Origin of the sequence: Rugosimonospora acidiphila (assembly GCF_039543385.1) — a bacterium.
Lineage (GTDB): Bacteria > Actinomycetota > Actinomycetes > Mycobacteriales > Micromonosporaceae > Rugosimonospora > Rugosimonospora acidiphila.
In genome coordinates, this window is sequence record NZ_BAABJQ010000007.1 from 115,344 (window position 1) to 230,686 (window position 115,343).

General features: G+C 70.2%; 97 protein-coding genes and 1 pseudogene (2 of these 98 cut by a window edge). 64 read left to right on the forward strand and 34 right to left on the reverse strand.

Going from position 1 to position 115,343, the window contains the following annotated elements:
• Nucleotides 1–300 carry the start of a dihydrodipicolinate synthase family protein gene (locus ABEA87_RS14520; protein WP_345629794.1) on the reverse strand. The gene continues 627 nt to the left of window position 1, outside the view, so the window shows 300 of its 927 coding nt (coding positions 1–300); the start codon lies at nucleotides 298–300; the stop codon falls past the left edge of the window.
• A 409-nt stretch (nucleotides 301–709) separates the two neighbouring features.
• Here ABEA87_RS14520 and ABEA87_RS14525 point away from each other — a divergent pair, with 409 nt between their 5' ends.
• From ABEA87_RS14525 to ABEA87_RS14545, 5 genes are all read left to right on the forward strand, one after another.
• Entirely contained in the window at nucleotides 710–2,188 is a 1,479-nt protein-coding gene (locus ABEA87_RS14525; RefSeq protein ID WP_345629796.1) for an ABC transporter substrate-binding protein, read from the forward strand.
• 63 nt (nucleotides 2,189–2,251) lie between these two features.
• The gene (locus ABEA87_RS14530) at nucleotides 2,252–3,148 is read left to right on the forward strand and encodes an SMP-30/gluconolactonase/LRE family protein (protein WP_345629798.1); all 897 of its coding nucleotides are present in this window, start codon (nucleotides 2,252–2,254) and stop codon (nucleotides 3,146–3,148) included.
• A 68-nt stretch (nucleotides 3,149–3,216) separates the two neighbouring features.
• Nucleotides 3,217–3,471, forward strand: a complete 255-nt coding sequence (locus ABEA87_RS14535) for a hypothetical protein (RefSeq protein ID WP_345629800.1) — start codon at nucleotides 3,217–3,219, stop codon at nucleotides 3,469–3,471.
• A gap of 62 nt (nucleotides 3,472–3,533) precedes the next feature.
• Complete coding sequence (locus ABEA87_RS14540) at nucleotides 3,534–4,394, forward strand: hypothetical protein (protein WP_345629802.1); 861 nt, start codon at nucleotides 3,534–3,536, stop codon at nucleotides 4,392–4,394.
• 98 nt (nucleotides 4,395–4,492) lie between these two features.
• On the forward strand, nucleotides 4,493–4,738 hold the full coding sequence (locus ABEA87_RS14545; RefSeq protein ID WP_345629803.1) for a hypothetical protein: 246 nt from the start codon (nucleotides 4,493–4,495) through the stop codon (nucleotides 4,736–4,738).
• A gap of 37 nt (nucleotides 4,739–4,775) precedes the next feature.
• Here the strand turns inward: ABEA87_RS14545 and ABEA87_RS14550 are convergent, their stop codons facing one another.
• Nucleotides 4,776–8,549, reverse strand: a complete 3,774-nt coding sequence (locus ABEA87_RS14550) for a CHAT domain-containing protein (RefSeq protein ID WP_345629805.1) — start codon at nucleotides 8,547–8,549, stop codon at nucleotides 4,776–4,778.
• 184 nt (nucleotides 8,550–8,733) lie between these two features.
• Here ABEA87_RS14550 and ABEA87_RS14555 point away from each other — a divergent pair, with 184 nt between their 5' ends.
• Together ABEA87_RS14555 and ABEA87_RS14560 are read left to right on the forward strand one after the other, a co-directional pair.
• Nucleotides 8,734–9,111 (forward strand): hypothetical protein, encoded by a 378-nt coding sequence (locus ABEA87_RS14555; protein WP_345629806.1) that lies wholly within the window; start codon nucleotides 8,734–8,736, stop codon nucleotides 9,109–9,111.
• Entirely contained in the window at nucleotides 9,108–10,043 is a 936-nt protein-coding gene (locus ABEA87_RS14560) for a hypothetical protein (protein WP_345629808.1), read from the forward strand. Before ABEA87_RS14555 ends, ABEA87_RS14560 begins: the two co-directional genes overlap by 4 nt.
• Nucleotides 10,044–10,056: 13 nt before the next feature.
• Here the strand turns inward: ABEA87_RS14560 and ABEA87_RS14565 are convergent, their stop codons facing one another.
• A complete protein-coding gene (locus tag ABEA87_RS14565) occupies nucleotides 10,057–11,085 on the reverse strand; it encodes a tetratricopeptide repeat protein (RefSeq protein WP_345629809.1) in 1,029 nt (342 codons plus the stop codon).
• Between the two features lie 236 nt (nucleotides 11,086–11,321).
• Here ABEA87_RS14565 and ABEA87_RS14570 point away from each other — a divergent pair, with 236 nt between their 5' ends.
• Genes ABEA87_RS14570 through ABEA87_RS14620 form a run of 11 tightly spaced genes read left to right on the forward strand, consistent with a single transcriptional unit; the run spans nucleotide 11,322 to nucleotide 24,625 of the window.
• A complete protein-coding gene (locus tag ABEA87_RS14570) occupies nucleotides 11,322–12,374 on the forward strand; it encodes a LacI family DNA-binding transcriptional regulator (RefSeq protein WP_345629811.1) in 1,053 nt (350 codons plus the stop codon).
• Nucleotides 12,371–13,345, forward strand: a complete 975-nt coding sequence (locus ABEA87_RS14575) for a ribokinase (protein ID WP_345629813.1) — start codon at nucleotides 12,371–12,373, stop codon at nucleotides 13,343–13,345. The genes ABEA87_RS14570 and ABEA87_RS14575 overlap by 4 nt, the downstream gene beginning before the upstream one ends.
• Nucleotides 13,342–13,734, forward strand: coding sequence for a D-ribose pyranase (rbsD, locus tag ABEA87_RS14580; protein ID WP_345629815.1), 393 nt, complete (start codon nucleotides 13,342–13,344; stop codon nucleotides 13,732–13,734). The genes ABEA87_RS14575 and rbsD overlap by 4 nt, the downstream gene beginning before the upstream one ends.
• The gene (locus ABEA87_RS14585; RefSeq protein ID WP_345629817.1) at nucleotides 13,734–15,785 is read left to right on the forward strand and encodes an ADP-ribosylglycohydrolase family protein; all 2,052 of its coding nucleotides are present in this window, start codon (nucleotides 13,734–13,736) and stop codon (nucleotides 15,783–15,785) included. The genes rbsD and ABEA87_RS14585 overlap by 1 nt, the downstream gene beginning before the upstream one ends.
• The gene (locus ABEA87_RS14590) at nucleotides 15,782–17,191 is read left to right on the forward strand and encodes an ABC transporter substrate-binding protein (protein WP_345629819.1); all 1,410 of its coding nucleotides are present in this window, start codon (nucleotides 15,782–15,784) and stop codon (nucleotides 17,189–17,191) included. The genes ABEA87_RS14585 and ABEA87_RS14590 overlap by 4 nt, the downstream gene beginning before the upstream one ends.
• Before the next feature lie 5 nt (nucleotides 17,192–17,196).
• The gene (locus tag ABEA87_RS14595; RefSeq protein WP_345630197.1) at nucleotides 17,197–18,093 is read left to right on the forward strand and encodes a carbohydrate ABC transporter permease; all 897 of its coding nucleotides are present in this window, start codon (nucleotides 17,197–17,199) and stop codon (nucleotides 18,091–18,093) included.
• Complete coding sequence (locus ABEA87_RS14600) at nucleotides 18,090–18,980, forward strand: carbohydrate ABC transporter permease (protein WP_345629820.1); 891 nt, start codon at nucleotides 18,090–18,092, stop codon at nucleotides 18,978–18,980. The genes ABEA87_RS14595 and ABEA87_RS14600 overlap by 4 nt, the downstream gene beginning before the upstream one ends.
• Nucleotides 18,977–20,377, forward strand: a complete 1,401-nt coding sequence (locus ABEA87_RS14605) for a sulfatase family protein (RefSeq protein WP_345629822.1) — start codon at nucleotides 18,977–18,979, stop codon at nucleotides 20,375–20,377. Before ABEA87_RS14600 ends, ABEA87_RS14605 begins: the two co-directional genes overlap by 4 nt.
• Nucleotides 20,378–20,428: 51 nt before the next feature.
• Entirely contained in the window at nucleotides 20,429–22,087 is a 1,659-nt protein-coding gene (locus ABEA87_RS14610; protein WP_345629824.1) for a glycoside hydrolase family protein, read from the forward strand.
• Complete coding sequence (locus tag ABEA87_RS14615; RefSeq protein WP_345629826.1) at nucleotides 22,084–23,580, forward strand: sulfatase family protein; 1,497 nt, start codon at nucleotides 22,084–22,086, stop codon at nucleotides 23,578–23,580. The genes ABEA87_RS14610 and ABEA87_RS14615 overlap by 4 nt, the downstream gene beginning before the upstream one ends.
• A 10-nt stretch (nucleotides 23,581–23,590) precedes the next feature.
• A complete protein-coding gene (locus ABEA87_RS14620; RefSeq protein WP_345629828.1) occupies nucleotides 23,591–24,625 on the forward strand; it encodes a formylglycine-generating enzyme family protein in 1,035 nt (344 codons plus the stop codon).
• Between the two features lie 127 nt (nucleotides 24,626–24,752).
• On the opposite strand, the gene ABEA87_RS14625 is transcribed toward ABEA87_RS14620, so the two are convergent.
• Nucleotides 24,753–25,478, reverse strand: a complete 726-nt coding sequence (locus tag ABEA87_RS14625) for an SDR family NAD(P)-dependent oxidoreductase (protein ID WP_345629830.1) — start codon at nucleotides 25,476–25,478, stop codon at nucleotides 24,753–24,755.
• A gap of 168 nt (nucleotides 25,479–25,646) precedes the next feature.
• On the opposite strand from ABEA87_RS14625, the gene ABEA87_RS14630 reads away from it, so the two are divergent.
• The 11 genes from ABEA87_RS14630 (at nucleotide 25,647) to ABEA87_RS14680 (ending at nucleotide 35,192) form a co-directional block, all read left to right on the forward strand.
• Nucleotides 25,647–26,660 (forward strand): sigma-70 family RNA polymerase sigma factor, encoded by a 1,014-nt coding sequence (locus tag ABEA87_RS14630; RefSeq protein ID WP_345629832.1) that lies wholly within the window; start codon nucleotides 25,647–25,649, stop codon nucleotides 26,658–26,660.
• Nucleotides 26,661–26,746: 86 nt separating this feature from the next.
• Nucleotides 26,747–27,538, forward strand: coding sequence for an SDR family NAD(P)-dependent oxidoreductase (locus ABEA87_RS14635; RefSeq protein WP_345629834.1), 792 nt, complete (start codon nucleotides 26,747–26,749; stop codon nucleotides 27,536–27,538).
• 266 nt (nucleotides 27,539–27,804) lie between these two features.
• Entirely contained in the window at nucleotides 27,805–28,167 is a 363-nt protein-coding gene (locus ABEA87_RS14640) for a putative quinol monooxygenase (protein ID WP_345629836.1), read from the forward strand.
• Nucleotides 28,168–28,319: 152 nt separating this feature from the next.
• Entirely contained in the window at nucleotides 28,320–28,922 is a 603-nt protein-coding gene (locus tag ABEA87_RS14645; RefSeq protein ID WP_345629838.1) for a TetR/AcrR family transcriptional regulator, read from the forward strand.
• Between the two features lie 205 nt (nucleotides 28,923–29,127).
• Nucleotides 29,128–29,538, forward strand: a complete 411-nt coding sequence (locus ABEA87_RS14650; protein ID WP_345629840.1) for a carboxymuconolactone decarboxylase family protein — start codon at nucleotides 29,128–29,130, stop codon at nucleotides 29,536–29,538.
• Nucleotides 29,539–29,674: 136 nt separating this feature from the next.
• On the forward strand, nucleotides 29,675–30,754 hold the full coding sequence (locus ABEA87_RS14655) for an ABC transporter substrate-binding protein (protein WP_345629841.1): 1,080 nt from the start codon (nucleotides 29,675–29,677) through the stop codon (nucleotides 30,752–30,754).
• Nucleotides 30,751–31,560, forward strand: a complete 810-nt coding sequence (locus tag ABEA87_RS14660) for an ABC transporter ATP-binding protein (RefSeq protein WP_345629842.1) — start codon at nucleotides 30,751–30,753, stop codon at nucleotides 31,558–31,560. Before ABEA87_RS14655 ends, ABEA87_RS14660 begins: the two co-directional genes overlap by 4 nt.
• Nucleotides 31,561–31,581: 21 nt before the next feature.
• The gene (locus tag ABEA87_RS14665; protein WP_345629844.1) at nucleotides 31,582–32,451 is read left to right on the forward strand and encodes an ABC transporter permease; all 870 of its coding nucleotides are present in this window, start codon (nucleotides 31,582–31,584) and stop codon (nucleotides 32,449–32,451) included.
• Nucleotides 32,451–33,434 carry an amidohydrolase family protein gene (locus tag ABEA87_RS14670; protein WP_345629846.1) on the forward strand — a complete coding sequence of 328 codons (984 nt, stop codon included), beginning with the start codon at nucleotides 32,451–32,453 and terminating at the stop codon, nucleotides 33,432–33,434. The genes ABEA87_RS14665 and ABEA87_RS14670 overlap by 1 nt, the downstream gene beginning before the upstream one ends.
• Before the next feature lie 66 nt (nucleotides 33,435–33,500).
• Nucleotides 33,501–34,295 carry an SDR family NAD(P)-dependent oxidoreductase gene (locus ABEA87_RS14675; protein ID WP_345629848.1) on the forward strand — a complete coding sequence of 265 codons (795 nt, stop codon included), beginning with the start codon at nucleotides 33,501–33,503 and terminating at the stop codon, nucleotides 34,293–34,295.
• Between the two features lie 27 nt (nucleotides 34,296–34,322).
• On the forward strand, nucleotides 34,323–35,192 hold the full coding sequence (locus ABEA87_RS14680) for a fumarylacetoacetate hydrolase family protein (RefSeq protein WP_345629849.1): 870 nt from the start codon (nucleotides 34,323–34,325) through the stop codon (nucleotides 35,190–35,192).
• Nucleotides 35,193–35,315: 123 nt separating this feature from the next.
• Here ABEA87_RS14680 and ABEA87_RS14685 read toward each other — a convergent pair whose 3' ends face one another.
• The 5 genes from ABEA87_RS14685 to ABEA87_RS14705 form a co-directional block, all read right to left on the reverse strand.
• Nucleotides 35,316–38,147, reverse strand: coding sequence for a M36 family metallopeptidase (locus ABEA87_RS14685; RefSeq protein ID WP_345629850.1), 2,832 nt, complete (start codon nucleotides 38,145–38,147; stop codon nucleotides 35,316–35,318).
• Entirely contained in the window at nucleotides 38,095–38,319 is a 225-nt protein-coding gene (locus ABEA87_RS14690) for a hypothetical protein (protein WP_345629852.1), read from the reverse strand. Before ABEA87_RS14690 ends, ABEA87_RS14685 begins: the two co-directional genes overlap by 53 nt.
• Nucleotides 38,320–38,653: 334 nt before the next feature.
• Nucleotides 38,654–39,115: a DUF3592 domain-containing protein gene (locus tag ABEA87_RS14695; RefSeq protein ID WP_345629854.1), complete on the reverse strand. Its 462-nt coding sequence runs from the start codon at nucleotides 39,113–39,115 to the stop codon at nucleotides 38,654–38,656.
• A gap of 109 nt (nucleotides 39,116–39,224) precedes the next feature.
• On the reverse strand, nucleotides 39,225–39,650 hold the full coding sequence (locus ABEA87_RS14700; RefSeq protein WP_345629856.1) for a hypothetical protein: 426 nt from the start codon (nucleotides 39,648–39,650) through the stop codon (nucleotides 39,225–39,227).
• A gap of 218 nt (nucleotides 39,651–39,868) precedes the next feature.
• Nucleotides 39,869–40,501 carry a hypothetical protein gene (locus tag ABEA87_RS14705; RefSeq protein ID WP_345629857.1) on the reverse strand — a complete coding sequence of 211 codons (633 nt, stop codon included), beginning with the start codon at nucleotides 40,499–40,501 and terminating at the stop codon, nucleotides 39,869–39,871.
• Between the two features lie 154 nt (nucleotides 40,502–40,655).
• Here ABEA87_RS14705 and ABEA87_RS14710 point away from each other — a divergent pair, with 154 nt between their 5' ends.
• On the forward strand, nucleotides 40,656–43,394 hold the full coding sequence (locus ABEA87_RS14710; protein ID WP_345629859.1) for a BTAD domain-containing putative transcriptional regulator: 2,739 nt from the start codon (nucleotides 40,656–40,658) through the stop codon (nucleotides 43,392–43,394).
• Nucleotides 43,395–43,817: 423 nt separating this feature from the next.
• On the opposite strand, the gene ABEA87_RS14715 is transcribed toward ABEA87_RS14710, so the two are convergent.
• Nucleotides 43,818–44,669: an alpha/beta fold hydrolase gene (locus ABEA87_RS14715; RefSeq protein ID WP_345629860.1), complete on the reverse strand. Its 852-nt coding sequence runs from the start codon at nucleotides 44,667–44,669 to the stop codon at nucleotides 43,818–43,820.
• 383 nt (nucleotides 44,670–45,052) lie between these two features.
• Between ABEA87_RS14715 and ABEA87_RS14720 the strand changes: the two genes are divergently transcribed.
• Complete coding sequence (locus tag ABEA87_RS14720) at nucleotides 45,053–46,018, forward strand: AraC family transcriptional regulator (RefSeq protein WP_345629862.1); 966 nt, start codon at nucleotides 45,053–45,055, stop codon at nucleotides 46,016–46,018.
• Between the two features lie 9 nt (nucleotides 46,019–46,027).
• Here the strand turns inward: ABEA87_RS14720 and ABEA87_RS14725 are convergent, their stop codons facing one another.
• Nucleotides 46,028–48,751 (reverse strand): helix-turn-helix transcriptional regulator, encoded by a 2,724-nt coding sequence (locus ABEA87_RS14725; protein WP_345629864.1) that lies wholly within the window; start codon nucleotides 48,749–48,751, stop codon nucleotides 46,028–46,030.
• A gap of 314 nt (nucleotides 48,752–49,065) precedes the next feature.
• Between ABEA87_RS14725 and ABEA87_RS14730 the strand changes: the two genes are divergently transcribed.
• The 3 genes from ABEA87_RS14730 to ABEA87_RS14740 are packed head-to-tail and all read left to right on the forward strand — an operon-like array spanning nucleotide 49,066 to nucleotide 50,698.
• Nucleotides 49,066–49,578 (forward strand): acyl-CoA thioesterase, encoded by a 513-nt coding sequence (locus ABEA87_RS14730; protein WP_345629866.1) that lies wholly within the window; start codon nucleotides 49,066–49,068, stop codon nucleotides 49,576–49,578.
• 2 nt (nucleotides 49,579–49,580) lie between these two features.
• Complete coding sequence (locus ABEA87_RS14735; RefSeq protein ID WP_345629868.1) at nucleotides 49,581–50,186, forward strand: VOC family protein; 606 nt, start codon at nucleotides 49,581–49,583, stop codon at nucleotides 50,184–50,186.
• Between the two features lie 59 nt (nucleotides 50,187–50,245).
• A complete protein-coding gene (locus ABEA87_RS14740; RefSeq protein WP_345629870.1) occupies nucleotides 50,246–50,698 on the forward strand; it encodes a universal stress protein in 453 nt (150 codons plus the stop codon).
• 213 nt (nucleotides 50,699–50,911) lie between these two features.
• On the opposite strand, the gene ABEA87_RS14745 is transcribed toward ABEA87_RS14740, so the two are convergent.
• The gene (locus ABEA87_RS14745) at nucleotides 50,912–52,096 is read right to left on the reverse strand and encodes an FAD-dependent monooxygenase (protein ID WP_345629871.1); all 1,185 of its coding nucleotides are present in this window, start codon (nucleotides 52,094–52,096) and stop codon (nucleotides 50,912–50,914) included.
• 89 nt (nucleotides 52,097–52,185) lie between these two features.
• On the opposite strand from ABEA87_RS14745, the gene ABEA87_RS14750 reads away from it, so the two are divergent.
• Nucleotides 52,186–52,956 (forward strand): TetR/AcrR family transcriptional regulator, encoded by a 771-nt coding sequence (locus ABEA87_RS14750; RefSeq protein WP_345629872.1) that lies wholly within the window; start codon nucleotides 52,186–52,188, stop codon nucleotides 52,954–52,956.
• A gap of 77 nt (nucleotides 52,957–53,033) precedes the next feature.
• On the opposite strand, the gene ABEA87_RS14755 is transcribed toward ABEA87_RS14750, so the two are convergent.
• Nucleotides 53,034–54,599: a pectate lyase family protein gene (locus tag ABEA87_RS14755; RefSeq protein WP_345629874.1), complete on the reverse strand. Its 1,566-nt coding sequence runs from the start codon at nucleotides 54,597–54,599 to the stop codon at nucleotides 53,034–53,036.
• Between the two features lie 538 nt (nucleotides 54,600–55,137).
• Here ABEA87_RS14755 and ABEA87_RS14760 point away from each other — a divergent pair.
• The 4 genes from ABEA87_RS14760 to ABEA87_RS14775 all read left to right on the forward strand — a co-directional run bounded on the left by ABEA87_RS14760 (nucleotide 55,138) and on the right by ABEA87_RS14775 (nucleotide 60,414).
• Nucleotides 55,138–55,494 carry a DoxX family protein gene (locus ABEA87_RS14760; protein WP_345629876.1) on the forward strand — a complete coding sequence of 119 codons (357 nt, stop codon included), beginning with the start codon at nucleotides 55,138–55,140 and terminating at the stop codon, nucleotides 55,492–55,494.
• Nucleotides 55,495–55,681: 187 nt separating this feature from the next.
• Entirely contained in the window at nucleotides 55,682–57,658 is a 1,977-nt protein-coding gene (locus ABEA87_RS14765; protein ID WP_345629878.1) for a beta-ketoacyl synthase N-terminal-like domain-containing protein, read from the forward strand.
• Nucleotides 57,655–59,160 (forward strand): amino acid adenylation domain-containing protein, encoded by a 1,506-nt coding sequence (locus ABEA87_RS14770; protein WP_345629880.1) that lies wholly within the window; start codon nucleotides 57,655–57,657, stop codon nucleotides 59,158–59,160. Before ABEA87_RS14765 ends, ABEA87_RS14770 begins: the two co-directional genes overlap by 4 nt.
• A gap of 57 nt (nucleotides 59,161–59,217) precedes the next feature.
• The gene (locus ABEA87_RS14775) at nucleotides 59,218–60,414 is read left to right on the forward strand and encodes an NAD(P)/FAD-dependent oxidoreductase (RefSeq protein ID WP_345629882.1); all 1,197 of its coding nucleotides are present in this window, start codon (nucleotides 59,218–59,220) and stop codon (nucleotides 60,412–60,414) included.
• 39 nt (nucleotides 60,415–60,453) lie between these two features.
• Here ABEA87_RS14775 and ABEA87_RS14780 read toward each other — a convergent pair whose 3' ends face one another.
• Nucleotides 60,454–61,590: a lysylphosphatidylglycerol synthase transmembrane domain-containing protein gene (locus ABEA87_RS14780; protein ID WP_345629884.1), complete on the reverse strand. Its 1,137-nt coding sequence runs from the start codon at nucleotides 61,588–61,590 to the stop codon at nucleotides 60,454–60,456.
• Nucleotides 61,591–62,173: 583 nt separating this feature from the next.
• Here ABEA87_RS14780 and ABEA87_RS14785 point away from each other — a divergent pair.
• Complete coding sequence (locus tag ABEA87_RS14785; protein WP_345629886.1) at nucleotides 62,174–63,532, forward strand: Clp protease N-terminal domain-containing protein; 1,359 nt, start codon at nucleotides 62,174–62,176, stop codon at nucleotides 63,530–63,532.
• Nucleotides 63,533–63,591: 59 nt separating this feature from the next.
• On the opposite strand, the gene ABEA87_RS14790 is transcribed toward ABEA87_RS14785, so the two are convergent.
• From ABEA87_RS14790 to ABEA87_RS14800, 3 genes are all read right to left on the reverse strand, one after another.
• On the reverse strand, nucleotides 63,592–64,815 hold the full coding sequence (locus tag ABEA87_RS14790; protein WP_345630199.1) for an adenosine deaminase: 1,224 nt from the start codon (nucleotides 64,813–64,815) through the stop codon (nucleotides 63,592–63,594).
• Nucleotides 64,706–65,068 (reverse strand): DUF1304 domain-containing protein, encoded by a 363-nt coding sequence (locus ABEA87_RS14795; protein ID WP_345629888.1) that lies wholly within the window; start codon nucleotides 65,066–65,068, stop codon nucleotides 64,706–64,708. Before ABEA87_RS14795 ends, ABEA87_RS14790 begins: the two co-directional genes overlap by 110 nt.
• Nucleotides 65,069–65,329: 261 nt before the next feature.
• On the reverse strand, nucleotides 65,330–66,868 hold the full coding sequence (locus ABEA87_RS14800) for an MFS transporter (RefSeq protein WP_345629890.1): 1,539 nt from the start codon (nucleotides 66,866–66,868) through the stop codon (nucleotides 65,330–65,332).
• A gap of 259 nt (nucleotides 66,869–67,127) precedes the next feature.
• On the opposite strand from ABEA87_RS14800, the gene ABEA87_RS14805 reads away from it, so the two are divergent.
• From ABEA87_RS14805 to ABEA87_RS14820, 4 genes are all read left to right on the forward strand, one after another.
• Nucleotides 67,128–67,499 (forward strand): YciI family protein, encoded by a 372-nt coding sequence (locus ABEA87_RS14805; RefSeq protein ID WP_345629892.1) that lies wholly within the window; start codon nucleotides 67,128–67,130, stop codon nucleotides 67,497–67,499.
• Nucleotides 67,496–68,731 (forward strand): RNA polymerase sigma factor, encoded by a 1,236-nt coding sequence (locus tag ABEA87_RS14810; RefSeq protein ID WP_345629893.1) that lies wholly within the window; start codon nucleotides 67,496–67,498, stop codon nucleotides 68,729–68,731. The genes ABEA87_RS14805 and ABEA87_RS14810 overlap by 4 nt, the downstream gene beginning before the upstream one ends.
• 242 nt (nucleotides 68,732–68,973) lie before the next feature.
• Nucleotides 68,974–71,451: a S9 family peptidase gene (locus ABEA87_RS14815; RefSeq protein ID WP_345629895.1), complete on the forward strand. Its 2,478-nt coding sequence runs from the start codon at nucleotides 68,974–68,976 to the stop codon at nucleotides 71,449–71,451.
• A 254-nt stretch (nucleotides 71,452–71,705) separates the two neighbouring features.
• Entirely contained in the window at nucleotides 71,706–73,202 is a 1,497-nt protein-coding gene (locus ABEA87_RS14820) for an alkaline phosphatase family protein (protein WP_345629897.1), read from the forward strand.
• A gap of 159 nt (nucleotides 73,203–73,361) precedes the next feature.
• Here ABEA87_RS14820 and ABEA87_RS14825 read toward each other — a convergent pair whose 3' ends face one another.
• The 7 genes from ABEA87_RS14825 to ABEA87_RS14855 form a co-directional block, all read right to left on the reverse strand.
• A complete protein-coding gene (locus ABEA87_RS14825) occupies nucleotides 73,362–73,562 on the reverse strand; it encodes a ferredoxin (RefSeq protein ID WP_345629899.1) in 201 nt (66 codons plus the stop codon).
• A complete protein-coding gene (locus ABEA87_RS14830; RefSeq protein WP_345629901.1) occupies nucleotides 73,562–74,821 on the reverse strand; it encodes a cytochrome P450 in 1,260 nt (419 codons plus the stop codon). The genes ABEA87_RS14825 and ABEA87_RS14830 overlap by 1 nt, the downstream gene beginning before the upstream one ends.
• A 220-nt stretch (nucleotides 74,822–75,041) precedes the next feature.
• Nucleotides 75,042–76,637, reverse strand: a complete 1,596-nt coding sequence (locus tag ABEA87_RS14835; protein ID WP_345629903.1) for a Kelch repeat-containing protein — start codon at nucleotides 76,635–76,637, stop codon at nucleotides 75,042–75,044.
• A 271-nt stretch (nucleotides 76,638–76,908) separates the two neighbouring features.
• Complete coding sequence (locus ABEA87_RS14840; RefSeq protein WP_345629905.1) at nucleotides 76,909–77,898, reverse strand: DUF4232 domain-containing protein; 990 nt, start codon at nucleotides 77,896–77,898, stop codon at nucleotides 76,909–76,911.
• Nucleotides 77,895–78,533: a hypothetical protein gene (locus ABEA87_RS14845; protein WP_345629907.1), complete on the reverse strand. Its 639-nt coding sequence runs from the start codon at nucleotides 78,531–78,533 to the stop codon at nucleotides 77,895–77,897. Before ABEA87_RS14845 ends, ABEA87_RS14840 begins: the two co-directional genes overlap by 4 nt.
• 11 nt (nucleotides 78,534–78,544) lie before the next feature.
• Nucleotides 78,545–80,698, reverse strand: a complete 2,154-nt coding sequence (locus tag ABEA87_RS14850) for a PKD domain-containing protein (RefSeq protein WP_345629909.1) — start codon at nucleotides 80,696–80,698, stop codon at nucleotides 78,545–78,547.
• Between the two features lie 26 nt (nucleotides 80,699–80,724).
• Nucleotides 80,725–82,902, reverse strand: a complete 2,178-nt coding sequence (locus tag ABEA87_RS14855) for a PKD domain-containing protein (RefSeq protein ID WP_345629911.1) — start codon at nucleotides 82,900–82,902, stop codon at nucleotides 80,725–80,727.
• A gap of 779 nt (nucleotides 82,903–83,681) precedes the next feature.
• On the opposite strand from ABEA87_RS14855, the gene ABEA87_RS14860 reads away from it, so the two are divergent.
• Entirely contained in the window at nucleotides 83,682–83,852 is a 171-nt protein-coding gene (locus tag ABEA87_RS14860; protein WP_345629912.1) for a hypothetical protein, read from the forward strand.
• 83 nt (nucleotides 83,853–83,935) lie between these two features.
• On the opposite strand, the gene ABEA87_RS14865 is transcribed toward ABEA87_RS14860, so the two are convergent.
• Entirely contained in the window at nucleotides 83,936–87,769 is a 3,834-nt protein-coding gene (locus ABEA87_RS14865; protein WP_345629913.1) for a beta-galactosidase, read from the reverse strand.
• Between the two features lie 190 nt (nucleotides 87,770–87,959).
• On the opposite strand from ABEA87_RS14865, the gene ABEA87_RS14870 reads away from it, so the two are divergent.
• From ABEA87_RS14870 to ABEA87_RS14910, 9 genes are all read left to right on the forward strand, one after another.
• Nucleotides 87,960–88,544: an NADPH-dependent FMN reductase gene (locus ABEA87_RS14870; protein ID WP_345629915.1), complete on the forward strand. Its 585-nt coding sequence runs from the start codon at nucleotides 87,960–87,962 to the stop codon at nucleotides 88,542–88,544.
• 11 nt (nucleotides 88,545–88,555) lie between these two features.
• Nucleotides 88,556–88,873 (forward strand): hypothetical protein, encoded by a 318-nt coding sequence (locus tag ABEA87_RS14875; protein ID WP_345629917.1) that lies wholly within the window; start codon nucleotides 88,556–88,558, stop codon nucleotides 88,871–88,873.
• Complete coding sequence (locus ABEA87_RS14880) at nucleotides 88,870–89,247, forward strand: MerR family transcriptional regulator (protein WP_345629919.1); 378 nt, start codon at nucleotides 88,870–88,872, stop codon at nucleotides 89,245–89,247. Before ABEA87_RS14875 ends, ABEA87_RS14880 begins: the two co-directional genes overlap by 4 nt.
• Nucleotides 89,248–89,254: 7 nt before the next feature.
• Nucleotides 89,255–89,434: a hypothetical protein gene (locus ABEA87_RS14885; protein WP_345629920.1), complete on the forward strand. Its 180-nt coding sequence runs from the start codon at nucleotides 89,255–89,257 to the stop codon at nucleotides 89,432–89,434.
• Between the two features lie 228 nt (nucleotides 89,435–89,662).
• Nucleotides 89,663–91,540 carry an ABC transporter ATP-binding protein gene (locus ABEA87_RS14890; protein WP_345630201.1) on the forward strand — a complete coding sequence of 626 codons (1,878 nt, stop codon included), beginning with the start codon at nucleotides 89,663–89,665 and terminating at the stop codon, nucleotides 91,538–91,540.
• A gap of 148 nt (nucleotides 91,541–91,688) precedes the next feature.
• Nucleotides 91,689–92,111: a DUF1622 domain-containing protein gene (locus tag ABEA87_RS14895; RefSeq protein WP_345629922.1), complete on the forward strand. Its 423-nt coding sequence runs from the start codon at nucleotides 91,689–91,691 to the stop codon at nucleotides 92,109–92,111.
• Nucleotides 92,112–92,233: 122 nt separating this feature from the next.
• Complete coding sequence (locus ABEA87_RS14900) at nucleotides 92,234–92,968, forward strand: SDR family oxidoreductase (RefSeq protein ID WP_345629923.1); 735 nt, start codon at nucleotides 92,234–92,236, stop codon at nucleotides 92,966–92,968.
• Between the two features lie 34 nt (nucleotides 92,969–93,002).
• The gene (locus ABEA87_RS14905) at nucleotides 93,003–93,899 is read left to right on the forward strand and encodes an SDR family oxidoreductase (RefSeq protein ID WP_345629925.1); all 897 of its coding nucleotides are present in this window, start codon (nucleotides 93,003–93,005) and stop codon (nucleotides 93,897–93,899) included.
• Nucleotides 93,900–94,020: 121 nt separating this feature from the next.
• On the forward strand, nucleotides 94,021–94,926 hold the full coding sequence (locus ABEA87_RS14910; protein ID WP_345629926.1) for a LysR family transcriptional regulator: 906 nt from the start codon (nucleotides 94,021–94,023) through the stop codon (nucleotides 94,924–94,926).
• Nucleotides 94,927–94,966: 40 nt separating this feature from the next.
• On the opposite strand, the gene ABEA87_RS14915 is transcribed toward ABEA87_RS14910, so the two are convergent.
• Entirely contained in the window at nucleotides 94,967–95,962 is a 996-nt protein-coding gene (locus tag ABEA87_RS14915) for a carboxymuconolactone decarboxylase family protein (protein WP_345629928.1), read from the reverse strand.
• 241 nt (nucleotides 95,963–96,203) lie between these two features.
• On the opposite strand from ABEA87_RS14915, the gene ABEA87_RS14920 reads away from it, so the two are divergent.
• A complete protein-coding gene (locus tag ABEA87_RS14920) occupies nucleotides 96,204–96,776 on the forward strand; it encodes a TetR/AcrR family transcriptional regulator (RefSeq protein ID WP_345629930.1) in 573 nt (190 codons plus the stop codon).
• Here ABEA87_RS14920 and ABEA87_RS14925 read toward each other — a convergent pair.
• Nucleotides 96,756–97,469 carry a hypothetical protein gene (locus ABEA87_RS14925; protein WP_345629932.1) on the reverse strand — a complete coding sequence of 238 codons (714 nt, stop codon included), beginning with the start codon at nucleotides 97,467–97,469 and terminating at the stop codon, nucleotides 96,756–96,758. The genes ABEA87_RS14920 and ABEA87_RS14925 overlap by 21 nt on opposite strands.
• A gap of 55 nt (nucleotides 97,470–97,524) precedes the next feature.
• Nucleotides 97,525–98,370, reverse strand: coding sequence for a class I SAM-dependent methyltransferase (locus ABEA87_RS14930; RefSeq protein ID WP_345629933.1), 846 nt, complete (start codon nucleotides 98,368–98,370; stop codon nucleotides 97,525–97,527).
• A 303-nt stretch (nucleotides 98,371–98,673) separates the two neighbouring features.
• Here ABEA87_RS14930 and ABEA87_RS14935 point away from each other — a divergent pair, with 303 nt between their 5' ends.
• On the forward strand, nucleotides 98,674–99,585 hold the full coding sequence (locus ABEA87_RS14935; RefSeq protein ID WP_345629935.1) for a DUF929 family protein: 912 nt from the start codon (nucleotides 98,674–98,676) through the stop codon (nucleotides 99,583–99,585).
• A gap of 125 nt (nucleotides 99,586–99,710) precedes the next feature.
• Here the strand turns inward: ABEA87_RS14935 and ABEA87_RS14940 are convergent, their stop codons facing one another.
• On the reverse strand, nucleotides 99,711–99,917 hold the full coding sequence (locus tag ABEA87_RS14940; protein ID WP_345629937.1) for a hypothetical protein: 207 nt from the start codon (nucleotides 99,915–99,917) through the stop codon (nucleotides 99,711–99,713).
• Between the two features lie 97 nt (nucleotides 99,918–100,014).
• Between ABEA87_RS14940 and ABEA87_RS14945 the strand changes: the two genes are divergently transcribed.
• From ABEA87_RS14945 to ABEA87_RS14955, 3 genes are all read left to right on the forward strand, one after another.
• Complete coding sequence (locus tag ABEA87_RS14945) at nucleotides 100,015–100,143, forward strand: hypothetical protein (RefSeq protein WP_345629939.1); 129 nt, start codon at nucleotides 100,015–100,017, stop codon at nucleotides 100,141–100,143.
• 158 nt (nucleotides 100,144–100,301) lie between these two features.
• A complete protein-coding gene (locus ABEA87_RS14950; RefSeq protein ID WP_425570892.1) occupies nucleotides 100,302–100,988 on the forward strand; it encodes a HEAT repeat domain-containing protein in 687 nt (228 codons plus the stop codon).
• The gene (locus tag ABEA87_RS14955) at nucleotides 100,982–102,016 is read left to right on the forward strand and encodes a MerR family transcriptional regulator (protein WP_345629941.1); all 1,035 of its coding nucleotides are present in this window, start codon (nucleotides 100,982–100,984) and stop codon (nucleotides 102,014–102,016) included. The genes ABEA87_RS14950 and ABEA87_RS14955 overlap by 7 nt, the downstream gene beginning before the upstream one ends.
• 18 nt (nucleotides 102,017–102,034) lie before the next feature.
• On the opposite strand, the gene ABEA87_RS14960 is transcribed toward ABEA87_RS14955, so the two are convergent.
• A complete protein-coding gene (locus ABEA87_RS14960) occupies nucleotides 102,035–102,991 on the reverse strand; it encodes a LysR family transcriptional regulator (RefSeq protein ID WP_345629943.1) in 957 nt (318 codons plus the stop codon).
• 137 nt (nucleotides 102,992–103,128) lie between these two features.
• Between ABEA87_RS14960 and ABEA87_RS14965 the strand changes: the two genes are divergently transcribed.
• Together ABEA87_RS14965 and ABEA87_RS14970 are read left to right on the forward strand one after the other, a co-directional pair.
• The gene (locus ABEA87_RS14965; RefSeq protein WP_345629945.1) at nucleotides 103,129–104,448 is read left to right on the forward strand and encodes an MFS transporter; all 1,320 of its coding nucleotides are present in this window, start codon (nucleotides 103,129–103,131) and stop codon (nucleotides 104,446–104,448) included.
• 80 nt (nucleotides 104,449–104,528) lie between these two features.
• On the forward strand, nucleotides 104,529–105,176 hold the full coding sequence (locus ABEA87_RS14970; protein WP_345629946.1) for a thymidylate synthase: 648 nt from the start codon (nucleotides 104,529–104,531) through the stop codon (nucleotides 105,174–105,176).
• Here ABEA87_RS14970 and ABEA87_RS14975 read toward each other — a convergent pair.
• Genes ABEA87_RS14975 through ABEA87_RS14985 form a run of 3 tightly spaced genes read right to left on the reverse strand, consistent with a single transcriptional unit; the run spans nucleotide 105,169 to nucleotide 108,208 of the window.
• Nucleotides 105,169–105,774, reverse strand: coding sequence for a class I SAM-dependent methyltransferase (locus tag ABEA87_RS14975; protein ID WP_345629947.1), 606 nt, complete (start codon nucleotides 105,772–105,774; stop codon nucleotides 105,169–105,171). The genes ABEA87_RS14970 and ABEA87_RS14975 overlap by 8 nt on opposite strands.
• 56 nt (nucleotides 105,775–105,830) lie before the next feature.
• A complete protein-coding gene (locus ABEA87_RS14980; RefSeq protein ID WP_345629949.1) occupies nucleotides 105,831–107,009 on the reverse strand; it encodes a low temperature requirement protein A in 1,179 nt (392 codons plus the stop codon).
• Complete coding sequence (locus tag ABEA87_RS14985) at nucleotides 107,006–108,208, reverse strand: low temperature requirement protein A (protein ID WP_345629951.1); 1,203 nt, start codon at nucleotides 108,206–108,208, stop codon at nucleotides 107,006–107,008. Before ABEA87_RS14985 ends, ABEA87_RS14980 begins: the two co-directional genes overlap by 4 nt.
• A gap of 405 nt (nucleotides 108,209–108,613) precedes the next feature.
• Here ABEA87_RS14985 and ABEA87_RS14990 point away from each other — a divergent pair, with 405 nt between their 5' ends.
• The gene (locus ABEA87_RS14990) at nucleotides 108,614–109,834 is read left to right on the forward strand and encodes an ROK family transcriptional regulator (RefSeq protein ID WP_345629953.1); all 1,221 of its coding nucleotides are present in this window, start codon (nucleotides 108,614–108,616) and stop codon (nucleotides 109,832–109,834) included.
• A gap of 456 nt (nucleotides 109,835–110,290) precedes the next feature.
• Nucleotides 110,291–110,854 (forward strand): annotated as a pseudogene (locus ABEA87_RS42605) (DsbA family oxidoreductase); the annotation flags it as partial.
• 195 nt (nucleotides 110,855–111,049) lie between these two features.
• Here ABEA87_RS42605 and ABEA87_RS15000 read toward each other — a convergent pair.
• On the reverse strand, nucleotides 111,050–112,231 hold the full coding sequence (locus tag ABEA87_RS15000) for an ROK family transcriptional regulator (RefSeq protein ID WP_345629957.1): 1,182 nt from the start codon (nucleotides 112,229–112,231) through the stop codon (nucleotides 111,050–111,052).
• A gap of 228 nt (nucleotides 112,232–112,459) precedes the next feature.
• On the opposite strand from ABEA87_RS15000, the gene ABEA87_RS15005 reads away from it, so the two are divergent.
• Nucleotides 112,460–115,343, forward strand: the 5' portion of a protein-coding gene (locus ABEA87_RS15005) for a glycoside hydrolase family 3 C-terminal domain-containing protein (protein WP_345629958.1). Its footprint extends 866 nt past the window's final position; only the first 2,884 of its 3,750 coding nucleotides appear in the window; it begins with the start codon at nucleotides 112,460–112,462; its stop codon lies off the right edge, out of view.

The window sequence follows — 115,343 nt, forward strand, 5'->3', positions numbered from 1 at the left end:
AGCGGCGAGCGCGAGTTCCAGCGCCGTGTCGGTGCTCGTGGCGTTGACGCCGGCCACCAGCGGCAGGTCCGGCCCGGCCAGCTCGCGGGTCTGCGTCAGGATGGTGGTCCGCTCGGGGGCGGTGAGCGCGAAGCCCTCGCTGGCCAGTCCGAAGACCGCCAGGCCGTCGACTCCTGCTTCAAGCTCGAACTGGACCAACCTGCGTAGCCCGGCCACGTCGAGCGCGCCGGTGGCGTCGAACGGTGTGGCCAGGATGGGAACCAGCCCGCGCACGCGGACCCGGGACTCAGATGTGCTCAACGATCCTCCGACAATGCGACGCGGAACTCTGAGCTCGCATGCCACCTCGGGGGCCCTAGGCCCGGTCCGGACTGGCCGCCGCTCCGGTTGGCACAGATCTTTGATCCATGTTATAGATCTGTCAAGCACAGATGTACCCCTCGCCGGGCCGACCGCCCACGCCCCAGTCCGCGATCGGGGACACACAGGCAGGGCACCATCAATAAGTCCCGGCACCAGAGACCGTCCGCAAGGGGCACCGGTGGTCCGCCCGAGTTTTTCGATTCACCAACTCATATTGTGGATGGACATTGCATGACGTGGCCGATGGGGCTACAGTCCTCCCACGCTCTTCACTTGCACCAAAACACCCCTGCCGCCCCGCGCCCTTGCTGCGCGGCGGGCGCAGACGCAACCCAGGAGAAGAAGCATGAAGGACTTGGAACTGTCCCGACGGTCCCTGCTGCGGATGGTGGGCGGAGCGGCCGCGGCAACCGCGGTAGGGGCGGCCACCGGCTGCAGCCTGGTCGGAGCCGACGACCCCTCGTCGTCCTCCGGGAACAAGGTGACCATCAAGGTGGCCATCGTGCCCGACCCCACCGGGGCCTCGGAGTTCTACCGCCAGCAGTTTGACACGCTCGAGAAGCGCAACCCCGACATCAAAATCGAAATCATCGAGAACCCGACCGCTCAGGAACTCACCGCCGTCGAGCTCGCCTTCCAGCAGGGCAACGCGCCCGACGTCTTCCGGATTCAGGACAACCTGTTCGAAGACGTCTACGCCAAGGGCTGGGTCGCGCCCCTGGACAAGTACGTCACCGACGAATTCACGTCCAGGTTCCCCGCCGGCAGCCTCAACCCGGCCACCTCGGGCCTACACCGCGACGGCAAGCTCTACAGCCTGCCGCTGGTCTGGGGCCCGTGGTCGTTCACCCGCACGCTGCTGGTCAACCACACCGCCGCCAAGGTCGGCGGATACACCGGGGTGCCGGCGACCTGGGAGGAGCTGGAGTCGGCCTCGACCGCGATCACCAAGGCCGGCCGCGGCAAGACCTTCGGCTTCGCCGGCATGTGGCAGGCCGGCGGCCTCGTGCAGATGCTGCAGACCACCGCCGGTCCGTTCTCGGTTGCCAGCGGCGTCGACTACCGGACCGGCAAGACGGCGCTGACCGACCCGTCGCTGGTCAACGCGGTGGAGCTCATCCGCCGCATGCACAACAACAAGGTGATGACGCCCGGCTGGGAGACCTGGACCGACGCGACCCAGCTGTACACCCCGTTCGCCAAGGACCAGCTCGCCATATTCATCGCCTCGCCGTACGAGATCGCCGTGATCCGCACGCTCAACCCGGACATCGACATGTCGATCGCGCCCGTCCCGGTGCCGGCCTCCGGCCGCGGCGGCTACTCGGGGCAGACCTCGAGCTTCAGCCCGCTGTGGTCGATGTCGGCCCAGTCCAAGAACCCGGACAAGGCGTGGAAGGTCATGGACTTCCTCTCCTCGAAGGAGTTCCAGCTGGCCTACTACGAGAAGTTTGCCACCCTGACCGCGCTGCAGAGCGCCTGGCAGGACAAGGCGGCGGCCGACCCGGACCAGAAGGCCATCTTGGACGTCGCCGCGGCGTCGGTGCGTCTGAGCCCCAACCCGATCCTGTCCAGCGACGGCGGCAAGCAGCTGATGACGGCGATCGGCAGCAACCAGGACCTCGCCTGGGCGGAGGTCGCGCTGCCCGCGATCCTGCACAACCAGCCGTTCGCCCCGGCGGCGGCGCAGCTCAACGCCAAGCTCGACGCGTTCATCAACCAGCAGATCAAGGACCTGAGCGCCAAGGGAGTCAAGGTTTCCCGCGCCGACATCACCTTCCCGGACTGGAACCCCCTGCAGGCCTACCAGCCGGGTCAGAAGTAACATCCGACAGCCGATCCCGACGCGGTTCGCGGCCTGGTCGAGGTCCACACGAAGGGACCGCCGGTGCCACCGAGCCCCGAAACGCGCCAGGCTCACCCGGTCAGCGCCGAGCGCTACCAACTCGGCGAGGGACCGCGCCAGGATCCGCGTACCGGCGAACTGTTGTGGGTCGACATCGTCGCCGAGCGCCTGCTGCGCGGCCGGTTGGCCGGCGACGCGGTCGAGGTGCTCGCCGGGTATGACATCGGGATGCCGACGGGGGCGGTCGCGCCGGCGGGCGCCACCGTCGGCGGGGGTTGGGTGGTGGCGGCCGGCCGCGGCTTCCACCACATCTCTCCCACCGGCACACTGCGCCCGCTGGCCGATCCGGTCAGCGCGCCGGCCACCGTGATGAACGACGGGTTCTGCGACCCGCACGGCCGGTTCCTGGCCGGCAGCCTGGTCACGGCCGACGCCCCGCCCTGGACCGGCGGGCTCTACGCGCTGGAGCCCGACGGCTCGGTGAGCACCGTGCTGACCGGCCTCGGCTGCGCCAACGGGCTGGGCTTCGCTCCCACCGGAAACGCCATGTACCACGTGGACAGTCGCCGGCGCGAGCTGAGGCGCTACCGGTACGACGTGGACACCGGCACCGCCACCGAGCCGCGGGTACTCGTCGAATTCGACGATGCCACGCCCGACGGGCTGTGCGTCGACGCCGAAGGTTGCCTGTGGGTCGCGCTGTGGGACGGCTGGCGGGTGTGCCGGTACGACCCGGACGGCAGGCGGATGGCTCAGGTCGACCTCCCGGTGCCGCGCCCCACGGCGGTGTGCCTGCTCGACGGCGTACTGCTCATCACCACCGCCCGGGTCGGACTGACCGATGCCGCACTGCGGGCGGCGCCCGACAGCGGGCGCGTCTTCGCGGCCGAGGTGCACGTGGCGGCGGCCCCGACGCGCGCCTGGAGCGGGATGCCGTGACAGCCGGCCGGTGACGAACGAGATCCTCGCGTCCTACTATGGGCTGGTGGATCTCCTTGGCGACCACCGTGACTGACAAGTACGACACCCGCGCACGGTCCTTCCGGCGGGCCTGGCGCTACCGCCGGGTGCAGCAACTCGGGTTGCTCGCCGTGTTGGCGGGTGCGGTCCTGCTGGTGCTGCACCTGATCTCCGGCACCGCATCGTGGACGATTATCGGCGCGCTCTGGGGCGGGGGCCTGCTGCTGGCCGTTGTCGGATCCAGATCGATGGCGCGTGAGATGTCGGTCGTGGCCACGACGTTCCGGCGGGACGAGGACTGACACAACCCGGCCTGTGGCGTTGATCCGGCGTGAGACCATCGGGTGGATCGACGGAGAGGGGCGTGCTCAACGTGGGCCTGCGCAATTGGTTGCACAACAAGAGCATGGAGGAACCGGTCCCCGGCTCGTACCAGCTGACCTCGTGCAGCGTCGGCGCTTCTGACGCCGCGTATTCCAACTGCCACATGGAGGGCGTGGTGACCGGGCCGGGCGTCGGGCCGGTCGCCGTGAGCCATTACTGCACGGCACCGACGAAGAAGTGGCCCAGCCCCGGCGAGACGTTGCCGGTTACCGTGGATCGGGCCGATCCGACCCGGATGCGGGTGCGTTGGGACGACATGCCCCGTAACCGGGACCGGGGCCGGGAGCAGGCGCGCCAGGCCGCCGAGCAGCTCGCCCGGCAGATGGCCCAGGGCACCGGGCAGCAGCCGGGAAGCCCGCAGCAGCCGGGAAGCCCGTTCGGCGCCGTCCCGCCACAGGCCCAGCCGTTCATCGACGCCATCTCCCAGGCCGCCGCGCGGGCCGGTATGAACGTCACATTCGGCCAGTCGAGCACGGTGCTCGGCGATCCCGGCCGCGCGACACCCGGCGCCCCCGGCGGCGGGTTGACTCCGCAGGAGGCCGCGGCGGCGGTGGCGGGCAACGGGGCCGCGGTGGGTCTGCAGCCGGCGACCGCGCGGGTCCTCGCCGTGCATGAGGTACCGGTACCAGCCGGGCTGCCCGGTGGACCGCCGGCCGGGCTGTTCGACCTGACACTGGACGTCACCACCGCGACTGGCCTGAGCTACAGCAGCCGGACACGCATCGGGTTCCTCACGCCGGCCAGGCGCGACTCGGTCGCGGTGGTCGGCGTGGTGCTGCCGGCCTTCGCCGATCCGGTCAACCGGGACCGGATCGCCATCGACACCAGCAAGCTGGACTGACGCTGAGGATGTAGCGGCCGGCGCGAGACCGCCAGCACCGACGACGTCCCCGGCACGGGTGCCACGGCGCCGGAAGCGCCTCCGCGACCCGGGAGGTCGTGCCCGGCCAGTACCAGATCGCCGGCAAGACCGGCACCACCGACCACAACCGCACCGCCGCCCTGATCGCGATGACCCGACAGCTGGCGGTCGCCGGCATCGTCGCGGACCCCGACAACACCGACACTCATGGGTACAGCCACGCCCAGGTCAACGCCGCGGTCCAGCACACGCTCGCTGACTACCTGCGGGGCAGCACCCCGCTCGACTTCAGCGGCGAGACCACCCGGCTGGCGTTCGGGTAGCTCGCCGGCCAGCGGCGGCGTTGGATGACGGACGGCGTCACGTCCGTACGTCAGTCGTCGACAGCGGCTGGTTGACGCCGACGTGGACGTACCCGGCCCATCGGGTCGGTGTGGTGGGGAACTCGTCGCGCACGGCCCGTGCCGTGTCGGTCAGCGCCTGCGCCGCGGCGGCGGTCTCGGGCGGGGCGGTGCCGTCCGTGGTGAGCGCGGCGTAGAAGGACCGGGCGATCCGTGCGCTGTCGGTGGTGGGCCACATCGTGCCGATGACGCCCCGGAAGCCCGCGAGCTGGAATGCCGAGGCGAGGTTCAGCGGCTCGTCGGTGAACGTCGGGTGGGTCTCGGCCGTACTGCACGCCGAGAGGAAGGCCAGTTCCGGCTGGGCCAGCCGGTACGACCGCACCATGTGCGAGCTGAGCGTGGCGGAATCACCGAGGTCCAGTCCGCTGCGCAGGCCCGAGCTGATGCTGGTGTCGGCCCGTCCGTGACAGGCGAAGTGCGCGATCGGGTGGACCCGCAACAGCTGCCGCACGGCGTCCGGCGCCACCCGCTCCCCGGTCAGCAGGGCGGAGCCCGGGATGAGCCGGGCGACCTGCTCCACCTCGGCGCGGACCTCCGGCAGCGCCGCCGACCTCTCGGCGTCGGGTACGCCGACGATCAGCGCCGTGGGGGTGGTCGGACGCAGCGGCTGCTCGGCCACGGCGTGGGCGAGCGAGGTGAGGGTCGGCGTGTACGACGAGACGGCGCGGTCGAGTGCCGTGCGTGGCCGGCCTGCCTCGCCGTGGTGGCCGGCGGCGTGCAGCGGCAGCCGGGCCAGCGTGCCGACCGGGCACCACCAGATCCTGGGTGGCGGCCCGCCCACCGCGGCGATCCGGTCGAGGACCGGCCCGGTGACCGCGTCCCACAGCCAGGCCAGGACGCCGAGCAGGTCCTCCTGGGCGCGTACCCGCCGGTCGAGCGGCACCGCCGGGTTGGTCGCGTCGAGCACGGCCGCGTACATCAGCGTGACCTGCCGCCGCAGGGCGGTCTCGCGCAGTTCCGGCAGCCGGACGTGCTCCACGGGCCGGTCCGGCTCGGCGGGAATCAGCAGCGCGTCTCCCTGGTCGCCATGAGTGTTGAGCATGACGATCGGCAGGCCACCCAGCCGCTCGCGCAGGACGGGCAGCGACGGTGGCCGAAGCAGGTCGGCGAAGCCTGGCAGCAGGCGGATCCGGTCGAGCAGCCGGGCCCGCTCGGTGGCCAGCTCGCGCGTGCGACGCGACCACTCGGGGCGCGGGTCCCACTCCGTCGTGACCGCCTCGGGGTCCTCCCCGGACGTCGCACTCTCCTTGAGCCCTACAGTGATCGAAAACTTGCTGACGTGCGTGTACAGGTCGGCCTCGGACAGCTCCTGCTCGACCCGGTCCAGCTCGGCGGCGAGCCGAGGATCGACCGCGCGCAGCTGGGCCCAGCCGGCGCGGATGCCCCGCGCCTCGTTGAACAGCAGGCCGCGACCATGCTCCAGCAGCTCCACCGCGGCGTCGAGGTCGTCGGCCGCGATCGCGGCCGCGGCGGCCTCGGACGCCAGCCCGCCGACGTTGGCGAGGACACTGAGGCGACGGAGATCTGACTCCGACCGGCTGACCGCCGCCGGTATCCGCCGCACGGCCCGGTTCAGCGCGGCCAACCGGGCCGCGGGGTCCGCCGCCTCGGCGGCCAACTCCGCCTGCTGGCGTTCGGCGTTGATCCGCTCGTGCGCGTCGGTGACGGGTGACGCGGCGAGCGCCGCGTAGGTGGTGATCGCCTCGGTGCGGGCCGGCCCGGCATCGGGACCGCCGAGCCTGGCCAGCTCGGCCGCGCACCGCGCCAGAAGCGCGGCCCGCAGCGGCCACCAGTGGTGGTCGGCGGCGGTCGCGTCGAGCGCCTGCCGGGCCAGCTCTCTGGCGCCGGTGAGGGCGTCGAGGTCACCGCCGACGAGATACCGCTCGTACCGGCCCGACGCGATCGAGCTGCGGATCCGTGGCTCGTCCGGGTGTCCCGAGGGCAGCAGGGCGAAGGCATCCTGGTAGAGCCGTTCGACTTCCAGCAGATCGGCCAGGTCCCCCCGCCGCACGGCGTGCTGCTGCAGGCTGGCCGCCAGGTTGAAGAGGAACCCGACGCGGCGCGGGTCGTCCTGGCGCACGGCGGCGAGCGCCCGGCGGTTCACCGCGACGGCCTCGGCGAGCAGCGCGTCGTCCGGTGCCAGCAGGTCGCGTTCCACCAGCGCGCCGGCGAGGCTCATCAGCCGCGCCGGGTCAACGTCGTGACCGGCCGGCGTATGGGCGACGGCCTCCCGCTGGTGCCGTACCGCCTCGTCCATAAGTTCGGGGCTGCCCGCCAGCCGACCCGCCCGGGCGTACGCATCGCCGAGTACCCCGAGCTGCGTCGCGCGGTGCTCCGACTGCTCGTCGGTCAGCTCGAGTGCGGTGCGGGCGGCGTTCAGGGCAACCTCGACCAGGTCCTCGTCCCGGGTCTGCAGGCCGACGGTGCCGGCCGCGCCGGCCAGGCGGTTCAGGATCCTCCGCCGCAGTGGGTGCTCCGGTCCGGCGGCGTCCAGGGCCGTATGTGCCCAGGTCATGGCGCATGCGGCACCATCGAGGTCACCGCCGTACTGCCAGCGGTCGAACTCCGCGTCGCCCAGCAGCAGCAGGGCGTCCGGCCGGTCCGGATGGAAGGCGGGCACGGCGGCGAACAGCATCATCGCCGTGTCGAGCCGTTCGTCCTGCAGCGAGGTGTCGAAGTCCATCCGGTCGGTGAGCTCCTGGCAACGCCGGAACAACCGGTCGATGGTCTCCGGCTCCTGCGCCGCGTTGACGATGGTCTCCACCACGTCGACGCCGACCCGTTCGACCAGCAGGTTGGCCACCGCGTTGAGCCGGTCCAGCCGCGGTTGCAGCTCCTGATCACCTGGATCGGTGGAGATGAGCACGTCGCGCCAGGTGGCGACCGCCTCGATGAGGGACCCCACCGTCGCCCTGCCGGGAATCTCGTGCAACCGGCTCAGCGCGGAGCCGAGCCGGCTGGCGCAGTTGAGGTCGGTCGGACGGCTTCGCCAGCTCAGCTGCGCCGCCCGGCGGTATGAGTCCACGGCCAGCTCCAGCGCCCGCGGCCCGGCGCCGCTGTCGAAGCAAAGTTCGAGCATCAGGCCGTGGCGGGTGAGCCGCGCCGGCCGGTGCGGGTCGCGTGCCGTCGTGGCGGCCACCGCCTTCTCGGCGCAGTCCAGCGCCGCGGCGTACTCGGTGCCGTTGCGAGACGCTCGCGCGAAGGCGACAAGCGCGTCGGTGAGATCGGTCAGCAGGGCCGCCCGGAGCAGCACGCCCGGCCGGTCGCGCTGCTCTTTCACCGACCGCAGCCACTCCTGATGGAGGCTGATCAGCAGCCCGAGCGCCTTCGCGTCACCGGCGCCATGCCGCTGCCAGAGCCGGTCGACCCGGGCGGCCTGTTGCGGGCTGAGCAGGACGGCGGACAGGTCGTCGAGCCCGGTCCCGGCGCCGTCCCGGCACTCGTCGCGGATGAGCTCGGGTACCGCGTCCGGGTCCTTGCGGGCCAGCCGGCGGTACAGGTCGACCGCGGCCCGGCGCTCCCGCAGGCCGTCCAGGCCGGGCAGGACAAGGTAGCGGTACCAGTGCAGCGTGGCCAGCGTGCGCGCGGCGGCCCGGCCGGCGCCCCGGTCGCCGACCGCCGCGCCCAGGACGCGCTGCTGTTCGGAGGTGTCCACGCCGAGGGTCTCCGGCTCGCCGGTGCGTTCATACTCCTCGAGAAGGGCGGTGATCTGTTCCAGAGCACTACTCGACATCGCTGCTGAGTCCCGTCGTCCGACCGTCTGCCGCTTTGGGCAGTCATCGTTGCCGCCTCCACCAGTGTCGCCTGCCCGGGACGGCGACGCAGGCCCGCCGGGGGCCGCGCGACGCATCGATGAGAGGTGGCGCGGGCCGCTAATGTGTCAAGGGTCCTGCCGGCCGACGCACGGGGAGCGGAACATGGACTTCGTCGCGCATCGGGTGGGTCGGCTGTGTGGCCAGGCCACCGGCGGGCAGTTGCGGGAGTACGCCGAGCGGTTCGGTGTCCTCGACATTCTGGACCGGATCGTCGACGCGGTCGATCACGGACGGGTCGACCAGCAGCTGGAGAAGGACCTCGACGTTCTCGACAGCGCGTTCGCCCGGCACGGTATTGACGGGCTGACCACCGGCAGTCGCAGCTATGAGACGTGGCGCGGCGGCGGTGGGCATCCGACGATCACCGCCTGGGAATGCCCGAGGCGATCGTGCCCGCGAAGGGTCCCGGCCGTCGACGGCGACCGGCCGGTGTGCGCGCTGGCCAACCTGCCGTTCGTCGAGACCCGGATCACCCTGTGAACGCCCTCCTCGCCGACCTCGGCAAGCAGCTCGTGACGAAATGGACCGCCGCGTTGATGGTGCCGGGCGCGCTGTTCGCCGGCGCGGTCCTGCTGGCCGGGGTACTGGGGCAGCGCCACGCGGTGGACCCGCGGATGCTGGGGGAGTGGTCGAACCGGATCGCCACCGGCCGGACTCACGAAAGCGGAACCGCGCTGCTGGTCGCCGTGGCCGGGTTTCTGCTCGGCGCGGCCGCGGCCGGGCTGTTGGCCGGGGCGGTGGGCTTTTTCGTCGAATGGACCTGGGGGCTGACCGGGTCGGTAGCGCCGTTGAGCTGGCTGGCGCGCTCGCGGCGGCGCCGGTGGGCCAGGGCGGATGCCGAGGCGGTGTCCGCGCAGCGCGCCCTGCTCGCGGACATCGACGACTCCACGCTGCGGGCCCGGGCCCGACAGGCGATCCTGGATCGGGACGCGATCTGCCTCGTGCCGGCGGAGCGACCCACCTGGGTCGGTGACCGGCTGCGCGCGGCCGACGTCCGGATGCATCGCGGCTACGCGATCGACCTGACCACGGTGTGGCCGAGGATGTGGCTGGTGCTGCCGCAGCCGGCTCGCGACGAGTTGACGGCGGTACAGGAGCGGTGCGCGTCGGCGGCCCGGATGGGCGGCTGGGGCGTGCTGTACGTGCTGCTCGGGGTGTTCTGGTGGCCGGGGCTGGCGATCGGCGTCGCGGTGCTGCTCATCGCCCGGTACCGGGCCCGGTTGGCGGTCGGGGTGTACACCGACCTGATCGAGTCCACTGTGGACCTCTATGGCCGGGAACTCGCGACCCAGCTGGGTCTGGCCTGCCCCGGTCGGCTGAGCCCCGAGGTCGGGGCCCAGATCAGCGCGATCGTCCGCAAGGACGAGGTCGCGCGGCTCCCGCCGGCCGGTCCGCCGCCGGTCGGCGCGTGACGATCGCCAGCCGTCACGGCCGCCACGATGGGTTGTGCAGGATCGCCAGGTTCTGCCGCGCGGTGTCCGCGAGCCGGTGCGGGGTACCGGCCAGGGCGTCGAGCACGGCCCAGTACTGGTCGATCGACCGCTCACGTTGGCCGGCGAAGCCGAGCGTGGACGCGAAGTTGTTGCGCCGACCGATCGTGCCAAGGTCGGCCGGCCCATGCCTGCGCTCGCTGTACTCGATGTTGCGTTCGTGCAGTTCGATGGCTTGCGGGTACTGGCCGGCCTGCTGGTAGCCCGCCGCGAGGTTGTTGCGGAACACCAGGGTGAGATCGTTGTCCTCGCCGTGCAGATGCTCGGCCGTGGCGAGCACCTCCCGAAGCACGCCCAGCCCGTCGTCGACCTCCCCGGCGTCGAGGTACGTCTGCCCCAGGGCGTTACGGACCGTCAGCGTGCCGCGGTCGTCCGGCCCGAACGTCTCGGTGGCCCGCTCCACCAGTGGCTCGAGCAGGGCGATGGCCTCGGCGAAGTGTCCGATCCGCCGGTGGTTCTCCGCGACGCCCATCCGGTAGGCCAGGGTGCCACGCTCGTACAGGGGTTCCCGGCCCAGACTGTTCGCGCGCCACAACTCGACAGACATCTGCGCCACGCCGAGCTGACCGGCGACCTTACGCGTGGGCGCTGGCGGCATCGCCGGTGACGGCTTGCTCGGGCCCGCCTCGCGAACCACCCACTCGGAAAACATCGTCCGCAGGTCCTTCGTCCCGACGCCGTTGACGTGCAGCCGGGACAGGCCCTTGTCGGTCGTCAACAGCAGCGACGCGCCGATGGCGTCCACGTGCTCCAGAGCGGGGCCGGGCAGCAAGAACCACGTGGTGCTCGACTGGCGGATCTCCAGGCCGCGCAGGTCCTTCCAGGCGAAGGCCAGGAACCTGCGGAGCCGGCCCCGTACCGCGATGCCGCGGCGGTCGAGGACGAGGGTCAGGCCGGGTACCGGATCGGTGCGCCCCGGGTGCCCGGCCAGATAGGTCACCCTGGACAACGTCAGCGCGGCCATCCCGCCATCCTGTCACGCGTCCGGCCGGTCAGCCGACCAGCGGCTGCGACCCCGCTCGGGAGGCCACCCGGAAATCGGCGAGTATCGCGACGCTGCGTGACGTTGCGAGCTGGTGACCGCGATTCGAAACATGGTCACGATTAGGCAACGGGATATCAACACGTGTTGCTTCCGTTAACACGCTCGTCACAAGATCTCTGCCAACACGCAAGCAACACGCGTTGCTGGGAGGCAGAGTGGCCGTTCGTCGGGCTGACGTCGCGAGGCTGGCGGGTACGTCACCCGCGGTCGTGAGCTACGTGCTCAACGGGGGACCGCGGGGCGTCGCGCCGGAGACGCGGGCCCGCGTGCTCGCGGCGATCGAACAACTGGGATACCGGCCCAACGGCATCGCCCGGTCGTTGCGCATGAATCGCACCATGACGCTCGGCCTCGTCGTGCCGGACACGTCCAACCCGTTCTTCGCGCAACTGTCCCGCGCGATCGAGGAGGCGGCGTTCGCGCAGGACTACACGCTGCTGATCGGCAACGCGGCCGAGGACGACGAGCGGCAGACCACCTACGTGCGCACGTTCCTGGCCCGCCAGGTCGACGGGCTGTTTCTGGTACCCGCGCACGGTCCGACCAGCTGCGTACCGGAGCTGCGACGGTCCGGGGTGCCGTGGGTGACGCTGGACCGGCAGATCCCGGGCGGCGGTGCGCCGGCCGTACTGGCCGACAACCGGAACGGGGCCCGTGCGGCGGCCGAGCACCTGCTCGGCCACGGCCGGCGCAGCATCGCGTGCATCTCCGGCCCCGAGGATGTGGTGCCGGCCAACGAGCGGGTCGGCGGCTGGCGCGACGCGCTGGCCGAGGCGGGCGTGCGGCCGAGCGAGATGTCGGTGTGGCACGGCGCGTTCGGTCGCCGCGCCGGCTACCTCGGAGGTCGCGAGCTGCTGGCCGACGGGCGGTTCGACGCGGTGTTCGTGGCCAGCGACGAGCAGGCCCTCGGGGTCCTGCGCGCGCTGCAGGAGCTGGGCATTCGCTGCCCCGAAGACGTTGCGATCGCATCCTTCGACGGGATCGCGGCCACCGCGTACTCGACGCCCGCGCTGACCACCATGGCCCAGCCGTTCGGGCAGCTCGGCCAGACCGCGGTCGCCAGGCTGCTGGACCAGATGGATGACCCGGAAGCCGACCCGCACATCTCGGTACTGCCGGTGACTCTGGTCGCCCGCGGTTCCTGCGGCTGCCCGGATCCACCGGGCGGCGACGCGCCGGCCGGCACCGTGGAAGGAGCGGAGCAGTGAGCCGGGTCGTGGTCGTGGGCAGCGCGAACGTCGACATGATCGTGCGCGTCGAGCACCTGCCGGAACCCGGCCAGACGCTGCTCGGCACGGACGTGGCGCTGCGAACCGGGGGCAAGGGCGCGAACCAGGCCGTCGCCGCGTGCCGGCTCGGCGCGGAGACCCTGCTGTACGCGGCGGTCGGTACGGACGCGTTCGGCCTCCAGACCCGCGAGGCGCTGGCCGCCGAGGGAGTACGCCTCGACCACCTGGTCGAGGTCGACGGGGCGAGCACCGGCATGGCAATGATCATGGTGGCCGCCGACGGGGAGAACACCATCGTCGTGGCGCCCGGCGCGAACCACGCGCTGGACGCGTCGGCGACCGCCGGCCTGGCCGGCGTGCTGGCCCCCGGCGCGGTACTCGCCGCGCAGCTGGAGGTGCCGATCGACACCTGCCTGGCCGCCGCGGACGTGGCTCGGCGGGCCGGTGCCCGGGTCGTCCTCAACGCCGCACCGCTGCCGAAGCCGGGCGAGCCCGACTTCGTGGCGTTGCTGCGGGCGGTGGACGTGCTCATCGTGAACGAGACCGAAGCCCTCGCGTTGGCTGATCGTCCCGCGCCGAGCAGCCCGGACGGGTGGATACTGCTGGCCCGCGACCTGCTGCGGCACGGCCCGGCGGCGTGCGTCATCACGCTCGGTGGCCGGGGCGCGGTGGCTCACGACGGTACCTGCGGGTGGGTGCAGCCGGCGTTCGCGGCCGACGTGGTGGACACCACCGGTGCGGGCGACGCGTTCTGCGGCGCGCTCGCCGCGTCGCTGGCCGGCGGTGACTCGCTGGCCGAGGCGGTGGGCCGGGGCTGCGCGGCCGGGGCGCTGGCCACCGGCATGCTCGGCGCGCAGGCGGCACTGCCGACCCGTAGACAGCTGGACCGGCTGATCGGGCTGAATCGCGGCTCCGGATCCGCGTCCCGCGAGGCCGGAGTGGCTTCATGATGCGCCGCGCCGGACTGTGGCACCCGCGCCTCGCTGCGCTCGTCGCCGGCCTGGGCCACGGTGACCTGCTCGTCATCGCCGATCCCGGGCTGCCGGTACCGGCCGGCGTCGAGCCCATCGACCTGGTCTTCGCGCGGGGCGAGCCCGGATTGCTCACCGTGCTGCGCACCGTGCTGGCCGATCTCGTGGTCGAACAGGCCACGGTCGCCGAGCAGCTGTCCGATCAGGGGCTGCTCGACGGCGTGCGCGCGCAACTCGGGGACATCCCGGTGCGTCGCGTGACACACGAACAACTCAAGGCGGTGTCGGCGACGGCGAAGGCCGTCGTGCGCACCGGCGAGGCAACACCGTACGCGAACATCATCCTTCAGGCGGGAGTGCCGTTCTGATGCCCATCACCGACGACTACACCGAACGGGTCTATGCCGGCGTGCTCGGCAAGATCATAGCCGTCTATCTCGGCCGGCCGTTCGAGGGCTGGACTCACCAGCGCATCATGGCCGAGCTCGGCGACATCACCTACTACGTGAACGACCGCCGCGACGTGGCGCTGAAGAACCACCTGCTCGTCGTGACCGACGACGACATCAGCGGCACGTTTGTGTTCCCGCGGGCACTGCGCGATGCCGGCCTCGACCCGACCTCGCGCGAGGTCGGCGCCGCCTGGCTGGACTACATCATCGAGGACACCTCGGTGCTGTGGTGGGGCGGCCTGGGCAACTCCACCGAACACACGGCGTACCTGCGGATGAAGGCCGGAATCCAGCCGCCGGACAGCGGTTCGATCGCGCTGAACGGGACCGTGGTGGCCGAGCAGGTCGGTGCGCAGATCTTCGTCGAGGGGTTCGCGCTGACCTGCCCCGGTGACCCGGTCGCGGCGGCCGACCTCGCCGAGCGGGCCGCCCGGGTCAGCCACGACGGCGAGTCCATCCACGCGGCCCGGGTGGTCGCCGCGCTCGTCGCGGGCGCGTTCACCGAGGACAAGATGGACGCCCTGCTGGACACGGCGGTCGGGCTGGTACCGCCGGACAGCCTGATTGCCCGGATCCACGCCGACGTGCGGTCCTGGGCGGCCGACGGGGACTGGAAGGCGACCCGGGCCCGGATCGAGGACCGGTACGGCTACCACCGTTACGGCGGCAACTGCCACGTCGTACCGAATCACGCGATCGTCATCGCCGCGCTGGCGCACAGCGGCGGCGAGTTCAACCAGGCGATGACGGTGGTCAACACGTCGGGTTGGGACACCGACTCCAACGCCGGCAACGTCGGCGCGATCTGCGGGGTGTTCGGCGGGCTCGCCGGGCTGGACGCCGGGCGGGACAACGGGACCGACTGGCGCGGCCCGGTGGCCGACCGGATGTACCTGCCGACCGCGGACGGCGGCGCGTGCGTCACCGACGCGGCCCGTGAGGCGCTGGTACTGGCCGACCTCGGCCGCCGCCGGTACGGCGCCGCGCCGTTCCGGGACGAGGCGGCACCCCGCTTCGGGTTCGAGCTGCCCGGCTCGGTGCACGGCTTCGCCGCCGTGGACGGTGCGACGGCCGTGCGCAACGGCGGCGGGTACCTGGAGATCGGTGGCGCGGCCACGGTCGTGACGCCGGTCTTCATCCCACCCGAGGCCCGCGAGATGCCCATCTACGGCCTGGTCGGCAGCCCCGCGCTGTACCCCGGCCAGACGGTCCGGGCCCGCGTCGAGGGCACCGCCCGGCTGGTGGTGCAGGCGTACACCGGCGACGACGACCTGCGCACCATCGAGTGTCCGGTCGCTGGCACCGGCGAGCTGGCCTGGACCGTACCCGACCTGGATGGTCAGCCGGTCGTCGCGGTCGGGGTACGCACCGACGGGCCGGCGGCGCTGCGTCACCTGACCTGGGACGGGGCGCCGGACGTGACGCTCACCCGGCCGGCCGGGGGCGGGACGATGTGGCGCCGCGCCTGGGTGCCGGCACTGCACCGGTTCGACGAGCGCTGGCCGGAGCCGTTCCGCATCGTGCAGAACCACGGCACCGGAATGCTCATCACCGGCGCCCGGGAGTGGCGCGACTACAGCGTCTGCGCCGACGTCACCCCGCACGTGGCGGCCGGGGTCGGCCTCGCCGCTCGGGTGCAGGGGCTGCACCGGTACTACGCGCTGGAGCTGACCGGCCGGGACGCGGCACGGCTGGTTCGCGGCGACACGGTTCTGGCCGAGTGCCCCTACCCGTGGACGTTCGGCACCACGTACCGCCTGGGGATCACCTGCACCGGCGACCGCATTCGCGCGGCCGTCGACGACACCGACCTGTTCGACGTGCGCGACGACACCTTCGGGTGTGGTGGTGTCGCGCTCCGGGTGACCGAGGGGCGCACCGCCACCGGGCAGGTACGCATCACACCAGTTTCCACCGCCGACCGGGATCCAGGTTCCAGTCGTACATCCAGTGAGGAACGCCAATGACCGGACCACAATTGAGCCGTCGCCGTCTCCTGTCCGGGGCGAGTGTGGCGGGGCTCGGCCTCGCCGCCCCGAGCCTGCTGTCCGCGTGCGGCGGAGGCGGCAGCGGCAGTGCCGGCAACGGAACCGGCACCGTCAACCTGTGGATCGACATCACGGGTGACGCCAACCAGAAGTACTTCGACGACAGCGTCGTGGGGGCCTTCGAGAAGGCGTACCCGAAGATCACCATGAAGACCACCTACTACAAGGGCGACGACCTGCGCCGGGTGGTGCAGACCGCGCTGCAGGCGCGGTCCGGCCCGGACATCGTGCGCGGCCCGAGCGCGACGCAGACGCTGACCTGGAGCAAGGCGCACGTGCTGGCGGACCTGACCCCGTACGCGAAGAAGTGGGGCTGGGACAGCAAGCTGGCCAGCTGGGCGGCCAAGGCGTTCACCACGGACGGCAAGCTGTACGCGCTGCCGATGCGCATGGACACCATGATGCTGTACTACAACAAGACCCTGTTCGAGGCGAAGGGCTGGAAGCAGCCGACCAACCGCTCCGAGCTGGAGGCGCTGGCGACCGAGTCGCACGGTCAGGGCATCGTGCCGTTCGGCTCGTCCAATGTGGACTGGACGGCGGCCGGCGAGTGGCTGATGACCGTGTTCTGGAACCACTACTCCGGGCCGGACGCGCTGTACCAGGCGCTGACCGGGAAGATCCAGTTCACCGACCCGGTCTTCGTCGACGCGGTGGCGCTGCTCAAGTCGTACTTCGACAAGGGCTGGGTGTCCGGCGGCACCGACAAGTACTTCTCGGTGCCCTCGGCCGAGATCGGCGCGAACTTCGGCAACGGCAAGGTGGCCACGATCCCGCAGGGCGAGTGGTTCATGAGCAACGTCGGCCAGTACTTCGGCGCCAAGGCCAAGACGAGCAACGACAACGACTGGGACTGGATGCCGATCCCGGCGTTGCGCGACGAGGTCAAGTACCCGCTGTACGAAATGGGTATCGGCGGCTCGTTCGCCATCAACGCGGCCGGCAAGAACCAGGACGCCGCGGCGGACTTCCTCAACTGGTACTACGGCGACCGCGAGGCCGCCCTGGAGCGGATGGCCGACGTACCGGCCACGTACAACATCCCGATCAATTTCACCGACAGCGAGATCCCGGCGAAGACCGACCCCCGCGCGGCCCGCGTGCTCACCGAGCTGAACAAGGCGGTGGCGAGCGGCAACTACGGCTACGTCACGTGGACGTGGTGGCCGCCGAAGTCGGACACGTTCGTCTACCAGGGGTTGGAGCAGGTGCTGACGAACAAGCTCACGCCGGCCGAGTACTGCAAGCAGCTCGCCGATATGTTCACCGACGAACGCAAGCAGGGCACCATCCCGCAGATGATGCCGCGAGGTGCTTCGCAGTGACCAGCATGCCGGTCCAGGCCCCGCTGCGCGCCAACCCGGCGCGCAAGCGGGCCCGGCTGCGGCGCGGCCTGGTCGGCTGGGCGTTCCTCGCTCCGCTGCTGATCCTCAACGTGCTCGTCGTGCTGGGCCCGTCGCTCGCGACGGTCTACTACTCGTTCACCGACTGGTCCGGCATCGGGCCGGCGAACTTCACCGGATTCGCCAACTACACGCACGCGTTCACCGATCCGGCGGTCCGGGAGGCGTTGCTGCACAACGCCATCTGGTTCGTGCTGTTCCTGACGGTACCGATGGTGATCGGTCTGCTCGGCGCGCACCTGCTCAACCAGGTGCGCCGGTTCCAGATGCTGTTCCGGGCGCTGTTCTTCATCCCGTACATCACGGCGAGCGTGGTCAACGCGGCGGTGTGGAAGATGCTGATGTCGCCGGACAGCGGCATCGGTCACCTGCTGGGTACCGACCACGCCTGGCTCGGCGACCCAGCCACCTCGCTGTACTCGGTGAACTTCGTCGTCGACTGGCACTGGTGGGGCTTTCTCGCGGTCATCTTCTTCGCCGCGATGCAGGGCGTCGACCCGCAGCTGTACGACGCGGCCAAAGTGGACGGTGCCAACGGCTGGCAGCAGTTCAAGTCCGTGACGCTGCCGGGCATCCGGCCGACGATGGTGTTCATCGTACTGATGACGATCATCTGGTCGCTCAAGGCCTTCGACTACATCTACATCATGACCCACGGTGGGCCGGCGCACTCGAGCGACGTGGTCTCCACGCTGATGTACGACGAGGCGTTCAACCAGTACTCGGCCGGGTATGCAGCCGCGCTCGGCCTGTCCATGACGGTGGTCACCGGGGTGGTCCTCGCGGTGTACCAGTTCCTGCGCCGGAGGGGGTGGGAGGAGTGACCGCGACCATCACGCGGCACGAAGTACCGCGGGCGGGCCGGGCCGATCCCCGGCACGGGGGTCCGCGGCGCCGGCGCCGGCTGCGCGTGCCCACCTACATCGTGCTGGTCGCGCTAGCACTGTTCGCGATCGGCCCGCTGATCGCGATCCTGTTCAACGCGTTCAAGAACAACGCGCAGATCGGCGCGGATCCGCTGTCGCCGCCGACCTCGCTGAGCCTGTCCAACTTCATCACGGCCTGGCGCGAGGGCGACTTCGGCACGACCATGCGCAACAGCGTCATCCTGTGCGTCGGCTCGGCCGCCGGCACCTGCGTCATCGCCGGGCTGGCCGCGTACGCGCTGAGCCACCTGCACGTACCTGGCGGCAACGGAGTGGTGACCTACCTGTTCCTGGGCAGCGCGATGCCGGTTCAGTTGTTCGTCGTGCCGCTGTTCTCGCTGTGGACCAGCCTGCACCTGACCGACAGCCTGTTCGGCCTCATCGTCATCTACTGGGCGACCGACGCGCCGTTCGCCACGCTGCTGCTGCGGTCCTTCCTGATGAAGGTGCCCAAGGAGTTCATCGAGGCCGGACGGCTGGACGGCGCCTCGGACCTGCAGATCGCGCGGCGGGTCGTGCTGCCGCTGGCGTGGCCCGGATTCATGACGGTCGCGCTGATCGTCGGCCTGTGGGCGTGGAACGAGTTCTTCTGGGCCATCACGTTCATCCACAGCCCCGACAAACGCCCGATCTCGACGAGCTTCCTGGCCTTCCAGGACCAGAACTCCACGGACTGGGGACTGACCAGCGCCGCGGCGCTGTTCATGCTCGTCCCGGTCGTGTTGTTGTTCCTCTCGCTCCAGCGGCGCTTCGTCGCGGGCCTGACCTCTGGTGGATTGAAGTGACCCGTCCGAACATCATCCTGATCATCTCCGACCAGCTGCGCCGCCAGGCGCTCGGCTGCTACGGCGACCCGAACGTCAGCACGCCGAACATCGACGCGCTCGCCGAGAGCGGCGCCCGGTTCACCGCGACGTCCTCGACATACCCGGTGTGCGTGCCGTTCCGGTTCACGTTGATGACCGGCGAGTACGCGCACACCCGGTTCATCCCGGCGATCGAATGGCGGATGTCGCCGGCCGAGCGCACGCTCGCCGACGAGTTCAACGACGCCGGGTACGACACGGCGATGTTCGGCAAGTGGCACCTGTACGGCAACTTCGGCCACTACCCGGGGCACAACGTGGTGAAGGCGTCCCGGACCCCGGTGCCCCGACCGTTCCAGGGCCGGTTCGGCACGTTCGCCGGGTTCGACATCGCCAACGACCCGTACGACACCTGGTACTCCACACAGGACGACCCGACCATGCGCAAGCTGGACGGGTACCAGACCGACGAACTGTTCGGGATGGCGACCCGGTACGCGATCCAGGAGCGGGACAAGCCGTTCGCCGCCGTACTGTCGGTGGAGCCGCCGCACCCGCTGTTCACCGCGCCGGAGGAGTACCTCGACCGTTGGCGCGACCGGGAACTGGTGCTGCGGGAAAACGTCGAGCTGGACAAGGAGTACCGCAAGCGCGGCCCGCACGGCCGGGACCTGCTCGACGATCTGCGCGTCTACTACGCGATGATCGAAAACCTGGACGACAACGTCGGCCGGTTGGTCGCCGCGCTGCGCGACGCGGGCACGCTGGACAACACCATCATCGCGTTGACCGCCGACCACGGCGAACTGTTGGGCTGCCACGGGTTGCTGGCCAAGCAGCGGCCGTGGGAGGAGTCGCTCGGCACGCCGCTCATCGTGTCCAATGTGGGCGCCGGTGGTCGGGTGGTGGACGAGCCGACCTGCACCGAGGATCTGTTCCCGACGCTGCTCGGCCTCGCCGGAATCACGCCGCGAGACCCCAAACCCGGGCTGAACCTCGCGCCGATCGCGTGCGGCGAGACCGACCGGCTGGACCGCGAGGGCGTGCTGCTGGAGTTCGTCGGCGAGCTGCGGCCGAACATCGTCTACCACGACGAGACGTGGCGTGGGGTGCGCACCCGGCGGTACAAGTACACCGTCCTCGGCGACGCGCACGGCGGTAAGCCCTGGCAGTTCTTCGACCTGGAGACCGACCCGTACGAGCTGACCAACCTCGTCGACGACGCGAAGTACGCCGACGAGGTGCGCCGCCACCACGAACTGCTGCGCGACCGGATGGCGGAGACCTACGACCACTACGTCCTGGCACCGGCCTTCGGCGTGCCCGGCCTGAACCTGTGGGACCCCGAGGCGGAGCACCAGCTGCGCTTCGGCTGATCGCCGCCGCACCTCCCCGAACCCAGCGCACGTCAGCGAAGAGGAGGCACCATGCGTCGCACCCATCGCACCCATCGCACCCATCGCACTCATCGCGCACTGCTCGCCGGAGTCGTCGCCGCCGCGCTCGCCGTCACCGGCGCGCTGTTCGCCCCGACCGCCGCGTCGGCGGACGGAGCGCCGTACACCGGCAACCAGTACGACTTCGGCGGCGCTGTGACGCCCATCAACGGCGACATCTCCACGGTCGACTCGATCGCGAACAGCATCACCGCGTCCACCCAGGCGACCGAGGCCGACGTCGCCGCGCACCGGGCGACCCTGCCGTACGGCGACATCACGCCGGGCGCCGGCCCGGCGCTGAGCCTGTACCCGGGACCGGCCGGCGTACCCGCGTCCGACCAGTACTCGGTCGCGGTGAACGGTCAACCGTCCTTTGTGTACAAGTCGCTGGCCCGCAAGACGGACACCAACCGGGAGCTGGACACGTCGTGGACCAGCTTTTCGTTCGCCGGCTCGGTGACGGTCAGCGTCACGGCGCTGGGTCAGTCCGGCCTGACCGGGTGCATGGTCCGGCCGTTCTCGGCGGCGATCGCCACCACGTTCGCGAACAACACCTGTACGTTCACCATGTCGCAGGCGAAGAACGTGTCGGTCGAGTTCGACCCGAACATCCACAACCCGATCCCGCACCCGATGCTGGTGTTCGCGAACCCGCCGGAGAATGACGTGCCGCCGGCCACCGGAGACCCGAACGTGCTGTACTTCGGGCCGGGGGTGCACGCCATCGGCTCCGGGATCGTGCTGCACTCGAACGAGACGGTCTACCTGGCCGGCGGCGCGTACGTGCAGGGTGCGTTCATCGCGAACGGGCCGGTGGACAACGTCACCATCAAGGGCCGCGGCGTGCTCGACGGCCTGTTCATGGACACCGGCAACCAGGACGCCAACAAAAACCAGCCGGGGATGATAGACATCGCCGACCAGTCGTCGTCCAACGTGCTCATCGAGGGCATCACGCTGGTCAACGCGCCCCGGTTCAACGTCCGCGCGCTGGCCCAGTACACCACCATCGAGAACGTCAAGACGATGTCCTGGTGGTACAGCACCGACGGACTGGTGGCCGGCAACAAGGCGTTGGTGGAGAACAACTTCGTCAAGTCCAACGACGACTCCATCAAGCTGTTCTGGGGCGACGAGGTGGTCCGAGGCAACACGGTGTGGCAGCTGGAGAACGGCGCACCGTTCATGATCAGCTGGAACCTGGAACAGGACAGCAACACGTTCCACGTGTACGACGACGACGTCATCCACGCCGAGCACTACCAGATCCAGAAGTCGGCCATCTTCCGGGCGCTGCACGCCGGCGCGGGCACACCCAACCGGTACCTGTTCGAGAACATCCGGGTGGAGAACGCGAACTGGCGGCTGTTCTATCTCACCATCGACAACAACAAGTGGTATGACCCGACGCTCGGCTACGGCGAGCTGGACCAGCTCATCTTCCGGGACATCCACGCGTACACCAACTTCACCTACCCCAACGTCATTCAGGGCATCGACGGCACCCACAAGGTACGGGACGTGAACTTCATCAACGTGTTCACCAACAACGCCTGCCAGTCCGATGCCAGTGACTTCGACATTGATCCGGCCACCACCAACGCGGTCCGGATCGTCAAGAGCGCCGATGGGAGCTGCTGGACATGACGGATCCGGTTACCCGGCCGAACGTCGTGGTGGTGCTGGCCGACGATATGGGCTGGGGGGACCTGGGCTGCTACGGCTCGGCGATCCCCACGCCACACATCGACCGGCTGGCCGGTGAGGGGGTGCGGGCCACCAACTGCCACTCGGCGTCGGCGGTCTGCACCCCCAGCCGGTACGCGCTGATGACCGGGCGCTACGCGTGGCGCGGGCCGCTGAAGAACTTCGTCCTCATGGGACACGGCCCGGCACTCATCGAGCCGTCCCGTGCCACGCTGGCCGGCGTGCTCCAGCGGGCCGGGTACGCGACTGGCGCGTTCGGCAAGTGGCACCTCGGGCTCGGCTGGCGGCACACCGACGGCACGGTACGGGACGCGTTCGCGCCCGGCGCCACCCTGCACGACGACATCGAGACGGACTTCGGGCGCGACATCGACTACACGGCCCCGGTCACCGGCGGCCCGACCGCGCTGGGCTTCGACCGGTTCTTCGGGATCGCCGGCTCGCTGGACATGCCGCCGTACGCGTTCATCGACCAGGACCGCACGGTCGGCGTACCGGACCGGGAGAAGAAGCCCTACCTCACCGAGCAACGCCCCGGCCTCGCCGTCGAGGGGTTCGACGAGAGCGAGGTGGACGCGCGGTTCACCGCCGAGGCCCGCGCCTTCATCCGGGCCCAGGACGGCCCGTTCCTGTGCTACCTGGCGCCGTCCGCGCCGCACCGGCCCAACGTCCCGCCGGCGTTCATCCGCGGCCGTTCCGGGCTGGGGGACCGGGCCGACGGTGTGTGCCTGGTCGACTGGGCGGTCGGGCAGTTGCGCGAGGAGCTTGAGGCCAAGGGCGTCCTGGACGACACGCTGTTCGTGGTCACCAGCGACAACGGCGCACCAATGATCTTCACCGATGACGGTGACGTGGGCCGACACCGACCAAACGGGGACTGGCGGGGGCAGAAGGGCGACCTGTGGGACGGCGGGCACCGCGAGCCGTTCATCGCCCGATGGCCCGGCCGGTTCGCGGGTGGTACGGCGACGGATGCCCCGGTCTGCCTCACCGATGTCCTGCCGACCGTGGCGGCGGCGGCCGGACTGTCCGTACCGGTCGAGGACGGGCGCGACATCCTGCCCGTACTCGCCGGTGCGGACCCGGGCCAGCCCGACCGCCCGATCGTCCACCACAGCCTGGGCGGTCGCTTCGCGCTGCGCTCCGGGCGCTGGAAGGCCATCTTCTCGGCCGGTTCCGGCGGTGGCTTCTCCGAGCCGTCCATCACCGACCTGTTCGCCACCGGGTCCGGCAAGGCGCACCCGGCTCCGCCGTGGGACGCGGCACACCCGGCCGGGCAGCTGTACGACATGGAGGCCGACCCGGCGGAGACGGACAACCTCTGGGACCGGGAGCCGGCCGTGGTCGCGGCGCTGTACGAGCGCCTGCGCGCGATCTGCGGCGACGAGTCGAGCGGGCTGCCGTTCGACGTACCGGTCGGGGCCATCGGGTAGGTTCGGTCCAGTGAGCAGCTGTTGTTCCCCCTCGCACAGCGACGGGCACCCGACGGTCGTACCGCTGGCCACCGTGCCGGCCGACCCGACCGCGGCGGCCGGGTCGACCGTCGGGGCCGGCCCGACCGCGGCCGCCGGCTCGGCGCTCGGGTTCGAGCCGCCCCGCCGCGCCCGCGCCGAGGTGATCCGCGGCATGGTCGCGGTGCCCGAGGGTCCGTTCCTGATGGGCGGCGACGACCCGGACGCGTTCCCGGACGACGGCGAGGGTCCGGTGCGCGAGGTGTTCGTGTCCGCGTTCCACATTGATCCGAAAGCTGTCAGCAACTCCCAGTTCGCGGCGTTCGCGAAGGCCACCGGGTACCAGACCGAGGCCGAGCGCTTCGGGTGGTCGTTCGTGTTCGCGGCGTTCGTGACCGGTGAGGCGGCACACCGGGTGCTGGCCGGACGCGTGCCGCAGGCGCCCTGGTGGCTGCCCGTCGAGGGGGCCGACTGGCGGCACCCGGCCGGGCCCGGCACCGGCATCGGCGACAAGCGCAACCATCCGGTGGTGCACGTTTCGTGGGCGGACGCGAACGCGTACGCCGCCTGGGCCGGCAAGCGTCTGCCGACCGAGGCGGAGTGGGAGAAGGCCGCCCGGGGTGGATTGGGGCGGGCCCGTTTCCCGTGGGGCGACGAGTTCACCCCGCGCGGGCAGCACCGCTGCAACACCTGGCAGGGCGAGTTCCCGAGGCGCAACACCGGTCAGGACGGGTACCTTTCCACCGCGCCCGTGGACGCGTACCGGCCCAACGGGTACGGGCTGTTCAACACGTCCGGCAACGTCTGGGAGTGGTGCGCCGACTGGTTCAGCGTCGACTGGCACGCCCCCGACGCGGCGCACACGCGGCGCGATCCGGCCGGCCCGGAGGCCGGGGCCGCTCGGGTGATGCGCGGCGGCTCGTACCTGTGTCACGACTCGTACTGCAACCGCTACCGGGTCGCCGCCCGCACCTCCAGCACGCCGGACAGCAGCACCGGCCACGTCGGGTTCCGCTGCGTAGCCTGACGCGACGCCGGCGTGGCGGGCTGCGGGCATGCGGGCCATCGGCCACCGCGCCGGCCGGCTACCCACGCGGCGCGGTCGGGACCTCATGGTCCCGGCCCGCGCCGTGTCGCTGAGGGAGGGCGTTCTCCTACGAACCGAGAGGCGCCGCCTCGAGCAGTGCCGCGTTCTCGCGTTCGAGCGCCTTGGCGACCCCGCCGCGCCAGGCCTCGGCGAGGGGCTCCGACAGGGGATCCGGGAAGATGTCCTCCTCTCCGTTATCCACCCCGTCGAGGATGCTCCGCGCGACGGACTCCGGGCTCGCCTTGGGAATGTCGAGCACGCGGGACATGTCGGTGTCGACCGGCCCGCTCAGTACGGCGTGAACGCGTACGCCCCGCCCGGCCAACGCGGCCCGCATCGACTGGGACAGCGAGAACGCGGCCGCCTTCGAGATCGAGTAGGCCGGCATGACCGGCACGGGGGCGACGGCCGCCAGCGACAGCACGTTGACGATCGCGCCGCCCGACCCGGTCAGCAGCGGCAGGAATGCCTGGGTCATGCCGTAGGTGCCGTAGAGGTTCACGGCGAGCTGCTGCTCGATCGCGGCGCGGTCGCTGAGATCCTCGTAGATCGCCAGCCCGGCATTGTTGATGAGCAGGTCGAGCGATGCGACCCTTCCCACCGCCGCCCGAATCTGATCCGCGCGGGTCACGTCCAGAGCCAGCGGCGTGACGCGCCCGTCCGGATGGGACAGCGGCTGCCGCGTGCCGGCGTACACGCGCTTCGCGCCCCTGCGCAGTGCCTCCTCGATCAGCGCCCGCCCGATCCCGCGGTTGGCCCCGGTCACCAGAATTGTCTTGTCGACGATTGACATGCGTCCTCCTAGAGAAGCGGACGGCCCGCGTACTCGGGCCGTCCGACCACCGAGGATGCAGACTTCGTGAGGTCGTGAAATTGGGCGTCCGCCGAGCGCCCAGTTCCGGCCTCGGCCGGCGTCCATACTCCAGAAAGCCACAACGTACGGGGGAGAGGTGACTCGATCGTGGAGACGGCTACCGTCGACCTGATCACCAGGGCGCGAGCGGGGGACGGCGACGCGTTCCGGGAGCTGACCGAGCCGCACCGGCGGGAGCTGCACGTGCACTGCTACCGGATGCTCGGATCGTTCCAGGACGCGGAGGACGCCCTGCAGGACACGCTCCTGTCCGCCTGGCAGAGCATCGCGGCGTTCGAGGGGCGCGCGTCGATCCGCACCTGGCTGTACCGGATCGCCACCAACCGGTGCCTCGACGCGCTGCGCTCGGCGAGTCGCCGGCAGGCCGTGCCGTGGGACATCCTCGAGGTTGACCCGCCCGCGCCGACCCGGCTCGGCGACGTGGTCTGGCTTCAACCGTTCCCCGACGCGCTGCTCGATGGTGCGGTCAACCCGCCGCTCGGCCCGGAGGCCCGGTACGAGCAGACCGAAGCCATCTCGCTGGCCTTCGTGACCGCGCTTCAGGCGCTGCCGTCCCGCCAGGTCGCCGTGCTCATCCTGCGCGACGTGCTCGGCTACCACGCCAACGAGGTGGCCGACCTGCTCGACACGACGGTTGAGTCGGTTACCAGCGCGCTGAAACGGGCCCGGGTCGGGCTGCGGCGCCAGCTGCCGCCGACCGGCGATCGCGAACCGCCGCCCGCTCCCGGCTCGTCCGCCGAGCGGGTGCTCGTGGCGAAGTTCGCCCGCGCGTACGCGTCTGGCGACATCGACGCCCTGGTCACCCTGCTGACCGACGACGTCTACGTCTCCATGCCGCCGATTCCCCTGGAGTACCACGGCCGCGCCGACGTGGCCCGCTTCTACGCCACCATCCTGCGCCGGAGCTGGACCTACGACTTCATACCGACCCGCGCGAACGGTCAGCCGGCGCTCGCGGCCTACCTCCGCGCCCCGGCCGGCATCCGCCACGGAATCGGCCTCGTCGTGCTCACCCTCAGCGGCGACCGGATCTCCGCCATCACGCGCTTCGACACCAGCGTGCTCCCGTCCTTCGGGCTGCCTCGCTCACTTCCGGGCTAAGAGCGGCGCCTCGACCGATTCTTTCTGGCGGGTCGAGTCGATGGCCGACGGAATCCCGTTCGCTCAATTCATGATCAGGAGGAACAGTGCTGCTGGAGAAGAAGAACGCGATCGTCTACGGGGCGAGTGGGGCAGTCGGGAGCGCGGTCGCCCGCGCCTTCGCCGAGGAGGGAGCACGGGTTTTCCTTGCCGGGCGCACCAGCGCCACGCTGGCGGTGGTCGCCGAGAAGATCCGGGCCTCGGGTGGTGTCGCCGAGGTCGCCCGGGTCGACGTGATGGATGAGGACGCCGTCGAGGCGCACGCCGACGCGGTGGTCCGGTCCGCCGGATCCCTCGACATCTCGTTCAACGCCGTCAGCCTTCCGCAGACAGGGATTCAGGGCACCCGGATCGTCGACCTGTCACCGGACAGCTTCGATCTGCCCATGACCACCTACCCCAAGGCCAACTTCCTGACCGCGCGAGCCGCCGCACGGCGGATGACCGGCCAGGGATCGGGCGTGATTCTGGCCATCACGGCCAGCCCGTCACGGACGGCCGTCCCCCTGATGGGAGGCATGGCACCGGCGTGGGCGGCGATCGAGTCACTCGTGCGGGGCCTGGCCGCCGAGGTCGGCCCGCGGGGCGTGCGGGTCGTGTGCCTGAACGCGGCGGGGATGCCGGAAACGCCGCAGCTCTCCGAGGTGTACGGCCTGCATGCGGACGCGTACGGCATCAGCCGCGACGCGTTCCAGGCCCGGATGGCGGACCTGACCCTGCGCAAACAGCTGCCGACGGTTGCTGAGATCGCCAACGTGGCCGTCTTCATTGCCTCGGACCGGGCCGCCGCGATCAGCGGCGCGGTCGCCAACCTCACCGGCGGCCTGATCGTCGACTGACGCGCGGGGCGTCGAAGATCAAGCGGCTCAAAATAAGTCATAATCATGACAAAACACCCACGCGGTAGTCACGGTGCGCGTCCCGTCACAGTTCTGGACTGGTTCGTCAATAACGAGGTACGCTGGGACCACGACGCATCAGCCCAGCCCGGTGGGACCGGCGCGGAGGGCAGCATGAGCGGGGCGCCGCCCCGATCCGTCCGGCGGGAGGTCCACCTCCCGCCGGACCGCGGCGACGCCCATTGATCAGCGGAACGGAGCACGACGTGATTTCCCAGACCAAGCACGAGACCACCGGCAAGGTTGTCAGCGCGTACTACACGATTCATGCGGAGGACCGGCAGAAGTTCATCGACGCGGTCATCCCGCACCTGTCCACGACCGCACAGCAGGACGGCTGCGTGTACTACGTCTTCGCGCAGGACCTGACCGACCCGAACACCATTCACCTCTCCGAGGGGTGGCGCGACCAGGCCGCCATCGACGAGCACAACGCCGACGAGAACTTCCAGAAGGCCGTCGCCGCGGTGATGGGCGGTGTGCGCATCCTCGACTACCAGTCCGAGGTCTACGACGTCGCCGCACAGACCGTGGGCGCGATCCCGAGCAACCCGGAGGCGACCGACTGACCGCGTACTGGGCCCGGGTGGACAGCCCGGGCCGACCAGCAGTCGCGACCGGCCCGCCAACACCCGAGCCCGCCAACACCCCTGACCGAGCCCGGACCCTGGTCGGCTGAGTTGTCTCTCGTCCGGCCGCACTCGCCCATAGGATCAGGGCCATGCCACGACCCCGGAAGTTCGACGAGAACGCTGTCGTCGAGAAGGCCGCGCAGACCTTCGCCGCCAACGGCTACGGCGGGACCACGATGGAAGAACTGAGCCGCGCCACGGGCCTGGGGAAGCAGAGCATCTACAACAGCTTCGGCGGCAAGCGCGAGCTGTTCCTGCGTGCGCTCGCCCAGAGCACCTCTGCCCACGTCGACCGGCTCACCGCAGAGCTCGCCACGGGTGAAGACACCCCCCTGGACCGCATTCGCGCCCACCTTGACGCGCTCGCGCTCGCCTTCAGCTCCGAGGGCCCACTGGACTCCCTGTTCACCAAGGCGACCGTGGAGCTCGCGGACCAGGATCCCGAAGTCGCGGAGGCGAGCCGCCGGGCCTACCGGCGCCTGGAGGCCGAATACGCCGAGTGCCTCCGTCAAGCGCAAGAAGCGGGCCAGCTTCCCGAAGGCCTTGACGTCGGCAAGCTGGCCACTTATTACGTCGCCGTCACCCGCGGAATGGAGGTACTCGGCGGAGCCGGAGTCGGAGTGGACGTTCTGCGCGAGATCGGCGGCGTCGCCTTCGCCTCGCTGACGTCGAACACCCCGGGTGCGCGTTGACCCGGCGCCTGCTGGCCTTGTCAAAGGGCGCCCGCACGAGTGCGCAGTCAACTTTCGTGGCGCGAAAATGGGTTTCATGGCGGGCGTGCGCGGCGCGAGGACCTGATGTCGGCGGACAACGAGGTGGCGGTCGACGGCCCGTATCGGGTCGAAGCGTCGCCGGCGTCAACATCTCCGCCGACATCTCTCGCCGATTGCGGGACCGATGAGCCGCCTTGACGGACTCGACCCGTCTGACCTGGATGACGAGCAGCGCGCGCTCTACGACTTGATCATCAAGGGGCCCCGCGCCCAGGGCCCGCAGCACTTTCCGCTCACCGCGGCGTACTGGGACAGTCGCTTCGAGCGTGACGCGCACGAAGCGGTCGGCCGTGCGATCGGCCTGACCGAGGCGGAGATCGAGGCGATCCGTTCGGGCCTGGTGCCCGACCTCGTTGACCCGCGCGAGCGTGCGTGTGCTGGTCTCGCGCACGCCATGACCAGGGGTTCTGTCTGCGACGAGGACTGGTCGACCTGGTCGCCGTTGGTCGGCGTGAAGACGGTCTTCGAGCTCAGCACGCTGGTCGGTTACTACGCGGCCCTCGCCCTGCAGCTGCGGGTGTTCCGGCTCGAATAGGGGCGCGGGCGCCGCCACACCGTCACCGCATCGCGCGTCTGGAAAACATCTCTATATAGAGATACGTTGACGTTGTCCAGTGCGCACGGTTAACGTCCGGTACGAAAGACGAGTTCGGGGGGCGAAAGTGAACAGGATGTCCGGCTACGAGCTTCGCGGCTACACCGACCGTCGAACGGGAGCCGGGGCGCGTCGCGTGCGCGGGCCACGGGTGCGCAACCTCGCCATGCTCTCCGCCGTCCTGCTCTCCGGCGGCCTGTCGACCGGATGTGGAAGCAGCGACGACCCGCCCGCGGCCGTACGAGCGCTGAACGTCGTCATCCCGACCACCAGCATCGAGGCCGAGCACGGCATCTGGGCCGCGCAGGACCGGGGATACTTCAAGGCCGAGGGCGTCGCCGTGAAGGTCACCAGCGTCTCCGGTGGCGCGCAGGCGGTGCAGTCGCTCGCCGCCGGCTCCGCCGAACTCATCGACGCGCCGACGACCAGTGTCATCGGATCGGTCGCGAAGCAGCCAAGCTTCAAACCCACCTACGTGTGCCGCACCTACTGGGCGCCGCCGCTGAACGTCTACGTGCCGGCCGACTCGACGGTGCAGGCCGGCGCCGACCTCAAGGGCGCCACCATCGGTGTCGACGATCCGGACGGCCCGGCCGCAGCGGCCGCGGTCGCGCTCGCCAAGAGCGCCGGTCTCACCCCGACCGACTACAAGATCCTCCAGGTCGGCAACGGTGGCCAGGCGCTCGCCGCCTTCCAGCGTAAAGACATCACCGCCTATGCCGGTGGCGTCGGCGACATGGCCGTGGCTCAGGCCAAGGGCTTCCAGGTCCGCCAGATTCAGGGCGCGCGGGGCGGGGTCACCGCCGGTCAGGGCTTCTGGGCCTCGGCGAAGGCGCTGTCCAGCAAGTCCGACGCGATCACCAGGTTCCTCCGGGCGTACCAGAAGGGCGTCAACTACATCGGCACCGACGCCGGCAAGCTCGCCGCGCTCACCAAGAAGCTCGCACCGGATCAGGCCACCGACAACAACGTGACGATGCGGGTGTCGCAGGCCTTCATCACGATGCGTACCCACGACCTGCCCGCGACGATGGCGTCCTGCGCCACCACGCCCGACGATCTCACCACCTGGCACGACCAGCTCAACAAGTCCGGCGCCTACTCCGGCAGCCAGACCGACTTCAACGGCTACTTCACCGACGAGTTCGCGAAATGAGTGAAGCAGCCGATGCCGGGGCGGCGCGGTCCCACGCGGCCGCGCAGGTCGTCGTCGACCACGTCGCTCACCGGTACGCGGAGGTCACCGCCTTGGCGGAGGTGTCCTTTACGGTCGAGCGGGGCACGTTCGCCTCGATTATCGGCCCGAGCGGTTGCGGCAAGTCGACCCTGCTGCACATCGTCGGTGGCCTGATGCGTCCGAGCGCCGGCGGCGTCACGATCGCCGGCGAGGTGGTCCGCAAGCCGCCGACCGGCACCGGTTACATGTTCCAGAGTTCCACGCTGCTGGCCTGGCGCACGGTCATCGAGAACGTCGTGCTGCCGATCGAGATCCGCCACGGCAGAGCCGCCGCGAGGGCCGCACAGGCCCGAGCGCGTGAGCTGCTGCGCTCCGCAATGCTGCAGGACTTCGAGAAGGCGTACCCCCGGGAGCTGTCCGGCGGTATGGCGCAGCGCGCGGCGATCTGCCGCATGCTGGTCTCCGACCCCGGCGTGCTGCTGCTGGACGAGCCGTTCGGCGCGCTCGACGAGATAACGCGCGAGTCGATGAACGAGGAGCTGCAGCGCGTCTGTCTCGCCACCGGCGCGACCGCGCTGATGGTCACGCACTCGATTCCGGAGGCGGTCTTCCTCTCCGACCAGGTCATCGTCATGTCGGACCGGCCCGGCCGGATCACCGAGATCATCGACATCGGCCTGCCCAGGCCCCGCACCTTCGAGGTGACCACCGCCGATCCGCGCTTCGCGGAGTACGTCAACCACGTCCGCGCCGCGCTCGCCCCGCGCACAGCGGCACGGGCCTGACCGCGCGGGTGGGTGGGTGACATGCCGCGAGGCACCGCGACCGAGGCGGCGGATCCGGCCGTGGCCGCCTCGCCCGCGCGCTCCGGACATGGCTTGTGGAGCGGCCGGTTCGGTCATGCCTGGCAGCTCATCGCGTTCGGCATCCTGCTGGTTGTCATCTGGCAGGCGCTCTACAGCTTTGAGATCATCTCGCACTTCGTGCTGCCGGCGCCCTGGCCGACCGCGAGGGCCCTGGGGACCGAACTCAAGAGCCTGTTCACCGGCGGGTACGTCTCGCATGCCCTGTTCAGGACGCTCGAAGAGGTGATCCTGGGCTTCCTGGCCGCCTCCGCCGTCGGCATCCTGCTCGGCATCGTCGTCGGCGAGACGCGCTTCGGCGAGCGCGTGCTCATGCCGTACCTGATCATCGTCAACACGATGCCCCGCGTCGCGCTCGCGCCGGTCTTCGTCGCCTGGCTGGGTTTCGGCCTAAGCCCGAAGATCCTGCTCTCCGCGCTCATCGCGGTCTTCCCGGTCATCATCAACACCGCGCTGGGCATGCTGTCGGCCAGCCGCAACGAGTTGCTGATGTTCACGTCGATCGAGGCGAGCCGGATACAGACCATCAGGCTGCTGAAGTTCCCGACCGCGGTGCCGCACATCTTCGCGGGCCTCAAGTCGGCGATCACGCTCTGCGTGACCGGCGCGATCGTCGCCGAGTTCCTCGGCGGTGGCGCGGACGGCATCGGTGAACTGATCAACTCGGCGTCGGAACAGCTCGACGTCGCCACGGTATTCGGCTACATCATCCTGCTCAGCGTCATCGGTCTGACCCTCTACGGCCTCCTGGTCTGGGGCGAGCGTCGCACCGTGCACTGGCGGGACACATCGGTCACGCAGAGGACCCGCTGATGAACCCGCAGAATCCGGTCATCGACTTCCACACCCACGTGCTGGACGAGACCTCGCTGGAGGCCGGGCGCGGCAAGGCGATGTTCTGGGCATCGCCCCGGGCCGAATCGCAGGATCGCGACTCGCACTTCGACAAGATGCTCAAGCCCGAGCTGCACCTCGCCGACATGGATCGGCGCGGCGTCGACCGCACGGTCATCTCGTCGAGCACGGTCATCGCGGGTACCAGCTGGGCCTGCGCGGAGGAGGAGTACGACCTGGTCAGGCGCGCGAACGACAGCGTCGCCGCCTGGGTCGCCGGCTATCCGGACCGCTTCATCGGCAGCTTCACGCTACCGCTGCAGAGCGTGGACAACTCGCTGCGCGAGATCGATCGGGCCACCGGCGAGCTGGGCATCACGGTGGCGAACCTGCCCGCGAACTCCAAGGGCGTCTACCTCGGTGACGAGCCGATGCTGCCGCTGTGGAGGTCGTTCGCCGCCAACGGCGTAGCGACCTTCGTGCACCCGGACGGTACGCCGGATCCGTGGTTCCGCCGGTACGCGCTGTGGAACTCGATAGGCCAGCCGATCGAGGAGGCGCGCGTCATGGCGTCGCTGATCTACGGCGGCATCGTGGAGAAGTTCGCCGAGGTGCCGATCGTGATGGCGCACGGCGGCGGATTCTTTCCGCACTACTGCGCCCGCATGGACCGTAACGTGCAGAACCGCCCGGAGACCGCGGTCAACATCACCAAGTTGCCGAGCGACTACCTCACCCAGTTCTACTACGACACCTGCGTCTACAGTCCCGAGACGCTCGACGCGCTGGTGCGCGTCGTCGGACTCGACCGGCTCGTGCTGGGCAGCGACTACCCGGTCGGCTCACCCGACCCGGTCGGCTGGGTCCGCGGCGCGCGATCGGTCGCCGCCGCCGACGAGGCCACGGTCAACAGAATCCTGGGCGGCACCGCCGCGCGAGTCCTCGACCTCGCCTCCTCGTGACCGTGTCGCACCCTCGTCTGATCGCGCCCGACAGCCGTGCGCACGATCCAAAGGAGGAGAACCACAGTGAGCGACACAGCAACCCCGACCATTTTCCCGCGCTTCGCCGGCAAATCCGTTCTGGTCACCGGCGCGGGTACCGGCTTCGGTGCCGAGATCGCGGTGCGCGCCGCCAAGGAAGGCGCCCGGGTCGGTGTGCACTACAACAGCTCCCGTGCGGGTGCGGAGCGGACGGTCGAGCGCATCGAGGAGTCTGGCGGCGAAGCGGCGCTGTTCCAGGCCAACATCGACACCTGGGACGTGATCAAGAAGCTGGCGACCGAGGTCTTCGACCACTTCGGGGGCCTCGACGTGCTCATCAACAATGTCGGTGACGTCGCGACCGAGCAGATGTCGTGGAAGGAACTGACCCAGGAGGCGCTGGACCGCGTCATCGACGTCGACCTCAAGGGCACCCTGCTCTGCGTGCACGAGTTCGGCTCGCGCATGCTCGAGCAGGGTCACGGCGCGATCGTCAACATCGGCAGCACAGTGATCGTGCGCGGCTCGGCCCGTGCCCCGCAGTACGCCGCCGCGAAGTACGGCATCGTCGGCGTGACCAAGTCCTACGCCGCGGCGTTCGCACCGAACGTGCGGGTCAACACGTTCGCGCCCGGCTTCATGGAGACCGGCGCCACGCTCGAGCGCGAGGACTGGAAGAACGGCCGTCGCGAGAAGCTGCTCTCGATGACCCCGCTCGCGCAGATCCCGGCCCCCGAGGTGGTCGCCGGCACTGCGCTGTTCCTCGCCACCGAGGACGCCTCGCACATCACCGGCGTGTATCTGCTCGCCGACGGTGGCTACAACATGGTCGGCGCCTGATCGCCCCCGCTGCCGGAAAGAGTTGACATGAAGCTCATCGCATTCGACGAGGGCCGGGTCGGGCGCCTCGACGGCGACGACGTCATCGTGCTGGACACCGCGTCCACGCGGGAGTTCTTCGAGCGCGGCAGCAGGGTGCCGGAGACCGGCGAGCGGCTCAAGCTCACCGACGTCAGGCTGCGCGCGCCGATCCACCCGAAGAAGTTCTTCCACACCGCCGGCAACTTCGTCGAGCATCACCAGGAGCTGCAGGCGGTCAACTGGTCGCACCCGGTGCACAAGGGCATCGTGTTCTTCCAGAATGTCGACGCGGTCATCGGCCCGGACGAGGACATCGTCTACCCGGAGCACCTGACCAAGGAACTCGACTACGAACTGGAGCTCGCCGTCATCATCGGCAAGCCCGGCAAGTTCTTCGGTCCGGACGAGGCGATCGAACACATCGCCGGGTTCACCGTCTTCAACGACATCACCGCCCGTGACATCCAGCGCCGGGAGATGGAGTCGGGCGTCTTCTCATTCAGCAAGGCGATCGACACGTTCTGCCCGATCGGCCCGTGGATCGTCACCGCCGACGAGGTACCCGACATGCAGAACCTCGCCATGCGGCTGCGGGTCAACGGCGAGGTACGCCAGACCGGCAACACCGCCACCATGCGGGTACCGATCCCGCATCTGGTCGCCTATCACTCACCGCAGGTCTACAGCGCCGGCGACATCATCACCACCGGCACGATCTCCGGCGTCGCCGCGGTGCAGCCGAACCCGTTCGACTTCTACCTGCGCCCCGGCGACCAGATCGAGGCGGAGATCCAGAGCGTCGGCGTGCTGCGGAACAGGGTCGTCTCGTGGGAAGAGCACTACGGCGAACCGGCCCCGGAGAAACTGAACTGGTGAGGAGTGCGCCACCGTGGGGACGGGCGTGATGACCGTCCCCACGGTGGCGGGTGGTGCCTTCGCCCACGGCGCGGGCGTGCCGCCTACGGCGCGGGTGTGCCGCCTACGGCGCGGGTGTGCCGCCTACGGCGCGGGTGTGCCGTACACCTCAAGCTCCGACATGTCCATGAAGTCACATCCGGAGAAGGCGCCCGGGCAGGCAGCGAGGCCGCCCGGCACCTGGGTGCCCTTCATGGTGAAGCGGACGAAGCGGATGCCGGTGCCGGTACCAGTGGCCGGCGAGATGCTGTTGAGCCGGTGCCGATCGGCCGCCCCGAACGTGCCGGACGCGGCGAGCGTGAACGTCACGCCGTCGGTCGAGGTCTCGATCGAGTAGTCGCCGGTCGAGGCGCTTCCCGAGTCACCGCAGGTGTTGCCGGGGTCGACGGCGACCGCGACGATGTTGACCGCCTGGGCGAGTTGGACGGTGACGAACTTCGGTGTGGCAGTCGTGCCGACCTGGTCGACCGTGGAGCCCCAGCCGAGACCCAGCGACTGGTCGATCGCGGCGGACGGGCCGCAGCCGAAGTCGCTGTAGTCGGGGCCGTTGAAGTCGGTCACCGATCCGCCGCCGCCGAGCGCCGCCCAGTCGCGGCGAAGCGACCAGTTGCGCGCGTTCGCGCTGGAGGAAACGCTCAGCGTCGTCGACTGCCGGTCGAACCCGCCCGCGTTGGCGAAGACCGCAGGGTAGGTGCCCGGCACGATGCCGGTGATGGTGTAGTGACCCGTGGCATCGGTGACGGCGGCGTAGTCGTTCGGGAAGCCGGACGCGTGCCCGCCGAAGCCGACCACCGCACCGGCGATCGGAGCCAGCGAGTCCTGGTCGGTGACGACGCCGGACAGCGTACCCGTGGGCGTGCCCGCCGCCGGCGGCAGCGAGAAGTCCTCGACCGGAGCGGTGTCGTCGCCGTCGACGGCACCGGCGAAGTAGCCCATGCCCCGGTGGGCGAAGACGGACCAGATCGTCTTGTTCGCCTTGCCCTTGTTGACGACCTGGTCGGCCATCAGGATCGCGTTGCGCTCGTCGAGGTAGGACGGGTTCGACGGGGAGAGTTCCATCGCCCGGGTGACGAGCGACTCGGCGAGCTTCGAGCCGAGCGCGGTGCGCAGGTCCCAGAGCGTCTCGCCCCAGATCTCGCCGTCCGCGTGGACCTCAGGCCCGGCCTCCACCTTGCCGAAGTCACCGTAGGTGAAGCCTCCGGGGCCCGCCGTCGGCGTGCCGTGGCACGCGGGCGACGTGCTGCCGACCGGGCAGTCGATCGGCTGGTTGCGGATCAGGTCCTGGCCTGCCCCCACGTAGTTGCCGACGCGTAGGTCGCCTTCGGCCTTCGTGTCCTTCTGGAAGCCCTCGTTGACCAGGAAATCCATCGCGTACCAGTCGCTCCACGCCTCACCCATGGAGCCCGCTTCGACGTTGCCGAGCGTGGAGTTGCCCATCGCGTCGACGACGAGGCGGTTCGACAGGCCGTGGGTGTACTCGTGGTAGACGACGTCGGCCTCGTCACCGCCGTTGGTCTGCAGGAACGGGTCGGTCGGCACGGCCGGGTCCGGGAAGAGGTACATCTGCATGCGCGGCGACTGGCCATCGGGCAGAGTGGCCATGTTGGCGTTGTCGATGTGGTTGGAGTCGGGCAGGCCGCCCGCGGTGTTCGCCCCATCCATCGTCTCGGCCTGCACGGCGTCGCCGTCGACCGCCTCGAAGTTGCCGGCCGAGCGGGTGAAGCCGATCGGCGAGGCGGCGAGGTGGTCGTGGTAGTTGCCCAGGAAGTAGAGGACCTGGACGGCGTTCTGTGCGCGGTTGGTCTGCCAGGAGAACGGCGTGGTCGGGTCCCACGAGCAGACGAACTGCGCGGAGCAGCTGCCGCCGAGCGAGTTGAAGCTCACGAACGGGTAGTTGAACTGCTTCTTACCGGTCGGGAGGACCTCTTCGCTCGACTCGGCCACGTTGTCGTCGTTGACGTCGCTGTAGACGTGGGCGACGTTGCCGGCGAGGCGGGGGGAGTTGTTCGGCAGCCAGCCGGGAGAGGTGAGGTTACGGTTCTGCTGGGTGCCGCCCTTGGCCGCGCCCGGGTAGTTGTCCCACGCCTGGCCGTTGTCGTAGTCGACGAGGCTCTGCCGGTAGAGCACGCGGCCGGTCGCCGCGTCGATGAGGTGCGTGTAGAGCTGCTGGGTGGTCGGCGCGGTCAGGGTCTGCCAGGCCAGTCGCGGCCCGCCCGCGGTCATGAAGTACGAGAGTGCGGCGGTGTCGCCGTTGCTGAAACTGGTCTGCCGGCGCGGGCCACCCTGGGCGGTCGCGGTCGCCGCCTTCGCGCTCTGCAGGAGGTCGGAGACGGCGGCGCTACGCGCCTGGCTCGCCGAGATGGCGGGCGCCGCGGCGGCGGTCGGCAGGTTCGCCACCGGTGAGCCGACGATGTTGATGAGGTGGCCATCCTTGGTGACGTTGGCCTGCACCCCGTCGCCGAAGAGGGGGACCCCACCGACGCTCTGGATGAAGCTCAGGTGGTGCGTACCGGCGATGTCGACGTAGTCGCGTCGAAGCTCCAGCCGCCCGATCCCGGCCGCGTCGAGCCCGAAGACGTCGGGGTGCGCGGTCAGGTAGTCCAGCGCGATGGTGTGTGCTGGCTGCTTGCTCGCGGGAGTCAGGAAGCCGTCGAGGCGGGAGACGTCGCGTGCGGTGCCGGTCAGCGGGTCCATCGAGATGACGCCCTGTCGGCCCAGCTGCCCGCGCAGCGAGGTGACGCCGGCCTTCGGCCGCGCGGCCATGGTTGCGGCGCGGTTGGCGAGCGTCTTCGCGACACTCGGATCCTGCCGCGAGTCGTAGAAGTCGGCCTTGTCGCGAAGGTCGCTGGAGTTCACGCCCTTGCTACCGGAGGGCGCCGGTGGCTTCGCGGTCGCTGGCGATGCCAACGCGGTCATCGTGGCGGCGGTCAGCGCGAGAGCTGAGCCGGCAATGAAAAGCCGCCGGCTTCGCGACCGACGGCGTGATGGTGGGCTTGACGCAGCCGAGCCATTTCGATTGGAGCGCAACGGCATTGTTCCTCCAAATCATCGTGGCATGATCGTCGCGACAAATCATCGCGATGATCATTCATGCCAATAGATGGATGGCTCACCATATGGCGCAGGCGTTGATGATGCAACCAACGACGCGCGATTTCCGCCGCAATCTCGTCAGTAGCAAGGATTTCCGGTACCTCGGCGCGTACTGGTATATGGCTCGCGTATGGCTTACCGGGCATACCCTGTTTCGGGTATTCGGGGCATCAGGAATGCGCGAGCGGCGGCGTCGGTGGCGCACGGCCACGAAAAGAAGACGGGCCCGGCAGTGCCGAGCCCGTTCAATTGCGAAAGCGTGCGAATGTGATGTGCTTTCAATTGCGAATACTTACAAATGTTGCGTGCTTCGATCGGGCGGTGCGCCGTCAGCCTCGTGATCTGCCCTGACGGCGCGCCGTGGCGAACATGACCACGCCGCCGGCGAGGAGGACGATGCCGACGGCGATCGTGAACCAACTGATCCAGGCGGCGGAGTCCTCGGCGGCATTGTCGCCGCTCACCCGGAGTGTGACAGCCTGGCCGGGCGTGTAGCCGGCCTTGCTGAACGTGATCGTGTCGCTGTGTGAGCCCCCGTCTTGAGTCCAGGTCACCGCGCACCTGTCCGCGACGTGCTTGGTGGTGTTGTTGCTGGGATGCGTGGTGACCAGCTGGCACGAGTCGACCTGGCCGGTCGTCTTCTGCCATGAGTGGCTGATCGCCAGGTGGATGCCGGAGGCGACCGCGATGAGGCCGACGATCGCCATGAGGATGCCGGACGCGCGGCGCAACCCGCGCCAGGTCGCCGCGGACCGGTGGGCGGTGCTGGCGCCCGGGAACTGATTGGTCACGTTCGCTGACGATAGGCGGGCGCCGCAAGTCGCGAAAGGACCGGGCCGCTCACCAGGTGAGCCGCCGCGTGGCGACGGCTCACCGACCGACGTGTGGCCCGGCGCGGGATTATCCGGCCGCTAGGAAAAACCACGCCTCGAACTGGTCGCCCATCGACGGCAACAGGGCAACCCGCGGCGGGTAGACCCGTAGCAGACTGCGACCCAGACGGAACTTCGTGTCGGGAACGCCGACGGTGTAGGTGCCCGGCTCGGCACCGGGATCGATCTGCCACTGGCGAGGCTCGGAGTACCCGACGACGAGTTCCTGCATATCCGGTTCGCCGTCGAATCCCAGGTACAGCTCGCTGCTCTTGCCGCGGATCGTGCAGTTGCCGCCGTCCGCGGCGCGTATCTCCCAGACCTGCGTGTCGCGTTCGCCGGCGGGAGGCAGGAGCAGCACGGGCATGCCGGGTTGGTCTGTCTCCAACGGCAACGTGAGAAGTTGCGCGCCGGGGAAGCCGATCTGGTAGAGGCCGTCTGGTACCGGTGCCATAGTCAACTCCGTTCGGTCTGGCGTCATCGCGCGGTGACACCGAGTTGTGGTCGACCGAAGTTTCTCCCGCTGGGGTAGTCCCGTGGAATCGCTGGTTAAGGACAAATAACCGACAGAATCGCAGGTAGCGGGCCTATCGGTGAATAGCCCTCACATCAGGCCGTCGTTGGGATGGGATCACACTCAGCGGCGACGCGGACATGGAATGGTGCGCGGGCTCAGTTCTTGCAGGTCCAGGAGATCGTGCCGCTGATGCCGGGCGACACCTGCCCGTTACCGTCGGAGTAGGCGAGCTTGGTGAACGTGAACGTGCCGCCGCCCTTGCCGTCGACCTCGACCTTTCCGCTGGCGTCACCCTGGTCGGCGTAGGCCCGCTGGTCCACCTCGATGTCGGTCTCCCCTCCCGGACCGGCCATGCCATCGAGGTCGTACGTGCCCGGACCGTTGTAGTCCTCGACCAGCGCGTTCATCAGGACATGCTTGCCACTGATGTCGCCGTTGAGGAAGGTCGGCAGGACATAGTGAGTCTTCCCGTTGTCCGCGGGGGCGCCCTTGGCGTAGGCCGCGCAGGACTCCGGGCTCTGGCCGTTGTCCGTCGGGGCGGTCGACGTCGTGTTTCCCTTGAGCTCGGCCTCGCCGCTCACGTTGAAGGTGACGGTGAGCGTCGGCCCCAGGCCCGAGCCCCCGTCGTCACCGTCGCCCGCGTCCACGGCGGCGGCGTTCGCGCCACTTGCCGCGGCGTTGCTGTTGGTGTCGCTGTCGCTGCCACAGGCGGTCATCGCCATCATCACGGCCGCCACTCCCGCCAACGCCGTCACGCTGACCAGCCGCCGTCGCGCTGTCCGTGCCACCGCTCTACCCCCCACTGCCGCTGGCCAACGCTGTTGCTGGCCATCTATCGGATAGCCTGCAGCGGCACGCCAAAGAAACGCTTAAGCCGGAGATGGGATGCGCTTTCAGGTACTTGGTCCGCTTACGGTCTCCGATGCGGACGGGCCTGTCGCGGTGACCGCGCCGAAGCAGCGCACGCTACTCGCCGCGTTGCTGGTCGCGCGAGGTCATCCGGTCTCCACCGACCGACTCGTCACCGAACTGTGGCCGGAACAGGCGCCGTCGACGGCGACCGCCGCGCTACAGGTTCATGTCTCCGGTTTACGCAAAATTACTGGCGAGCGGGTCCGCACGACACCGGCCGGCTATGTCCTGGACATCACCACCGATGACGTGGACGCGCACCGGTTCGAGGACATCCTCGCCGGTTCGGCACGCTCCACGGCAACGCTCGCCGAGGCGCTCGACCTGTGGCACGGACCAGCCTTCGACGGTGTCGTCACCGGGCCGGACATCGCCGCCGCCGCGGTCCGGCTGAACGAGCTGCGCCTGGCGGCCCGGCAGGAACTCGCTGGCCTGGTCCTCGCCGCCGGTCGCCACGCCGAGATTCTGGCCGACCTCGCCAGTTGGGTGGCCGAGCGGCCCACCGCCGAAGGTCTGGTCGGGCACCTGATGCTGGCGCTGTACCGGGCCGGGCGGACGGCGGAGGCCATGGCGGCCTTCGCGCGGCTGCGCGACGTGCTCGCCGAGCGGTTCGACACCGTACCCGGCGACGAGGTGACCCGCCTGGCCGAGGCCATCCGGCGGCGCGACCCCACGCTCGCGCAACCGCTCGAGCTGCCGGCCGCGCGGACCCGCTTCATCGGACGACGGTCCGAACTGGACAGTTGCGCCGCGCTGCTCGGCCACTCCCGGCTGCTGACCATCGTCGGGCCGGGCGGTAGCGGCAAGACGCGGCTGTCCTACGAGCTGGCGCGCGAACTCGCCGCGGACCACCCGGACGGGACCCACGTGGTCGAGCTGGCCGGCTACCCTCCGGCATCCGCAAGGGACGCGGAGGCCCTGGCGGCGCGGGTCGCGGCCGGCGTGGGCGGTCGGGAGGTCGCGGGGGAGACCGTGATGGCGAGTCTCGCGCGGCATCTCGGCACCAGCCGGGTGCTGCTGGTGCTCGACAACTGCGAGCACGTACTGGCGCCGGTGGCCGCGGTCGTGCACGAGCTGCTCGCCGCCTGTCCCGCCGTCCGGGTACTGGCCACGAGCCGGGAACCGTTGGGGCTGCCTTCGGAGGACGTCTTTGTCCTCGGTGGACTGTCCCTACCGGACCCCGACGCCCCGCGGTCCCGGTCGGTCGGCTCCGACGCCGTACGGCTGTTCGGCGACCGGGTCGCCGCAGCGCGCGGCGGCCGGCGGCTGCAGCCGGACGAGGAGACGTACGCGGTCGAGCTGTGCCGGCGCCTGGGCGGGCTGCCGCTGGCGCTGGAGCTGGCGGCGCCCCGGTTGCGGACGCTGTCGTTGCGCGAGTTGGTGGCACGGCTCGACCGCAGCCTGGACCTGCTGTCCGGGTCGTCGCCGGTGGACCGCCACCAGACCATGCGCACCGCCATCGACTGGGGACACGATCTGCTCGAACCAAAGCAGCAGGTGCTGTTCCGGCGCCTGAGCCTGTTCGCCGGCGGGTTCGACCTGGCCGCGGCCGAGCGGGTCGGCGCCGATCCGGCCGGGGCGCCGCCGCGTTTCCCGGACGAGGTGCTCGACGTGCTGACCCGCCTCGTCGAACGGTCCATGGTGGACAGATTTGACGCGGCCGGTGGTGCCAGCCGGTACCGCCTGCTCGAGACGACCCGGGAGTACGCGGCCGAACGGCTGGCGACCGACGGTGGTGCCACCGAGGAACGTGTGGCGGGCGCCCGGCACAGCCGGGTGTACCAGGAGCTCGTCGCCGCCGCTCCACCCACCGACGGCCCGGCGCACGCGCAGTGGCTCGCGAGGATCAACGCCGAGCACGACAATCTCCGGGTCGCGCTCGAACGCAGCCTGTCCGGCGGTGATCCCGAGACCGGGTTGGCCATCGCCACCTCGATGTGGTGGTACTGGTGGGTCACCGGCCAGATGCTCGATGGCCGTACGTGGCTGCGCCGCGCCCTCAAGGCGACCGAGTACGAGGTGAGCCAGCGCCGCGGACAGGCCCTGCGCGCCGCGGCGGCACTGGCTCGTAACAGCGGCGACCTGGCCGAGGCGCGGCGGCTCGGTACCGAGGCGCTCGACACCTTCCGCGAGCTGGACAACCGCGCCGGCATCATCTCCAGCCTCAACAACCTTTCCATCACCGCGCAGGGCCAGCGCGACTATGAAGCCTCGCTCGAGTACGGGTACGAGGGCCTGCGGCTCGCGCAGGACGGCGACGACGACCGGGCCATCGCCGCCGCGTTGAACAACACCGCGGGCACCTTGCGCTGCCTCGACCGGCTCGACGAGGCCGGCGACATGTTCGCCCGCGCACTGGCCGGGTTCGAGAAGATCTCCGACCGGCGGGGGGAGGCCGCGGCCCGGTTCAACCTGGCCACAGTGGACAGACGGCTGGGCCGGCTGGCCGATGCCCGGCAGCGCTACCTGGACGCGCTCGCGATCTACACCGAGCTGGACATCGCGGAAGGGCAGCTCGACGCGGTCGAAGGGCTGGCCCACCTGCACGCGTTGCAGGGACGGCCGGCGGAGGCCCTGCGGTTGCTGGTGGTGTCCGACCGGGAGCGGTCCCGGCTGGGCGCTCCGCTGTTCACGCCCGACGAACTCGTCGACCGGACCCGGGCCGAGGAACTGGCCCGGGCGGCGCTGTCTCGCGAGGAGGCCGCCGCCGCGCTGCGCGCCGCGTCGACCGACACCCTCGCCGACCTGGTGGCCACCTACCGGGCTTAGGCCGTGCTTCATCGCGAGGGGTTTGACAGTCGACCTGGAAGCGGGCGTGCCGGTGCCGCATAGCTGTGCTCGCCCGTTCTCAGCGCAAGATCTGCGGGGGCGCGGAGGAGCTGGCACCACGGGGCGTCGGGTTATGCGGCGGGTCGCCGTCAATGACGGCGACCCGCCTCCCCCGGCTGGGCGTCAAGGCCGCGCGGGCCCACGCCACTGCCGCGCATCGATGTCTACTGGAACATGTCGCCCTCCCGGGACTATCGCGACGGCAAGCGACACCGCCTCACCTGGCGACCCCCAGCACCTGCTGGATCGTGCCCTCAGGAGAGTGCGTCGCGGTGATGTCGGTGCCACGCTCCCTGGCACCACAGTCCAGGACCGGGCATCCCGTGACCGGCCTGGTGTTGCGCGAGATCGGTACGGGTGCCGTTATTTTGTCGTGGCGGCGGCGGCCTGCTCGATCACCGTCGTGACGACGTCAGGGTGGGAGACGGCTACCGAGTGGGAGGAGTTGACCTTCGTGATGTGGGCGTGGGCGCGCTTGGCCATGAACTCCTGGGCGGCCGGCGGGATGTTGGGGTCCTGGTTGGTGATGACGTCCCAGCTGGGCACGTTCGTCCAGGCGGCGGCCGTCACGTTCTCGCCGAGGGCCGCCTGGTCGATGGGGCGCTGGGTTGCTTCCATGAGGGCGGCCCTGTTCGCGGGTACGTCGCTGGCGAACTGCTGGCGGTACTTGTCGGCCTTGACGAACAAGTCGGTGCCCGTGGTCCCGTCGGGCAGCGTGTAGGGCACCGGGTCCAGGGCGTCGGGCAGTGTGCTGCCGGGGAACTGGGTGAGCAGCTGGTTCGCGTTCTCGCCTACGGCGGGGATGAGGGCCGCCGCGTAGACGAGGGCTTTGACCTTGGAATCGTTCGCGCCGGCCTGGCCGATGATTTCCCCGCCGTAGGAGTGGCTCACCAGGATGACGTTGCCCTGGATGTGGTCCACGACGCTGCGCAGGTATGCGGCGTCGCTGGCCACTGCGTTCAGCGGATTGGCGGGGGCGACGACGGGGTAGCCGGCTTTCTGGAGCCGCTGGATGACGCCGTCCCAGCTCGATGCGTCCTCGAAGGCGCCGTGTACCAGCACGATCGTGGGCTTCGGCCGCGTGTTGTGTGAGGCCGTGGCCGAAGCGCTCGCGCCGAAGGTGAATACGCCGGCGGCGGTCAGAGCCAGGACACCCGCACCGGCGACGGCTGTGCGGCGCAGGGGCCGGGAGCGCTTGAGTGACGCCACGTTCATGATGCATTTCCTTCCAGTGGTAAAGCGCACGGGCTGTACCGCGCCCGGTGCTTGATTGCCTTCGCGAAGGTAACGCGCATGCCGGCCCGACCCGGCCTGTCGGGGCTGCCACGGCCGGCAGCTGGCGCGCAGGTACGACGGTTGGGCACGGGTATACCGGCATGACGACAAGGCCCGCTTACTCACCCACCGCGAGGGCCCGGCGGCGGCAACCGGTTCGTGACGCGTTGCGCGCCAGCGGTTCGTTGCGGTGCTGCCGCGCGGGGGAGAGGATGCTCAGGTGGGCCGACGACGCGAGATCGAGGCCCGGTGACTGGAGGGGTAGGCCGAATCGGCCGAGTGGCGCAACTGCACTATGTAGCAAGGAAAGGCACGACCGACGTATGCAGATCGAAGAGACCCCGCTGCTCGGGCGGAACGATGACCCTGGCCGACTCACTATCGACATCACCGTCCCATACGCGGAGGTCAAATGGGCGCAGATACTGCACAGTGAGTGGGAACGCCAGGCGCGTGACTGGGTGATGCCGGCTCCCGCGCTGACGCTGCCGCGGCGCACCAATGGGTCGTACCGGATCCGCATGCAGATGACGAGGATGGCCGACCTCGTCGTGCAGGACATGTACAGCGAAGAGGTCGCGGGGCACTGCCGGTGGGACGACCAGGTCATCGCCGCGTTCCAGCTGCGTGGCAACTCGCGCCTAGCCGTCGCAAGCCAGATGAACAGCGTGGGTGCGGGACTCGTCTGCGTCACCCGAAGCGCATCCACCTGGGACTGGGAAGTCGGCTGTGGCGCCCGACTGGCCATGTTCGCCTTGCCCGCCAGCGAGATCCGATTCCCAAGAAAACAACGATCGATCACTGCGCAGCAGGACAGCGCCGCCGCCCGGATGCTGCTCGCCCACCTTCGCTCCTGGGCAGACGTGAACGACGATCTCAGCCCGGCCGCGTCCTGGGCCGCACGCAACGCGGCTGTGGAGCTGCTCCACGGACTGCTCAACGACCAGGTCATCGACGATGCGGAATTCTCGGCAAGCCTGGCAAGGGCGGCCATGGAATTGATCGACAACCGGCTACTGGACCGTCACCTGGATCCGCGTTCCGTCGCGGATTTCCTGTTCGTATCCACTCGCACCCTTCACCGCGCGTTCGCGAGTCAGGCCACCTCGGTCATGGGATACGTCCGGGAACGGCGGCTCGATCGTGCCCGGATGGAGCTGATGTCGACCTCGCTGACGGTTTCCGAAGTGGCGGCCCGTTGGCACTTCACGGACAGCAGCCATTTCATCAAGGCGTACAAGAAGAGATTCGGCGAACTACCCAGCGCTTTGCCGCGCGGCACCGGCTGAACGGAGAAGTCACCGTGCGCGCAGCGCTCCGGCGAGTTCGCGGCGGGATCCGATGCCCAGCTTCATGAAAACCTTGCGCAGGTGCCACTCGACCGTGCGGGGGCTGAGGAACATCTCGGCGCCGATCTCGGGGTTGGTCCGACCCGCCACGGCCAGCCGGGCGATCTGTGCCTCCTGCGAGGTGAGGTCGTCGCATGCCGCCGGGTTCCGCTTGCGGACGGTCTCGCCGGTGGCGGCCAGCTCCCGGCCGGCCCGCTGCGCGAAGCCCTCCGCGCCCATCGTCCTGAACGCGTCGTGGGCGCTGCGCAGCTGGGTCCGGGCGTCGCCACGCCGGCTCTCCCGGCGCAGCCACTCGCCATACAGCAGGCGCGCCCGGGCCAGCGGCAGCCGCATGCTGGTGGCGGACAGCCGTTCGATCGATTCACGGTACTGCGCCTCGGCCCGTCCGGGCGGGCCGGCGAGCGCGTCGGCGAGGGCCTGGGCACCGAGGGCCCAGTCCGTGCCCGCGACCGCGGTCCGTTCCGCGAGCCGGTCACGCGCCCGCGTCGCCACGGCCGACGCCCCGTCGCGCGCCGCGGCCTCGACCAGCTCACCGAGTGTCCAGTTGAACACGGCGATGTCCTCGTACTCGGCGGCCTGCCGGGCGGCCTCCAGCGCCGCCGGATAGCGGCCGAGCCCGTTGAACAGCGCGGCCCTGGCGTAGCCGGCCAGCCCGAGCAGCCGGCCCTCGCCACGGGCGTCGGCGTCCTTGACCGTGGCCTCGAACAACTCCAGTGCCGGTAGTTCCTGGCCGCGATAGGCGGCCAGCATGAGTGACGCGGACGGGTGCCCGGCCAGTCTGGTGGCCCGGCCCAGGGCGTCGGCCTCGTCGAGCAGGTCCGACGCGTCCGCGAACTGCCCCGCGAACACCAGCGCGCCGGCGCGGAAGGCCAGCGCGGTGGGCAGCAGCGACAGCGACCCGGCCTCGCGGGAGGAGCGGACCGCCGCTTCGGTGAGCCGGTGCCACGTCGCGTCCTCCCACACCTCGTACGCGACGGGCCCGGTCAGCCACAGCAGGTTCAGGTCCTCGTCCGTGCCGAGTGCGCCCAGCGCCTGGCGCAGCAGTGGCACGGAGGCCGGGTACCCGTCCAGGCTCCACCCGACCAGACCCGTGAGCAGCAGGCCGACCGCGTCCTGTCCGGCCGGGACGGCTCGGGCGGCCTCGGCCGCCCGGCGCAGTTCGTCGTCGCCGAGCCGGCCGGCGTGTACGGCCGCGCCCAGCGCCGAGAGGTAGGTCTCCTGGGCCGCGGCGCCGTCCAGCGTCTCCAACCGCGCGGCGGCCGTGAGCAGCGGTGCACAGGCGTCCCGGCCGGGGTTGAGCACGAACTCGACCTGGGCGCGCAGGCGCTGCACGCGGGCCTGTTGCAGCAGGTCGAGGGGGCACAGCTCGGCGGCGGCCAGCAGGTCGGGTACCTGCGCCGGTGCGCCGGCGGCGAATCGGGCCTGGGCGGCGGCGAGGGCGAGGGCTGCCCGTCGTCGCGGGTCGGCCGCCAGCTCGGTGGCGCGCTGCAGGAACGCCGCCGCCGCCGACCGGCCGCCACGGGCCATGGCCCGGTCGGCCGAACGTTCCAGTTCGCCGGCCACCTGCTCGTCGGGTCCCACCGCGGCATGCGCCCGGTGCCAGGCATGCCGGTCCGGATCCCGCCGCGGGTCGGTCACCTCGGCCAGCGCGCGGTGCACCTCGCGCAGCTCCTCCGCCCCGGCGGATCGCCAGGCGGCCGAGCGCACCAGCGGGTGCCGGAACCGGACCCGGGTGCCGACCTCGACCAGCCCGGCGGCCTGCGCGGGCGTGATGGCGTCCGGCTCGATGCCCAGCCGTTCGAGCGCGCGCCACAGCAGAGTCACGTCGCCGACCGGTTCGACGGCGGCGGTCAGCAGCACGCGGACGGTCTGCGCGGGCAGTGCCGCGATGCGCCGCCCGAAGCCCTCCTCGACCCGATTGGCCAGCGGTGTCGTGCTCGGCGCGCCGAACCCGAACGCCAGCTCCGCCGGCGTGAGGCCCCGGGGAAGCTCGAGCAGGGCCAGCGGGTTGCCGCGCGTCTCGGCCACGATCCGGTCGCGTACCCGCGCGTCGACCGGCCCGGTGAGCGCCGAATCCAGCAACGCCCGCGCGTCCGCGTCGGGTAGCCCGTCGACGCGCAGCTCCGGCAGGTCGCTGAGCATCCGCTCGTCCCCGGGGCTGCGGGAGGCGAACACCAGCGCGACCGACTCGGCATCCAGCCGTCGGGCCACGAAGGTGAGGATGACTTCGGACATCCGGTCGATCCACTGCACGTCGTCGACCACGCAGACCAGCGGCTGCTGGGCGGCGGCCTCGGCGAACAGGCCAAGCACGGCCAGACCGATGAGCAGCCCCTCCGGCGGGCCGCCGGGCTCCACCCCGAAGGCGGTGGCCAGCGCGGCGCGCTGCGGCTCGGGTAGCCGGGGGAGTTGGCCCATCAGCGGCGCGCAGAGCTGCTGCAGCGCCGAGTATGCGATCTCGGACTCCGGCTCGACCCCGGCCGTGCGCGTGACCAGGCAGGCCCCCGCGCGCTCGCTCAGGTAGTCGAGCAGGGCCGTCTTGCCGGCGCCGGGCTCCCCTCGCAGAACCAGCACGCGACTGCGGCCGTGACGCACGTCGCGCAGCAGCCGATCGAGCGTGTCCCGCTCGCGCAGCCGGCCGCGCAGCTCGGATCCCCCGGTGTTGCTCGGCACCTCACCCTCCCCAGCTTGGAAAGGTACACCCGGCGTGATCGTCTCCCGGCCAGCAGCGGCGACGGACCGCCGAGAAATGCCTGAACTATGCCTCTAAGACGGGATCAGCCGCCGTGGCCGGTTGCGGGCCCCGACCCGATGCGTTCACTCACCGTGGCGCCGCGTCGACCAGACCAGGCATCCCAGGGATCCCACCAGTGGCTCTCCCTGGGGCGCCCGGCTCGCGGGCCGAGAACGCTCGGGAGGTGCCTGTCCGGACGCGCGAACGTCCCGGCCTCACTCCACCGCCCGCGAGACCGAGGGGAACCATCTGAATGAACAGCGAGAACACGACGGCCGCGCTGCCGGGCGCCGCCTCCTTGGAAAAGGACCTGTCGCCGACTCCGCCCCTGATCAACCACGGGCGTCTCATCCCGATTCAGATCTACTATGATGATCTTGACGCGATGGGCATGCTGCATCACGCCCGGTACGCGACGGTCTTCGAGCGGGCCATCCTCGATTACTGGGCAGGGCGTGGATACGTGCCGGCCGGCGACGACAGGTCACCCGACCTGTTCAGCGCAGTCCGGGAACTCGCCATCGAATACCACGTTCCCGTGACCGCACCCGGTCTACTGCTCGTGCACCTCTGGCTGAACCGCCTGGGCCGCACCAGCGCGGAGTTCGGCTTCCGGCTGCTGACGGTCGACGGCAGCACGGTGCACGCCGAGGGGCGTCGCGTGATCATCAAGCTCGACCCCGGCACGCTGCGACCGACGGCCTGGAGTGCCCGGATCCTCGCCGACGCCGTGGAACTTCAGGCTGCCCCGTACGAAAGGAACTGACGATGACGGATCTGAAGATCGAAGTGGTGGTCCTGCCGGTCTCGGACGTGGACCGGGCCAAGGAGTTCTACACGAGGCTCGGCTTCCGGGAGGACCTCGACTACGTCGGCGCGGAGGGCTTCCGGGTCGTGCATTTCACCCCGCCCGGCTCGCCCACGTCAATCATCATCGGCAGCGGCATCAGCGAGGCGACGCCGGGCTCGCAGCGGGGCGTGCACCTGGTCGTGGACGATGTCGTCGCCGCCCGGGAGGAACTGGTCGCACGCGGGATCGAGGTGAGCGAGGTGTTTCACGACGCCGGTGGGGTGTTCCACCACGCCGGCACCGAGGATCGGGTACCCGGGCCGCAGCCGGAGCGGCGCTCGTACGGTTCGTTCGCGTCATTCGCCGACCCGGACGGCAATTACTTCGTGCTGCAGGAGGTGACCCAGCGGGGGCCGGGGCGCATCAGCCACGTCGTCTACGGTTCGGCGGCGGAGATCGAGCGGGCGCTGCGCGCCGCGGCCGAGGCGCACGGCCAGCACGAGCGGGAGATCGGCCACGAGGACCCGGACTGGCCGACCTGGTACGCCGCGCACCTGGCCCGGGCGGCCGGACTCGGATCCTGACTGGTGGCCGGGGACCGGGCCGGTCGGCGCCGGCCATCTCGCCCACCCGGTGAATCGCCATGACGAACCCGAGCGGTTTCGAGCTCGGCTCCGACGGCACCGCGCCGCTCGTCGTCGGAGTCGACGGATCAGGCACCTCCTGGCGAGCGCTGTACTACGCCTTCGGCATCGCGCGCAGGCAGAACGCGACAGTACTCGCGGTCTTCGCTGTCAGCAGCCCGATCGCTCTCGACGATGACGAGCTGATGGCCTGCGCGACGACGCAGGCGAACGACCAGTTGGCCGACGAACTCAGGCTCACGATCCAGACCCTGGCGGCTGACTACCGGGTACGGACCACATTCGTCTCCTTGGTCGGCGATCCGGTCGGCACGCTCATCCGGATCGCCGACGAACAACGCGCCGACGCGCTCATCATCGGCGCCAGCCAAGCCTTCATCCATCGCGTGCTTCCCTCGAAGGCCGTCCGCGCCGTGCGACGATGTCGTTGCCCCGTCATCGTTGTGCCGTAAGTCGCCCGCGTGCTGAACATGCCGGTCGCGACGACGGGCCCGCCTGTCGAGCCGCCCGGAGTCGTCCCTAGCGGGGGTGCGCCGCCGCTTAGCTCGGATCGCCCAGGCCCTGCTCGGCACCATCGCCGCCAGCGCCGGCCTCGACGACACCCCCACGCGGCACCCGACCCATCGCGACGCGTAACCGGGGGAGGGGCCGGCGGGCGCCGGTGCTCACCGGTACTCGGGCAGGCCCGCGTCGGTCGCCATCGACGCGCTGCCGCTGATCAGCATTCGCCGGAACAGGCTGGTGCGGAACATGCTGTTGCGCAGCCACAGCCCCCAGCCGGTGCCGGGGGCCAGGAACTTCCCGGGGTGGGCGCCGCGCTGCCACCGGTCCGCGTACTGGCGCATCCGGCGCTCGTACGCCGGGTAGGCGATCCGGTGGTCACCATTGGCGACGGCGAGTTCACCGGCCAGCACGTACGCGCCGACGACGCCGGTACCGACGCCCATGCCCCCGAGCGTCACGCCCCAGGCGGCGTCGCCGAGCAGCGCGACCCGGCCGGTGTGCCACTGCGGTACCCGGACCTTGCTGATCGAGTCGAAGTACAGTTCGGGCGCGTCCGACAGGGTGTTCAGCAGGTGCGGCACGTGCCAGGGCATGCCGGCGTAGGCGTCCTGAATGAGCTTCTTCTGCTGGTCGGTCTCGTGCCAGTCGACGTCCAGCGGCGGCGAGGCGAAGATCATCAGCGCGGTGGCCCGTGCCGGGTTCCGATGGTCGGCGGAGACGCTGGCCATCCGGCCCGGCACCGCGAAGTGCCGGGCGGTCGACGTGGCGTCGAAATCGTTGGGCAGGCTCCAGCCCGCGATGTGGTACCCGAGGTGCCGCACATATCGCTCCTCGGGGCCGAAGGCGTGCCGGCGCACCGCGGAGTGCAGCCCGTCCGCGCCGATGACGAGGTCGAAGTCGCGCGACCCGGATCGGGCGAAGGTGACCCGCATCCCGTCGCCGGTGTCGGCCAGGCCGGTCACCGCGTCGCCGAACAGGTACTCGGTGCGCGGCTGGCTGCGCTGGTAGAGCAGGTGTGACAGATCGGACCGGTGCACCTCGAGGTCGCCACCCGTGAACTCGGCGGGCAGCGTGAAGATTTCTCGGTCGCGCTCGTCGACGCAGGTCATCGCGCCGCCGTGGGTCTGCACGCGGCGCAGCTCGTCGAGGATGCCCAGCCGTTCGAGCACCCGCAGGTGCGTGGGGCCGCGGAAGTCGACCGGGAAGCCGCTGCCGCGCAGGGCCGCGGCGATCTCCACGACGGTGACCTCGGCGCCGTATTCGGCCAGGGCGCAGGCCAGTGCCGGTCCGGCCACGCCGGCGCCGGAGATCAGGGCGCGCAGGCCGCGCAACGGTGAGGAGTTCATGGTGCCCGCCTTTGGTGTTGAAACTGTGTCCTATGGATACAGATTATGCTAGACACAGTTATCTGCGCTCGGCAAGGCGGGAGCTGAAAATGGGCAACGACAACACCGACGCCGCGGTCGCGCTGCTGTGGGGGCCGCAGGCCCAGCCGCGGCGCGGGCCGAGGCCGACGCTGCGGCTGGACGCGATCGCGCGGACCGGCATCGAGATCGCCGACGCCGACGGGCTGGCGGCGGTGACCATGCAGCGCGTGGCCGAGCGCCTCGACGTGACCAAGATGGCGCTGTACCGGTACGTGCCGGGCAAGGCCGAACTGGTCGCGCTCATGATCGACCTCGGGCTGGGCGAGCCGCCGCCGGACGACACCGCGCACGGCGGCTGGCGTCCGGTACTCGACGACTGGGCGCGGCGGCTGTTCGCCCGGTTCTGCCAGCACCCGTGGGCGCTGGAGGCTGCCGTCGGCGCCCGACCCATCGGCCCGAACGAGCTGAGCTGGATGGAGCACGCGGTCGCGGCGCTGAGCGGCACCGGCCTCGACGGGGGCGAGATGCTCGACGTGGTGGTCACCCTCGTCGGACACGCCCGCAACCTGGCCGCGCAGATGACGGCCGCCGCCGGTACCGGCGGGACGACTGGTCCGGGTCGTGGCGCGGCGCCGGACGCGTCGAGCCAGACCAGTCGAATCGAGCAGGCGATGGAATCGTCGTTGAGCGCCCTGATCCGGGGCCGCGAGCAGCGGTTCCCGGCGCTTGCCGCCGCCCTCGCCTCGGCGGTCGCGCAGGGCTCGCAGGACCAGGCCCTCGACTTCGGGCTCAACCGCATCCTGGATGGCATCGAGGCGCTGCTCGCGACCCGGCGATGAACGCCGACCGTCGCCGGGTGGGGGAGCTTGAGGGCCCCGCCCGGCGACGGATCGCTGCCGTCGGCGAACCGGTGCGGCTACGCGGCGTACGTCTCGAACTCGGCGACTCTCGGCGTCCCGGTCGAGCTGTTGATCTTAAAGGTGATCTTCTTCAGCGAGGTCGAGGGGAAGGTAATGGCGCCCGCCCCGCTGCCGGAGGCCAGGACGGCGCCGGTATCGGCGTTGAGAACCTGCCAGGACCCGATGAGGCCGGTGGCGCCCGACGCCTCTCGGATGTTGATCCTGGATACCGTCTTGGCGGCACTCCACTTGATCGAGATGTATCCGGTCGAGCCGGTCGGCGACCAGTAGGTGCTCAGGTTGCCGTCCTGCACGTTGCCGTAGCTCGTCCCGCTGGCCTTGCCGGAGCCGTCGGAGCCGGCGCCGATGCTGAGGTTGGTCCCGCTGGGCTGGGTCGGGGCGGTCGTGGGGCTTGCGGTCGGGCCCGACGTCGGGCTGGTCGGTGGCCTCGTCGTGGGGCTGGTCGGTGGCGTCTGCGGCGAGCAGCTGCCGTTCGACACCTGCAGGCCCTTGTTGGCGCCGGCCATCTGACCCACGATGGCGGGCACGCAACTGGCACCGTCAAGGGTGTAGGCGTACGGGATGCTGATGGTGGTGTTGGACTGCGGGTCGGGGCCGGCCGGGTGGTTCTCGCTGCCGGGGCTGGTCCAGGTCACGTTGTCGTAGATGTTGCCGCTGACCTGCCAGAAGCCGAGCAGGTCGGTGTAGAAGGTGCCCAGGACGTCCGCGGAGTCCTTGAAGTAGTTGTTCTCGACCTTCGCCTTTCCGCCGGCCCGGGGGTTGATCCCGGACTTGGTCAGGCCCACGTAGTAGTTGTTGTAGATGTGCGCCGTGCCACCGCGCAGCAGAGGCGTGCGGGAGTCGATGTTCTCGTACAGGTTGTGGTGGTAGGTGACCGGGCCGTTGCCCAGATCGCTGTCGCTGGAACCGACGAGCCCACCACGGCCGGAGTTGCGGAAGGTGTTGTACGACACGGTCACGTAGTTGGTGTCGGCCTTCATGTCGATGAGCGAGTCGTACCCCTCGTCCTCGCCGCCCGAGGCCAGCAGCGTGTTGTGGTCGACCCAGACGTTGTGCACGTCGCTTTCCATGCCGATGGCGTCGCCACCATTCGACGTGGGCGAACCCGACTTCTTCACGTTCTGCACGGTCACGTTCTGGATGATGATGTTGCTCGACTCGCGGATGTGGATTCCCACCTGGTCGAAGACGGCTCCCGCGCCGACCCCGACGATCGTCACATTGCTGATCTGCTTGAGTTCGATGACACCGTCGGCGGTGTTGCAGCTGTCGCCCGACACCTTGGTCGTGTTCCCGACGGTGAAGGTCCCCTCGACCTGGATGATGATCGGGGTACTGCTACTGGCCCGGGAGCACAGGGCCGCGTGGATCGCGGTCCCCGTGGTGGCCCGCACCGTCTGCCCACCCGCACCGCCGGTGGTTCCGCCGTTCTGGCTCGCGTAGCCGGTCACGCCGCCGGTCGCGGCCGACGCGTGGGGTATCACCAGAGCCACACCCACCGCGGCGGCAACCGCCGTCGTGGCCCCCGCCGCGAGAAGTCGCAATGCGACTGGTCGTCTCATCCTCGCCTCACCTTCGTCTTCGAAATGCTGCGGATTACCGGTACTTCCGTGGTCATCCCGGCGGGCGCCGACGCCACCGACCTGTCGGCTGTCATCGGCCGGGTGTGCTCGCCCCAGACGTGGGCGCCCGTCTCGACGCGGACCGCTCGGAGGTGCGGCGGTGCCTCGCACCCAGACCGAGCCGTGCGCGTGGAGACGGAGTCGCTCGTCCCGTCAGCGTCTTGGGAAAGCGCATTCCTTAACACGGTGCAGCCCGAACGAGGCGAAGTCAACGGATCACCGCGTGCAGGAATGTTGCAGTTCCTGAGGTTGCCGACACCCCGCGAGGCATTGACGGAGATCGAAGAGGAAGCTACCGTCCGTCGCGGGGGCGCGCCCCTCCAGCGGGCAGCCGTGGCTCGTGTCGTTCGGCGCGGTGGGTTGGCGGGCCGGGGTCATCGCCGGTCGGTGTGGCGCGGGTCACCGCGCCTCACATTCCGCGGGGATACTTCGTCGCTATAAGCGAACAGCCAGGCATTGTCCCCACGGAGGTATTCACGTGTTCGCCGCCTACGTCACGGTCACCATCCTCGCCTCGATCTTCGCCGCCATCGCCGCCACCACCTACCTGATCGGCCACGACTATCCCAAGGCGCAGATGGACATGAAGCGCCTGCCGTACTCGTGGATGCCGAGGTTGGGCACTGTCCTGGCGGCGGGCTCCCTGGGGCTGCTGGCCGGGTTTGCCGTGCCGCTGCTGGGCACCCTCGCCGCCACCGGCCTCGTGCTGTACTTCATCGGCGCGCTCATCGCCCACCTGCGGGTCGGCTCCCGCAAGCTGGTCGGATGGGCCGTGTTCTTCGTTACCTCGGTGGCCACTCTGGCCCTGGGCCTGGCCTACCACGGCATCTGGTGATCCGTGGTGCGCCGGGACCCACCGAATGGTCCCGGGCGAGCGGATGCCGTTGACCGGTACGTGGTCGGTCATCGCATCATTGAATGCCTGGCTCATAGATTCATCTACCTACATCAGGGACATATGTCCCCTTTGGAGTACCGGATCGCGGACGTGGATTCCGATGAGGCAGCAGAGGAGAAATCCAATGGACGGGGATGCTTTCGAGGCGCGGTCGGTGGCGGTGATCGGGATGGCCTGCCGGCTGCCGGGCGCGTCAGGGCCGGATGAACTGTGGAAGCTGCTGGTTGAGGGTGTTGACGCGACGGGCACGACTCCGCCCGAGCGTTACGAGTTGGACGCCGTGTACTCCCCGCGGCGAACGCCGGGGAAGCTGGCTGCCCGTCGCGGCGGGTACCTGAACGGCATGGCGGACTTCGATGCCGCGTTCTTTGGTATGTCCGCCGCCGAGGCGGTCGAACTCGACCCGCAGCAGCGGTTGCTGCTGATGACGGCCTGGGAGGCGCTGGAGGACGCCGGCCAGCGCCCCGACCTGCTGGCTGGCGGCCGGACCGGGGTGTTCGTCGGTAACTCGCGCGCGGACTATCTCGAAAACGCGTTCCGGCAGGGACTGGAGGCGGCGACGGCCGCGCAGTTCAACAACGTTCGTTCGCTGCTCGCGGCGCGCCTGTCCCACTTCTTCGACCTGCGGGGGCCCAGCGTCGTCGTGGACACCGCGTGTTCGTCATCGCTGGTGGCCGTGCACCAGGCCGTACAGAGCCTCCGCGCCGGGGAGAGCCGGCTCGCGCTGGCCGCGGGCGTGAACCTTCCGCTGAGGCCGGATGAGGGCGTCATGATGTCGCAGGCCGGAGCGCTGGCCGGCGACGGTCGCAGCAAGTTCGGGGACGCGCGCGCGGACGGGCACGCGCCGAGCGACGCGGTAGCGGTCGTCGTGCTCAAGCCGCTGGCCGACGCCCTCGCGGACGGCGACCGGGTACGCGCCGTCATCGTCGGCAGCGCGATCGGCAACGATGGTCGCACCAGCGACTCCGTGCTGAACCCGTCGCTGACCGGGCAGGTGGAGTCGCTTCGCTGGGCCTACGCGGACGCGGGCGTGGACCCGGCCGACGTGGACTACGTGGAGGCGCACGGGTCCGGCTCGCCCGCGCTGGACCGTCTGGAGCTCACCGCCCTGGGACAGGTTCTGGGGACGGGGCGGGCGGCGGACCGGCCGCTGCTGGTCGGCTCCGTCAAGTCGAACATCGGCCACGCCGAGGCGGCGGGCGGCCTGGCCGGTCTGATCAAGGCGGTGCTGTGCCTGGAGCACGGCAAGGTCCCGGCCAGTCTCCACGTCGAGACTCCGCGTCCCGACGTGGCCTGGGACGAACTGCCGGTGCGGATACCGGCGACCCTGACGCCCCTACCCGACGCCGGCCGTCCGGCCATCGTCGGAGTGTCCGGGCAGGGTTCCTCGGCCCTCAACGCGCACGTGGTGCTGCGCCAGACGCAGACCGTCCAGTCTCCGGACGACGAGGAGGGCGGCGGCGCGCCGTACCTGTTGGCCATCTCGGCCCGCACGCCCGAGGCTGTTCGGGCCCTGTGCCGCGCGTACGCGGTCTACCTCGCCCCCGACGGTCCGGGCGCCGGGTACGCCCTGCGGGATATCTGCCGCAGCGCCGCCCTGCGTCGCCAGCACCTGGAGCACCGGCGAACGGTGATCGGGACCTCGCGTGACGAGTTGGTGGCCGCGCTCGACGGAACCGGGTCGTCACCGGCCGACCCCGCCCTCGCCGACCCCGTCCTCGCCGACCCCGTCCTCGCCGAACTCGCCGCCCGCTACCGCGCGGGGGAGACGATCGACTGGGAGGCGGTGTTCGGCGCACCCGGTAGGTACGTCCCGCTACCCACCTACCCGTGGCAGACCAGGCGCTACTGGCCCGGCGAGGGGCAGGATCGGGATGGTGGCGACCTGGCGACGTGGATCCTGCGCCAGCACGCGCGCACGCACTTCCACGCCGGGTCCACCCTCGCCGACATCGGCATCGACTCGCTGGCGAAGCTGCAACTGATCATCGAATTGCAGAGGAAGACCGGCCACGAGCTGGACCCCGAGGTCGTCGGCGGCCTGCGTACGGTGGGCGAGCTGTACCAGTGGGCCCGGGAACTTGAGGCGGTGCCCCGATGAGCGAGCCCCGGAACGCCTACGACTGGTTTGCCCGCTCCGCGGACGCGTGCGGCGACGGCTGCCATGCCCTGGAGGTCGCCGGTGAACGGTTGACCTACGCGGAGCTGCGTGGCCTGGCGGAACGGCTCGCCGCACGGCTGATTGCGGTGAACGGCGGAAGCGCGCCACGACGGGTCGGTCTCCTGGCCGGCCGCTCGGTGGTGGCGTACGCCGGTTACCTCGCCGTGTTACGCGCCGGCGCGGCGGTCGTACCGCTCAATCCCGAGCACCCCGCCTCCCGCATCCGAAGCATCGTCGACGCCGCCGGGATCGACCTGGTACTGGCCGACACCGCCGGTGCCGGTGCCGGTCTCGGCGTGCCCGAGCTGGTGGCGGACGCGTACCAGGCCGGCGGCGGGTCGGTGGCCTCGCCACGGTTCCGGGACGCCGACCCGGACGACATCGCGTACATCATCTTCACCTCGGGATCGACCGGCGTTCCCAAGGGCGTGCCGATCACGCACGGCAACCTCGGTGCCTACCTGGGCCAGCTGGCGTCCCGGTACGAGATCGGCCCCGGCAGCAGGGTCTCGGGCAACTTCGACCTCACCTTCGACGGCTCGGTACACGACCTGTTCGTCACCTGGGCGGGCGGCGGAACCCTGGTGGTGCCACAGCGCGCCCAACTCCTGTCTCCGGTGCAGGCGGTCAACACCCTGCGGCTCTCGCACTGGTTCTCGGTGCCCTCGCTGATCTCCTTCGCCGCACGCCTGGGCACGCTCGGACCGGGCAGCATGCCGACGCTGAAGTGGAGCCTGTTCGGCGGCGAGGCGGTCACGCTCGAGGCGGCGCGGCAGTGGCACAACGCCGCGCCGGGCAGCCGGCTGGAGGTCCTCTACGGCCCGACCGAACTCACCATCGCCTGCGCCGCCTACCGGCTGGCCGCGGACCCCGCCGACTGGCCGCACACGCCCAACGGCACGGTTCCGATCGGGACGTGCCTACCCGCACTGGAGTTCGTGCTGCTGGACGAGGACGGCACCGAGGCCGACCGCGGTGAACTGTGCGTACGGGGCCCGCAGCGCTTCGGCGGCTATCTCGATCCCGCGAACGACCCGGGGCACTTCCGGCCCGCGGACGGGACGGCCGACCACTGGTACCGCACGGGGGACCGGGTGGCCTGGCATGACGGCGTCCTGGTCCATCTCGGCCGGACCGACCACCAGGTCAAAGTACGCGGCCACCGGATCGAACTCGGGGAGGTCGAGGCGGCCCTGCGGCGGCTGCCCGGCGTGCGCGACGCGATCGTCCTCGCCGTGCCGGCCGCCGGCGGCGAACTGGAGCTGGCGGCCGCGGTCACCGGTCGTGAGTGCCTTCCCGAACGGTTGTACGCCGCGCTCGGCGACGACCTGCCGTCGTACCTCTTGCCCCGCCGGATCACCGTGCTCGACCAGTTGCCGCTGAACGCCAACGGCAAGATCGATCGATCGTCCCTGCGCGTCGAACTCGCGCGGTCCCGCTGACTCTACGACGCTCCCGCTGACCCGACGACCCTCATGGATCCATCGCGAGGTACTTCCATGTTCGATGCCATCGTGGTCGGAGCCCGTTGCGCGGGCTCTCCCACCGCCATGCTGCTCGCCCGCGCGGGGTACCGGGTCCTTCTGCTGGACCGGACCGGGTTCCCTACCGACACGCTTTCCACCCATCTGATCCATCAGCCGGGTGTCGCGGCGCTCGCCCGCTGGGGCCTGCTGGGAACCCTGCGCGCCTCCGGGTGCCCGCCGCTGAACCGCGCGCTGTACGAGGTCGCCGACGTCCACCTCGAAGGCTGCGCTCGGGGCGTGGAGGGACAGCGCGCGGGCTATTCGCCGCGCCGTCACATCCTGGACGCCATCCTGGTGGAGGCCGCGACCGCGGCCGGCGCCGAACTACGCGAGCGGTGCCGTGTCACCCGCCTGCTACGCGACGACACCGGACGCGTCGTCGGCGTGGAAGGCAGCCACGACGGTGGGTACTTCTCCGAGCGGGCCCGGCTGGTGATCGGGGCGGACGGCATGCGGTCCACCGTCGCTCGGCTCGCCCAGGCCCCTTACACGCGCCGGAACCCGAAGCTGACCTGCGCCTACTACTCGTACTGGGCCGATGTTCCCGCCGCCCTGGAGCTCTACGAGAAGACGGGAAGCTGGGTGGCGGCCGTCCCCACGCACCACGGTGCCACCCTGGTTCTGACCTACTTTCCGCAGTCCCGCTTCGAGGAGATCCGCGTCGCCGCGGACCGTGCCCACCTCGACCAGGTATTCGCCACCGCGCCGGCCCTGTACGAGCGGCTACGCGGGAAGGAACAACTCGAGCGGCTTCGCGGTACCGGCGACCAGCAGAATTTCTTTCGGCGGGCCGCCGGGCCCGGCTGGGCACTGGTCGGCGACGCCGGCCACCACAAGGACTCCATCACCGCCCGGGGCATCAGCGACGCCTTCTTCCAGGCCGAGATCCTGGCGACACGCCTGGGCGGCCGACTCGGCGGCGACCCGGCCCTGTTGGACCGGGCATTGGGGCAGTACGAGGAGGATCGCGACGCCACGCTCGTGCCGGGGTACGAATCCACCCTGACGGTGGCGCGGCTCGCCCCACCACACGACCAACGCCTCGCGCTGCTGCGGGCCGTGCAGTCGGACCCGGAGCTCACCTCGATCTATTTCGACATGGTCGCCGGCATCGGAACCGCGAGCGCTCTCTACACCCCGGTGCTTCTGCGACGGCTGGCCGTCGCCTGAGCGTCGCGCCGCGAGGTGCGCCCACCCGTCACCGGGTTGTCACGACGCGGTACCGCTTCTGCGCAGGATGTGGGCGGCGATGCCACCGGTCGGAATGAGAAGCCAGCAGGAGAACAGCCGGTAGATGATGACCGCGGCGGCGGCGTTGGCGGAGTTGTCTCCGGCCGTGACGAGCCCGGCGATGTACACCGTCTCGATGACGCCGACGCCGCCGGGAGTAAGCGGGATCTGCCGCACGATCTGGACACCGAGGTAGATACCCGCCAGGGTCGTGATACCGATCGGGAACCCGGCGGCTCTGGTCGCGGCGAAGAGGCACAGCAGGTCGGTGAGCCGGTTGAGAGCGGCGTAGGCGGTGGCGACCAGCCAGGCTCTCGATCGCAGCCGGGCACCCTCGTAGACGGCATCACGCGCCATGGCAAGGCCCCGCGCCACGAGCTGGCCGAGCCGGCCACGGGGCGGGCGCGATTGCCGGGTCGTGGACGCGGACCAGGCGCGGAACCGGCGCGTGCGGCGGATCAGAACGGTCGCGGCGGCGCCCAGCACGGCCAGGCCGAAGATCCCCGACAGCGGCCAGGTCCAGAGCATCTCGGGCGACCGCGCGACGAGTCCCGCGCTGCCGACCAGGTACAGCCCGACCAGGCCGCCGATGGACGCCAACCCGGCGACCACCATGGTCGCGGTCGCGGCCTCGGCGGGAGCACCGGCCCGGCGGTACTGCCGCACCGCGTACCCGGCCGATATCGCGGCACCCGCGGGGAAGGTGATGGAGATGGCCGTGCGTGCCACGGCGATCGCGTGCATCCGCCACCGGTGCACCCGGACCCCGAGAGCGGCGAGGATCACCCGTTCCTGGAACGCGAACAGGCTCAGAGACACCGCTTGCAGGCCGGCAGCCGCGACGATCCATCGCCAGTCGGCGCCGGCCAGCGCCACGCTGACGTCCCGCGGGTTCGGCAGCCGTCCGTGCAAGCCGAAGAACGCGGCGAAGCCGGCCGCGACAATGAACACGAGCCAGGGCCACCGCCGCCGCCGCGCACGGGCCGGCGCCTCCGGGGCCAGCGCTACGGATTCGTCCGATGCGCTGAGCGCCTGACCGTCCGGCGGGGTCGCGGTGTGGTCGCCACGCGATGACCCGTGGTCGGATGCCCGCGGCGGGCTGGTCCGGGTGGTCATGGGCGATTACACCATCCAGGCGGTGAGTCGGTGTTTTCGGATACCGGGGAGGGACCACTGCGAGGTGTGGCGGTAAGCCGGTCAACCAGCGGGCACCGGCGTCCCGTGATTGACGACCAACCGGCCGCTGCCGCAGAGGCGTGCCGGTGGCGGCACCGATCAACTATCGCACAGGCATCGTGACCACCCAGGCCTGATGGGCGAACGCCAACACGTCACCTCGCATCGACTCTCACCCGCGACCCTCCCTTGAGGACATAGTCACTGAAATATTACAGACTGTAGCGAGCGTGAGCTGGGCGGGACTCTGCGGCGCGGCGAAGTCGCGACCACGCCACGTAAGCGGCCGGTGGCTCCCCGCGTCGTCGCGCTCGAGCGGAGGGGCGATGACCATCACGTGACCTGAGCGGGATTCGCGTGGGAGTGGCTGTGCGGGGACTGTGCGTGATGGTCGCGTGCGACCCAACCGGCTGCGTGCCAGGAGCGCCCGGCGGACCGGGGCTGGGCCGTCGGCGACCGTCCGATCGATCGGCGACCAAACGGTGGTGGACATCGGCGGCGGGTGCGCGGCGACAATGGTGGCATGTTCGAGAGATTCACCGACGCCACCAGGACGGCGGTGCGGCTGGCGGCCCGGCACGCGGGTGCGGGCGGCCCCGATCTCATCGACTCGGGACACCTGCTGCTCGGGCTGATCGACGAGGGTGGGGCCGCCGCGCACCTGCTCAGCGAGGCGGGCGTGAGCGGGCAGGCCGCCCGCGACCAATTGGCGGCATACCGGGCCGGCAACCCCCTGCCGCCCGCCGACGCCGCGCTGGCACCCTCCGGCGAGCGGACGTGCCTGGCGCCGGAAGCCAGGTCCGCGCTGGAGGGCGCCGTGCGGCAGTCCCTGGCGCTGTCCCAGAGGGACCTCGGTCCCGAGCACCTCCTGGTGGGCGTGGTCGGGGTGTCCCACGGTGCGGCCGCGACCGTGCTGCGGGCACTGGGTGTCGACCTTGACGCGCTGACCGGCGCGGCCCGGGACCGGGCGGCCGGGGCCTACGCCCGGGCGCCGGATCCGGGGCAGCCGCCGGGGGCATCGACGGTGACCGCGTCGGGGACGCCGGCCGGCACGCCGGAGCCGCTCGAGGTGTCGCCGCCGTCGCTGCCCGCCGGGCGCGCGCTGGCCTGGTGGTATGCGGCGATCGTGGCGATATACGCCGTGCTGTGCCTGCCGCTCGTGTGGTTCGCGGCGCCCGCGCAGCGGATTCTGGTGATCGTATCCGTGCTGTTCCTGCCGCTGGTCGGGTTCGGCTCGAGCTGGCTGGGGCGGTCGCGGCAACGCGACAGGGTGCACGCCCGCCTGTCGCGCGATCCGCGGCTGACCGGGCTGCCCGCCCCGGCGCTCGCCCGGGCCCTGCGCCCATACGGCATCGCCGAACTGCGAGTCTTCCTCGCCGATGAGGACCTGGTGCGCAACACGGCCTGGGGCATGGGCCGGGTGAGCTTCATGCGGCTGGCCCGCGCGACGCTGCGGGTGCCGGAGGCCGGGCGGTTCGTCACCGCGCACGAGGCGGGGCACGTGGCCCGCCGCGACGCGCTGCGCCTCATGGGCGCCACCATCCTGGCCGTGGTGCTGCTGATCGCCGGCCTGTACAGCGGCCGGGTGATCGCCCTCGGGTACGCCGTGGCGACGGCGGTGGTGCTGCGCATCGGCGCGAAGTGGGCGGCGGAGCTGGGCAGTGACGCCATCGCGGTGCGGTGGGTCGGGCCGGCTACCGCCGAGATCTGGTACCGGCTGCATCGCACGGCGCGCCGGAACGAGCCCCGTACGCCGCGGTGGTACCTGCGGCGCGGCTTCGCCTGGGTGCAGCACCCGCCGCTGGCGCTGCGGCGGTGGTACTGGTCGCGGGTCGCCGTGGCCGCAGCCGAGCGGCCGTTGACCGTCCCGCCCGGGACCTGAGCGATCCGCGCGGGCATTCCGGCGTCAATGTCGCGCCGCATCCTTGAGCCGGCCGGGCCTCATCCGCGCGCCTCGCCCCCGATCGATCCCGAAACGGTGTCGATGCGGGCCAAGAGGGCCTGTCGCGCGGCGGGCGGCAGGAACGACGCACGGACGCTGTTGCGGGCCAGATCCGTCAAGGTGGCCCGGTCGAGATCGAGGTGTTCGGCAGCCGCCGCGAAGGTCGCGGCGAGGCCGCTCTCGAAATAGGCCGGATCGTCCGAGTGGAGCGAGACGCTGAGTCCCGCGTCCAGCATCCTGGGCAACGGGTGCTCCCGCAGGGACGGAACGACCTGGAGACGGACGTTGGAGACCGGGCACACGGTGAGTGGTGTTCCGGCGGCGGCGACCTCGCGGACCAGATCCTGGTCATCCAGGATCGTGATGCCATGGTCGATCCGGTCGGGTCGCAGGAGTTCGAATGCCTGGCGCACGTAGTCAGCGGGACCTTCCTCGCCCGCGTGGACGCATGTCCTGAATCCTTGCCGGCGCAGTTCGTCGAAGTAGCGGACGAACTTCTCGGGCGGATTGCCGACCTCCGCTCCTCCCATGCCGAACCCGGCGATCCGGTCGGCCCACGGCGCAACGCTGTCCAGCAGGGCGAAGGCGTCGCTCTCGCTGCGGTGGCGGTGGGTGCTCACCAGGAGTGAGGCGCTGATACCGGTCCGCTCACCCGCGTCGGCGATCGCGTCGAGGATGCCGTTCAGCGCGGAGCCGACCGGGACACCGTGGTCGGTGAAGGTCTGTGGCCCGAAGAAGATCTCGGTGTGTGCGACGCCATCCTGGTGAGCGCGGTCCAGCTGGGCGGCGGTGAGCTCGTAGAAATCCTGCTGGTTCCGCAGGACCAGGCAGCCGGCGAAGTACAGGTCGAGGAAGGACCTGAGGTCGCGGAACTGGTAGGCGTCCCGCAGTTGGTCGGCCGTCTGCCAGGGAACAGCGACCTGGTTGCGCCGCGCCAGCGCCAGCAGGAGTTCGGGTTCCAGACAGCCTTCGAGGTGAACGTGCAACTCGGCTTTTGGCAGGTCCCGGCAGAACTGCCGCAGCGGTACGCGGGGAGTTTCGATGTCATTGGTCCTGTTCGCTCGGGGACGTCTTCTCGCTAACGCTCGATGCGACGGCTTCGTGGCGGCCAGGTCAGTGCGCGGCGAGGACGAACGCGAGGGCCACCAGCGCCGGTACCGTCTGCACGAACAGAATGCGCCGGCTCGCGGTGGCCGTGCCGTAGAGCCCGGCGATTGCGACACAGACCAGGAAGAACACCTGCGCGCCGAAGCCGGTCGATCCACCCGCGATCAGCCCCCAGATCAGGCCGGCGGCCAAGAAGCCGTTGTAGAGGCCCTGATTGGCGGCGAGCGCCCTGGTCGCCTGGGCGAACTCCGGCTCGGTGCCGAACGCGCGTCGACCGCGCGGGCCGGTCCACAGGAACATCTCCAGCACCAGAATGTACACGTGGATGAGCGCCACCAGCGCCACCAGAACGTCCGCGACGACCAGCATGCGGCCATTTTAGGGGCCGGTGCTCGGGTGCCGCCCACGCCCCAGCGTACGACGGGGCTCGGCGTGATGTCCGTTACCCTACCTGCGGATCGACGATCGATTGAGAGCCGCGAAGGGATCTGTCGTGCAGGTGAGGTCAACCGGGGACCCGCACGGCAACGTCACCCGGCTGCCCTTCATCGCAACCAGTTGGCAGCGGCGCGGGGCGTGAGGGCCGCGACGCGCGGTACCGCCCGAAGTGTCGCGTGTGGACGGTCGAGGTCACCGGGCCCGCCGCGGGGTCGCGGGCACCACGCCGGCCGGTTCCAGGCAGCCACGGCCCGCGTCGTCGGGGAGGGCGGCCGGGGTGGTCCGGGTTGCCGGGCGCATGGCCAGGATCAGCGCCGCCAGCCCGACGAAGATGGTCGCCGCGACGACACCAGTGACGTGCAGGCTGGCGGTGAACGCCCCCCGCGCGGCGTGCAGCAGTTCCGCGCCCTGGCTGGCGGGAAGGTGCCGGCTGGCCGCGAGAGCGCCGGCCAGCGAGTCGGACGTGCCGCCCATCCGGCTGCGATAGACCACCGCGGCGAGCACGCCGAGCAGCGCGAAGCCGAGCGAACCGCCGAAGTAGTTGCCGGTCTCCGACATCGCGGCCGCCGAGCCGGCGCGTTGCGGCGGTACGGACCCGACGACCAGCCCGGTTCCCAGCGCGAACAGCGGGCCGGTTCCCAGCGCCAGTACGGCGATGCCGATCATCACCAGCGGCAGGGCGCCGGTACCGCCGACGACGACCAGCAGCAGGCTGCCCAGCGCCGAGGCCATCAGCCCGCCCGCGATCGCGGTCGTCTGCCTCATCCGCCTGGCCAGTGCCGGCGCGGCCATGGTGCCGATCGCCGTGCCCAGGCCCATGGGTGCGAACAGCACCGCCGATACGACCGGCGAGAAGCCCAGCACGCTCTGCAGGTACTGGGTCACCAGCAGGCCGGTACCGGCCATGGCGATGCCGGCGAAGACCAGCGCCACGAGCACGGCCGTGAACGGGCGGTTGCGCAGCAGTCGCAGGTCCAGCAGCGGCGTCGCCAGCCGCAGTTGCCGGCGTATGAACATGTATCCGATCGCCGCGCCGACGAGCAGGCTCACCGCCGGCACGGTTGGCGCGCCCGTCACGGCCAGCTGCTTGATGCCGTAGACCATCAGAAGTACCGCCACGAGCGACATCGCGACGCTGGCCAGGTCCAGCCGGCGGGCCCGGCCGCCACGGAACTCCGGCAGCAGGAACGGCGCCGTGAGCAGCAATACCGCCATCGCCGGAACGGCGACCAGAAACACCGACCCCCACCAGAAGTACTGGAGCAGGAATCCGGCCAGTACGGGTCCGAGCGCGCCGCCGGTGAACTGGCAGGTCGCCCAGATCGCGATGGCCCGCCCGCGCTGTCGTTCGTCGCGGAACAGATTGGTGATCAAGGCGAGCGTGGACGGTGCCAGGGTGGCGCCGGCGACGCCCAGTAGCGCCCGCGCGACGATCAGCATCAGCGGGCTGGCCGCGAAGGCGGCCACGACCGACAGCACCGCGAACGCCGCCGCTCCGATCATCAGCAGCCGTCGACGGCCGATCCGGTCGCCGAGCGTGCCCATCGTGATCACCAGGCCGGCGACCATCAGTCCGTAGCTGTCACTGATCCACAACTGCTCGACGTTGGTGGCGCCCAGGTCGGCGCTCAGCCGGGGGAGTGCTAGCAGTAACGCCGTCAGGTCCATGGCGACGACCAAGGTCGGCAGCATGAGGATGATCAGTCCCAGCCATGCTCGGTTGACCCGCATATCCGAAATCTCCCTTTTCTTTGCTCGACGTCCGCTGGTGGGTCGGAGCGGCCGGCGGCTTCTTGACGTCGGCACGGACGAAAAACTCCCGCGTCTGCCGCGGCCGGGAGCATCAGGAGCAACGCCTTTCCGCGATCCGCGCCGTGCGACGGCGAGAAATCGTGCGAAAGTTCTGGCGGGGAGTGTCAAGACCGTGGCGGCGGCTCCGACCAACCGGTCGAGGGGCCCAGCCGGGCTCGCGGACCACGAGGAGTACGAGATGAAGTTCCTGATCAGCATGCTTATCAACCCGGCCGTGCTGGACGCGCTGACGGACGAGGAGAAGGCGGCGCTCGGCACCGGCCACGGGGCGTTCCTCGAATCGCTGAAGAAGTCCGGCGAGTTGATCACCACGCAGGCGCTGATCGACCCGTCGCAGGCCGCTGTGGTGTCGGTGCGCAACGGGCAGCCGGTGGTGACCGACGGGCCCTTCCTGGAGGCCAAGGAGCATCTGGGCGGCTTCTACCTGATCGACTGCGAGAACAAGGAGCGGGCGATCGAGCTGGCGGCGCGGATCCCGGACGCCGCGATCGAGGGCCTGGGCGTGGAGGTCCGCCAGGTGATGTTCGCCGACGGACCATTGGAGGCATGACGGCACCGGCAATCGAGGACCTGCTGCGTGAGCTCACGCCGCAGGTCCTCGGTGCGTTGGTACGCCGGTACGGCCAGTTCGAAGGGTGTGAGGACGCCGTACAGGAGGCCGTCCTGGCCGCCAGCCTGCAGTGGCCGGCCGAGGGAGTGCCGGACAATCCGCGCGGCTGGCTGGTGACTGTCTCGTCCCGGCGGTTCATCGACCAGGTACGCAGTGACCACGCCCGTCGCGAGCGGGAGTCGGCGATGGCCGCCGAGGTGGTGCCCGAGGACGTACCCGACACCGATGACACGCTCGTGCTGCTGTTCCTGTGCTGCCATCCGGCGCTGACCGCGGCCTCCCAGATCGCCCTCACGCTGCGGGCGGTCGGTGGTCTGACCACCGTCGAGATCGCCCGCGCGTTCCTGGTGCCGGAGGCCACGATGGCGGCGAGGATCAGCCGGGCCAAGCAGCGCATCAGGGCCGCCGGCAGCTCATTTCGCCTGCCGGAGGGTGCGGAGCGCGAACATCGGCTCCGGGTCGTCCTGCACGTGCTCTATCTGATCTTCAACGAGGGCTACACCGCCTCCTCGGGGGGCGAACTGCACCGCGCCGACCTCGCGCACGAGGCGATCCGGCTGGCCAGGATGGTGCACACGCAGCTGCCCGAGGACGGCGAGGTGACGGGGCTGCTCGCGCTCATGCTGCTGACCCACGCCCGCCGCCGGGCCCGTACGACGGCGGCCGGCGACCTGGTGCCGCTGAAGGAGCAGGATCGCGCGCAGTGGGACCGCGGGCTGATCGACGAGGGCACGGAACTGGTAAAGGCGTCGCTGGCCGGTCCGGCGCTGGGGCCCTACCAACTGCAGGCCGCCATCGCCGCCACCCACGACGACGCGGCCACCGCCGAGGAGACCGACTGGCCGCAGGTGCACGCGCTCTACCTGATCCTGGAACGGATAGCGCCCAACCCGATGGTCACCCTCAACCGGGCGATCGCGCTCGCCGAGACCGATGGGCCGCGTGCCGGACTGGCACTGTTGTCCACATTGGACGGTGATGAGCGGCTGGCCGGGCATCACCGGCTGCTGTCCGTGCGGGCGCATCTGCTGGAGAAGATCGGGGACACGGCCGGGGCGTACGAACACTACCGGCGCGCCGCGAGATCCACCGCCAGCATCGCCGAGCAGCGCTACCTGGAGTCTCGCGCCGGCCGGGTGAGAAAAGCACCCGTCCCCCCGCCGGCAACCTGAGGCGATTGTTCACCGCGGCGCCCCGTCGATCACGTCTACAGGCTATGTCGGGGCAACCTCAGGTAGCACTCAATTTTATTGTCTATCGATAGATGCATTGATATCTTTCCGTCGCACCGAAAGGCGGGCCGCCGCCGCGAGCAGGCCAATGGCTCGTGCGCCCGCGGCCGATGTTCGACGGACTGGGAGGTCAGGTGCATTCATCTCGACGGTTGTGGCAACGAAGTAGGCTGACGCGTCGAATGGTCGCGGTCGTGGGGGCCGCTGCCCTCGCGCTGGCACCAGCGGTCGTGTTCGGCACCCCCGCCGCGGCGAACGGGGCCCCGCCGCCGTCGGGGGCAGTGCTGTCGCCGGACGGCAAGCGGGCGGCGTGGGTGTCCGCCGACGACGCCACGAGTATCTGGAGCGAGACGCGCACGAACTCGAGGGCGCACTGGCACGCTCCCGAGCGACTGTTGTCGATCCGCGGCACCGTCGGCAAGCTGGCGTTCTCGCCGGACAGCAAGCAGCTGGCGTTCGAGAATCCACGCGGCGACCACGGGTTCATCGCGGTCTACGACGTCAAGAAGGACAAGATCGATTACGTCGACCCGTCGTTCGGCACCGACAGCGCGCCCGCCTGGCGGCCCGGCGGAAGGCAGATCTCGTTCGTGCGCAGCTACCCGGGAATCCCCGACCAGCAGCTGACCGAGCCCGCGCCCTCGTTCGGCCGCTGGACACCTCCGCCGCCGCGTGCCAACGATACGTTCACCGTCGCCGACATCCTGCAGGCGCCGATCTCCTACGGGCCCCAGGCTTCCGGCGACGGCCGATCGGTCGCCTACGTCACCCGCGAGGCATACGACCGCGGGATCTACTTCATGCCCTCCGGCGGTTCTTCGCGCCAGATCGTCAGCTACCCGAATGACGACGGCCAGGAGCTGTCCCAGCTCGCCCTGTCACGCACCGGCAGCGGGGTCGCCTACGTGCGCGGCAGCTCGCCGAACGGTGACGGCGAGATCCTCAACCCGGCCTCGACGCCCGACCCGCCGCACCGCGAGGTCTACATCGTCTCCTCGCGCGGCGGCAAGCCACAGCTGCTCGGCGACGGGCTCGCGCCGGCGTTCACGCCCGACGATCGCATGATCGTGTGGGTCAACGGCACGAGCATCATGAGCGCCGCCTTGACCTGGGATCACAAGGGCGATCTGGCGCGCGTCGGGCACTCGCAACCGCTGCTCACGCTGGCCAGCGGCACACCGTCGAACCTGCGCTTCTCGCCGGACGGCGCCAAGCTGCTCTACTCGCGCTCGAACGGCGTCGAGGTGCTCGACATGCGCACCCGCACGACGACGGCGGTCGCGCACACCGGCGCGAGCGACGCGAACCCCGTGTGGTCGCCCGACGGCAAGCAGATCGCGTTCCGGCGCACCATTTCCGGCCAGCCGTGGGCGATCTGGGTCGCCGACACCGCGACGCTGACGCCGCGGCAGGTCTGGCAGGCCTCGCCGGGGCTGGGCTCGAGCTACTACGCGCTGGACGAGAACCCGACGTTCGAAAGCCAGCCGGGCGACCAGCTGATGTGGTCCAACAACGGCGCTCTCGCGTTTGTGTGGGAGGTCGACGGCTGGCGCCACCTGTACTCGGTGCCGGTCGCCGGTGGCGCACCGACGCTGCTGACCCCGGGCGACGGTGAGGTCGAGACCGCGCAGGTCAACCGGGAACACACGGCGATCATCTACGCCACCAACATCGGCGACATCGCCCGCCGGCACCTGTTCTCGGTCGGCTTCCACGGCGGCACGCCGACGGCGATCACCGGCGGCGATCCGAGCCAGTGGGCTCCGGCGCCACTGGCCGGCGGCCAACTCGCGTACGCCGAGGGCAGCTACAACGTGCCCCCGACGGTGTACATCCGCGATGCCAAGGGCCACCTGTCGCGGGGCGGCCCCAAGCTGCCGGCCTCCTACCCGCTGCACCAGCTCGTCGAGCCCCAGCCGGTCACGTTCCCCTCGTCGGTGGACCATCAGACCGTCCACGGACAGCTGTTCGTGCCGGCCCACCCGACGGGCTGCGCGCTGATTTTCCCGCACGGCGGGCCGTCCCGACAGATGCTGCCGGGCTACCACTACTACGACACGTACACGGTCCTGTACGAGATGAACCAGTACTTCGCCAGCCACGGCTGTGTCGTGCTGTCCGTCGACTACCGCGGCGGCATCATGTACGGCAACGCGTGGCGCACGTTCCCGGGCCGGGGCGGCTCGAGCGCCAGCGAGTACCAGGACATCCAGGGCGGCGCGGCGTTCCTGCTCGCGCAGCCGAACGTCCAGCCGGCGAAGGTCGGCATCTACGGGCTGTCCTACGGCGGTTACCTGACCTCGCTCGGCGTCTCGCGGAACTCGGACATCTTCCACGTCGCCTGGGACATGGCCGGCAACTCCGGCAGCGCCGCGATCGCCAATCTCAACTCGTGGACGGCGCCGACGCTGATCGAGCAGGGTGACGACGACCGCAACGTCGACTTCAGCGACAACGTGTCGGTCGTCGACGCGATCGAGGCTCAGAAGCCGCAGCTGGAATTCGCGACGAAGGTAATGCCGAACGAGCAGCACGAGATGTACATGCGCTTCCAGGACCTCGTCGACGTCTACGACACCGGCGGCCAATGGATGCTCACGCACCTGTTCCCGGGCAAGGCCGGCGCTACGACGGCACCGGCCACCCCGGCGACCAAGTAACGCAACGCTTGACACCTTGCTGGGCCGTCCGGCGACGCACCGCCGGGCGGCCCAGCGCCTTTCAGTGCGGGCATCCGGGCCGCCATCCGCGGCCCGCGTCGCGGCCTTTCCCTATGAGCGATCCCGCTCGCCGTCGCGAAGCGGTCAGCGGAAGTTCAGTCGCCGGTCACCAACCCAACCGCCCGATGATCAGCAACGACGGCGACGCTGGCGAGGTGTGTTTCGGCCATTCGGCCGACTGGGAAGGGACTTCGATGACTGACACTCCGGATCCCCAGAGCGGGTCGACGGGTTATACCCGGCGCAGGCTGTTCGGTTCCGCGGCGGCGGTGGGTGGCCTCGCCGCCGCCGCGACGGTTCTGCCGCCCAACGTTCAAAAGGCGCTGGCGGCGCCCCCGCCGAAGCACGGGCGGCTGAGTGACATCAAACACGTTGTCATGCTCATGCAGGAGAACCGCAGCTTCGACCACTACTTCGGCACGCTGTCGGGGGTGCGTGGCTTCGAGGATCCGAAGGCGATGCGGCTGCCCAACGGCCGCCCGGTGTTCTACCAGCCCGATCCGTCCAACCCGGACGGCTACCTGCTGCCGTACCGGCTGAACACCACCATCAGCGCGGCTCAGGCGATCCCGTCGATGAGCCACGCGTGGGCGGTGCAGCACCAGGCGTGGAACAACGGCGCGATGGACAACTGGCTGCCGGCGCACCTCGCTTCGGACGGCGCGAAGAAGGGCCCGTACACCATGGGCTACTACACCCGCCAGGACCTCCCCTTCCAGTACGCCCTCGCCGACGCGTTCACCATCTGCGACGCGTACCACTGCTCGGTGCTCGGCCCGACCTGGCCCAACCGGTTCATGTGGATGGCCGGCACGATTGACGCGGACGGCCAGTACGGCGGCCCGTCGCTTGAGACCGGCAACGTCCCGAACGGGCACTTCTCGTTCAAGACCTACCCCGAGCGGTTGACCGAGGCCGGCGTGAGCTGGAAGATCTACCACTCGCCGGGCGGCGCGACCGGGCTGCCGCCGTTGAGCGCCCTCGCGCAGTACAACGACGCCACGCCCGGTTCGCCGCTGTACGACCAGGCGCTGGCGACCTCGCCGCTCGGCCAGTTCGAGTACGACGCGCTCAACGACCAGCTGCCGACGGTTAGCTGGCTGCTGCCGCCGTCGGGCTTTGACGAGCATCCGGCCGGGCTGCCGGCGGCCGGCGCCACGTTCGTCGCCAGCAAGATTGACGCCATCGCCGCCAATCCCGACGTCTGGGCCAAGACGGTCTTCATCCTGAGCTACGACGAGAACGACGGCCTGTTCGACCACGTCCTGCCGCCGACCCCGCCTGCGGGCACCGCCGGTGAATTCGTCTCCGGCACGTCGCCGAGCGGGGTCAAGGGCGGCGGTCTACCGACCGGGCTCGGCTTCCGGGTGCCGTGCATCGTCGTGTCGCCGTGGACGACCGGCGGCTGGGTCAGCTCGGAAGTGTTCGACCACACGTCGCAGCTGCGGCTGCTGGAGCAGGTCACCGGTGTCGTGGAGAGCAACATTTCCGAATGGCGCCGCGAGACGGTCGGCGACCTGACGTCGGTGTTCCGCTTCAAGGACAGCAAGTCCGCGCCGCCGCTGCCCGATACGAACAGCGCGTACAACCTGGCCCAGTACGAGGCCAGCCAGCTGCCGCTGCCCACCGCGCCGACCGGCGTGCAGCAGGTGCCACATCAGGAAAGCGGCAGCCGTCACCGGGTGTCCTGACGTCGCGCGCCGGGCCTGTTCCTCGACCGTCACACGGGGGACAGGCCCGGGCCGCGCGCGGGGCACGTCATGTCTTTGTCGCCTCCGGCACCCGCGCCGGTTGAATACCCGCTCGAGGTCGCGGGCCTCAGCTGAGGGCGGTGCGAGGCCTCGGCGTGGTCAGCCGGCCTCGCGGATCTCGATGACCGAGGCGGGGCAGCGGGTCGCGGCCTCGTGGGCGTTCTCATGCTGGTCCGGCGCTGGGTCCGGGTCGAGCAGCACGACCACCCCGTCGTCCTCGCGCTGGTCGAACAGCTCCGGGGCGACCAGGGCGCAGACGCCCGAACCGATGCAGCGCTCCGTGTGTACGTCGATGCGCATCAGGCACCGCCCCGCGCCGCCGGCAGGATCTCGTCCCAGGTGACCGGAAGGGCGACCGGGCCGAGAACCGCGGCGTCAACCTTGAAGCGGATGTCGTCGAACGGTACGGCCAGACGCAGCGAGGGGATGCGCCGTGCGACCGTGGCCAGGACGGTGGTCAGTTCCAGCCGGGCCAGCTGCTGGCCGACGCACTGGTGCGGGCCGTGGCCGAACCCGAGGTGCGCACCGGGCGGGTGGCCGATGTCGAGGCGGTCGCCGTCGGGGCGCAGGGCGCGGTCGCGGTTCGCCGACTGGATCGCGACCACCACGTAGTCGCCGACCTTGACGGGCTGGCCGGCGATCTCGGTGTCCTCGGTGACCTCGCGCAGCAGTCCGCCGCCGACGCCCAGGTAGCGGACCAGCTCCTCGGCGGCCGTGGCAGCCAGCCCCGGGTCGGCGCGCAGGCGGTCGAGCTCCCCCGGGTGCTCCAGCAGCGCCAGCAGGCCGTGGCTGATCATGCTGGCGGTGGTGTCGTACCCGGCGAGGAGCATCGCCGCGCTCATCCTGACCAGCTCCGCGTCGGTGAACGGCCGCTCCGTGGCGTCGCTGCGCACGATCATTCGGCTGATGACGTCCTCACCCGGGCTCGCCCGGCGCGCCATCACGGTCGCGTACAGGTACTCGAACAACGGCCGCATCGCCTGGCCGACCTCGGCGGCGCTCGACGCGCCCGTGAAGAGCGCCTCGGCCGCCTGCTGGAACAGCCCCCGATCGCCTTCCGGCACGCCGAGCAATTCGGCGATCACCGCTGTCGTCACCGGCCGGGCGAACTGGGCGTAGAGGTCCACCGGCGGCTCGACCCCGGCCACCGCGTCGAGCCGGTCGTCCACGATGGCCTGCACGAGCGGGCGCAGCTGGCCGATCCGCTTCATGTTGGACATCTCCGGCGCCATGTGCCGCCGGAACCGCAGGTGCTCACCGCCGTCCATGCGCGGAAACTCGCCCTCGCCGACCGGCTGGGCACCGCTGAATCCCAGCAGGATGTGCGCCGCGGTCCCGGGCCGGTTGCCGAACCGCCGCGGGTCGCCGAGCACCTCCCGCACGTCGGCGTACCGGCTGACCAGCCACGCGTCGACCCCGGTCGGGCACGACACCCGGATCGCGGGGTGATCGGCCCGCAGCCGCTCATACTCCGGCGGCGGCCCGAACGGGCACCGCCGCTCATCGGGCAGCGGCAGTGGCGGCAGCTCCTGGGCGTGGTTTTCCGTGACGGACGTCATCGCACTCCCCGTTGGTCGGCCCCGACAACGGCATCCATCCTTGTCGAATTATGCCGGAAAACGCCAGAGCCGGAATTGGCGCCACCCGTGCCCACCGGAGGCCCGCGGGCCGCCGGGCGGCCGGGCGGCCGGGCGCCGACGGAACAGCCCGATGGTGTGGTGCCGGATGTTCCGGCACCACACCACCAACGGTGCCCGCGTTCACGTCGCGGAACGTGAACTACGGGGCATCCGCGCGCGGTTGGTTGACGACGCACCGGTTGGAGGCGATGCCGTTCGTTACGACTTGTAGGTCATCGGCGCCTCGTTCGAGCGCGGGGATATCGACATTTGTGGAAACGATCTCATCGCCCGTTGCCACGCCCATCGAGCTGTGATCGTGGGTACGCGCGTAGATCACGTGACCGGTCGCGTGATTGGTGATCCGGACGAGAGGGTAGTTCGACGCGGCCGCCTCGTCGTCCCCGTAGCTTTCCGCCTGCGACAGGCCGTTGAGCTGGCGTCCGGCGACGACGTACGTCTTGCCTGCCGTCACGATCGGGCCCGGACACGCGGTGATGTGCGGTGCCCACGAGGGGTCGGGGCCGCCGGTCGGGCGGTAGACGTAGGCGCTCCGGTTGTCGTACGTCACCAGCACCTCGCCGGTCGGCAGCATGAGCAGGCGCGCCCAGAAGGAGCTGATCCGGGACGCGAACGCTGGCTGTTCGACCTCGGTGAGGTCCGTGCCGTCGAACTCGAAGAAGTGATCGTCGAGGTTGTAACAGCCGGGGCTGGCGCCGACGAGCACGTTGCCGTTGGGCAGAAGCATCGCCGGGCCGTCGCAGGTGCCCAACTGCCCTTCGCCGGCGACGGTCGGGAACGATGGCGCCGACGACCAGCTGCCAGTGGCGAAAAGCGTCGACGGTGGTGTGTAGACCGCGTTGAACCCGTTGTCTCCGACTGCGAAGACAGTACCGTCGGGGCGTAGCACCTGCGGGCCCGGGTCACCGTGCCCGGCGAGCACGCTCGGCACCTGACCGGCGCTGATCCACTCACCGTCGGATGAGCCGTCCAGCCACGGCGGGATGAACCGCTCGGCGCCGGGGGCGGCGTGCACGTCGACCGCGAGCACCGTGCCGTCGGGAAGCAGGGTCCAGTTCTCCTCGCTGTTGCCGTCCGCCTTTCCGGGCGGCGACATCACGGTCCACGCGAGGGTGGCCGGATCCAGCATCGCGACCTGGCCCGCGGGAGTGGAGTTGAAGTTGCGGGCGAGCAGGAACTTGCCGTCCGGCAGTACCAGACAGGACGCGTCGCCGATCCTCGTCCAGCCGGGTGGGGGATCGAGTACCTGCCACGTGTTGGCCACCGGGTCGTAAATGGCGCCCTGGTTGGTCTCGGACGTGGAGGCGACGCCGTTGACGTAGGTGTACTCGCCGCCCTCGACGATCACGCGACCGTCGGCGAGTACCGCCGAGCAGTAATCGTACGGCGCGTAGCCATTCGGCATCGGCGGCAGCTGCGTCCACGTACCGGTGCCATATTCGCCGGACGCATCGGGTGTCAGCTTCCACCAGTTCGCGGTGGCGTAGTCCTGAGCCATGACCGTGCCGTCGGTCAGCAGCAGGGCGGTGTCGGGGTGGAATGGGGCCGGTTGGGCGAGTGTCTGCCACGGCACCGTGGACGAGTCCTGCGCGGCGGCCCGCGGTGCGGGCCCGGTCGCTGCCGAAAGCACGTCGCGCTGCTGCGGCGACGGCTGCGCCGCGACAACCTGGGATGACGCCAGGACCACGCTCGGCATCGCCAGGAGCGATACCGTGATCAAGGCCGAAAGCTTCATCAGCACACCTCTCCGATGTGATTAGGCACAACCTTCGCCTGATGAATGCCTCACGATGCTAACCGGCGCCACTCAGCCACGTCTTCGTTCGAAAGTCGGAGAGGCATCGATGGCGATCAGACACTCGCACGCCGGCTTTCGGCGGGACTCCCGGGCACGTTCCATTGTGGTCGTCCGATGTAGAGGGTCAACGTTACCCGACCGGAGACGGCACCCCGGCGTCGTTCGTTGCCGCCACGGTGAGAGGTTCCAACGAGTGATGACGGTACTGCTAGGGCGCGGCGCGGCCGGTCACCATGATGCGCGACACCGTTTCCGGAGCCTGTGCTCCGGTCGGGTCGAGCTCCCAGAACAGCCCGTTGCTGCCCGCCGGAGCGTCCGGTGGAACCTGGATCCGCATCTCGAACCGCACAGAGCCTTTGGCCGGTAGCCGCGTCGCGGCCCGGCAATTGAGTTGGTGGACCTCCGGATGGCCGGCCGGGGCGAGTATCTCGACGATGAGCGGGCAGCGGTCGAACGAGATCGGCGCGGCTGATGGATTGCGCAGCTCGACCGCGAAGCGCACCGTGTCGCCGCGCGCGCCGCGCAGTTGTTTGGCACCGGGCAACGGCGCAATCGCTGCCCGCAGCGCGGTCGAGGTCCACGGTGGCGTGCTGGCCAACGGGGCGGGTTCGAACGGATGCACGCCGATGGTGCTCGCGGCCCCGGGTGTGTCGCACCCCGGTAGTGCGTTGTAGCCGACCTCGAGCCTGCCGGCGCCGTCCGGCAGGGTCAGCCGGATGGCCCGTGGCGGCACCGGTTTCCCGGATGCCCGGGGGACGCACCAGTTGCGCCAGTCGACGTCCAGTGTCGCCGCCGCGCCTGGTGGGAGTGCGACGAGCGCGGTGTCGGGCGGCGCGACGGTGGGGAACGCCGGGGGCTGCGCCGGCAGCGGATCCTGCCGCTGCGGGGGCGCCGGGACGGCGCCGACGATCCGCACGTCGGGCCGCCCGGTCAACTGGCAGGCCCGCGTGCCGGCGTTGCGTACCGTCGCCTCACCCGTGCCGCCGGACAGGGCGGCGGAGAAGTTGAACCCGTCGCCGACCACCCTCAGCTGCGATGCCTGGCATCGTGGCGCCGGTGCGGTCGCCGCCACCCGCAGCTGGGCCGGTATGGCGCCATCCCACGGTACGATCCGCGCCGCGCCAGCCGGATCGTGGGGGGTGGACGAGCACCCGGCCGCGGCGAGTACCAGCGCACCGAGCAGCATTCCGATCCTCATGCGCAGGTCTCCTCGATCGTGTCGGACGCGTCGACGATGCGTTGCACGGTCGCCTCGTCGTTCATCGCGCCAGCGGCCGCGGACAGGTCACCCTGGTTCGCCGCGCTGGCCGCCCGATTGAAGTCGTCGGCGAACGCATGCAGCGCGGCGACCAGGTCGCGATCGGCCGCCGCCAACCGCGGTGGCACCAAGCCCTGCGCCATCAGGTCAGCGGCCTGGCGCAGCAGCGTGGTCTGGTCCGCGATCCGCTGGCTCAGCTGCTGCTTGTCCAGCGAGTTGGTGAGCAGTTCGGAGCCGGCACTGATGGTCTGCGTCACCTGCGTGAGCCGCCCGAGCATCTCGCCGCAGGCGGTGCGATCGGCCGGCGACATCGAGAGACTTGCCGAAGGTGCGGGGGAGGGCGCGGCGGAAGGCCCGGTAGAGAGCGCGGCGGCCGGGCTCGACGGGCCGGCGGCGGACGGGGCGGCGGCGGCCGGGCCGGCGGCGGACGGGCCGGCGGCGGACGGGGCGGCGGCGGACGGGGCGGCTTGCTGGCCGCAGCCGGCTGCCAACAGTACGGCTACGGCCACGCCCGCCAGAAGGGCCGGCCACGCGCCCGGGCCGGCCGGCCCGGGCGCGATGGTGCCTTTCCTCACGACAGTTCTCCTCAGCGTTGCCTGGAAACCACCGTCGTTCTCGTGTCGCTGAGCTGACCCATCAACTGCTGGGCCCGCTTGGTGATCGACGACTGCTCGGCGGAGGTCAGCGTGCCGCACGCGTCGGTCGCCGGTGGTGCCGGCTCGTTGGCGAGCGGGGCGTCCGGGTAGTGGGCGGGGACGAAGTGAACGGCCAGGGCCTGCCGGTAGAAGTCCCACTTGTTGGCGGACTTCACCGCGAGCTTCACGTCGTACCATTTCGGGTCGGACGGGAACACGTGGGTGACCGTGGGCGCAGTCGTGGCCATGGTCGTGCCATCGCCGAAGTCCCAGTAATAGGTCAGTCCCTTGGTCTGCCCGCCCCCGTTGCGGGAAAACGATCCGTCGAAGGTGACCGTGGAGGTGAGGTACGGCTTGGCCGGTAAGGTCTCGAAATAGGCGACCGGGCTGCTGCTCTTGGGTTCCGAGCCGGCGTACGCGTCGCCGGCGACCACGTACGACGTCCACGTCGCCGGTAGCTCCAACGCCCGCTTGAGGCCCTCCGACGGAGACGACGGGCCGCCCGGCCCGTGCGTCGTGCCGGACGCGAAATAGTTCAGGTGCTCGGGGGTGTCGTCGTTGGTGTCGTAGAGCGTGTACTGGCTGAGGGTCGGCTTGCTCGCGTACGAGGCCGGGTACGGGTTCTCGTTACCGCCGACCTGAGGGTTGGTGCTCGTGTCGTAGGCGCCGATGATGCCGTACCCGGGGATGCCCCAGTCACGGATGAACGACACCTGGTCGGTGCGGCCTGTGTTGTCGTCCACGACCGGTGAGTACTTCGCGATGTCGGTGGGCAGGTACGCGGGTACGGACTGCGGTCCGGGGTTGACCGGCGTGGAGCCGACCTGGTCCAGCCGCAGCGGGTTTTCCAGCGGCATGCTGAACCCGTACTTCTGCCCCAGCACCTGGAACGCCTCGCTGACCGCGTTGGCGGTCGCCGTGCGAAATGCCTGCGCCGCGGTGAGGTTGTGCTGGATGCGCTGGATCGCCGTGGCGTCGTACAGGTTGTTCGGCGTGGTGTACAGCGGGACGGCGTTGATGTTCGTATACCAGGGCCCGACGCCGCCGCCGACTATGTCGTTCAGGTAGTGGTCGGTGCCGAAGTGACGGGCGGGGTACTCCAGGCCGTTCTGGTCCATGTTCGCGACCATCACGTACTGCCCCTGCGGGCCGTCCGGGATCAGCCCACCGACATCGGCGATGCCGGCCGAGACCGGAGCGCCGGCGACGTGAGCGGCGCTCAGTGCCGGCGCGAAGGTGATGCCAGTACCGGTGGCCCCAGCGGTGCCCACGGCGGTGATGGTGACCGTCTGCGGGCCGCCGAACGGGTCGACGAGCATCTGTTCGCCAACCGCGAGCCCGACCCCGGTACGGGCGGTGACCTTCACGTTGGTGTCGCCCGCCGCCGCGGGCGCGGCCAGCGTCGTGACGTTGGTCTGGGAGTAGTACCCGGAGCCGACGAGGCCGCCCTCCTCATTGTCGAACAGGCCTATCTTGATGGTCCGCTTCGGGTACGTGCCGTTGGCCTGGTACCAGCGCAGCAGCGCCTGGAACTCGGCCATTCCCATCGCCTCGCCCGAACCGGCGTCGTACATGGACCCGTTGCCCCAGTTGCCGCTGCGCATCGAGCTCATCGGCGTGGGGCTGCCGCTGGCCGCCCCGTTGGCGACGCTGGTCGAGGTGGGCGTGCTGTCGTTGTGTCCGGCGATGAGCGCGACCTGACCCGCGCAGGACTGGCCGGGTATCGTGACGCTTTCGTCGTCGAGCTGCCAGACCCGAGTCGGGTAGATGTGGTTTTTCGCCGTCATGTACTTGCCCAACGGCCCCATGTGCGCGGCGTCGGAGTTGGTCAACTCCGACCCGAACCACTGGTAGAACTCCTGCGCTCCGTTGTAGTTGGCCGGCAGGTTGTTCGGATCGCTCGGGTCGGCCAGCGGACCGTCCGCGCCGGCGCTACGGAAGATGTAGTCGGTGGCGAGGCGGTACAGCTCGCTGTAGAGAAAGTTCGTGTCGATGACCGGGCGCGGGGCGCCCGCCGGCTTGTTGGCGAATGCCTGGCCGGCGGCGCTGGCCCCGGTGAACGCGACGAGTGAGGCGACGGCCCCGACGGCCGACCAGCGCCGCACCTTCCTCATCCTTCTCGAGAGGGCGATCATCGCTGGTACCTACCCTTGTTCGCGGCCGAAATGAGGTGGGCCGATTCGGATGGCGAGAACGTGCCGCAGGGGCTCGTGGATGGCGCGGCCCCGGCCGGGTTGCCGACCGCGACCGCCTGCCGGTACAGCCCCCAGTTGTTGCCCTTGCCGACGGCCAGCTTGACGTCGGCGTGGACGGCACTGTGGTAGGTGTGGGTGACCCGCTCGCCGACGGCGTGCGTGCCGTCGCCAAAGTCCCAGTAGTACTTCAGCCCGTGACTGCTTCCCTTGGCGTCGCGGGAGAATCCGGCGTCGAAGGTGACGGTCAGGGTGGAGTCAGGCTTGGCGGGTGTGGTTTCGAAGTAGGCCACCGGCTTGTCCGGCTGGGCGGTGGTGCCGAGGTAGTCGTCGCCCGTGAGTAACAGGCTCGTCCACTGCGCGGGCAGTTCGAGCGCCCGCTTCAGCTCCTCGGTCGGCTGCTGCGGCGTCAGGCCGTGCGGCGCCCCACCGGCGAAGTAGTTCAGGTGCTCGATGGAGTCGGACAGGTAGCCGACCGGCTGGTTCTCGTTCACGTTGAACGCGACCCCCGACGGGTGCGCACCGCTCAGCGGCGCCGTGAGCGTGACGCCGGTGCCGGTCGTCCCGGCGGTACCGACCGACTGGATCTGCCCGTACTCGATGTCAGCGCCGGACCCAATGAAGATGGGTTCGCCTGCGGCGAGATTGGTGACATCCGCGACCTTCACGGTGGTATCGCCCGCCGCCGCCGGTGCCACGGTGGTTGTCATGCCGGGCTGCGGGGTGCTGTTGCCCAGCTGGAATGTGGTCTGGTTACCCGCGTACCCGATGATCGGGGTTGCCTTGGTGGTGCTGCTGACCGAGGCTCCGTAAGGGTTTTCGTCGCTGTTGGAGTTCTTCACGCCGGAGACCGTGAAGCCCGGGATTCCCTTGTCGAAGAAGGCCTGCTCATCCTCGAGCCCGTCGGCGTCATCGCGTACCGGCGAGTACTGCGCCTGGTCGGCGGCCGAATACGCGGGCTTGACCGGTGCCACTCCGCTGTACGGGTTCGGCGCCTGACCGTTTTGGTTGTAGCGCAACGGATTTTCCAGCGGTACGGAGAAGTTGTACTTCGTGCCCTGCTGCTGGAAGCCCTCCTGAATCGCGGCTTGCAGATCGGTGCGAAGCTGGCCGATCGCCGGTGCGTTGGCCGTAATATTCGCGCCGGGCGAGCCGGACCCCTTGTTCGGGTAGGCCGAGTTCGGCGCGGTCGGTGTGGCCTTGACAAAGGTAGACCACGGACCCACACCTCCCCCCGTGATGTTGTTCCAGAAAAACTCGGTGCCGAGGTGGTAAGCGGGGTAGTCCAGGCCGAGCGAGTCCATGTTGGCGAACAGAACGTACTGGCCCTGGGGCCCGGACGGGATCAAGTTATCGGCGTAGTAGGCGGAGCCCTCGCGGCCGAATAATCCGTCGCCCGTCTTTCCTCGCGACGCGTCGAGCAGCGTGACCTTGAGGGTGCGCTTCGGGTACGTGCCGTTCGCGTGGTACCAGTCGAGCAGCGCGTTGTACTCGGCCATGGTCAGCGCGACGCCGGACAGCCCGTCGTAGGCCCCCTCGTTGCCCAGGTTACTGTCGGTGATTTCCCGGCGCGCCGCGCCGAAGCCGGTAGTGCCGCTGGTCGTACCCGAATTGATCTCGCCGACGATGTCGTTGGGCACCGGGGTCTCATCCGGGTGCGCGGCCAGCAGCACCCGTTGGCCCGCACAGGTGGCGCCGGGGATCGTCACCTCGGCGTCGTCGGAGTCAAAGCGGTAGCCGCCGGTGCGGCGGAAGTAGTGGTCCGTCACCGTCGCGAAGCTCGCGAGCGACGTGTTGACCCGCGTGTTGGTGAGGTTCGCTTTCCAGTACGCGAACAGCTCCTGCCAGCCGTTGACGGTCGGCGGCAGGTTGAACACGTCGTCGGCGTTTTTCGGGTCGCCGTCGGCACCCGAGATTCGGTAGCTGAATGCCTTCGACATCGTGTACAGCTCGTTGTACAGGTAGTCGGCGTTGATGGTGGGTGTCGGCGGACGCGGGGGCCGCGTGCCGCCGGCCGACGCCACCCCGCTGGCGCTCAGACACAACGGGAGTGCGGCCGCGACGCAGCCGACCGTCACCATCCACCACTTCTGGCGGGATCTACGGCGCGATTTCATGTGGCGAGACCCTCCTGAAAAACCGCGTGGCTGTACGCGCCGGAAGGCGCCACGAGGCCGCATGGCCCTCAGGTGGCCGCCCACACCGGCGTGGACGCCGTCCTTGGGTTGATTCCCCTATTCCGTCAAGGTGGTCGCGTGGCCGCCGTCACCGGGTGGGCGGCGTTCGGTCACTTGTCCACAATGGGCTGATCGGCTTGCGCCGGGCTTTTCGGCCGGCAGAACCCATGGCCGGCTGCCAATGCCGTTTCGGCGCGTCGACTCCATCGGCGTCGCGTGACACCGGTCGCGCGACATGGCCGTCGCAGGAATCGTCGTGGTCGCAGGAACCGTCGTCATGGTCGGCATGGTGCTGGCGGCGCGGCAGGGCGGCCCCGTGACGCCACAGATACGGCAGTGGTCGGTCAACGCAGGTGCTCGGTCGGGGACGACGTCAAACCTGTCGCACCGGTCCGGCGGGCCGCCCCTCCCAAGACAGCCTCATCGCGGCGACGACCGACTATCGCTTCGTTTAGCTGAGTGTCAGCGCGCTTCCACTCTTGGTGACCCTACATCACGTAAGGCGTCGCCGAAAGTGAAAACGTCGATGGAATCTCGCACGCTCACCATCCGCTCTTCCTTCAGATTGCCCGGTCCGACCTCCAGATACACGTCTCCGTGCAGCGCCACGACGACCTCTTCACCACCGGCCGAGCGCGCCCATCTCCGCGGTCGAAATCAACCTGACCGCGACCAACCCCTCCTCGACCGGCTACATCACCGCGTACCCGGATGGCTCGGTGCGCCCGACCGCGTCCAGTGTGGACTTCGCCGGCGGAACGACGGTGGCGAACATGGCCGTCATCCCCGTCGGTGCCGACGGAGCCATCGACCTCTACAACGGCGGTGGGGCAACCGTCGACCTGCTCGTCGACCTGTACGGCGCCTACTACCAGTACCCCACGAACTGAGGCTACGGGCGACATTCGCGTGAAGGGCCTGTACCCGTCGAAATGACGGGTACAGGCCCTTCACCGTTGTTCAATCTGGACGGTCAGCCGGCGCAGTGCAGTTGTGCGTCGGCCCAGTCGGCGTTGTCATGGCCGTTTCCGTCGCCGGCGTCGCCGACCTGCAGGGTCAGCACCGACGCGCCGGTGACGTCGGCGGTCAGGTGTACCACCGGGGAACCACCGGTCAGCGTGCCGGTGCTGGCCACCACGGCGCCGTCGGCCAGCACGGCGAACGTGACGGTGCCGCGGCCGGCCGCCGCGTCGTCGATGCCGACATCGGAGGTGAACGACGTGCACCCGGCGGGGACGTCGAGCACCACCTGGCTGACCGAGTTGGTGCCCAGCCCCTTCGGGTACACCGTACCGCGCAGGGTGAGCGCCCCGCCGTCGCCGGAGCCGCTGCCGCCGATGCTCTGGTCCCGCTCGACCGGACCGAACCCGTCGGTCGAGGAGACCCACGGCAGGTCGCTGATGTACTGGTCGCCGCGCGAGCGCACGTCGACCCGCGCGGTGGCACCGGTGCGCATGCTGCCGCCCGGCCCCGTGTAGGTCAGCATCGCGGCGAGCTGATCGGTCGCGGTGCCCGCGTCGGACGCCACGGCGACCGTCCACCCGACGGTCGTCGACGCCCCGCCGGCGAGCATGGTCGACTTCAGGTCACCGCCGGTGACCGTCCACCCCGCCGGGGCGTCCAGCGTCGCCGCCAGGCGGGTCACCGGGGCGGTGCCGTGGTTGGTGACGACCGCGTTGACGTGGATCGTGTCGCCGGAGCGGGCCGGGTTGCCGGCGTCGGTGCTCACGCTGTCGACGGTGACCTTCCCCGCCCTGGCCGGGGTGCCGTAGACCTGCGCCGACCAGGCCGGCGCGGTGTTCATGGTGACCGGGACGCCGCCGCGGACCGTGCCGAGGTTGGTCAGGGAGACCTTCTCCAGCCCGTTGCCGGCGCCGCCGTCGCTGGTGACCGCTATCGCCAGCGTGTTGTTGCCGTGCGGGTCGAGGATCCCGTTGGGCACCACGAACGTGTGCTGTGGCCCGACGTTGGCGATGTACTGGCCCATGTTCCATCCGTTGACGTAGATCAGCGCCCGGTAGTTTCCGCCGGAGCGGAGCACGGACGGGTCGCCGATGGTGATGCCGATCGACGCGTCGTCGTCCTTCGGCACGTTGAGCGGGAAGGCGGTGCGGTACCAGGTGGTCCCGGGTGCCGCCGACGCCGCCGGCAGCGTCGCCGTCGACCAGGTGTTGTCCGGATACCCGGGCAGGTACCAGCCGTCGCGCTCGCCCGACAGCCCGCCGATGTTCTCGCTGCCGCGGGCGGTGTCGACGATGTTCTCACCGCCCTGGTTGCCCTGGATCTTCCAGGCGACCGGTACCGCGTCGGCGCCGCCGGTCGCGCCCGCGAAGGTCGCGGAGATCAGGCCCCGGCCTTCCCGCTGCGCGTCGTTGACGCCGCCATCCTCGTTGTGTCCGTCGTCGCGGACCATCACCGACAGTTCATGCTTGCCGGTGCCGCGGAGGCTGGCGGGGATGGTGAGGGTGACGGTTCCGGTGGTCGGCGGTGAGGACAGGTTGGTGGCGAGCACGTCCTGGCCCAGATAGACGCCGTCCAGCCAGGCCTGCAGCATGCCGGCACCGCCACCGCCGTAGCGCATGGCGATGGTACTCGCCGTGCCGTCGCCGGAGTAGGTGCCGCGGTACCAGACGTCACCCTGGTGGAATCCGTAGTCGTCGGCGGTGAGCACCGGCTGCCCGGCGGGCGGCTTGGTGGTGCTGTTGGTCGTGGTCTTGTTCGCGAGCGCCCACGTCGAGTCGTCGAAGGACGGCTCGGACTCCGGCGACTCGACCGAGGTACGCCAGGTGGCCGAGGACAGGTCGGGCAGCGTCACCGGGGTCGCCCCGGGCAGTCGCGTGCTGGCCAGGGCACTGCCGGCCTGGGTCTGGCTGGTCGGGATGTCGGTGCCGTTCCAGGTGATGGTGGCGTCGCCGGCGCCCCAGACTTCCAGGTCGGCGGGCTGGGCGGTGTCACCGGTGAGGTTGAGCGTGTGCGTGCCGAACGACGCGGTGCGCACCAGCTCCGGTCCGCGTACCAGTACCGGCTGGCCGCCGGTGTCGGGGCGCCAGAAGGTGTCGGCGGTGCCCTGGTCGGCCAGCAGCAGGGTCAGCGGGGCGCGACCGCCGCCGCTGATGCGCACCTCGGTCAGTCCGGAGTGGACGTAGTCCAGGCGCAGGTCGCCGGTTGCCGGATCGAACACCGACTGCGCGCTGCCGGAGAGCACCGTGACGGTCGGCTGGCTGGCGTAGCGCAGGACGGTCTCGCCGTCCTCGCCGGCCGGGTCGTAGAGCAGCGCGATGTCCTGGTCGCCGGAGGAGAAGTGGGTCATGATCTGCGAGGTCGAGTAGACCAGGTGCTGGCGGTCCAGGTCGTAGTCGGCGACCAGGATCTTCGAATCCTGCCCGTTGACGCGCAGCGTGCCGGCCGCCGGGATCTGGTATGTGCCGTCGGCCGTCGTGGCGGTGAAGGTGAAGGCGTCGTTGCTGGTGGCGCTCGACGGGTTGTGCGTGGCGATGTAGAAGTGGGTGCCGGTGTCCGGGTTGACGTCGTGGTACACCCGGATCCGGCTGCTGGACGGGGTCACCACGGCGCCCTTGTCCACCTCGGCGATCGGGTTGACGCTCTGCAGGAACAGGCCCAGTTCCTTCATCGTGGTGGCCTTCGGCCGGATCTGGCGGCCTTCGTCGAACGCGGCGCCGTAGTCGTAGGAGGTGTACACGACCGGTGCCGGCAGCCAACCCCAGGAGGTACCGCCGAAGGTCATGTAGAAGTTGTCCATGGTCAGGCCATTGGCGATGTTCGTCGCGTAGAACACCCGCTCGTACCCGGAGCCCTGGCGCTGCGCGGTGCACGGGTAGGTGCCGACGCTGCCCCAGTAGTCGAACCAGCCACCGCCGAACTCGGCGGTGAACCCGGGCGTGGCCGGCGACGCCGACGCCCCGCCGCCCGCGCCTCCGGGGCCGTAGAGGCCCAGGTCGGGTGCGGCGCTCGGGGCGCCGACCGTACCGTCGGTGTGGCAGGTGCCGCCGGGGTAGGTGTCGAACGCGTACAGGTCGGTCGGGCCGGGTACGGTGCCCGGCACCGTCGAGCTGGGTGGCACCCAGTCGCCGTTGCGCCCCTTGTCGTTGCTGAACAGCGGGACCGTGATGCCGTCCGCGTGCACCTGGTTGGCGAGGGCCTGCATGTAGTTGCGCTGGGACGTGCCGGTGGAGGCCAGCTCATTTTCCAACTGGTCGAGGACGACCGTGCCGGTACCGTTGGTCAGCTGGTGCCGGGCGAGGATCGGATCGATGTGGTGCAGCCAGTCCTCGGCGGCGGCCAGGTAGTCCGGGGCGTCGCTGCGGGCCCGTCCGGCCTGGGTGGTCAACCAGCCGGGGAAGCCGCCGCCGCTGGTCTCCGCGTTGATGTACGGCCCCGGCCGGGCGATGACGTACAGGCCGGCCTTCTGCGCGTCGTCGAGCAGCAGGTCCATGTCGCGCACGCCGGTGAAGTCGTACACGCCGGGTGCCGGGGAATGGTAGGCCCAGTCGAAGTAGATGGAGACCGCGTTGTAGCCCTCGGCCTTCATCTTCTGCAGCACGTCGAGCCAGAGGGACGGGCTGGGCAGCCGCCAGTAGTGGAATTCGCCGGACCAGATGTAGGTGCGCTTACCGTCGATCATCATCGAGTACTTGTCGTAGGTGACGGTGTGCGTGGTCGGCGAGACGGGAGGGGAGTCGCTGGGGTTGCTCGCTGTGGCGGTGCCGGCGGTCAGGCCGATGGCGACCAGGGTTGTCGCGATGAGCGCGACGAGACCACGCCGGGCACGAGATAGTCCGGGGAGCATCGTTCTCCTCTGTGTTGGAGAGTGCGGGAACCTGCGCGGTTTCGATCGATCGTGAGGCGACCGCCGGTGTCTGTCAAGAAATCATGTATGGAAATGTTGCCACATGTGTAATTCTGTCCGATGGAGCTAGCGGTACTTCTGCCGCGTCGCACTTGAGTTCACCTATAGGCGAACTTCTAGCGTCGGTGGCATGACAGCTAACAACCTCTGTGACCGGCTCAGGATCGCCGTGGTGATCGGCAGCGTACGCACGCCGCGCCTGGCCGATCCGCTCGCCGGGTGGCTGGAGCGCGAGCTCGCCGCGTTGGACTGGGCCGACATCGACATGATCGATCTGGCCTCGGTCTCGCTCCCGATGCGCGAACTGCGGGCGCGGGGGGCGGCCCCATCGCCGATCGCCGGCCGGCTCGCGGCGGCCGACGGATTCGTGCTGCTCACCCCGGAGTACAACCACAGCTTCCCGGCGTCGGTGAAGAACATGATCGACTGGCACCTCATCGAGTGGGCGTACAAGCCGGTCGGGTTCGTCGCGTACGGGAGTTCCGGTGGGATCAGGGCCGTCGAGCAGCTTCGGGCGGTGTTCCCGGAGCTGCGGGCCGCCACCGTACGGGAGTCGGTCCTGCTGGCGATGGCGTGGAACCACCTCGACACCACGGGCCGGTTCAACCCACCGCCCGGCACCGTGGAGGCGCTGCACGCGATGATGAACGAGCTGGCTACCTGGGCGCGCGCGTTGCGCTCGGCGCGGGCCGTCGACCTGGTCGGCCGGCCGTGACCGGGGCGGCCGTGACCAGGCTGACCGGGCCGGAACTGCGTGCCGGGATCGTGCTGTCGTTCGGCGGGCTGGTGGCGGTGCTCGGCGTCGGCACGGTGGTGTTCAGCACCCTGTTCAGCGGGCTGACCGTCGCGCTGACCGGCGGAGACGCGCTCGGGGCGTCGGCCGCGGACACCGCCACCGCCGTGGACGCTCAGCGCCTGACCCGGCTCGCGGCCGTCGCGGTGATGTCGATCGCTTTGGTCGTCCGGCTCCGGTCACCCGGCCGGCCCCGACCGACAATGGAGGAGGTGGCGGGAGTAGCGGCGACATCGGGGCGTGAATCATGACGAAGCTGACCGTCGGTCAACTCGCCGACGCCGCCGGGGTGACGCCCAACGCGGTCCGCTTCTACGAGCGCTACGGCGTGATCACCGGCCACCGCAGCAGCGGCAACGCCCGCCGGTTCGACCCCGACGCGATCTGCCGGATCAGGCTCGCGCTCGCCGCGCAACGGGTCGGGATCACGCTCAAGGACAGTGCCGCCATCCTCGCCGACATCCCGCCGATGTCGCCCGACCTCGACCGGTGGACCAGCGCCGGCGCGGAACTCGTCCGGATCGGCCGCGCGCGCGTCAGCCAGCTTCAGGCGACCGTCGAGCAGCTTTCCACCCTCGATTTCCTCGGCCAACCGCAGCCGGCGGCCGGCCGGCCGCGGTCCTGATCGGGTCATGACCAGACTGCGCGTGCGGTCGGTCTTCGCCAAGCTCCAGGTGCGCTCCCGGGTGCAGTTGACCAACCTGCTGCGAGACGGCAGCCCGCGAGGACGGGCCACGCGTGACGACGGCACGATCCGCCGGCCCCGGACGCCTGTCGACCGGCTACGGGCGATCAGCCAGTCCAGGCCATAACCTCCAAGCCGCGAATCAGATAAGGCTGTCGTGCGGCCTTTGACGCGGTACCACCGCGGGTTCCGACCAGCCTCCGGGACGTGAGCGACCGCGCGCCGCGGCAGGCGCGGGACAGAGGGCGCCACTGTCCAACGTTCTCGTAGTGAGGAGCACCCAGTGACGGTATCCGGGACCGACGGCACCACTCGCCGCGCCAGTGCTGTTCCTCGCCAGACCGCGGGCAGCCCGGTGGAGTCGGTGTTGCCGGAGTTGCGGGCGTTGTCGTGGGAGACCGGCATCCGGGCCCGCGCCGACGCGGGCCTGCTGTCCGTCTTCGCCGAGCTGCCCCGCCTGGTCGGCAAGGCGCTGGGGATCAGCTGGCGCGCCGACCGGGTCCGCACCTCGGTCGCCGCGGTGGCAACGGTCGGGGCCGGGGTGATGGCCGCGTTCGGGCTGCTGGCCACCCAGCGGGTACTGGTGGAGTTGTTCGCCGGGGGGCCGACGCCGCACCGGGTGACCGCGGCGCTGCCCGCGCTCGGCGTCCTCACGGTGGCGACGGGAATCCGCGCCGGTGTGGGTATCACGATCGGGTACGCCCAGAACACCCTGGCTCCTCGGGTCAGCCGTGAGGTCGAGCGCGGCCTGTTCGAGGTCACCACGAAGGTGCGGCTGGACGCCTTCGACGAGGACGCGTTCGCCGATGACATGGAGCGCGCCTCTCGGGGGACCGATTCGGCGATCGATCTCGTGCAGGGCGCGATGAATCTGTTCGCGGGGCTGGTCAGCCTCCTCGCGGTGACCGTGGCGGTCATCGTGATCCACCCGCTGCTGTTGCCCGCGTTGCTGGTCGCGACCGTGCCCAACGCGTGGGCGTCGCTGCGGGCCGGTCACCAGCGCTACCAGACGTACACGGCCGGGTCGGTGCGCCGGCGGCGGCTGTGGATCCTGCACCAGCTGATGGCGGAACGGGTCTCCGCCCCGGAACTGCGCTCCTACGGGCTGCGCCAGTTCCTGCTCGATCAGTACGACCGCGTGATGCGCGTGGAGACCGATATCCAGATCGCGCTGGCGCGGCGGGTCACCACGACGACCAGCATCGGATCGGTGATCGGGGGCCTGGCCACCGGCGTCGTGTACGGCCTGCTGGGCGTGCTGCTCCTGGACGGGCAGATCCCGCTGTCGGCGGCGGCGACGTGCGTGATCGCGGTCCAGACGGCGCAACGTGCCCTGAGTACGGTGACCTTCCAGATTGACCGGATCTACACCGACGGGCAGCATTTCGGTGACTACACCGGGTTCATGGCCCGCGCGGTCGACTACCTGCCCGACGCCGGGGGCGGGGTGGCCGTCGCCCCGCTGCGGGAGCTGGCGGTGCGCGGGGTGGGGCTGAGCTATCCCGACCGCGACACGCCGGCCGTCAACGACGTCACCCTCACCATCCAGTCGGGGCAGACGGTGGCGTTCGTCGGCGAGAACGGGTCCGGGAAATCAACCCTCGCGGCGATGATCGCCGCCCTGCGCGCGCCGAGCCGCGGCAGCATCGAGTGGAACGGCCAGCAACTCGCAGAATATGATCCCGCCGGCCTGCGAGCCCGGATCGCCGTGGTCACGCAGGACTACCACAAGTGGCCGTTCACCGCGGCGACCAACATCGCCATCGGTGACGCCGAGGCCACGCCACAGCAGGAACGCATCGAACGCGCCGCCGAACGCGCGGTGGCCCACGAGATGATCCGCGACCTGCCGCACGGTTACGAGACTCTCCTGGACCGTACCTTCGCCAAGGGGCAGGACCTTTCCGGTGGCCAATGGCAGCGGATCACCGCCGCACGTGGGTTCCTCCGGGACGCCGATCTTCTGATCATGGATGAGCCGTCCTCCGCGTTGGATGCCCGCGCCGAGGACGCACTGTTCCAGGCGATCCGGGACCGTCGGGGCAGGGCGACCACCATACTGATCACCCATCGGCTGGCCAACGTCCGGCACGCCGACCGAATCTTCGTCTTGCACAACGGCGCGCTCATCGAGTCCGGCACGCACGACGAACTCATGACCACGGCCGGCCGGTACGCCGAGTTGTTCGCGTTGCAGGCCGCCGGATACCAGAGCGGTCGGAGTTGCGCCTGATGCGAGCTGGCGGCCACGTCCGAGCGGGTGGCGCGCGAATTGCCCGGGGCGGCGGCGGGCGAGGGATACTCCGACGTCGATCGGGAACTCGTTGCCGGAGGGGATCGATCCACCCCGGGGACACAGCGATTGGCGCGAGGAGGTGCCGTTGACCTTTCTGGACCTGATCAGGCGGGCGGCACAGGGGTTCGACGCGATCGGCGCCGCCGTGCTCGTTCTGGGTCTGGTGTGGTCAATGGTGCTGGCGGGGCGGATGTGGCGGGTCACCGGTGGCCACGAGGCCTACCGAGCGCTGCGCCAGCTGTTCGGTGCTGTGCTGCTGCTGGGGCTGGAGTTCTTTGTGGCGGCCGATCTGATCCGTACGGTGGCGGTCTCGCCGAGCCTGCGGAACGTGGCTGTGCTCGGTCTCATTGTCGTGATCAGGACGTTCCTCAGCTTCTCCCTGCAAGTGGAGATCGATGGGGTGGTGCCCTGGCACAAGGCCGTGACCAAGAGCGGGGCCGCGGTGGTGGGCGAGGCGGCACGAGCCAACCGACCCGGCGCGGGTGGCGGTTCCGACCGCGAGGTTTGAACGCCATCTCCAACCATCAGTAATGCTGATGATGATCATCGGAATGATTCGTTGGATTTGATGCCGCGCCGGGGTCAAGCTTGCCTCGCGCGAACGAAGACAACCACAGCAAGGAGAACATCATGGCTACCTCGCAGCGCGTAGCGATCGTCACCGGTGGCTCCCGCGGAATGGGCCGCGCGTTCGCCGTCCGGCTGGCGGCGGACGGATACGCGGTCGTCGTGAACTACGCCGGTAACACCACCGAGGCGAACGCCACGGTCGATCTGGTCACCGGCGCCGGCGGCAAGGCGATCGCCGTGCGGGGCGATGTCGCGGACGAGAACGCGGTCGCGGCGCTGTTCGACACCGCCGAGCGGGAGTTCGGTGGGGTGGACGTGGTCGTGCACGCGGCCGGCATCATGCCCACCAGCCCGCTGGCCGACCTCGACCTGGCGATGCTGGACGAGGTCCTGCGGGTCAACCTGCGCGGCACCTTCGTCGTGAACCAGCAGGCCGTTCGCCGGGTGCGTTCCGGCGGTGCGATCATCAATATCTCCAGCTCGATCGCGAAGTTCTCCCGGCCCGGCTACTCGGCCTACGCCGCGACCAAGGGCGGCGTGGAGGCGATCACCCTGATCCTGGCTCGCGAGCTGCGCGGCCGCGACGTCACCGTGAACGTCGTCGCGCCGGGACCCGTCGCCACCGAGCTGTTCTTTCAGGGCAAGAGCGAGGAACTCGTCGCCCGGATCAGCGCGGAGCCGCCGATGGAGCGCCTCGGTACGCCGACCGACATCGCCGAGATCATCAGCTTCCTGGCCGGTCCGGCCCGCTGGATCAACGGTCAGGTGCTGTACGCCAACGGTGGGGCCATCTGATCCCCGCCTGCCCTACCCCCCGAGGAACACCGCAATGAGCAAGATCATCGTCATCAGCGGAGCGTCCAGTGGCTTCGGCGCGCTGACCGCCCGCGCGTTGGCCGACGCCGGACACACCGTGTACGCCGGCCTGCGAGACTCGGCCGGCCGCAACGCCGCGCAGGTGGCCGCCGCGCGGCAGTACGCCACGGAGCACGGCGTCGACCTGCGCACCGTCGATCTGGACGTCTCCTCGCAGCGGTCGGCGGATGACGCGATCGCGACGATCCTCGCCGAGCAGGGCCGCGTCGACGTGGTCGTGCACAATGCCGGGCACATGGTCACCGGCCCGACCGAGGCGTTCACGCCGGAGCAGCTCGCCGGAATCTACGACACCAACGTGCTCGGCACCCAGCGCCTCAACCGGGCGGCCCTGCCCCACCTGCGCGAGCGCGGGGAAGGTCTGCTGGTCTGGGTGGGCAGTTCCAGCACCCGTGGCGGAACGCCACCGTACCTCGGGCCGTACTTCGCGGCGAAGGCGGCGATGGACGCACTGGCCGTCAGCTACGCCGGTGAGCTGGCCCGGTTCGGCATCGAAACGTCGATCATCGTGCCCGGTGCCTTCACTCATGGCACCAACCACTTCGCCAACAGCGGTCACCCGGCCGACGAGGCGATCGTGGCCGAATACGACAAGCTCTACCCCGACCTGATGGCGGAGGTCGCCCGGCGCCTGGCCGCGTTGGAGCCCGCCGACGCGGACGTGGCGCAGGTCGCCAGGGCCATCGTCGAGGTGGTGGACGCGCCGGCGGGCCGGCGTCCGTTCCGCACCCACATCGACCCCTCCGACGATGGATCCAGCGTGGTGAGCGCGGTCGCCGACCGCATCCGAGCCGAGTTCCTGACCCGGATCGGGCTGCAGGACCTCCTCAAGCCCCATGCTCAGGGCTGAGCAGGCGCCGACTCGTACGGCCGGGGCCGCCGGCACGCCGTTCCCACAGGAGAGTGACGGCGAGCGGCCCCGCCGCCGGGTCCGGGGCTCACGTTCATCGCAGTATGTGATCCTTGGCGGCGTGGAACTCAGGCATTTGGAGTATTTTGTCGCCGTCGCGGCGGAGCGCAGCTTCACCCGCGCGGCCAGCCGGCTGCACGTCGTCCAGTCGGCCGTGTCGGCGGCGATCTCCGCGCTGGAGCGGGAACTCGGGGCGGTGCTGTTCGAGCGCAGCGCCCAACGGGTCGCGCTGACGGATGCCGGGGAGGCGCTCCTGCCGCAGGCCCGGGCGACGCTCGACGCCGCGCAGGCGGCCCGGGACGCGGTCCACGAGGTGGGCAAGGAACTGCGCGGCACTCTCGTGGTCGGCTGCCTCACCGGGGTCGGTGGGATCGATTTCGCGGGGCTGCTGGCCGGGTTCCGTGCCACCCATCCGCGGGTCAACCTGCGGCTGCGGGCCGCGACCTGGGAGGGATCGGCCGGGCTGGCCCGATCGCTGGTCGACGGCGAGATCGACATCGCGTTCCTCGGCGTGAGCGGTCGCCCCTTCCCGCACCTGCGGACCCGTGAGCTGCTGCGCATCCCGCAGGTGCTGGTCGTACCCGCGAGCCACCCATTGGCCCGGCACCGCTCCGTGACGCTGGCCGACGTGGCCGACGAGGAGTTCATCGACTATCCGCTCGGCTACGCCAACCGCGCGGCCAACGATCGGGCGTTCGGCGCGGCCGGGCTGGAACGCAACATCGCCATGGAGGTCGCCGACGTGGCCGTGGCAGCGAACTTCGCCAGCGCCGGACTCGGCGTGACGATCCTGCCGACCCGAGCGGTGCCCCGAAGCCCGCGATGCAAGGCGCTACCGGTCACCGACCAGTCGCTGGAGTGGTCACTGCACGTGGCGACGGCGGAGCAACGCCGGATCAGCTCCGCGATGAAGGCATTGCTCGCGATGGTGGACGCCCACGTGGAGGAGGCGCCCCGGGCTGGGTGACGAACTGGCGCAACCCGGGACGCATCATGCCACTGAGGAGTCAACGCGCGCCGGCGATCGCGCTCTCGATCCGTTCCACCGCGGTGATGGCGCCGAAGCCCAGCAGGAGCACCAGGTCGGCGTCGGTTGTCGAGCCGGTGGCACGCCACCGCTCCACCCGCGCGTCGGTGAGTTCGTGTGGCGCCAGCGCCGCGAGCAGTGCGAGTCCGGCCGCCGGCCGGTCGCCCGGGGAAAGGCCGGCCAGTCGCTGGTCGAGCCAGGCGGCGGACGGATGGCCGCCGTCCCAGTCCGCGACCGTGGCGGCCAGGAGGTCGCGGCCTGGCGCGCTCAACAACGCCGCGCCGGCGGCCGCGGCACCGCGCAGCGTGGCGAACGCCTCGCCGATGGGCGTGCCGGCCGCCCAGTCGGGGGTCAGCCCTCGCGGGATCCCGGTCAGCAACTCCAGACTTTCGCCGGGCGCCAGTTCGCGGCGAACCGTGCGCGCGTAGGTGATGCCTCCCATCCGGCGCACCGAGTGGGACCGTTGCAGGTTGCCCGGGATCAGTCGTTCGTCGGTGAGGGTGGAGAACATGCGGTTGATGAAGTGGGTCGACAGGGCGGTGCCGATGAACTCCGCGGCGACCTCCGTCGGGAATGGCGCCGACCGCGACTCCGCCGCACCGGGGGTTCGGGTGGCCTTAGCCCAGGCGGCGATCCTCGCGAACCTGGGTTCGGTGAGGGGCCGATCGTGCAGGAGGTCCTCCGCGAGCTGATGCTCGCCGGTGGCGTGGACCAGGATCGTGTGCGCGTCGACGCAGAACCGGCACCCGTTGGCCTGCGACACCGCGACGGCGGTGACCTCCTTCTCGGCCCGGGGTGCCCGTCCCACCAGCTCCGACTCTCGCAGGAGAGCCCAGGCCGCGGCGTGCAGGTCCGGTGCGGGAGACACCATCATGAAAGCCGGCTGGCCGAAGTCGGCGGCCGACTGGGCATACACCTGGGCGACCCGACCGGTCGCTGTTCTGCGGGTCAGGGGCGTGACGTGGCGGATCGACATCGTGGACTCCCTCCAATTAACCCGTACGCCACTGTACTAGTTGCCGGCGTCGGGTGGTGTACTCGCGACCCGCTGCCGGGCGGAGCCGGCCGGCCCAAGGCCCGCGTGGTGTGCGGTAACCTGAACACGGCTGTGCGAACTATGGCGAACCTCGGTTTGGGGGAAGGAAACAATGGCGACGCCATCCGACGGTGCGCGCACCGTGACCGCGCGAGCGCAGCGGGCGGACGCCCGCCGCAGCGTGGAGGCGATCCTCGGCGCGGCCGTGGCATGCCTCGCCCGCGATCCCGAGGCGAGCGTTGTGGAGGTCGCCGCGGCCGCGGGCGTCGGGCGGGTCACGCTCTACAGTCATTTCAAGACCCGCGCCGACCTCGTCGACGCCGCTCTGGTGCGCACGGTCGAGCGGGCCGACCAGATTCTCGACGGCACCGACACGACGGGTGACCCGGTGGAAGCGCTCACCCGCCTGGTGGCCTCGTCATGGCAGATCGTCGACCAGTTCCGCAACATTTTGCTAGCCGCCACCCGTGAGCTGCCCGCCGAACGCATCCGTAGCGTGCACGACCGCATCCTGCGCCGCATCCAGACACTGATCGAACGAGGGCAGCGCACCGGAGCGCTCCGCACCGACCTGCCGAAGCGATGGATGCTCACCACCGTCTTCAGCCTCATCCACGCCGCGGCCGAGGACGCCGCCGCCGGCCGGGTGAAGGTCGATCAGGCCTCGGGGCTGATCACGGCCACGCTGGTCGCGGCCTTCACGCCACCCGGCGCGATGGTCCCCGCCGTAGCCTCAGGCGGACAGCGGCTGTAGCTGTGCGGCGGCGCGGCCGAGCAGGACGTATCCGAGCGCGAGCGGTGCGGCGCCAACGATCTCGAAGATCGATGTGATCATCGAGTGTGGCCCGAAGCCGAAAAGCGCCACGGTGCCCCCGATGCCGTACACCACGCCGCCGAAGCCCAGGAGCAGGCCGGTCCATCGCCGCCCGCGGCGGTTCAGCAGCAGGGCGAGCAGCACGCAACCCAGCGGGAAGAGGACGTTGGCGGACAGTACGACGATGCCGCCCTCGATGTCGATGTCGTGAGCGGTGTGCACGAGCCCGGGCGCGTACCTGGCCGTCACCGGGTTGTGGCCGCCGTCGTAGATGATCAGGCCGAACCACAGGATGGTGCCGACAAGGGCGGTGAACAGCGCGGTCAGTCCGCGCGAGTCGATCCTGCGCACGACCAGAGCCAGGACGCCGGCGAGGCAGACCGCCTGGATCAGCAGGCTGATGGCCTCCATGGAGTGGGTGAAGGCGTACCACTCGGGGTGCGCCGCGATGTCGTGCCCGTCGCGGGCCGGGTGCAGGATGACGGTGAGCAGGAACAGCGGCCCGCCGATCCACCCGGTCAGCCTCACCGTGGTGCGCAGGTACCGGGAGCCGGTCCCGGTGTCCTGCCGCGAAAGGGCGCCGGCGGGGGTGATGGTGCCGGTGGCATTGTGCACTGAGGGATTCACGCTCACGGTTGTTCTCCTCGTCTGGGTGGGCGGTCGATGTGACGTGAGCTGGTCGCGGCCGTCAGGGGCGCACCGCGCTGACGAGCCAGTACGCGCCGCGCATCCGGACACCGTCGGGCCGCTCGAACGGTCGTAGCGCGGCCGTGACCGCTTCCCGCACCCGGGCTTCGGTCGGCTCGTCAGCCCCCTTGAGGTGGAACCGGACCGGACCGGTGCCCAGGTGCGTGTCGGCGGCCCGCGCGGCGTCCGGCCCGAACACCATGGGTACCTCCAGGGGGGTCACCGTGAGCTGCGCGAAGCCGGCCCGGGTCAGGACGCTGTGGATCCGGTCCGGATCGGTCAGGGAGAACATGCCGGGCGCGTACGGGTCGGCGGCGTTGGTTTCCGGGACCCGGCCGAGCACCGCCGACCTGAGGACGGTGAACCATTCCTGCTTGGCGATCTCCTGCAGGCAGACGAAGGCGATCCGGCCACCCGGCCGCAGGGCGCTGCCGATGTTGGCGAACGCGGCGAACGGGTCGGCGAAGAAGGTCAGCCCGCCGCGGCTGACGGCCACGTCGAATTCGCCTCGCGGGAACGGGTACACCTGGGCATCGCCCTGCTCGAAGCGGACGTTGCCGGTGCCCTCCGCGTCCGCGATCGCGCGTGCGCGCCGCACCATCGGTCCGGACAGGTCGATCCCCAGCGCGTGCCCACCCGACGCCAGGCCCGCGGCCACCCGGGTGGTCTGCCCGTTGCCGCAGGCGATGTCGAGCACCCGCTCCTGGGCGGTGACCGTGGCGGCGGCGAACAGGGGAGCGTTGAGCCCACCGGCCACCGCATCCCAGTGTTCGGGGTGATCGGCCCAGTACTGGCCCTCGTACCCGTTCCATGCTTCTGCCTGTTGGGCGTTGACGGTGGCGTGCATGGGGACCTCCCGTGGATGGTCAACCCGAACATGAGTGTTCGGGTTAGCAGTATCAGGCTAACCCGAACACTGGTGTCTTGGCTACGTGCTTTCGGGGTCGGTATCGAGGCGCGTCCGGTGTGCTTGATCGTCATGAGCCGAGCGGCGCGTTGCCCGGCGCGGTCCGGCCCTCCCGGGGTGTGGCCTGGGCCCGGCGCTGAACCGGTTGGCGTCGCTCCGCGTGAGAATTACCGTGGGTCACGTCCGGCGGGAGCAGTCCGGCCGGGGCGTGGTGGGGCGGTTTGGTAAGCAGGAGATGGTGTGGTGTCGAAGAGCAGTCGGCAGGCTCAGCAACGGGCACGGGAGGCGTTGGAGGTCCAACGCAGGACAGCCAAGGCGCGCCGGCAGCGGATGACGGCCGCGATCACGGCGATCGTGGCGGTCGTTGTGGTGGTGGGGACACTGGTCGGGGTGAAGGTCGCCGGTGGCGGGAGTCACACCGCGGCCGCGGCATCCGGGCTGGCGCCCGCCAGCATGGTGACGCCGCTCACCACGGTTCCGGCCACCGTGCTGGATCAGGTCGGCACCGGTCAGGTCACCACCCTGCCCAGCCTGACCACCGGACAGCCCATGCTCACCGATGGCGGCAAGCCGCTGGTGGTGTACGTGGGCGCGGAGTACTGCCCGTTCTGCGCCGCTGAGCGGTGGTCGATGGTCCAGGCGCTGAGTCGCTTCGGGACCTTCAGCAACCTGGGCCAGACCCACTCCTCATCGACGGACGTGTTCCCCAACACGGCCACGCTGTCCTTCCACGGGGCCACGTACTCAAGCCAGTACGTCGCGTTCCAGGGTGTGGAGACCACGACCAACCAGCCGCAGGGCAGTGGGTACGCGCCGCTGGACAAGCCGACGGCACAGCAGCAGCAACTGCTCGACAAGTACAACGCCGCGCCGTTCGTGCCCGCGTCGGACGCCGGATCGATCCCGTTCGTCGACCTCGGGAACAAGGCGCTGGTGTCGGGTTCCTCGTTCAGCCCGCAACTGCTGGCCGGTAAGAGCGCCGACCAGATAGCGGCGGCGTTGTCCAACCCGTCCGACCCGATCGCGAAGGCCGTGGACGGCACCGCCAACGCGCTCACCGCGCTGCTGTGCCAGATGACCAACGGCCAGCCCGGCAACGTGTGCGCCACCCCGGCGGTCACCGCCTACCAGAGCACGCTGCACGTCAACAACTGAGCGGGCTGGCGCGCTGTCGTGACCGGCTCGGGCAGTGCCACCCGGGACGCACGCGGTCCCCACCGATGGGGGATCGATGGGGACCGCGTCGGTGATTCGATTGCGGTGGCGGGTTTCGCCGCGGTTCAGGCGGCGTCCGTCGCGCGGCGCCACGGCCCGCGCAGCGTGTAATCCTTCACGGTGTGCCGCACCGCCGAGTTGTACCAGCCGAGGGCCATCGCGCCGCCGACCCCGATCACCAGGTTGGCGACTCCCGGGTGGACCATGGCAACGACAAAGAACGACACGACCCAGCTCGCCACGAGCGCGATATCGAGTATCCGACCCTTCATGTGCGTCTCCTTCCGGCGCAAGCGGTTGCCCGCGAAACGCGGGCGACGCCAATACCCGTAACCCTGGCAGCGTCGGCGGTGACGGCGAGGTGGAGGTATGGGCGGCGAGGGTGGAGAAACGGTGAACCGCTCGCACGCGCCGGAATCAGCATCGGCGCTGCCGCGAATCGTCGTCGCGGTGGTCGCGGCGCTGGCGGGCGGACGCGCCAAATCGCAGAAGCGGTAGAGGCCCGAACGGCAATCGGCATTCTGGGGTTAATCTAGCTAAAGTGTATCAACGAGCGATGGATGCCTCATCCGGCGTTCCCGGCCCAGCCGCCGCTCGCCCCGGGTATCACGCACTTGACCTTGACACTGTGACAAGGTCTTCACTGGGTGCCGGAGGTGATCCCCATCGACTCGACACACGGGAACTCGCGGGACCCGCGACTGCTGGCCGCGTTGGGCGCCAAAAGCTCGTCGACGCGGCTCCAGGCGGCTCTGGCGGCCGGCACGCACCCCGACCCCGGCCTGCTCGACGCGCTCGTGGCCCGGTGCGCGATCGAGCCGGACTTCTTCGTGCGCGACATGCTCACCTGGGCGTTGACCCGCTTCCCGCCGGAGGTCACGGTGCCCAGACTCCGCGCGGAGCTGCACTCCGAGCGCGCGCAGGCCCGGAGCCAGGCGTTACACACGCTGTCCAAGATCGGGGACGGGAGTGCCTGGCCCGCGATCACCCGTTCGCTGCTGCGTGACGCCGACGACGAGGTCGCGCGGACCGCGTGGCGTACCGCCGTCGTGCTCGTACCCGAGGAAGAACGGGAAGGGCTGGCGGTGGAGTTGGCCACACAGCTCGGTCGGGGCGACCGGACCATGCGGCTGAGCCTCAGTCGCGCACTCGTCGAGTTGTCGGATGTGATCGAGCCGGCCCTGCGGACCGCACTGGCGAGTGACGACCCGACGGTGCGTGCGCACGCGCGCGCCACCCAGCGGCTCCTACTCGACCCGGACGCCGGTTTCGACGCCGCGGTCGACGAGGCGAAACGGATGGTCGCGCTCGGTCCGGAATGGGTCGGGGAAGCGGCGTGCTGATCGGCGAGGTGGCGCGCCGCTCGGGGGTGAGTACCCGGATGCTCCGGCACTACGACTCCCTCGGGCTGGTGCGCCCGACCGGCCGCACCGTGGGTGGCTACCGCGAGTACTCGGCCGACGACATTCGCCGAATCTTTCACGTGGAGAGCCTGCGGTCCCTCGGGCTGTCGCTGCGCCAGATCGCCCGCGCTCTGGAGGATCCGGCCTTCGCGCCGTCGGTACTGGTCGGCGACCTCATCCGGCGGACCGAGGACCGGCTGAAGCGGGAGCAGGAACTGCTCGAGCGGCTGCGTACGGTCGATGCCTCGGCACCCTCCGGCTGGCAGGACGTCCTGCGCATCGTCGAGATCCTGCACGGGCTCAACTCGTCCAGTGCCGCCCGCCGACAGCAGACCGTGCTGGCCCCGGCCGAGGACGTGCCGGTGCCGACCGAGTTGCTGGCTGACGCGGTCCTCGCCGAATCCGATCCGAACGTCGCCGGCGCCCTGCGGTGGGCCCTCGCGAGGGCCGGCGGTGACGGCGTGGCGAGCGTGGCGTCCGGCCTTCGTTCGGGCAATGCCGACATCCGCCGGCGTGCGGTGCTGGCGCTCGCCGAGCTGTCCGGTGACGAGGCGACCGCGGTGCTCGCGGACGCACTCGACGACGCGGACCCGGCGGTGCGTAGGCATGCCGCTCTTGCGGTGGGCGCGCGCGGCGTGACCACGGCCGTGCCAACACTTGTCGGCATGGTGGTCGAGGGCACCAACGACGTCGAGGCCGCCGAGGTCCTGGGAGCCTTGTCGCTGGACCCCGGGTGCGCGGACCGGGTCGTAAGTGCGCTGGCCGGCGCGCTCGCCGCGTACCCGACGGACTCGGCGGTGCGGATACGCCTGGCCCAGGCACTCGCCGAGTTGCCGGGGACCATCGCGCGAGACGTCCTGCGGCAGTTGACCCACGACGATGACCGGGCCGTCGCGCTCATCGCCTCGGCCTTCCTGAGGTTGCTCGACGAGCGGTCCGACGAGGGCCGGGGCGCCGCGGATTCGTGACGGCCCGGCGTGTCGGCCTTACCTGTCCGGCGACCTCGGGGCTGCTCGTTGGTCCCAGTTCGGTACCCAGACCTCGGCATCGGGTGCCTCGGTGCGTCTGGTCTCGAGGTAGTCGCGGAGTTTGGCCAGCGCGGGATGGGGGTTGTCAGCGCGCCAGATCATTGACAGCGGGTAGACGGGAGCCGGGTCGCGGATTACCACCCGTCGCAGGTCGTAGTTGTCCGGCCACAGGTAACGGGAGCGCGTGCCGACAAGGGTCGCCAGGTCCGACGAGTCGGCGATCTCGTCCAGCAGCGCCTCGTTTCCGAAGACCGGCCCGAGCATGTCGATGGTGAGCCCGAACGCGGTGGCGAGTTCGGCGTAGTAGTCGGCGACCTCGCCGCGGGCGGCCAGGCCCGGCATCCAGATCCGGTGTCCGGCGAGTCGCGCGGGCGTGACGGTGCCGGCGTTCGCGAGCGGGTGGCGGGGTCCGACGAGTAGCTCGTGCGGCTCGTTGATCATGCACGCGGTGTTGATCGCGGCTGGCAGCTGCCGCTGCGGGGGAACACCGTGGAAGGTGGCGTCGATCGTGCCGGCCTCGACGGCAGCGGTCGCGCCATCGACGTCGGCGTCCAGGGTCACGACATCCAGCTCGATTTCGGGGTGCGTGCGGTAGAAGTCCTGGAGAAGCACCGCGGTCGCGATGCGCCGGTTGACGACGTCGACGCGCAGCGCGCGCCGGCTGGGACGCACGGACGCGTCGGCCCGCTGCGCGACCCGCAACAGTTCGCGGGCGTGGGGCAGGAATGCCTGGCCGTCGATCGTGAGCTGGGCGCCGCGAGCCGTGCGGGTGAACAGGCGCACCTCCAGGTCCTTCTCCAGCGTCGCGATGCGCTTGGAGACCGCCTGCTGGGTGATCGACAGCGTCGCGGCGGCCTCCTGGAACTGGCCAGCGTCCGCGGCGACGACGAAGGTGTGTACGGCGTCGAGGTCCACGCGGAGACCCTACTCGGACAACCAAGGGTTGTGGCTCGCCGCCCGATGGGTTGTTTGATGCCCTTCTCCGGCGTTGGTTTGATGTCGCGGTGATTCAACGACGAGTTGTGACACCCGGGACAAGGGTGCGCGGATTGGTGGCAAGGCGCTCCCTGGGGCGGCAGTTCGGCTGGCTGTGGGCGGCCTACGCGGTCAGCGCCTACGGCTCCGGGCTGGCGCTCGGGGCGTTCCCGCTGATCGCCGTGCTGGCGTTGCACGCGAGCCCCGTGGAGGTGTCCGCGCTGTCCGCCGTGGGGCCGGCGGTGGGCGCGTTGATAGCGGTGCCGCTGGCACCGTGGGTCGAGTTTCGCCGCAAGCGGCCGGTGATGATCGCGATGGACCTGTCCCGCTTCGCGGTCATGGCGACGATCCCGGTCGCCTACGCGTTCGGCTGGCTCAGCTTCGTCCAGCTGCTCGTCGTCTCGGCCGTCGTCGCCGCTGCCAAGATCGCCTTCAACGCGGCCAGCGGCGCCTACCTCAAGGCCCTGGTGCCCCCGGCCGACCTGCTGGTGGCCAACGCGCGGTTCGAGTCCACGAACTGGAGTTCCCTCGCGGTCGGGCCGCCGCTGGGCGGGGCGGCGATCGGCGTGTTCGGGCCGGTCACCACCGTGGTGGCCGACGCCCTCAGCTATCTGTTCTCGGCGCTGAGCATCACCGCCATCCGCGGGGCCGAAGACGCCCCGCGCAAGGCCGAAAAGAGCCAGCTGCGGGCCGGCGAACTGCTCGACGGCTGGCGGCACATCCTGGCCCACCCCGGCCTGCGGACGCTCTATGTCAACAACATGGTCGTCGGGGGACTGATCATGGCCACCGAACCGCTGCTGGCCGTGCTCCTGCTCGGTCAGCTCGGATTCCGACCCTGGCAGTACGGCCTCGCCTTCGCCGCACCCTGCGTCGGCGGGCTCATCGGCTCCCGGCTGGCCCGCCGGGTCGTGGCCCGCTACGGCCAGCACCGGGTCTTCCGGACCGTCGGCACCCTGCGCGCCGTATGGCTGATCGGTCTCGCCTTCGTCCGGCCGGGCGTGGTCGGCCTGCTCACCGTGATAGCCGTCGAGCTGGCGATCATCGTCAGCATGAGCCTGTACGGCCCCGTGCTCGCCACCTATCGGCTCGAACACACCCCCAGGCACCGCATCGCCCGCACCCTGTCGGCCTGGTCGATCGGTCAACAGGCAGCCATCGCGGTCTTCACCGCGCTGGGCGGGCTGCTCGCCGGCCTCACCAGTCCACGGACCGCTCTCACGGTCGCGGGCCTGCTCATCCTCGCCAGCCCGCTGTTGCTGCCTCGCCGCGAGCATCCCGCCCCGTCGGATGAGCCCGAACCGACCACCGCCGAGTCGGGCGGTCCCGAGCCGGCTAGCACGGAGCCGGCGCCGGCCCAACAACCACTGTCGAGTACCACGGCGGCAAAGCCGTGACCGCTGACCCTGGGCCGGTGCGGGGAGGCCCGCCCGGGGTGCCTCCGCCCCGGGCACCGGCCGCGACGTACATTCCACCCATGACAACGAGCGACGCACCGGTACGGGTGGACGTGGCGACCCTGGGCGAGGCGTGGCTGGCGATCGCGACCGAGATCCTGACCGACGGCGTGGCCGGATACTGGGACAAGGCGCCACTCATCGAGATCTTCCGCGCGACGCTGGAGGTCCGCTCGCCCCGCGTCGAGGACGCGATCATCGCCGAGCACGCCGATCCGGAGCGCCTGGCCTGGATGCACGTCAACTTCACCGACCACTCCCGGGTGGCCGACCTGGGCGACGCCGATAGCTACGCGACGCGCCTCTACGACTACGCCCACTCGGGCCGTGACCAGATCCGCTGGGTCGTCGACAAGCTGGCCGCGGATCCCTGGGCGCGCAACGCGACGATCACTACCTTCCAGCCCCTGACCGACACGAGCTACATCCCATGCGTGAGCCTGCTCGACTTCTGGCTGCTCGACGGAGAGCTGCAGCTGGCCGTGTACGCGCACGGCATCGACTTCGGCACCAAGGGCTACGCCAACCTCGTTGAACTGGCGGCGCTACAGGATCGGGTGGCCGGCGAACTGCGTGTCGGGATCGGTACGCTGACGATGACGGTGAAGTCGGCGCACATCTACGACACCGAACTGGACCTGATGCGCGCGGTCGTGGCCGCTAGGTAGCGTGTCGGTGCGCGCGGCGGCCCTCGACGAGGAGTTCCTCGCCGTTGCCGCCGGGCTGCCAGACCGCGGTCAGATCGGTGAAGCCCGCCCGGGTCAGCTGCGGCATGAGCGCAGAGTCGAAGCCACGCCCGACGCTGCCACCGTCGGGCAGCACGGCGTGTTCGGTGACTCCGAAGGCCACCACGCCGCCCGGCCGCAGCAGCTGGGCCACCCGGGCCAACGATGCCGCCAGCGGCTGCCACAACTGGACGTTGTTGACCGCGCAGACGGCGTCGACGCTTTCCGCGGGCAGCCCCACGGTGGCCGCGGTGGCGTCGACGAGTTCGACCCGGTCGCCGAACCGCCGGGTCCGCCCCGCCGCCTGGCGACGCATCACCGGCGAGGGCTCAACTCCGATGACGCGCCCGTCCGGCAATGCCTCGGCCAGCAACCGCAGCCCCACCCCGGGGCCCGGCCCGAACTCGACCACCGTCTCGTCCCCGCGGAGCCCGAGCGCGGCCACGACGCGGTGCGTCAACACGGCGTTGTGCCGGGCCATCGTGCGGCCCACCAGGCGGCCGAGCAGACCGCGCGGGCGAGCGAACTGCCCCGAAATCATCCGCCCACTGTGCCACGCCCCGGCCATTCCGGTGAGGTCTCAGCCCTTCAACGCGTTTACTGCTGACTGGCAGGAGGATCGAGCCACCGTGGCAGCTTTCCGAGCGTACTCAGATGGTCTGTCGCGGCCACCCCGGCCATGCCGACGCTCGCGAGCACGGTGACGAACACGGGGGGCAGGAAGGTCGTCGACGGCGCCGCGACGATCAGCACGATGAGCCAGCCCACCCGGGCCCTCGACAGCCGGCCGGCGAACGCGTACTCGAAGATCGTCCGGCCGATCAGGAACAGGGCGGGGCCGCCAAAGAGGACGCACACCCAGCCGACGGGAGTGTGCCCGGTGGGCCGGGTGATGACGAGTCGGGAACCGGCGGCCACCGCCACCACCCCGGCGACCATGAGGAAGTGCGTGTAGGGCGCCAGGCGGGGGCCCGTGCTCGGGTTTCGTCGCGAGACCAGGACCGAAACCACTCCGCCCGCGTACGCGTACAACTGCCACAGCAGCAGCATCATGGCGAACGACGCCACGAGGGCGACGACCCGGGCCAGATCGAACCCGAGTCTGCTGAACGTCAACGCAGCTATCAGGGTGAGATCGCCGAGGGCCAGGATCACCACCTGCTGGTACCGTTCGGCGAGGTGCTCACTCGTCCGCCCGTACTGTTCGGTCGGGACCCGGCCAAGCCCGGGCGTGGGGTAACGGATGGCGGCGGAGAGGAAGTCGACCGCCAACGCGCTGGTCCAGAGGACTGCCCGCGCCGGGCTTCCGACGAAGATACCCACGATCCACAGGATCCCCGACATCCCGAACCAGAACTGGAACCGCGCCACCCGGCGCCGCGCATGGTGCAGCGTGCTGACCATCACGCCGCCCCGGACGACGTGGATGCCCACGTACGCGCCCGCGAAGACCGCGGCGTGCTGGGTGAAGGCCGACGGGATCGCGATCGTCATCAGCGCGGTGCCGAGCATCGTGGTCGCGATGACGACCTCGATCGGTCTCTTTTGGGGATCGTAGAAGTCCGTGACGCGCGCCGTGATCGACCAGGTCCACCAGACCGCCATGAGCAGCACGACGGTCCCGCCCACGCCGTGCCAGGTGACGCTGCCCGCGAGGCGTAACGCCAGCAGCGCGAAGGCGGCCACGTAGACGAGGTCGAAGAGTAACTCCAGCAGGGTCGCCCGTTTCGGTGTGTTGCGATTCCGGGTCAACCGAGCCACGTCCGTGCCCGTCATCGGTCAGCCGTTCTCGGGTCGTCGGGCCGTCGCCCCAACCGCCAACCGAATCGGAGGACATCCGTCACATCGATGCCCAGCACAGCAGCGGCGGCGACCAAGGTGACCACCACGGGCGGGACCAACACCATCGCCGGAGAGACCGCGGCCAGCAGGGCCAACCAACCCAGCCGGATCATCGACAGCACGCGGAGCGCCGTGTATTCGAAGATCGTCCGGGCCGACACGAACAGAGCCGGACCGCCGAGAATCACGCATACCCAACGGACCGGCGTGGCCCCGGTGGGCCGCCTGATGACGAGTTCAAAGCCGGCGACCGTGACCACCACGCCAGCCACCAGAGCTAGGTGGGTATAGGGCGCCAGGCGGAGGCCCACCTTCCGGCCTTCCCCGGTAAGCGACAGCGGAGTGGCATCGGTCGCGTGCGCGAACAGTTGCCACAGCAGGAGTGTCATGACGAACGCCACCAGGTAGGCGACGATCCGGGGCGGGTCCAACCCGGAGCGGGTGAGTTCCAACGACGGCACCAGGATGAGATCACCGATCGCCAGGATGATTACCTGCCGGAACCGCTCGACGAAGTGCTCACCCGCCTTCGCGTAGTGTCCGGTCGGCACGGAGCCGCGCCAAGGCCAGGGCGTGGGGTATCGGGCCGCGCCGGCGAGGACGTCGACCGCCGCCGCGATGGCCCACAGGATGAGCTGGGTCGAGGCGTCGACGAGGATGCCGGCGATCCACCCGATCCCCGAGATCATGAACCAGAACAGGAACCGCGCCGCCCGCGCCCGTGCCTCTGCGTGCTCCGCTCCGCGCAGCGCGCCGATCAGCAGGATCCCCTTGATCAGGTGGATGCCCACGTACCCGCCGGCGAAGACCCCCGCATGGTCCGCGAACGCCGACGGTATCGCGACCGCCATCAGCACCACGCCGAGCATCGTGATCGTGACGATGGTCTGGATGGGTGCCCGGTCGGGGTTGTAGAAGTTGGTCAGCAGCGCGATGGACGACCAGGTCCACCAGATCGCCGTGAGCATGACCAGGGTCTGGGCCGCCGCGGGCCAGGTGAGGTGCTCGGCGAACCGCCTCGACGTCAGCGCGAAGGCGGCCACGTAGACGACGTCGTAGAGCAGTTCCAGCAGGGTCGCCCGCTGCGGCGCGTTGGACCCGCGGAGCAGCCGAGCCGCACCCGTGATTGCCATCGACCAGCCGTCCCCTGTCGCGCTCGGGCGGCCGACTCGAAACCGGATCACCCCTCACGATAGGCGAGCAGGCGCCCCCTTTGTTCCAGTTAAACAGAACACGGCAGTCGGCACACCCGAAAGGACCGCACCGGCCGGTCGCCTCGGTGGGGCCTGAATCGGCACCGCCCAACCCCGGCCGACCAACGCCGGCGACACAACGCGAAACCTCCGGAAGTCGTTGGGTGTCACCCATCGCTGGCTGTCTGGTCCGGCTCTCTGGTCCGGCCGACCGGAGTGCCGTTAGGCCCGACCCGTCCAAACCCAGGCCCGCGATTGACGCTAGGAGCACGGACTACGCGAGTCAAGGTCCCCGAGATTTGGACGGGGTCGTTCAAATCTGGCCCGGCGGCTACCCTCTGGCGCATGAGTCAGCGGCTCGTCGGCCCATCGAATGAGCAGTCCGGTGGCGCGCCGTCGAACGAGCGGGTGCTGCTGGCCGCGTTGCGCGGTCATGGCGCGGTGACGCGGGCGGAACTGGCCGGTCTGACCGCGCTGCCGAAGACGACGGTGGCTGGGGTCGTCAATCGGCTGCTGACCGCCGGCGTCGTGGTGGAGCGCCCGGTCGCCGATCGGGGTCGTGCGTCGCGGGCGGGTCGTCCGCCGATGGTGCTCGACCTGGCGGAGCCCGCGGGGTTCGTGGCGGTGCTGTCGTTGACGCATGTCGGGATGCGCGTCGCGGTGGCCAGCTTCGATGGTGTGATTCGCGGCCGCCGGGACATTCCGATGGACGTGTTGTACGCGGCGGGTGGCGTGGTCGGGCCGGGTGTGCGGCGGCTGGCGGAGATACTCGTGGACGCCGGGGTGAACGCCGGTCAGCTCGACTGCGCCGTGATCGGCGTCCCCGCCCCGTTCACCAGGGGTGCGGGCAGCGCGATGGCGCCGATCCGCGAGCCGAGTCCCGAGCCGGTGACCCAACGCCGGGCACTGCTGGCGGGGCTGCGTCCCGATCCGGCGATCGAACTGGGGGATCGGCTGGGCGTGCCGGCCAGCGCGGACAACGACGCGAACCTCGCCGCGCTGGGGGAGGCGGTCTTCGGTGCCGGGCGGGGAGTCGACAACTTCGTGTACCTGAAGGTCGTTGACGGGGTCGGTGTCGGCCTGATCCTGAACGGCCGGCTGTATCGAGGCGCGCAGGGCCTGGCGGGTGAGTTGGCCCATGTCCAGGTCCGTGACGACGGGCCGTGGTGCGCGTGTGGTGGGCGGGGCTGCCTGCGCAGCGTGGTCGGGTTCTCCATGGTCGCGGTGCTGGAGCCGGCGTATCAGCGGCCGGTGGCGTTCGGCGAAGTGCTCGCCCTGGTCGCCGCCGGTGATCCGGGCATCCGTCGGATTCTCTCCGACGCCGGCCGGCGGATCGGCCGGGTGCTGGCCGATGTCTGTGTCGTGCTCAACCCGGAGGCCATCGTGGTCGACGGGATGCTGCGTGCGGCGGCTGAGCCCTTTCTCGCGGGGGTGCGCGACGCCATCGAGCGGCACACCCCGAACAACATCGGCCAGGGTGTGCGGCTGTTGGCGGGTGAGCTGGGGGAGGAGGCGGAGATCCTGGGCGCGGTCGCGTTGGCGGGCGCCGAACTCGTCGACAGGTAGCCGACCGTGCCACCGGGCCGTGCCGGCGTTCGCGGTACCCCCGCGTTGCGCAATCGTTACGGGCGACAACACATCCGTGGCCCGCGGCTGCTTGCGTAGACCGGCGTCCGACGAATATGTTCTGGCACGCAACAAAGCTTCGTCCCGCCCCGGCCGGTGGGGGGAAGCGTGGCGGCGAAGCCCTTCCCGGTCGGCTGGTCCGACCGACTCGCCTGATTCGTCGCTGACCCGCACTCGCGTACCAGGTGGTGCCCGCCAGGACCTGCCGCCTCCCGTTCGGCGCGAGTTCATCCGATTCACGGCTCCACGCCGTGCCGCGCGTGGGCACGGTGCGGACCGCCATGCCCTGGCCCGGGCCTGTCGAGGTCCGGGCGGTGAGGGTGAGAGGACCACGACCACCGCCCGGCGCTACGACCAACATCCCTGCCTGAGTACGGCGAACGCTATGCCGCCGCGATGCGTGTCCCCGGAGGAGATGTCGTGCGAGTCGATATCTGGTCAGATGTTCAGCATCCCCGGAGCTACATCGGCAAACGCCGCTTCGATCGGGCACTGGCAGCGTTCCGGCACGGCCCGGACGTGGTGGTCACGCATCGCTCCTTCCGGCTCGATCCCGGCGTTCCCGCCGGGCACACCGTCCGCGCGGTACGCCCGCTGGCCTCCGCGCTGGGCGGGTCGGTCGACGTGGCCCGTCGCCGGATGATCAGCGTGGAGGGTGTCGGAGCGGCGGAGGGTCTCAAGCTCCATCTACTCGAGGCGAGGGTCGGTGACACCCTGTCCGCGCACCAGTTGCTGCACCTGGCCGCCGCCTACGATCTGCAATGGCCGCTGCTGGAGCGGTTCTTCCGGGCGCACTTCACCGAGCGGCGCTCCGTGCTCGAGCACGATTCCCTGCTGCGGCTGGCCGCCGAGGTCGGCATCGACCGGGCCAGCGCCGCCCGGGTCCTGGCCACCGGCGAACACATTGACGCGGTACAGGCCGACGCCCGGCACGCCCAAGCGCTCGGTGTCTCGGCGGTACCGTTCTTTCTCTTCGACGGTGTCCACCGCGTCCGCGGCGCGCAACCCACGGAGGCGTTCACCTTCGTACTGGAACGGGTCTGGGCCGAGAACCGCTCGGCGGGGACCAGTTCGACAACCTCGCCGAACCCGCGCCTGCGCTGTGCCGCGCCGAGACGGGTGGCCGGCAGCAGTGTCGCCGTTGCCGGCCAACCGTCACAGCGGTCGGGCGCTGTCGGCGGCCAGCAGCAGCGCGCCCAGGACCTCGGCCCGGTCGCCGAGGGCCGCGGCGCGCACCGTCACGGCCCTGGCCACCACCGGCTGAGCGAACTGGTCAATCGCGCCGCGGATGCCGGCGATCAGCGGAGTACCGGCCTCGCTGAGTTCGCCGCCGACGACCACCGCGGCCGGGTTGAGGTGATTGCACAGATCCGCGACGACGCGGCCGATCATCCGGCCGGCCTCGGCGACCACCCGGGTGGCGCCGGGGTCGTCGGCGGCGACCAGCGTGACGACGTCGCCGATGGTCAGGCCCTGTTCGTGCGCGGGTTGCAGGAGCGCGACGATGCTGGTGGTGGAGACCAGTGTTTCCAGGCATCCGCGGCTGCCGCAGCGGCACACCACCCCGTCGGAGCGGATCTGGATATGGCCGATCTCGCCCGAGCTGCCGGTGGAGCCGCGGTGGAGCTGGCCACCGAGAATCAGCCCGCTGCCGATGCCGGTTGAGATTTTGAGGTAGATGAGGTCGTCGACGCGCCGATCGGTCTGGTGGGCACGTTCGGCGAGCGCGCCGAGGTTCGCGTCGTTGTCCAGCGCGACCGGTAGTCCGATCCGGGACCCGAGCTCGACAGCCGGTCGCAGCGCGACCCAGCCGGGCAGGATGTTGTTCGACCCGATCGTGCCCACCTGCCGGTCCAGTGGTGCGGGTACGCCCATGCCCACCCCGACGACCGCCGAGCGGGGCGTACCGGCCTCGGTCAGCGCGGTGCCGACCAGGCCGGCCGCGGTGTCCAGGGCGCGGGTCGCCGAACTGGCGACGTCCAGCAGCACGCGTTGATGTGCCAGGACCCGGCCGGACAGGTCGCCGATGGCGACCTGCACCTGGTTGTGTCCAAACGCGACTCCGACGGTGACGCCGGCCGGTGCGGCCAGTGACAGCAGCGCGGGCGGCCGCCCGGCGCCCCGGCGGGTGGTGCCGGGGGTCGCGGCCAGCAGCCCCTCGCGCATCAATTCGGTGGTCAGTGCCGACACGGTGACGGCGGACAGGCCGGTGAGCTGGGCGAGCTGCGCACGGCTCGCGGCGCCTCCTTGCCGCAGCGCGGTCAGCAGTCGCCGGCGGTTGAAGGCGCGCAGCGTCTCGCTGGGCCGGGGTGCGTCTTCGAGCGGTGGAGACTGCATCGCCACCTCAATTTATCGTCAAGCTTTATGGAATTAGCGCGCATCAAGCCAGAATTTGTCCATTGAACAAGGACTAATTATCGCCGTAGCGTCAACCCGCGGCAGGTGTTCCCGATGCGTGAACGGCGACATCTACCCAGCTCGAACCGATTGCTGTCGTTGGCGGCCATGGCGATCGGGAAAGCGGCCTGGGGAGGCATGAATCCTACGTGGGAGAGGTATGAGTCGATGAGACGAACTATCGGTAGGTTTCACCGAACGCGTGCGCGGCGGTGGAAACTCCTGCTGGCCTGTATCGCGGCCGGCACCGTGGCGCTGGCGTTGGGCGCCCCGCCGGCCGTGCAGGCCGCGGTGTCGCATCCGGACGGGCCGGGCGGAGGCACGGCCAGCAACGTGCCGTACTCCCTGCCGGTCCAGCTGCCCTCGGGCAAGACTTCGCCGGCGGTGGACCCGAACGCGCCCTACACGCCTCTGGTGCTGAACCTCATCCACCAGCTCGAACCGGACAGCCCGCCGACCGCCGCGGAGCTGACCAACGCGAGCCTGCTGCTGCACGATGGCGGCAACGGCAGCTGTCACAACGTCGGTCCGCTGTCCGCGCCGACCGGGACGACGCCGAGCATCGCTCCGCTGTGCTGGACCGACGCGCAAGGGGTGCTGAACACCTCCGGCCCCAACGCGCGAGGCTCCACAGCGCCGATGACGCTGATGGGTCTGGGCGCCTCCTTCGACCCCGCACTGGGCAACGCCTGGGGTCAGACCGAGGGCAGCGAGGCCCGCGACTTCATGGTGACCGGCATCTTCGGCCCGCAGACGGACCTGGACCGCATCCCCACCTGGGGTCGTAACCTCACGACCACCGGCGAGGACCCGTACCTGAGCAGCCAGATGGTCGCCTCGCAGATCAACGGCATGCAGGGCGTCGGCGCCATGTCCCAGATGAAGCACTTCGCCGTCTACAATGGACAGAGCCAGAGCACCAACACCACCATCCAGGATCAGGCGCTGCACGAGCAGTACCTGACCCCGTATGAGGGCGGCTTCGTCGACGGCCAGGCCGCCGCGGCGATGTGCTCGTACCAGGTCTTCCAGGACACCTCGACCAACCTGCCCCCGTCCGTCGACGCGCTGTACAAGCCCAGCCCGTACGCGTCCGGCCCGGACCCGCAGACCTGGCCGCTCAACGAGTCGCACTACGCGTGCGAGCAGCCGCTGACCCTCAACTACGCGCTGCGGGACCTGTTCCACTCGGTGGCCATGGTCGGCTCGGACTACCCGGCGACCCACAGCACCGCGGGCATCGTTCAGGGTGAGACGCAGGAGATGCCCACCCAGGCCGGGTTCTTCAGCGCCAGCAACACCCTGAGCGCCTCACAACAGACCGACCCGACCGGCGACACCTGTGCCGACACCGCCGGCAACGCCGAGCCGTGTAGCACCGCCGGTGCGGTCCACGTCGGCGGCATCCCCGGACCGGGTTGCCCGGCGTACGGCTGCACGCTGGTCAACGCGGTGCTCAACGGCACCGTCCCGCTGTCTATCTTCAATCAGGCCGTCGCCGAGGTGCTCTACCAGCAGCAGCGCTTCGGCCTGCTCGGCTGCTCCGACACCCCGGTCTCCTCGCTGTGCACCAACCCCGGCGGCATCGGCGCCGACAAGACCGGCACCGCCCCGCTGCCCACCGGTACCACCAGCGGCACTCCGCAGCTCGGCACCAAGGACGGCGACGCGGCCATCGTGGAGAAGTACTCCGAAGAGGGCGCCACGCTGCTGAAGAACGACGACCAGTCGCTGCCGCTGACCAAGTCCGACCTGAACGGCGGGATCCTGGTCACCGGGCCCGGCGCGCAGCACACCATCGCCGACCCCACCAACGAGGCGTCCACCGGGTTCATCGACCGGGACGCGATCAACCCACTGCAGCAGTTGGAGGCGCTGTCCGGCAAGCCCGGCGCGTTCACCTACGTACCGGCCAACGACCCGGTCGGGCAGACCGTGCCCGCCTCGGCGCTGTCCACCTCGTCGACCTCGGTGACCGGGTCGCTGTCGCGCACCACCGGCCCGAACTCGCCGAGCGACGACGCGACGATCGACTTCACCACCACGTCCCAGGGCCAGCTCGCCCCCGGCAGCTACACCTGGAGCGGCTACGTCTACGTGCCGACCACCGACGCGTACACCTTCGAACTGCAGCAGAGCAGCGGTGTCGCCAACGCGAACGTGACGTTCAGCCTCGACGGCACCAGCAGGACGCTGGCCACCGCGGCCACCGTGTACGGCGCCACGGTGCCGGGCAGCCCGACCAACGCCGGGTACACCGAGCCGCTGCTGACCAACCGCCAGTTCGCGGCCGGCACCCTGACCGGCGGCAGCTACCACCCGGTGACCATCACCTTCAACAACGACACCACCACCCCGGCCAGCTTCCGCTTCGCCTACTCGCGCGCCAACGGCGACATCGACGACGCGGCGGCCGCCGCCAAGGGCAAGAAGGCCGCGGTCGTGTTCCTCAACGACTCCGGCGCCTCCACCACCATCCCCAACCCCTACGGCAGCACTCCCGCCACCATCACCGGCGTGGCCTCACTGTCGGCAGCGAACACCAACCTGGTCAACGCGGTCGCCGAGGCGAACCCGAACACCATCGTCGTGCTCAACACCACCAACCCGGTGCTCACTCCGTGGATCGGCAACGTCAAGTCGGTGCTGGAGATGTGGTTCTCCGGCCAGGAGGGCGGCACGTCCACCGCGCGGTTGCTGTTGGGGCAGGCCAACCCGAGCGGGCACACTCCGCTGACCTGGCCGGCCAACGCCACCGACACGCTCTGGGGCTACAACCAGACCACGCCGCTGTACTCCGGTGACACCACCGGCCCGCACCTGGAACGGCTCAACGGCGGCGCCGGCGGCACCACCAACGAGACCGAGGGCATCTACTCCGGCTACCGGTACTTCGACCAGGAGAACATCACTCCGCAGTTCCCGTTCGGGTACGGCCTGTCGTACAGCAGCTTCAAGTACTCCCACCTGAAGGTCACGCCCACCACCGGCGGGGGCGCCACGGCCAGCTTCGACATCACCAACACCGGAAAGGTGGCCGGCTCCGACGTCG

What these genes read in the sequence shown, in the direction of transcription:
- ABEA87_RS14930 (WP_345629933.1), bottom strand. Translation starts at nt 98,370, where the DNA reads ATGCACGCCACCGTCAACGCCCAACAGGCAGAAGCATGGAACGGGTAC.
- ABEA87_RS14610 (WP_345629824.1), top strand. Translation starts at nt 20,429, where the DNA reads ATGCGTCGCACCCATCGCACCCATCGCACCCATCGCACTCATCGCGCA.
- ABEA87_RS14985 (WP_345629951.1), bottom strand. Translation starts at nt 108,208, where the DNA reads ATGGCAATCACGGGTGCGGCTCGGCTGCTCCGCGGGTCCAACGCGCCG.
- ABEA87_RS14745 (WP_345629871.1), bottom strand. Translation starts at nt 52,096, where the DNA reads ATGAACTCCTCACCGTTGCGCGGCCTGCGCGCCCTGATCTCCGGCGCC.
- ABEA87_RS14805 (WP_345629892.1), top strand. Translation starts at nt 67,128, where the DNA reads ATGAAGTTCCTGATCAGCATGCTTATCAACCCGGCCGTGCTGGACGCG.
- ABEA87_RS14525 (WP_345629796.1), top strand. Translation starts at nt 710, where the DNA reads ATGAAGGACTTGGAACTGTCCCGACGGTCCCTGCTGCGGATGGTGGGC.
- ABEA87_RS14665 (WP_345629844.1), top strand. Translation starts at nt 31,582, where the DNA reads ATGCCGCGAGGCACCGCGACCGAGGCGGCGGATCCGGCCGTGGCCGCC.
- ABEA87_RS14780 (WP_345629884.1), bottom strand. Translation starts at nt 61,590, where the DNA reads ATGACCACCCGGACCAGCCCGCCGCGGGCATCCGACCACGGGTCATCG.
- ABEA87_RS14690 (WP_345629852.1), bottom strand. Translation starts at nt 38,319, where the DNA reads ATGATCATCGCGATGATTTGTCGCGACGATCATGCCACGATGATTTGG.
- ABEA87_RS14755 (WP_345629874.1), bottom strand. Translation starts at nt 54,599, where the DNA reads ATGAGACGACCAGTCGCATTGCGACTTCTCGCGGCGGGGGCCACGACG.
- ABEA87_RS14650 (WP_345629840.1), top strand. Translation starts at nt 29,128, where the DNA reads ATGAGCCGCCTTGACGGACTCGACCCGTCTGACCTGGATGACGAGCAG.
- ABEA87_RS14585 (WP_345629817.1), top strand. Translation starts at nt 13,734, where the DNA reads ATGCCCATCACCGACGACTACACCGAACGGGTCTATGCCGGCGTGCTC.
- ABEA87_RS14720 (WP_345629862.1), top strand. Translation starts at nt 45,053, where the DNA reads ATGCAGATCGAAGAGACCCCGCTGCTCGGGCGGAACGATGACCCTGGC.
- ABEA87_RS14885 (WP_345629920.1), top strand. Translation starts at nt 89,255, where the DNA reads ATGACCAGACTGCGCGTGCGGTCGGTCTTCGCCAAGCTCCAGGTGCGC.
- ABEA87_RS14590 (WP_345629819.1), top strand. Translation starts at nt 15,782, where the DNA reads ATGACCGGACCACAATTGAGCCGTCGCCGTCTCCTGTCCGGGGCGAGT.
- ABEA87_RS14685 (WP_345629850.1), bottom strand. Translation starts at nt 38,147, where the DNA reads ATGACCGCGTTGGCATCGCCAGCGACCGCGAAGCCACCGGCGCCCTCC.
- ABEA87_RS14820 (WP_345629897.1), top strand. Translation starts at nt 71,706, where the DNA reads ATGACTGACACTCCGGATCCCCAGAGCGGGTCGACGGGTTATACCCGG.
- ABEA87_RS14975 (WP_345629947.1), bottom strand. Translation starts at nt 105,774, where the DNA reads ATGATTTCGGGGCAGTTCGCTCGCCCGCGCGGTCTGCTCGGCCGCCTG.
- ABEA87_RS14670 (WP_345629846.1), top strand. Translation starts at nt 32,451, where the DNA reads ATGAACCCGCAGAATCCGGTCATCGACTTCCACACCCACGTGCTGGAC.
- ABEA87_RS14810 (WP_345629893.1), top strand. Translation starts at nt 67,496, where the DNA reads ATGACGGCACCGGCAATCGAGGACCTGCTGCGTGAGCTCACGCCGCAG.
- ABEA87_RS14715 (WP_345629860.1), bottom strand. Translation starts at nt 44,669, where the DNA reads ATGAACGTGGCGTCACTCAAGCGCTCCCGGCCCCTGCGCCGCACAGCC.
- ABEA87_RS14825 (WP_345629899.1), bottom strand. Translation starts at nt 73,562, where the DNA reads ATGCGCATCGACGTACACACGGAGCGCTGCATCGGTTCGGGCGTCTGC.
- ABEA87_RS14615 (WP_345629826.1), top strand. Translation starts at nt 22,084, where the DNA reads ATGACGGATCCGGTTACCCGGCCGAACGTCGTGGTGGTGCTGGCCGAC.
- ABEA87_RS14775 (WP_345629882.1), top strand. Translation starts at nt 59,218, where the DNA reads ATGTTCGATGCCATCGTGGTCGGAGCCCGTTGCGCGGGCTCTCCCACC.
- ABEA87_RS14830 (WP_345629901.1), bottom strand. Translation starts at nt 74,821, where the DNA reads ATGACGTCCGTCACGGAAAACCACGCCCAGGAGCTGCCGCCACTGCCG.
- ABEA87_RS14595 (WP_345630197.1), top strand. Translation starts at nt 17,197, where the DNA reads ATGCCGGTCCAGGCCCCGCTGCGCGCCAACCCGGCGCGCAAGCGGGCC.
- ABEA87_RS14835 (WP_345629903.1), bottom strand. Translation starts at nt 76,637, where the DNA reads ATGAAGCTTTCGGCCTTGATCACGGTATCGCTCCTGGCGATGCCGAGC.
- ABEA87_RS14795 (WP_345629888.1), bottom strand. Translation starts at nt 65,068, where the DNA reads ATGCTGGTCGTCGCGGACGTTCTGGTGGCGCTGGTGGCGCTCATCCAC.
- ABEA87_RS14730 (WP_345629866.1), top strand. Translation starts at nt 49,066, where the DNA reads ATGAACAGCGAGAACACGACGGCCGCGCTGCCGGGCGCCGCCTCCTTG.
- rbsD (WP_345629815.1), top strand. Translation starts at nt 13,342, where the DNA reads ATGATGCGCCGCGCCGGACTGTGGCACCCGCGCCTCGCTGCGCTCGTC.
- ABEA87_RS14865 (WP_345629913.1), bottom strand. Translation starts at nt 87,769, where the DNA reads ATGCTCCCCGGACTATCTCGTGCCCGGCGTGGTCTCGTCGCGCTCATC.
- ABEA87_RS14905 (WP_345629925.1), top strand. Translation starts at nt 93,003, where the DNA reads ATGAGCAAGATCATCGTCATCAGCGGAGCGTCCAGTGGCTTCGGCGCG.
- ABEA87_RS14940 (WP_345629937.1), bottom strand. Translation starts at nt 99,917, where the DNA reads ATGAAGGGTCGGATACTCGATATCGCGCTCGTGGCGAGCTGGGTCGTG.
- ABEA87_RS15000 (WP_345629957.1), bottom strand. Translation starts at nt 112,231, where the DNA reads ATGCAGTCTCCACCGCTCGAAGACGCACCCCGGCCCAGCGAGACGCTG.
- ABEA87_RS14555 (WP_345629806.1), top strand. Translation starts at nt 8,734, where the DNA reads ATGGACTTCGTCGCGCATCGGGTGGGTCGGCTGTGTGGCCAGGCCACC.
- ABEA87_RS14770 (WP_345629880.1), top strand. Translation starts at nt 57,655, where the DNA reads ATGAGCGAGCCCCGGAACGCCTACGACTGGTTTGCCCGCTCCGCGGAC.
- ABEA87_RS14655 (WP_345629841.1), top strand. Translation starts at nt 29,675, where the DNA reads ATGTCCGGCTACGAGCTTCGCGGCTACACCGACCGTCGAACGGGAGCC.
- ABEA87_RS14785 (WP_345629886.1), top strand. Translation starts at nt 62,174, where the DNA reads ATGTTCGAGAGATTCACCGACGCCACCAGGACGGCGGTGCGGCTGGCG.
- ABEA87_RS14870 (WP_345629915.1), top strand. Translation starts at nt 87,960, where the DNA reads ATGACAGCTAACAACCTCTGTGACCGGCTCAGGATCGCCGTGGTGATC.
- ABEA87_RS14915 (WP_345629928.1), bottom strand. Translation starts at nt 95,962, where the DNA reads ATGTCGATCCGCCACGTCACGCCCCTGACCCGCAGAACAGCGACCGGT.
- ABEA87_RS14750 (WP_345629872.1), top strand. Translation starts at nt 52,186, where the DNA reads ATGGGCAACGACAACACCGACGCCGCGGTCGCGCTGCTGTGGGGGCCG.
- ABEA87_RS14970 (WP_345629946.1), top strand. Translation starts at nt 104,529, where the DNA reads ATGACAACGAGCGACGCACCGGTACGGGTGGACGTGGCGACCCTGGGC.
- ABEA87_RS14990 (WP_345629953.1), top strand. Translation starts at nt 108,614, where the DNA reads ATGAGTCAGCGGCTCGTCGGCCCATCGAATGAGCAGTCCGGTGGCGCG.
- ABEA87_RS14680 (WP_345629849.1), top strand. Translation starts at nt 34,323, where the DNA reads ATGAAGCTCATCGCATTCGACGAGGGCCGGGTCGGGCGCCTCGACGGC.
- ABEA87_RS14735 (WP_345629868.1), top strand. Translation starts at nt 49,581, where the DNA reads ATGACGGATCTGAAGATCGAAGTGGTGGTCCTGCCGGTCTCGGACGTG.
- ABEA87_RS14700 (WP_345629856.1), bottom strand. Translation starts at nt 39,650, where the DNA reads ATGGCACCGGTACCAGACGGCCTCTACCAGATCGGCTTCCCCGGCGCG.
- ABEA87_RS14945 (WP_345629939.1), top strand. Translation starts at nt 100,015, where the DNA reads ATGGGCGGCGAGGGTGGAGAAACGGTGAACCGCTCGCACGCGCCGGAA.
- ABEA87_RS14740 (WP_345629870.1), top strand. Translation starts at nt 50,246, where the DNA reads ATGACGAACCCGAGCGGTTTCGAGCTCGGCTCCGACGGCACCGCGCCG.
- ABEA87_RS14855 (WP_345629911.1), bottom strand. Translation starts at nt 82,902, where the DNA reads ATGAAATCGCGCCGTAGATCCCGCCAGAAGTGGTGGATGGTGACGGTC.
- ABEA87_RS14645 (WP_345629838.1), top strand. Translation starts at nt 28,320, where the DNA reads ATGCCACGACCCCGGAAGTTCGACGAGAACGCTGTCGTCGAGAAGGCC.
- ABEA87_RS14900 (WP_345629923.1), top strand. Translation starts at nt 92,234, where the DNA reads ATGGCTACCTCGCAGCGCGTAGCGATCGTCACCGGTGGCTCCCGCGGA.
- ABEA87_RS14840 (WP_345629905.1), bottom strand. Translation starts at nt 77,898, where the DNA reads ATGAGGATCGGAATGCTGCTCGGTGCGCTGGTACTCGCCGCGGCCGGG.
- ABEA87_RS14550 (WP_345629805.1), bottom strand. Translation starts at nt 8,549, where the DNA reads ATGTCGAGTAGTGCTCTGGAACAGATCACCGCCCTTCTCGAGGAGTAT.
- ABEA87_RS14660 (WP_345629842.1), top strand. Translation starts at nt 30,751, where the DNA reads ATGAGTGAAGCAGCCGATGCCGGGGCGGCGCGGTCCCACGCGGCCGCG.
- ABEA87_RS14980 (WP_345629949.1), bottom strand. Translation starts at nt 107,009, where the DNA reads ATGACGGGCACGGACGTGGCTCGGTTGACCCGGAATCGCAACACACCG.
- ABEA87_RS14815 (WP_345629895.1), top strand. Translation starts at nt 68,974, where the DNA reads ATGGTCGCGGTCGTGGGGGCCGCTGCCCTCGCGCTGGCACCAGCGGTC.
- ABEA87_RS14765 (WP_345629878.1), top strand. Translation starts at nt 55,682, where the DNA reads ATGGACGGGGATGCTTTCGAGGCGCGGTCGGTGGCGGTGATCGGGATG.
- ABEA87_RS14800 (WP_345629890.1), bottom strand. Translation starts at nt 66,868, where the DNA reads ATGCGGGTCAACCGAGCATGGCTGGGACTGATCATCCTCATGCTGCCG.
- ABEA87_RS14625 (WP_345629830.1), bottom strand. Translation starts at nt 25,478, where the DNA reads ATGTCAATCGTCGACAAGACAATTCTGGTGACCGGGGCCAACCGCGGG.
- ABEA87_RS14565 (WP_345629809.1), bottom strand. Translation starts at nt 11,085, where the DNA reads ATGGCCGCGCTGACGTTGTCCAGGGTGACCTATCTGGCCGGGCACCCG.
- ABEA87_RS14880 (WP_345629919.1), top strand. Translation starts at nt 88,870, where the DNA reads ATGACGAAGCTGACCGTCGGTCAACTCGCCGACGCCGCCGGGGTGACG.